Genomic DNA, 109,344 nt, shown 5'->3' with positions numbered 1-109,344 from the left:
ACTTAAATCCGCGTCCGACACGCAGGCCAGCGCACGCGCGATCCATCCGATCGCCACCATCCTTGCGCGGGCAACAGCCCATCGGTAGAGTTGAAACCGGTTACATATCACGGCCGCAACGGCGGTGGCGGACGACGCGCAAGCCTCGCCGCCCGGCCCGCAGCGCTGCGGTCGATCATTCGTCATCCTTGGGGACACCGGTGATTCGCGAAGACTATTTGCGCAAGGTCGCTGCCGCCATCGCCTCGGTCGAGGACGATCCCTCGATCGCCGTGAACATCGGCTACGCCACCGACATCATCAACGAGGTCGGCCTGGACAGCCTGAAGATGACCGACTTCATCCTCGGGCTCGAGGACGACTTCGGCATCAGCATCGATTTCGACAAGGTCGAGTACGAGACCTTCACCCGCGTCGACCGCCTGATCGATTTCCTGATCGAAGCCACCGGCGCGTCCGCGCCCTCGCCCGTCGCGTCCTGACCGGAGCGCACCGCATGCAGCCGCAGTCGTCCGCCGCGCTCGATCGCCACGCCTTCGAGCGCCTCAAGCAGTCGATCCGCAACAAGGCCGAAAGCAGCCGCGGCCTGCGTCGCGACCCGGGCTACGCCACCGCGATTCCCGAAGAGATCGGGATCAAGCTCAACAACCGCTGCAACCTGCGTTGCACCCACTGCTTCGAGTGGAACGAGGACGGCTACCACCACGACATGATCCACAGCACGGTGCGCGACGAGGTGCCGATCGAGCTGCTGCGCAGCGTGCTCGAGCAGACCCGCGGGGTGAGTTCCAAGCTGTTCCTGTGGGGCGGCGAGCCGCTGATCTATTCGCAGTTCGGCAAGATGGCCGAGCTGATCGCCGCCGAAGCGCGCTGGACCACGATCTGCACCAACGCCATCACCACCGAGCGCCGCTACGACGACCTGGTGAAGATGTCGGCCAACCTGGAGTTCCTGGCCAGCCTGGAAGGGTTCGAGCAGGAGAACGACGCGATCCGCGGCAAGGGCACCTACGCCAAGGTGATCAAGAGCGTGGACCTGCTGCTGGACTCCAAGCGCCGCGGCGAATACCGCGGCGAGGTCGCGGTGCAGCTGACCATCAACGACTCGATGATCGGGCGGCTGTACGAGTTCGTCGAACATTTCGAGCGCGTCGGCGTGGACTCGGTCCACCTGACCTTTCCCTGGTACATCTCCGGCGAGACCGCCGGCGAGATGGACCGCTACGTCGGCGAGCATTTCCCCTGGGCGATGCCGAAGCTGGACTTCCTCAAGCCCAGCTGGCACTCGTTCACCTACAGCCTGTCCGAAGAGCATCACCGCGCCCTGGCCGACGAGATGGCGCGGGTCTCGGCCCGGGTCTGGAACACCCGCGTGCGCTTCAAGCCGGCGCTGGAAGACGACGAACTGCTCGACTTCATCCGCGGCAGCTCGCGTCCGGGCCAGCGCCGCAGCCAGTGCCTGGCGATCACCAACCGCATCGACATCCTGCCCAACGGCGACGTCTCCAGCTGCAAGTTCTTCCCCGAGTTCTCGATGGGCAACCTCAAGGACGCCAGCCTGGAAGAGGTCTGGCACGGCGAGCGCTTCGGCGAAGTGCGCAAGACCCTGGCCTGCGGGCTGATGCCGGCCTGTTCCAAGTGCGTGCTGCTCTACCTCAACGGGCGCTGAGGCGCATGCGCGGCAGCGCCGACGGCCATTGGAAACGCAACGGATGATCGAAGTCGAACGGCTGTCCAAGACCTTCGCGTACCACACCAAGAAAGAAGGTCTGCTGGGCTCGATCGGCAACCTGTTCCACCGCCCCACCCTGCGCAAGGACGCGGTCAGCGAGGTCAGCTTCCGCATCGACGGCGGCGAGATCGTCGGCCTGCTCGGCCCCAACGGCGCCGGCAAGTCGACCCTGATCAAGATGCTGTCGGGCATCCTGTATCCCACGTCCGGCTCGGCGCGGGTCGCCGGCTACGTGCCGTGGGAGCGCGCGCTGGCCTTCCGCCGCAGCATCGGCATCGTCATGGGCCAGCGTTCGCAGCTGTGGCCGGACCTGCCGGCGATGGACAGCTACCTGCTCAACCAACGCATCTACGATGTCGAGGAAACCGCGTTCCGGCGGGTGATCGGCGAACTGTCGGAACTGCTCGACGTGCGCCGCCTGCTCGACATCCAGGTGCGCCGGCTGTCGCTGGGCGAGCGGATCAAGCTCGACCTGATCGGCGCGCTGCTGCACAGCCCGCGCGTGGTGTTCCTCGACGAGCCGACCATCGGCCTGGACTTCGCCGCGCAGAAGAGCATCCGCGGCTTCATCCGCGACTACTGCGAGCAGTTCGGCGCCACCATCGTGCTGACCAGCCATTACTCGACCGATATCGAGGACCTGTGCCGGCGGGTGATCGTCACCCACCACGGCAAGCTGCTCTACGACGGCGAGCTGGCGCGCATCGCCGACCGCTTCTCGTTCGCCAAGATCGTGCGCTTCCGCACCCGCTCGCCGGCCGCCGCGGCCGCGCTGCCGTTCGACTACGCGCTGCAGGAAAAACCCGATGGCGAGTATTGGATCGAGGCGCGCTCGGAGCACGTCAACGAGGTGATCCGCGTCCTGCTCGACCGGCTGGAAGTCGAGGACCTGCGCATCGAGCACCTGCCGCTGGAACGCAGCATCGAGTCGCTGTATGTCGGCTGAGGCGCCCGCGCATTCGCGCCGGCGGCGCCCGTCCGCGTCGCTGCATGCGGTCGCGCTGGGGCTGCAGGAAGCGATGCAGCACAAGGCCGACTTCGCGCTCGGCTTCCTCAGCGCCGCGTTCCCGCTGTTCGTGCAGTACTACCTGTGGTCCTCGCTGTATGCGCGCGGCTATTCGATCCCCGGCTACGCCTATGCCGACGCGCTGCTGTACTCGGTGCTGGCGGCGGTGGTCGGGCGGCTGGTGCACACCGGCTTCGAGTACGAGGTCGGCAACGACATCAAGCACGGCGGCCTGGCCCGCTACCTGGTCCAGCCGGTGGCCTATGTGCGGCTGCGGCTGGCCCACTTCGTCGGCGGCAAGCTGCCGATGTACGCGATCATGGGCGCGCTGCTGCTGGCCGCATTGCTGTTCGGCGGCGCGGCCGCGGGCGAGCGCCTGGGCCTGCTGCCGGCGGTGCTGGCGGCGGTGGCGCTGGGCGTGGCGATCAATTTCCTGATCTTCCTGTGCGTGAGCTTCACCTGCTTCTGGTTCGACGAGGCCGCCTACCTGTTCGAGGGCATCCGCATCGGCATCGTCGTGCTCAGCGGCGGGATCGTGCCGCTGGCGGTGTTCGGCCGCGCCCAGGACGCGCTGCACTGGCTGCCGTTCCGCTACATCATCTCCGCGCCGATCGAGATCGCGATGGGGCGGATCGACAGCGCCGCGGTGCCGCAGCTGCTCGGGCTGCAGCTGCTGTGGGTCGCGGTGTTCGGCGCGGTCGCCTGGGCGATGTGGCGGATCGGCCTGCGCTCGTTCATGGCCACGGGGGGCTGACCGATGCTCGGCGAAGTCCTGCGCCACCTGCGCATCTACGGCGTGCTGCTGCGCAACTCCTTCATGGTGCAGATGGAGTACCGCTTCAACTTCTACGCCGGCCTGGTCATGGAGACCGGGTTCCTGCTGTCCAAGCTGGCCTACGCCTACGTGATCGTCAGCGCCGACGTCGACTTCGGCGGCCTGCGCCCGTCCGAGGCGCTGGTGGTGCTGGGCTGCTACACCCTGCTGACCGGGTTCTACACCTGCTTCTTCATGGCCAACAACTTCGAGCTGTCGGCCAAGATCCGCAACGGCGACCTCGACCTGGTGCTGGTCAAGCCGGCCTCCGGCCTGTTCCTGGTGTCGTGCGCGCGCGCCGAGTTCAGCCTGTTGCTGCCCAACGCCATCGCCGGCGTCGCCATGATCGTCTACGGCGCGCAGTTGTCGGACGTGCCGCTGAGCGCGGCGACGGTGGCGGCGACCCTGGTCGCGCTGGGGCTGTCGCTGTCGGTCGCCTACGCGATCATGATCCTGCCGCAGTTCCTGGCGTTCTGGTTCGGCACCACCCATGCGGTGACCCAGCTCTCGCACTCGCTGTGGGACCTCAACACCGTTCCGGCCGCGGCGTTCGCGCGCGGGGTGCGCCTGTTCGGCACCTTCGCCCTGCCGATCTTCATGGTCACCAACTACCCGGCCTATTTGTTGCTCGGCAAGCTGCCGGCGCACGGCTACCTGTGGCTGCTGGCCGCGCCGGCGGTCTGGCTGGGCCTGACCGTGGCGCTGTGGAAGTACGCCCTGCGCGCCTACAGCAGCGCCAGCGGGTGGTCGCAGTGAGCGCGGGCGAGGCCGCGGCGGCAACGCCGGCGTCGCCGCCCGCGCAGGTACGGCTGCCGCTGGCGGCGCCGTCCATCGACAGCTATCCGCAGCATGCTTACTACCTGTCGGTGATGGAGCTGCAGCCCGGGGCGATCGATTGGGTCTGCAGCAACTACCTGCAGCTGTCGGCGTTCCCGGCGCCGGAGACCGACGAGCTGTTCTTCTTCGACTTCTTCGTGCCGGAGATCGAGAAGCACATCAATCCCTGGCTGTCGTTGCAGAAGATCGACCGGCGCTATTTCGCCGCGCTCACCGGCGACCCGGTGCAGGCGCTGCGCGACGCGCTGGCACGCGGCTATTACCTCAAGCTGCCGCTCGACGAGTTCCACGTACCGGGCACCGACTCGCACCAGCGCACCCACTATCCGCACCCCTCGCTGCTGCACGGCTACGACGAGCAGGCGCGCGCGTTCGAGTTCTCCGGCTACCTGCAGGGGCGCTACGCGCAGGGGCGGATCGGCTACGACGCGTTGCGCCGCGCGGTCGAGGGCCTGGCCGAGTGCGGGCCGCCGGAGTACCCGGCGCTGTTCCTGGTCAAGCCGCAGTGCAACTGGCCCTACCCGTTCGATCCGGTCGCGGTCGGCGAAGGCCTCGCCGACTACCTCGGCGCGCGCAACTCGATGGCGCGCTACCGCACGATGATGTCGCCGGTGGACATGCGCTTCGGCGTGGACGTCTACGAAGCCTTGCGCAGCTATGCGCTGGCGGTCGCCGCCGGCGCGGCGCGCAGCAACCCGCTGCCCGCGCACCTGCTGTACGAGCACAAGCGGCTGATGGCGCGGCGGGTGCGGCGGATGCTCGAACTCGGCGCGATCGGCCTGGCCGGCGCCGCCGGCGCGGACGAGTGGATCGCGCGCGCCGACGCGGTCGCCGAGTTGGGGCTGCGGCTGCGCGCGGAGTACCTCAAGCTGCACCGGCGCCCGCAGCGCAGCGCGCCGCCGGACGCGCTGGAACGGCTGATCGACCGGCTGCGCGCGAGCGAGGCCGCGCTGCTCGGCGATCTGCTCGCCGCGCTGAAGGCGCCGGCGTGAGCCTGCGCATCGGCGTGCTCGGCGCGGCCGAGATTTCGCCGCTGGCGATCTTCCGCGCGGTCGCGGCCCTGCCCGGCGCCGAACTGGTGGCGATCGGCTCGCGTCGCCCGGGCGCCGCGCAGGCGCAGGCGCGCCAGCACGGCCTCGACTGCGCCTGCCTGGGCTACCCGGAACTGCTGGCGCGGGCGGACATCGATTGGGTATACGTGCCGGCCGCCAACAGCGAGCACCACGCTTGCTGCGAAGCGGCGCTGCGGGCCGGCAAGCACGTGCTGGTGGAGAAACCCGCGACGCTGTCGGCGCTAGAGCTGCAGGCGCTCATCGCATCGGCGACGGCGCGCGGCCTGTGCCTGGTCGAAGCGGTCATGACCCGCCACCACCCCTGGCAAGCCTGGCTCGCCGAGCGAGTGCGCGCACGCACCTGGGGCCGGCTGCTGCGCCATTCGACCCGCCTGCGCCACGGCCTGCGCGAAGGCGACCATTTCCGCCTGCGGCCCGGCGGCGGCGTGCTGTGGGACGACGGCGTCTATTGGCTGCAGGCCGCGCAGGCCGCCGCCGGCATCGCGCTGGGCGCCTGCGCCATCGAACAGGCCCAGGCCGATGCCGCCGAAGTCCCGACCCGCGTGCGCGTCGGACTGGTCGCGGCCGATGGGGTGGCCACCGACTTCGACGCGCAGTTCGCCGTGCCGCGCCAGGCCGAGCATGCGTTCGAGTTCGAGCGCGCCCGGGTCGTGCTCGCCGATTTCTTCCGCGCGCGCATCGGCCGGCACAAGATCCATCTCGACATCGCCCATGCCTCGGGCGAACGCGAACGGGTCAGCTTCGACGAGCAGAACTACTACCTCAACCAGCTCGCCTATCTGGCCGGCGACGCGCGCGATGCCGACTGGCCAGCGCAGGCGCAGCGCAGCGTCGAGCGCATCGCGATGCTGGAGGCGTTGCATCGGCGGCTGCAATCCGCAGCGCTCGAGCGGCCCGCGGCCGGCGCCTAGCCCGCGCCCAGTTCCAAGGCCAGTTGCCGGCAGTACTCGGGCACCGTCGCCCGGTCGCGCAGCAGTTGCGCGTGCATGCGCTCCAACGCCTCGCGCTGCGCGCCCTGCTCGCGCCATTGCTCGAACCACGCGCCGTAGCCGCGTTCGATCCAGGCCTCGGCATTGGCCTGCTCGTGCTTGCCCGAGGGCGCCAGGAACAACACCGGCGTGGCCGCGGCCATCGAGTCGATCAGGGTCGAACCGCCCGGCTTGGACACCACCGCCAGGCTGGCGCGGGTGATCTCGAACAGGTCCGGCACGGCCTCGGATTGGCGGTAGCGCAGCGCGCCGTCGGCATCGAGGAAGCCCAGCCGCGGGAACTCGCCCAACTGCTGCGGCCCGGTGTCGCGCCAGGCCCGCCACTGCGGGTCCAGCAGCAGGTTGCGCACGCCCTCGCGCGGCTGCAGGTCGGCGACCGCGCCGCGCACGATGCTGGCGCGATACCCGGCGCCGAGCGCGTCGTCGAGCGCGGCCGCGAAGGTGCCCACGCTCCAGCCGCCGCCGTGCAGCAGCAGCTCAGGCGGCCGCTGCGCGTGCGCGATCGGCGCGGATTCGCCGATCTCCAGCCGGTACGCCGCCCGCGCTGCGGCGCGGTCGATGAAGTAGCGATGCGCGGCCTCGGCGAACTCCGGGCGCTGCGCATACGGCAGCCACGACGGCGACGGCACCGAATCGATATGCAGCGCTTCGACCGTGCAGTGCGCGCGCTCGCGCGCGTACGCGGCGGCCCACGGCAGCCAGAAGCCGGACAGCACCAGCAGGCGCGATACGCCCGCGGCGTCGAGTTGCGCCGCCAGCGCGGCCAGCGCCTGCGCATCCAGGGTCGGCGAAATATCGCGCACCAGTTGCTGCGACATGCGCAGGGCGCGGAAGTCGCGCTGGTGGCGTTCGCGCGCGCGGATCAGCGCGTCCTCGACCTCGGCGGGCTGGAACGCTTCGAGCACGAACACCCGCCCGCGCACGCCGTGGCTGCGCAAGCGGCGGGCGATCTCCAGGCCCGGAATGTAGACGCCCAGGGCGACGCCCGAGCACAGGATGGCGACCTCGCGAACCGGCGCGTCCGCTGTGTCCGCCATCGGCGCGGCTCAGCCCCGGCCCGCGCCGGCGGCGAGCAGTTCGAAGCCGACCGGCTCGCCGGCATCGGCCGACGGCGCCACCCACAGGTCGAACCAGCCCGGTTCGGCCAGCAGGCGGTTGTCGACGCCGCGGAATTCCAGGTCGCTGCGGCTCAGGGCGAACTCCACCACCCGGCTTTCGCCCGGCGCCAGCGCGATCTTGCGGAAGCCCTTGAGCTCGCGGATCGGCCGCACCCGGCTGGCGACGCGGTCGCGCACGTACAACTGCACGACTTCCTCGCCGGGGCGCTGGCCGCGGTTGGCGATGCGCGCGCGCACGTCCAGGCGGCCGTCCCAGTCCAGGCTCGCGGCGCTGAGCTCGACCGCGCCGTACTCGAAGCGGGTGTAGCCCAGGCCGTGGCCGAACGGATACAGCGCGGTGTTGGCGGTCTCGCGCCAGCGCGTGCGGAACGCCTCCAGCCCGGTGCCGGGCTGGTACGGACGGCCGCTGGAGGTGTGGTTGTAGTAGTAAGGCTGCTGGCCCGAATCGTGCGGAAAGCTGATCGGCAGGCGGCCGCTGGGGCTGTGGTCGCCGAACACCAGGTCGGCGACCGCGTGGCCGGTCTGGGTGCCGAGGAACCAGGTCACCAGGATCGCCTGCGCCGCCTGCAGCGCCGGGCTCAGCGCCAGCGCGCGGCCGTTGCGCAGCAACACGATCACCGGCGTGCCGGCGCCGACCACCGCCTCGACCAGCGCTTGTTGCGCCGCCGGCAATACGATCTGGGTGCGCGACTGCGCCTCGCCGGTGTAGCGCGTGGGCTCGCCGACCGCCAGCAGCACCGCGTCGGCGCCGCGCGCGGCCGCCAGCGCGGCCTCGATGCCGCCGTCGATCGCCTCTTCCATGCCGCAACCGTCCACCACCTGCAGCGCGGCCGGATCGGCCAGCGCCGCGCGCAGGCCGGTTTCCAGGTCGATCTCGCGGCTGCTGTCGCCGAAGATGTTCCAGCAGCCGGCCAGGTTGGCGCGGTCGCGCGCGAACGGGCCGATCAGGGCGATGCGCTGGCCGGACTTGCGCAGCGGCAGCGCGTCGCCGTCGTTCTTGAGCATCACCACGCTGCGCCGCGCCGCGTCGCGCGCCAGCGCGTCGTGCGCGTCCAGGTACGGCGCCGGCCCCGGCGGCGGCGCGGTCAGCGAGCGGTAGGGATTGTCGAACAGCCCCATCCGCGCCTTGACCGAGAGAATCCGCCGCACCGCGGTGTCCAGCGTTTCCACGGCGACTTCGCCGGCTTCGATCAGCGCCTGCAGGTGGTTCATGTACACGCCGCTCTGCATGCTCATGTCCAGGCCGGCGTCGAGGCTGAGCCGGGCGGCGTGCTTTTCGTCGGCGGCGAAGCCGTGTTCGATCAGTTCGAAATCGGAGGTGTAGTCGGAGACCACGAAGCCTTCGAAGCCCCATTGCTCGCGCAGGATGCCGGTCAGCAGTTCGCGGTTGGCGGTGGCGGGCACGCCGTTGATGTCGTTGAACGAGCTCATCACCGTCAGCGCGCCGGCGTCGATGGCGGCCTTGAACGGCGGCAGGTGCACGTCGAACAGGGTCTGCGGCGCGAGATCGACGGTGTTGTAGTCCAGCCCGGCGCCGACCGCGCCGTAGGCGGCGAAGTGCTTGGGCGTGGCCAGCAGCGAATCGTCGGCGGTCAGGTCCGGGCCCTGGAAGCCGCGCACGCGGGCGCGGGCGAAGGCGCAGGCCAGGAAGGTGTCCTCGCCGGTGGTTTCGGCGACGCGGCCCCAGCGCTGGTCGCGGGCGATGTCGACCACCGGGGCGAAGGTCCAGTGCAGGCCTTCGCGGGTGGCTTCCACCGCCGCCGCGCGCGCGGTGCGTTCGGCCAGTTCCGGCTCGAAGCTGGCCGCTTCGCCGAGCGGGATCGGGAACACCGTGCGCATGCCGTGGATGACGTCGGCGCCGAGCAGCAGCGGAATGCCCAGACGGCTTTCTTCGACCGCGATGCGTTGCAGTTCGCGGCCCTCGGCCGCGCCCACGCCGTTGAACAGCGCGCCGACTTCGCCGGCCTGGATCAGTTCGCGGGTGCGCTGCGGCCCCCACTGGAACGAATCGGGATTCACGTCGAAGGCGAAGGGACGGATCGAATCGGCCAACACCGAGAGCTGACCGATTTTTTCCTGCAAGGTCATGCGAGCGATCAGTGCATCGATATCAACGCGATCCGCCATTACGAGATGCACCTTGCGTGAAATAATCGTTCAGTTATGGTATGTAATCGATTACATAGCTGTCAACCGGCGGGCCTGCGCGCGGCCGGGTAAGCGGGCGGAATTCTCGCTCTTTACCCGCCGCGGCGACAGGCGCGAGGGGCGGCGCGCAAGCGCCGCCGGGCGATGGCTTCGATGCTGCCCTGCCCGTTCGCGCATGCGTGCGTGCCGCCGCCGCGCGTCCTCCCATAACCAGTGCGACCGCCCAGCCGATGATCACCCTGCTCGATGCCCTGCGCCGCCAGGCCCGCGACTTCCCCGACGCGATCGCGCTGGAACACGATGGCCAGACCTGCGGCTACGCGCAACTGGACCGCGACGTCGGCGCGCTCGCCGCGGGCCTGCGCGGGCACGGCTTCCAGGCCGGCGAGCGGATCGCGCTGTACCACGACAAATCCATCCGCATGGTCGCGATGCTGCTGGCGATCCTGCGCGCCGGCTGCATCGCGGTGCCGGTCAATCCCAAGCTCAAGCCGGCGCAGGTGCGCCACGTGCTGCGCGACAGCGGCGCCAGCGCCGTGGTCGCCACCGCCCTGCGCGCGGCCGAACTGGGCCGGCACAAGGCGCTGGCGCGCGCGCGGGTGTTGCTGACCGATTCGCGGCCGCCGGCGCCGGCCGCGAGCGCCGCGCCGGGCCTGTACTGGGAAGACTGCCTGGCCGCCGCCGCGGCGCCGCCGCCGGCGTCGCCGATCGACGCCGACGTGGCGCTGCTGATCTACACCTCCGGCTCGACCGGGCTGCCCAAGGGCGTGGTGGTCTCGCACCGCAACCTGGTGGCCGGCGCCGAATCGGTGGTGGCCTACCTGGGCATCGACCGCGACGAGGTCATCCTCGGCCTGCTGCCGCTGAGCTTCGACGCCGGCTTCAGCCAGCTCAGCACCGCGCTCGTCGCCGGCGCGCGGCTGGTGCTGCACAACTACGCCTCGGCGCGCTTCGTCCCGGCGCTGTGCGCGGCCAGCAAGGTCAGCCTGATCACCGCGATCCCGCCGCTGTGGGCGCAACTGGCGGCGGCGCCGTGGGGCGAGCACGCGCGCACGCTGCGCACCATCGCCAACACCGGCGGCCACATGCCCGCCTCGCTGCTGCGCAGCCTGCGCGCGGTGTTCGCGCAGGCGCGGCCGTTCCTGATGTACGGCCTGACCGAAGCCTTCCGCTCGACCTACCTGGACCCGGCGCAGATCGACCGCCGTCCCGACTCCATCGGCAAGGCGATCCCCAACGCCGAGATCCTGGTGCTGCGCCCGGACGGCAGCCGCTGCGCGCCGGGCGAACACGGCGAACTGGTCCATCGCGGCGCCCTGGTCACCCTGGGCTACTGGAACAACCGCGCCAAGACCCGCGAGCGCTTCCGCCCGCTGCCGCGCTCGATCAGCCCCGGCGCCCTGCCCGAGTACGCGGTGTGGTCGGGCGACATCGTGCGCGCCGACGAGGACGGCTATCTGTACTTCGTCGGCCGGCGCGACGAGTTGATGAAGATTTCCGGCTACCGGGTCAGCCCGACCGAGATCGAGAAGGCGCTGATGCGCTTCGGCGGCATCCGCGAAGCGGTGGTGTTCGGCGTCGACGACGAGGCGCTGGGCACCGCGCCGGTCGCCTTGCTGGTGCCGCAGGACGCCTCGTTCGACCTCGCCGCCGCGCTCGCGCACTGCAAGCGCGAACTGGCCGGCTACATGGTGCCGCGGCTGGCGGTATGCGCGGCGCTGGCGCATTCGGCCAACGGCAAGATCGACCGCGCCGGTTCGCGCGAGCTGTATCTGCGCATGCACGCGCAGGCGGCGGCTGCGCCGGTGCCGGCTTGACCGCCGCGGACGCGTTCGACACCATCGGCGCGGCCGCACATCGGCGGTCGCGGCCAGGCGCATCGCGACAGGCCACACGCGCCGGGTGCGCCGATACGATGCGCGACACGGAGCAGGACGCGGCATCGCCGGCGAGGCCGAACAGGAAGCCAGCAATGCCGACCCGATCCAACCCTGCCCCAGCCCGCTGCCTGCGAACCCGCCGCGCCTCGCCCGCATCCCTGGTCCTGCTGTGCGCCGCCGCCTGGCTGGCGCCCGCGGGCGCGGCGCTGGCGATCGAGGCGCGGCGCCTGGACGCGGCCGCGGCGGCGTTTCCCGCGCCCGCCGATTGGGACGCGGCCGAGCGCCACGACGCGTTCTGGATGTACAAGCCGCGCGACGGCGTCGCTTCGCCGCTGCGCACCCAGGTGCAGGTGGCTTGCGACGAGCAGGCGCTGTTCTTCCGCGTGGTCGCCGACGGGCAAGGCTCCGGCGGCGTGCGCGCGCCGGTCGCGCGACGCGACCAGGTCGCCGACGACCAGGACTACGTCAGCGTATTCGTCGACACCAACGGCGACGGCAAGTCGGCGTATTTCTTCCGGGTCAATCCCAGCGGCAGCCTCGCCGACGGTACTTATGTCGCGATCAGCGACAACCAGGACTTCCATCCCGACTTCGACGCCAGCGCGCGCGGCGCGCCGAGCGCGGACGGCTACGCCGTGGACCTGCGCATCCCGCGCTCGCAACTGCGCAACCGCGGCTCGGACGGGCGCGGCTGGCGCTATCTGGTGATGCGCAACGTGCCCGGCGCCGAGCGCATGATCCTGGCCAGCGGCGAACTCAAGCAGAACGCGACCAGCTACCTCAGCGCCAGCCAGCCGCTGGACATGGCCCGCTGCCCCGGCGCCGGCGGCGAATGGGAGGCCGGCGCGCACCTGACCGCGCGCCGGCACGAACAGAAGATCGGCGCGGCCTCCGCGTCCGACCGCGTCGATCCGCAGCTGGGCGGCTATCTCAAGTGGAGCGACGGCGCGCACCTGGCCGTGCATGCGACCTACCGGCCGGATTTCTCCCAGGTCGAACTCGACATCCCGCAGCTGCAATCCAATGCGCAGTACGCGTTGTTCCTTCCGGAAAAACGCGATTTCTTCCTCGAAGACACCGACCTGCTGGAACTGCCGACGCGCTCGCAGCTGCAGGGCGGCGGCGGCGGGCTGGCGGTGTACACCCGCACCATCACCGACCCGCGCTGGGGCGCGCGCATGAGCTACCGCAACCAGGGCCGCGACTTCACCGCCCTGGTCGCCGACGACCGCGCCGGCGGCGTGGTCGCGATCCCGGGGCCGTTCGGCACCGCCTACGTCGCCCAGCCGGCCTCGCTGCTGCTGCTCGAACGCGCCAGCCTGGCGCGCGGCGCCTGGCGCTTCGGCCAGTTCCTCAGCCATCGCGACTACGACGGCACCGGCCGCAACACCGTCGCCGGCGCCGACGCGTCCTGGCAGCCCAGCGCCATCGCCAAGGCGCGGGCGATGCTGCTGTTCTCGGCCACCACCGCGCAGCCGCAGCAGGGCCAGCTGCGCCCGGGCGAACGCAGCCAGGGCCAGTACGCGTTCCTGGACTGGGCGCGGCTGGGCCGCGACTGGGAAACCTCGCTGACCCTGGAGCGCGCCAGCCCGGATTGGCGCAACGACACCGGCTACATGCCGCAATCGGATTTCGCCCAGCTCACCGGCGTGGTCACCCGGCGCTGGCGCTTCGACGGGCCGTGGAGCAGCATCAGCGCGTTCGTGTGGACCGCGCATTCGCAGACGGTCTCCAGCGGCGAGACCATCCTGACCCGCTATGCGCCGGGCGTGTGGTTCTCCGGCCCCTACGACCTGCAGCTGGTGGCCGAGTACCACCCCGGCGAGCGCCGCCGCGTCGGCGGCTACGACGCCCGCCTGCACCGCATGGACCAGTGGTTCTTCCAGGTCTCCAGCAGCCTCAGCCAGACCGTGCCGGCGCTGTCGTTCGACATCCTCGCCGGCGACCAGCTCGACTACGCCAGCGACACCCTCGGCCGCGGCTACCAGGCCAGCTTCAGCGGCAAGATCCGCCCGCTGGCGTGGCTGGAAGTGCAGCCGCGGGTCAGCTACTGGTACATCAACGCCTCCGACCCGGACCTGCATGCGCGCGAAACCTCGGCGCAGCTGCTGGTCAACGCCAACTTCGAGGCCGGCAGCTTCCTGCGCCTGATCGCCCAGTACAGCCGCAACCGCCGCCAGGAGCCCTTGCTGCGCGGCCCGGCGCCCGATCCGCTCGGCCTGGCCCTGCCGGACTGGCTCGACCGGCGCGGCAACCTGCAGTCGCTGGTGTATTCCAACAACGCGCATCCGCGCTGGGGCTTCGACGTCGGCGCGACCCGGTCGCAGGACTACGCCTCCGGCGATCCCAAGCGCTATGTGCTGGACCTGTTCGCCAAGGTCGTGGTGAGGCTGCGTTGAGCGCGGCCGCTGCGTCCCTGCCCTTCCACCGGTGCCGGCCGCGCTCGCCGCGCCGCGGCGGCGCCCGCTGCGCGAGTGACCCGCACGCATGAAGATCAGTCTGTTCTTCTTCGGCGCCGATTCGGATCAGGCCGACAAATACCGGCTGTTGTTCGACGCGGTGCGCTTCGCCGACGACCACGGCCTGCACGCGGCCTGGGTGCCGGAGCGGCATTTCCTGCGCTTCGGCGGGCTCTACGGCAATCCCAGCGTGACCGCCGCGGCGATCGCCGCGATCACCCGCCGGCTGCAGATCCGCGCCGGCAGCGTGGTGATGCCGCTGCACCATCCGCTGGAAGTGGCCGAGGCCTGGTCGATGATCGATCACTTCAGCAACGGCCGCGCCGGCATCGCCATCGCCAGCGGCTGGCACGTCAACGATTTCGTGCTGGCGCCGGAGCGCTACGCGCAGCGCGGGCCGATCATGCTCGACAGCATCGCGCTGGTGCAGCGCCTGTGGCGCGGCGAAAGCGTGGAATTCGCCAACGGCGAGGGCGTCGCCACGCCGACCGCGATCCTGCCGCGGCCGCTGCGGCCGGACATCCCGGTGTGGATGACCGCCTCCAGCGAAGAGGGCTGCGCGCTCGCTGGCGAGCGCGGCTTCGGCCTGCTGACCTCGAACTTCGGCAACAACTACAGCCTGGACGTGCTCGGCCGCAAGGTCGCGCGCTACCGCGCCGGCGCTCGCCCCGGCGCGCAGCTGACCCTGATGATGCACGCCTACGTCGGCGCCAGCGCCGCCGATGTCGCCGCGCACGCGTTGCCGGCGATGATGGACTACCTGCACAGCAACATCGCCATGCAGGCCTCGCAGGACGCCGGCCGCGGCGAGGACCGCGGCTATGCCGAACTGCAGGGCCGGCGCGAGCGCAAGTTCCTGCAGCTGCGCGCCGCCGCCAACATCAACAGCGAGCTGAGCTTCGTCGGCACCGTCGAGGACTGCGTGCGCCGCGCGCGCACGCTGCAGGCCGCCGGCGTGGACGAGATCGCCTGCCTGATCGACTTCGGCGTCGCCTACCAGGCCACGATGGACGGCCTGCAGCGTCTGGCCGAGGTCGCCCGGCAGGTGGCCTGAGCCGCCGGCGCGCGGCCGGCGATCGGGGCGACGGGCGAACCGCGCGCCGCCGCGTCCGCCGGCGCGCGCCCTCCCCGTTCGCCGGTCACTGGCGGCGGTACACGCGCACGTAGTCCACGTGCATCTTCGCCGGCAGCTTGCTCTCGTCGATGTTGAAGCCCGGCCAGTTGCCGCCGATGGCGAAGTTCAGCAACACGAAGAAGTCGCGGTGGAATTCCTCGGTGCCGTTGATGTTGTTCTGGATGTTGGCCTCGTGGAACTTGTTGCCGTCGACGTACCAGCGGATCGCGTTGGCGTCCCATTCCACCGAATAGACGTGCCAGTCGGCGACGCTGACCGCGGTGTTTCCGCCGTACTGGGCGTAGTTGCCGTTGTGGTCGCGCCAGTGGATGGTGCCGTAGCTGCGGTTCTCGTTGTTGACGTGTTCCATGATGTCGATCTCGCCCGAGTCGGGCCAGCCGACCTGCGGCAGGTTGGCGCCGAGCATCCAGAACGCCGGCCACGCGCCCATGAACGAAGGCAGGCGCATGCGCGCCTCGATCTTGCCGTAGCGGACATTGCGCAGGCCCTGGGTCTTCATCCGCGCCGAGGTGTAGCGAAAGCCGTTGAAGTCCTGGCGCCGGGCGGTGATCACCAGGGCGTTGTTCTCGATGCCGGCGTTCTCGCGCCGGTAGTACTGGCGTTCGTTGTTGCCCCAGCCGCCGCTGCCGTTGCCGGTCTCGAAGGCCCAGCTGGGGCCGATCGAGCCGTTGAACTCGTCGCTCCAGACCAACTGCCAGCTCTGCGCCGCGGCGCTGCCGGCGAACGCGCAGGCGAAACACAGGACCAGCCCTTTCATCAGCCGCTTCATGGTGTCGTACCTCTCAAGTGCTCGTGGGAAAACGCCAGGCCGCTCCGGCCGCCGCCGCGGGCGCTCGCCGCGCCCCCGTCCGGGCCGAAGTTGTCCTTCGATGACAGCGCTGTCAACGGCTGTTTTGCGCGGGTTTGCGTTTGCTGGGCGAAGTCACACTCCCGGCGTGGGCGGTTCGGCGATCCGCGTCGACGCCGGCGCACGGCGTGCTGCACGACAGCACGCGCGGGCGCGCGGCGCGGCGACAATCCGTCCTGGGCGGGCGCATACGCATGCGCGCGCTGCCCACCCGTATACGATTCCGGCGCCCGCCACGGACGCCCCTGCCCGAGGAAGCGCCCATGCCCACGCTGTTCGATCCGTTCCGGCTCAAGGACATCGAGCTCAGGAACCGCATCGCCGTCGCACCGATGTGCCAGTACTCGGCCGAAGACGGCGTGCCCAACGACTGGCACCTCGTGCACCTGGGCGCGCGCGCCGCCGGCGGCGCCGGGCTGGTCATCGCCGAAGGCTCGGCGGTGTCGGCGCAGGGCCGCATCACCCTGGGCGACGCCGGGCTGTGGAACGACGCGCAGGCCGAGGGCTGGCAACGCATCACCGCCTTCATCAAGCGCCATGCCGTGCCGGGCATCCAGCTCGCGCACGCCGGCCGCAAGGCCAGCGCGCACCGGCCCTGGGACGGCGACGACCACATCGCCGCCGACGATCCGCGCGCCTGGGACACGATGGCCCCCTCGCCCATCGCCCTGGGCGGCGGTCTGGACCGGATTCCGCGCGAAATGACCGACGCCGACATCGCCCAGGCGCGCGAGGAATTCGTCGCCGCGGCCAAGCGCGCGCTCGGCGCCGGCTTCGAATGGCTGGAACTGCACTTCGCCCACGGCTTCCTGGTGCAGAGTTTCTTCTCGCCGCTGGCCAACCATCGCCGCGACGGCTACGGCGGCAGCGCCGAAGGACGCGCGCGCTTCCCGCTGGAGGTGCTGGCCGCGGTGCGCGACGTCTGGCCGGAGCGGCTGCCGCTGAGCGTGCGCCTGGGCGTGACCGACTTCCATCCCGGCGAGCAACCGCTGGAGGAGTCCATCGCCCTGGTGCGCCGGCTCAAGTCGATCGGGCTGGATTTGGTCGATGTCAGCCTCGGCTTCAACACGCCCGATGTCGACGGCGTGCCGTGGGGGCCGGGCTTCATGGTGCCGATCGCCGAACGGATCCGGCGCGAGGCGGCGATCGCCACCGCCGCGGGCTGGCGCATCGGCGAGCCGCGCCACGCCGATGCGATCGTGCGCAACGCGCAGGCCGACCTGATCCTGCTCGCCCACGCCGAACTCAGCGATCCGCACTGGCCCTACCGCGCGGCGCACGCGCTCGGCCTGCCCAGGCCGCACGAGCTGTTGCCGATCCAGTACGCGCACTGGTTGAACGGCCGCGAGCCGGCGGTGGCGGTGTAGTCAGTCGGCGGCGGCGGCCGGCTGCCAGCGCCGCAACGCCACCGCCAGCGCGACCAGCGCGGCGACAACGGCGAGCGCGGCGAAGGCGACGCCCAGGTTCCAGCGCTGGGCGATGAAGCCGATCGCCGGCGGCCCGGCGAACAGGCCCAGTGTCATGCAGCTGCCGATCGCGGCGACGCCCAGGCTCGGCGCGATCCCGGGCGTGCGCGCGGCCAGGCTGGTCAGGATCGGCACGAAGTTGGACGCGCCCAGCGCCACCACCAGGAAGCCGCCGGCGCTCAGCCACGGCCACGGCGCCAGCACCACGATCGCCAGGCCGGCCGCCATCAGCGCGCCGCCGGCGGCGAGCAGGCGCCTGGGCCCGAGCCGCTCGACGATCGGCCCGCCGGCGAAGCGCATCGCCGCCATCGCCAGCGAGAACAAGGTGTAGCCGCCTGCGGCCAGGGCCGGATCGGCATGCTTGACCGTGGCCAGGTACAGCGCGCTCCAGTCGCCGACCGAACCCTCGATCAGGGTCGAGCAGAACACCAGCGCGCACAACCCCAGGATCGCCGGCGCCGGCAAGGTCAGCCGCGGCCGCGCGCGCGGCGCCGGCGCCGCCGGCGCGCCCGGCAACGCGTTGGCGACCGACCACAACGCCGCCGGCAACAACAACGCGGCGGCGACCAACGCGCCGCGGCCGTCGCCGTAGCCGGCCTGGATCAGCTGCCCGCCGGCCAGCGAGCCGAGCAGGCCGCCGACGCTGAAGCAGCCATGGAACCACGACATCGCCGCGCGCCCGTGCCGGCGTTCGAATTCGGTCGCCAGGGTGTTGTTGCCGACATTGGCGGGCATCGCGAACAGGCCGGTCAACGCGGCGAACGCGAAGAACGCCACGGGCGTGGCGGCGCCGATCAGCAAGGTCGTGGCGATCACGAACGCCGGCAGCAATACCAAGGTGGCGCGGCGGCTGCCGTAGCGGGCGATGGCGATACCGGCCAGCGGCTGCGCGAGGAAACCGATCGCGCCCATCAGCAGCAGGCGCAGGCTCAGTTGCGCCGGGTCCAACGCCAGCCGCTCGACCGCGGCGGGAATGTGCGCGAACCACAGCCCGACCTGGGCGCCGAACACCGCGAACGCCAGCGACACCGCGGTGCGCGCCCGGCGCATGCGCGCGCGCTCGCCGCTAGCCGGCGCCGCCGCGCTCATCGCCCGCCGCGCCGGCGGCGCCGCTGTCGCGTCGCGTTCAACGCAGGCTCACCCGGTACTCGCGCAACCAGGCATCGGTCATCACGACGCGTTCGAGCTGGACGATGGCGTAAGGCGCGCCGAACAGCCAGCCGGCGGCCGGCACCGTGCCTGCGCACAGTTCGCCGATGCGGCGCTCGTCGTAGAGATCGCGCACCGCCGCACCGCCGCTGGCGAAAATGTCGCGCACGCGCTCGATCAGGCTGCGGTAGTAGGCGCCGTGCTCGAACTGCGGGAACGCGCTCTTGCGCCGCTGCGCGATCGACGGCGGCAGCACGTGGCCGACCGCGCGGCGCAGCACGCCCTTCTCGATGCCGCCGGCGCTCTTGATTGAGAACGGCACGTTCCACAGGTACTGCACCAGTTCCTTGTCGCAGAACGGCACCCGCGCCTCGACCCCGGCGGCCATGCTGACCCGGTCGTTGCGGTCGAGCAGGTCCGGCAGCCAGCGGCGCAGCGCCAGGTACGACAGCGCGCGGTGCTGGGCGTCGTGCGCGTCCTCGCCGTCCAGCCGCGGCACCTCGGCCAGGGTGTCGGCAAAGGTCTGGCGCACGCGCTCGGCCGGGCGCGCGCGCGCGATCACGTCCTGGCGGAAATAGAACGGCCAGGCGCCGTCGTGGGCATCGGGCGTCCACGGGAACGTCGGCAGCCGGCTTTGCGGCGCCATCCAGCCGTAGCCGCCGAACACTTCGTCGGCGCCCTCGCCCGACAGCACCACGGTCGCCTGCGGCTTGAGCGCGCGCATCAGCAGCAGCAACGAGGTGTCGACCTGCAGCGCGACCGGCAGGTCGCGCGCGCGCATCGCCGCGAGCAGGTGCTCGCTCATCGCTTGCGTGTCCATGGTGACGGTGCGATGGCGGGTGCCGACGTATGCCGCCGCTTCGGCCGCGTACGGCGCGTCGCGGCTGGAGATGAAGGCGTGCGGCGCGAAGTGCTCGCTGTCGGCCAGGTCGATGCACCAGGTGTTCAAGGTGCCGCCGTGGGCGCGCAGCAACGGCGCGGCCAGCGCGGTGACCGCGCTGGAATCGAGGCCGCCGGAGAGGATGCAGCCGACCGCCACATCCGACACCAGTTGCCGTTCGACGATCCCGCCGAGCAGCTCGCGCACCCGTTCGACCGTCGTCGCCAGGTCGTGCGGGTGCGGCGCGCTGTGCAGCCGCCAGTAGTCGCGCTCGCGCAGGCCGTGGCGGTCGGCGCGCAGGCAGCGGCCGCCGCGCAGTTCCTCGATGCCGGCGAACGGGGTGATGCCCGGGGTCGACGGGAACACCGGCCGGGTCAGCACCAGTTCGGTCAAGCCGCGCTCGTCGACTTCGGCGGGAATGCCGGGATGTTCGAGCAAGGCCTTGATCTCGGACGCGAACGCCAGCCCCTCGCCGACCCGGGCCCAGAACAGCGGCTTCACCCCGAGCGGATCGCGGGCCATGAACAGCGTCTGCGCCTGTTCGTCCCAGATCGCGAACGCGAAGATGCCGTCCAGCCGCTCCACGCAGGCCTCGCCCCATTCCACGTAAGCCAGCAGCAGCGCTTCGGTATCGCAGTCGGAGACGAAGCGGTGGCCGCGCGCCTGCAGCTGCGCGCGCAGCTCGCGATGGTTGTAGATCTCGCCGTTGTAGACCACCGCCCAGGCACGGCCGTCGCGGCGGTACAGCATCGGCTGGGCGCCGTTGTCGCTGGGGTCGATCACCGCCAGCCGGCGATGGCCGAACGCGGCGTGCCCGGCCGCCCATTCGCCGTGCCCATCCGGGCCGCGCGCGCCCAGCCGCGCGGTCATCGCCGCGACCGTCGCGCGTTCGCCGCGCAGATCGCGGCGCCAATCGATCCAACCTGCTATTCCGCACATGGCTCGGTCCGTCGTCGTGGGTGGCGAGGGTCAGTCGTAGGCGTTGTCGCTCATCGTGCGTTTGAATTCCTCGCTGTGCTGCACGTACTCGACCAGGGTGCCGTCCGGATTGAGCGCGCGCAGGTTGCGCCCGGACGGCACCGTCTTGATCTCGTCGACGATGCGCACGCCGGCGTCGAGGAAATACGCGCGCAACGCGTCGAGGTCGTCGACCAGGCAGGTCAGCCGGGTCGGCTCGAAGCGCGCGGTGTCGGCGGCGTCGCCGGCGATCAGCAGCACGTTGCCGATCGCGACGATGTCGAGCCGGTGCGCCTGGTAGTGGAACTCGTGATGCGGACGCTGCAGGCCCTGCAAGTCCAGGTAGAAGCGCTTGCTCGCCTCCAGCGCCGAGCGCCGCAGGTAGATGCGATAGAACGTCTTGACGATCTTCATGGCCGTCCCCGACACGCGCCGATACAGGTGCGCGATGCCGCGTTTGCGCACGATGAGTGCCTATGCTATATCAGCGCGAGCCAGTCCCGAATGGATTCACCGCGTGGAGAGCGCAAGGATCGAGGGGTAGCGAGTGGATCCGTCGAACGACGACAACGCGGCGTTGGCGCAAGCCGAAACGGTAAGGACACCGACGCCCGCAGCGCCGTCGGCCGCGCTCGCAAGCGCCGCGTTTTCCGGCGATCCGTCACACTCCGCGGCGCTCACCGACCCGGAGAAGGTCCGCATCTGGCAGCAGCGTTTCTTCGAGGCGCAGGCCTCGTTCGAAGAGTACCTGATGGCGCGCGGCGGCATGCCGGCGATCCGCGACTGGATCGAGGCCAACAGCGCGATCACCGCCCGCCGCTTCGCCCTGGTCGAGCCGGCGCGCGAGCGCCGCGCCGACTACACCGTCGCCCGCTTCGTCAACCAGCTGCGCTGCTACGACTCCGACATCAGCCGCCGTTTCGACGCGGCCAGCAATTCCTTCGAAATCACCAACCGCGATTGCGGCATCCTGCGCTATCGGCAGGAAGCTGCGCGCGCGCAGGTGCGGCTGACCTTCGAATCGCCGTGCGAGTACTGCACCCGGCTGAACAGCCGGATCATGCAGAAATACGCCGACAGCAGCTCGATCGAGGTCGACTACGCCGAGCGCGGATGCCAATGGAGGGTCGCGTTCCCGGCGAACGGCGCGGACTGAAGCGCGCCGTCCGCGACCGCCCGCGCCTGGCCGCTCACCCGCCTTGCGCGGCCTTGGCGTCGGCCTCGGCGAACACTTCCTGGGCGATGCGCAGGCCGGTGTTGGCGACCGGCCAGCCGCCGTAGTGGGCCAGGTGGATCATCGTCTCGACGATCTTGCCGCGCTCGATGCCCAACTGCACCGCGGCGCCCAGGTGGCCTTTCAACTCGCGCTCGGCGCGCAGCATCGCCAGCGCGGACAGCGTGATCAGTTCGCGTTCGTGCACCGACAGGTGCGGCCGCGTCCAGATATCGCCGAACAGATGTTCCAGGGTGATGCGGATGAAGTCTTCGTTCTGGCCCGGCAAGGGATCGCGGCCGAACACTTCGCGGAACTTCGCCAGCCCTTTTTCGTAACGATCTTGTTGGCTCATTGGTATCCCTGCCCGTTGACCGGAGTGTGGAAGGTGGAGAGGAACGAACGTAGACCATCGTGGCGGCCGCGTATGCGCCGGCGCAGTCCGAAAACCGCTTGCGCCAGTCTACCCGGGGGTAGCGCAGTGTCCAGTTTCGCGGCGTTCGCCGGCACGGCGGACAGGAGGCAGCGCGCATGCACGTCGCGTTCGTGACCACCAGCCAGCACGGCCACCTCAATCCGTTCGTGCCGCTGATGCGCGAGCTGCGTTCGCGCGGCTGCAAGGTGACCTTGCTGCTACTCGCCGCCGACGGCGACTCGCTGGGCCCGGCGCGGCGCGAAGCGCTCGACGGCATCGACGTGCGCGTCGTCGGCGAGGTCAGCATCGCGCCGTGGAGCGGGCCGCCCGACGGCATCCGCGCGCTGCTCGACACCACCACGGTCGCGGCCGACAGCGAGGCGGCGGTGCGCGCGCTGGCGCCGGACTTCGTGCTGCTCGACTCGATGCAGCTGACTTGGCCGGCGCTGGTCGGCGTGCACGCGTCCGGCGTGCGCTACGGGCTGACCACCGCGAACCTGGGCATGATCGCGCCCAAGCGCTTTCGCGAACACCGCTGGGCTTACGACGAGATCACCCGCGATTACCTGCTGCGGCACGGGGTGATCTGGTCCGAGGACGCGCACTCGCCGCGTTCGCCGACGCTGAACCTGGCGCCGGCGATCCATGAGTTGGTCGGCGACGACGCGGTGCTCGACGGCGTCGGCCTGGTCGGCCTGCCCGGCGCGGCCGCGGTGCGCGGCGACGAAACCGCGTTCGCCGACTGGCAGCGCCTGGACCCTGCCCGCCCGCTGGTCTACGTCTCGTTCGGCACCATCTTCTATCGCCGCCCGCAGCTGCTGCGCGAGGCCATCGCCGCCAGCGCCGGGCTCGGCGCGCAGGTGGTCGCCTCGGTCGGCGAGCTCGGGCCGCAGATCGGCGAAGGCCTGGGCGAGAACGTGTTCCTCGCCGGTTACGTCCCGCAGCGCGAGATGCTGCGGCGCGCCGACCTGTTCGTGACCCACGGCGGCTACAACTCGGTCGCCGAATCGATCCGCGCCGGCAAGCCGATGCTGGTGATCCCGCTGGCGATCGACCAGCTGGTGCAGGCGCACTACGTCGAACGCGCCGGCTTCGGCCTGGCGCTGCGCCCGGACGACGCGTCGCAGGCCGCGATCGCCGCCTCGGTGGAGCGCTTGCTCGATCCGGCCGGCGGCCACGGCGAACGCGTCGGCGTGGCCGCGGGCGCGGCCGGCGACAGCGCCGCGACCACCGCCGAGCGCGTGATCGAGGCGATCCGATGAGCGCGCCGGCCACCCCATCCAATACTGTGGACGTCAGCCGGATCGTGCTGGAAGACGTCGCCGGCGCCTCGTTCCTGGTCGACCGCCGCGCGTACGTCGACGCGGACATCGCGCAATTGGAGCAGCAACGGATCTTCGACCGCTGCTGGCTCTACGTCGGCCACGAATCGGAAGTGCCCGCTCCCGGCGCCTTCGCCACCCGCAACGTCGGCGGGCGGCCGGTGATCCTGGCGCGCGGCGACGACGGCGCGGTGCGGGTGTTCGCCAACACCTGCATGCACCGCGGCGCGTTCGTCTGCCGCGAGGCCGCAGGCACGGCCAAGGCCTTCCGTTGCCCATACCACTCCTGGGTCTATTCCAACCAGGGCGAACTGATCGGGGTGCCCGGCCAGGACGCCTACGGCGACTGCTTCGACCGCGCCGACTACGCGCTCAAGCAGCACCGCATGGACAGCTACCGCGGCTTCGTCTTCATCGCCTTCGACGAGGCCGGCGCGGGTTCGCTGTCGGATTATCTGGCCGAGGCGAAGGAGTACCTCGACCTGATCGCCGACCAGTCCGAGGTCGGTATGGAAGTCGTGCGCGGCACCCAACTGCACGGGGCCAAGGCCAACTGGAAGCTGCTGATCGAAAACAGCGTCGATCTCTACCACTTCCGCGCCCTGCACAAGCGCTATGTCGACTACATGGAGTCGATGGGCTCGCAGGCGCCGCGCGAGCGCGGCGGCTTCGCCCGCGACCTGGGCAACGGCCACGCCGCCAACGAACTGCCGCCGGCTGCGGCGCGGCCGCTGGCGCATTGGACGCCGATGTTCGACGAGTCGCTCAAGCCGCAGATGGAGGCGACCCGGCAGCACTTCATCGACCGCTTCGGCGCGCAGCGCGCGCAGCGCATCACCGGCATGAACCGGGCGCTGCTGGTGTTCCCGAACCTGATGATCATCGACGCGATCGCCATCACCATCCGCAAGATCGACCCGGTCGGCCCCGGCGCGCTGGCGGTGACCTCCTGGGCGATGGCGCCCAAGGACGAAGCGCCGGAGCTGCGCGCCTTGCGCCTGAGCCATTACCTGACCTTCCTCGGCCCCGGTGGCTTCGCCACGCCCGACGACATCGAGATCGTCGAATCCTGCCAGCTCGGCTTCGCCAATCGCAGCGTGGACTACTGCAACCTCTCGCGCGGCATGAACCGCGAGGTGCCGCAGACCACCGACGAGTTGCCGGCGCGGGTGTTCTGGCAGCGCTGGCGCGAGCTGATGGCCGCCGCGCCATGACCGCCGCGCCGGCGGCCGACGCGCGAACCCAAGGAGTTGCGATGTCGCAAGCCGATGCATTGAAACCGTTGCTGACCCGGCTGCAGGTCGAGGACTTCCTGTACAAGGAGGCGCGCCTGCTCGACGAATGGCGGCTGGCCGAATGGCTGGAACTGCTGACCGAGGACACCCGTTACGAGGTGCCGTCCACCGACGTGCGCGCCGAGGACCGCGACGCGCTGGCGATCGTGTCCGACGACGCGGCGCGGCTGCGCCAGCGCGCGGACCAACTGCTGGGCAACGTGATGTGGTGCGAGAACCCGCGTTCGCGCACGCGCCGACTGGTCGCCAACGTCTGCGTGCTCGACGAGCGCGACGGGGTGTTGGAGGTGACCGCCAACTTCGCCATCCACCGCTTCGGCAACGGCCGCTCCGACACCTTCATCGGCTGCTACCGGCACCAACTGGTGCGCGACGGCGACGGTTTCCGGATCCGCCGGCGTACCGTGCTGCTCGATCACGAATCGCTGTTCGAGCACGGCAAGATCAGCATCATCCTGTGAGCGGTGCCGGCCGCGTGGCCTGCGCCGCAGCGGCGCCGGCGTGCGGCGCACGTGCGCTTCAGCCGGCCGCGTCCTCGGCCAACGATGCCGCCGGTTCGCCCGATTCGCCCTGGCGCAGGCTGGCCGCGCGCAGGCTGGCGTAATCGCTCGAGGTCCGCGCCAGCTGCGCCTCCGAGCCCTGCGCCACCAGTCGGCCGTCGACCATCACCAGCACTTCGTCGAAGTGGCGCAGCAGGTCCAGCCGGTGCACCGAGGCGATCAGGCAGGCGTCGGCGAATTCGGCGAACAGGTTGGCGTAGACCGCGGCCTCGGTGCGCGCATCGAGGCTGGCGGTGGGTTCGTCGAGCAGGATCAGCGAGCTGCCGCGCGCGGCCAGGATGCCGCGCGCCAGCGCCACGCGCGCGCGCTGGCCGCCGGACCAATTCGAGGCGTGTTCGGCGATCGACACCTGCAGCGGATCGCCGTCGGCGGGCAGGAAATCCTTGACCGTCGCCAGTTCCAGGGCGCGGTCGAAGCCGGCGGGATCGGGCTGGCCGTGCAGGGATTCGCACATCGCCAGGTTCTCGGCCAGCGAGGCTTCGAACAATTCGGCTTCCTGCGGAATCAGCGTGGTCGACCCGCGCAGGTAGCGCGCGGCCTTCAGCGGCGCCTGCACGGTGGCGTCGCCGTCGCCGGCATTGGCCTCGCGCGCATCCGGCGCGACCACGATGCGTTCGGCCACGTACAGCCCGGCGAGCACCCGCATCAGCGTGCTCTTGCCCGAGCCGCTGCTGCCGATCAAGGCGTAGCGCTTGCCGCGCCGCAGGTCCAGGCGGATGCGGTCCAGGGTCGGCCCGGCCTCGCGCCCGGCGACGTGGCGGAACACCAGGTCGCGGATCTCGCAACGATCCCACTGCTGCGCCTGCGCCGGTTCGTGCAGGCTCTCGTCGACGGGGTGGTCGCGGATCACGTCGGCGCTTTGGTAGTTGGCGTACTGGGTGGCGAAGGTCTGGAAGTTCGCCGCTACCGCCGCGACCACCGCGCCGGACTGCAGCGCGTATTCCCACACCATGTAGACGCTGCCGAGCATCAGCTTCTGGCCGTCGCCCGCCGCGCGCAGCACCAGCCATGCGTACAGCCCGACCAGGCAGCAGCTGAGCAGGCGGCTGGCGACGTCGACCGCGCACCACTTGATCTCGTTGATGACGATCATCCGCCGCAGCGGCTCGAACACCTTCTCCACCAGCTGCCGCAGCGAGCGGATGAACGGCCGCGCCTGGCGCAGCGCCAGCACGCTGGTCGCGTTGCCCAGGGCGTCGGCCAGCACCGCGGTGTAGCGGCGTTCGGCGTCGTTGGTCTGGATCGCCAGGCGCACGATCGCGCGGTCGAAGCCGACCACCGCGCCGCAGATGACCAGCAACCCGAGCGCGGCGGTGAGGCCGACCAGCGGATGGATTGCGATCAGCGCGCCGATCGGCCCGATCAGCCGCACCGCGCTGCTCAAGTAGATGAACTGGCTTTCGGCGAAGGTGCCCAGCGACGAGCTGCTTTGCTGCACGCGGTGGGCGCTGGCGACGGAATGGTTGCCGTCGTGCCACGACAGCGGGAACGCCAGCAGCCGTCCGGTCAACGCGGTGGCGACGCGCTCGCGCACGCTCAGGGCGACGTTGCGTTCGAGGATCCGGCCCGGGCCGTGGATCAGCCAGCTGACCAGGGTCGCGCCGAGCACCGCCGCCAGCCACAGCGCCGCTTCGCCGGCGCCGGCGTTGCCGCGCGCCTGCAGGATGTTGAACGCCTTGCCGACCAGGTAAGGCACCGCCAGCAGCACCACCTGCGCGCCGACCAGCAGCGCCATCGCGCTCAGCAACGCGCCGCGGCGGCCCTTGGCCTGGACCCACAGCTCCCGGTACAGCTGCAGTACCGGAGCGCGGTGCTTGTCCGACTTCGCGTCGTCACTGTCCATGCGATTCCGGCAATGGGTGTCGGTGTACGGCAGGGGATTGTCCGGGCGGGGTTGGGCGCTGGAGTCGGGCGGGCGGGGCGTGCGGCGGCTCGTTGTTATGCCTTGGTTGGGCGGTTCGTCGCGGGGTCGCGGGGGTTTGTTGTGGTTGGCTTGTGCGGGCGCGGCGGCCGTGGCGTGGTCGGGGTTGGCCGGGGATCGTCGGCTGGATGGATGTCGCTGCTGGGTCTGCTGGTCGGTTCGGGTCCCGGCGTGGGGGGCGTGGTGCTGGGGGCTTCTTTGGGTTCGCGGGCTTTGTCTGTTTTCGGTTTCTGGTTGGCTGCGTGCGGCCTGCAGTCGTGGGGCTGCGCGGCGTTGGTGGCTCGCGTTTTCGCTTTGGTTCTGCCTGGGCTGCTGGACTGCGGCCTTCTCGACGTCGGGTTGGGCGTGGTCTTTTCCGGCCGGCGCGTGGTGGGCGCTTTCGCGCGGCGGGCGTTGTTCGGGCTGGTCGTCTCGGCGGTGCGGGTCGGCTTCGGGGGCCACCTGGCGCCGGTGTTGGTGTTCGGGTTTATGGGGGGGGGCGCGGTGGGTTTTTCTTCCGCGTTGTTCGTGTGGGTCCTGTTCGTGGAGGCGTTGTTCGGTTTGGATTTCCGGGCCGCGTTCGTGTGGGTGTCGTTGCGCGTGCTGATGCTGGTGGTGCTGTTGTTGCGTTCCGCCGTCGTGGTGGTGGCGCTGGCGGTGGCCGCCGGGTTGCGGATGCCTCTGGCCAAGTTCCTGGCTTTGCGCGTGGTGTGGGCGTTGGCGGGCGCGGTGCTCGTGGTCGGTTTCGTGCGCGCGGTGGTCGTCGATGCGGCCGCGGAGTGGTGGGGCCGGTTGCTGGGGTGGGTGCTGTGGTTCACGTTGTCGGAGCTGCTGGGGGGGCTGCGCACGGGGTCGGCGCGGCGCTCGATGCTGGTGTTCTTCTTTGCGGTGTACCTGGCGCTGTTGATCGGGCTCTGCGTGCTGTCTTGTTCGCCCACGTTCGGGGCGTTGTTGTGGGTGGGGGTTTTCGTTTCGGGGCCGGATGGCGTGGCGGCACTCTGCGTGGTTGTGCTCGTGGGCGCCTTGGGCGACCTCGCGGGGGTCGCCGCCGTCTTGTTGCGCGCCTGGGGGGTGTTGTCGTCGTGGTAGTCCGGCGCGGCGTTTCGGGGCGGGGTGGGGCGGCGGGTCTCGCCGCGCTTCGCGTGGCTCTCCGGGGTCGGGTTGGCTGGTGGTGGGGGTGGTTGCGGGCGGGGGTGGCCCGGCCGCTTGGGGGGCGGGGGCGGTTGAGGGGGTTTTGTGGGGCGACCTCGCCGTGACCTCGTCGCGCATGGATGTGGTGTGGGGCCTGGATTGCTGGGCGCGGCTCGAGTGTTGGGCGTCGGGGTCGGGGGGTACGGCGGTGCCGGCCGCGGTGTCGGTGCTGGCCGTGGCGGTGCTGGCGTTGGAGCTGCCGGGGGCGGGCGTCTGGCGGGCGCTCTTCGGCTCTTTCGTGGTGTTGGTGGGGCTGGGCGCGTTGGGCGTCGCGCTGGGGTCGGGCTTGGGGTGGCGGGTCCGGTTGCGGTTGCTGTGGGCCTGGCCGGTGTTGTTGGGCTGTTGGCGGTCGTTGTTCTCGCTGTGCTTGGTGTACGTGCTGTTGTCGCTGCGCTTGTTCGCGTTGCGGGTGGCCTGGTGCGGGCTTTCGGCTTTGGTGCTGTTGGCGGTTTTGTTGGTGTGCGGGATGGTGCAGCGTTGGATCGCCTTGTCGGTGGCGTTGCTTTTTTGCTCGCGTTGGCTGCGGTGGCTGGCGTTGGCGTCCGGGTTTGCGGCCGCGTCGGTGATGGTGGTGTCGTTGTTCTGCGTGGTGGTGTTGGGGTCGGGCGCGTGTTGGCTGGGGGGGTGGTTGGGTTCGTTGTCGGTGTACGCGGGCGGGGTGGTCGCCGGCTGTGCGGTGTTGTCGGCGTTGTTGTACGGGCGGGGGGCGCCGTCGGTGGGGGACGCGGCCTTGGTGTGGTGGGGCTGGGTCCGGCTCGCGGCGCTCTCGGGCGGGTCGTGGGGGTGTTTCGGGCTGCTGCTGGGGTTGTGCCGCTGGACTCGCGGCGTGGGCGCGTTGTTGTGGTGGGTGCTGTTGTGTTTGCCGTTGGCGCAGTTTTGCGGCTTGCTGTTGGGCGGGTGCTCGTCGTTGCGTTCGGCGTCGGGCGGGTTGTGGGCGGTGTCGGGTTGGCGGTGGGTGTTGGTGCTCTCGGCGGGCATCTCGGCGCTGGCTCGTGGTGCGGTGGCGCTGCTGGCGGCGGTGCTGCAGGCCGCGCTGTACCGGGCGGTGTTGGTGGCGGCCGGGGTTTGGTTGGCGGTGGGCTTTGTGCTGGTGCCGGGGGTGGCGCCTTTGTTGCTGTCGGTGGTGTCGGCGTCGCGGTGCGTGTCGAGGCTGGTGTGGTGGTTGTTGGCGCTCGAGACCGGCTCGTCGTCGGCCTGTTCCTGGCGGCCGTGGGCGGCGGACCTGGACTTGTTCGGCTGGGTGCCGTTGGTCGGCACGGGGTTCTCCGTCGTGGCCTGGTTCGGCTTGATGTTGTTGGGCTGGGTCGGGTGGGACAGGTCGTTGCCCTTGTCGGTGCTGGCGTGCTGCCCGGTGCGCGCGGCGTTGGTCGTGGGCGTGGTCTTGCGCGCCGGCTTGTCGCGGTCGTCTTCCTCGGTGTTGCGGCTGCGCTTGCGCTGGCTGCGCGGCTGCTGGCCGTTGGTGGCGTGGCTGGTGTCGTCGGTGCGCGGCGCGGCCGGCGCGCGGGTCTGCCGCTTGCTGTTGCGGTTCTGGCGCTGGTAGCTGGGGTCCTGCTGGGTGTGGGTGCTGTTGCCGCTGGCCTCGCTGTTGTGCTTCGCGCTTTGGTGGGCTGGGGGCTGCTCGTGGGGGTTGTGGCGCTTGTTCGTGTTGGCGTTGGGGTGGCTGGTGTCGCTGGTCTGCCTGGTGTGGTCGGTGTCTTGGCGGCTGGCGTGGTTGGGGCTGTGCGGCTCCGGGGGCGGGTTGTTGGCCTGGCTGTGGCTGGGCTCGGTGGGCTTGCTGTTCTGGGTCGTGGTGTTGGGTGTGGCTTTGGGTTCGGCGGTGGGTTGCGGGTGCCGCATGCTGGTCTCGGGCCGGGCCATGGTGGCGTGGGCCGGTTGGCGGGTGTTGTCGGCCTGCGGCGACCCGGTCCTGGGCCCGTTTCTGGGTATGCTGTGGACCTCGCCGGTTTTCGCTGTCGCGGTGTTTTGTCTGTTGTCCTTGAGCTGGCTGTCTGCGTTGTGCGGCGGGTTGCCTTTCGCTTGTTTGTGGGTTTTCGCCCCTTTTGTCGCTTGGTGGTGGCGCCAGCCGGCGGTCGAGCGGGTGCTCTCGGCGTTGCCTGGTGCTGGGTTTTGTCTGCGCGCGCGTCGCGTCCTCGCGCAGGGCCTTGCGGGTGGAGGTCTCGCTGATTCTGGAGGCGGTTGGCTTTCTCGCCCGCTTGCTGGAATCCTTTGGGGTTGTCGTTTCTTGTGGGTTTAGGGAGTTTTCGGTGCGGGGCTTTCCGGCGTTTGCGTTGGAGTTCTTTCGCGCGGCCGGTTACTCGGTCGGGCTTCGGCTGGGGTCGTGGGTGGCCTTGGGCGTGGTGGTCAGCCTGGTGGTCGGGGTCGATGCGGGTTTCGAGGTGCTTCTTCGCGGCTGTGCCCTCGGGGCCTTTCTGGGCGTGGTGGTGGTGTTGGTGGGCGCGTTTCGCGGCCGGGTGCGTGTGTGGGTGTGGGGCTTGGGCGTGGCCGTGCCGGGGCCGGTCGGGGTTGCGGTGGTTCTCTTCGTCGGCCCGGGCGGGCTGGACGGCTGGGGGGACCTGTGCGTGCTCGTGGGCTTTTTGGTCGCCGCCGTCGTGGTGCTGTTCCTCGGCGTCGCGCTCGTCGCCGGGGTGCTCTGGGGGGCGCTGTTGGGGGTGGCGTGGCCTTTGGGCCTGTTTTTGTCCTTTTGCGTGGGGGTGTGTTTGGTCTGCTCGGTGTTCGTGGTCGTCTCGGTGTGGCTGTTCGCCGTCGGCCTGGCCTGGTAGGTCGGGGCGGTGCTGGTGGTGTGCGGGGGGCTGTCGTGGTATTGCGTCGTGCAGGGCTGGCTGGAGCTGTATCTGTCGCTGCTTTTGTTGGCGGGGGGGCTGGGGCTGGTGGACTTGGCGGTCGGCATCGCGGCTTGGTTGGAGCCTCTGGTCGCGGTCGGGTGCCTGCTGTTGTCGCGGTGGTGCGTGGCGGCGTTGGCGCGGGTGCTGGATGGGGTGTGGCTGATCGATCCCGTGTTCGGTCTGGGGTCTGTGGTGCTGTGGGGGTTGGTGGCGGCGGCGCTGGTGCGGGGCGTGGTCGACGTGGCGCTGCTGCTGGACGGGTGGGTGCGGGTCGGCGCGGTGCCGGCGCTGCCGGGGGTGGTGTTTTTCCTGCTGGAGGGGGCGTGGTGGTTGCTTGGCGGGGCGGTGCTGTGGATCGGCTGGGTGCTGTCGCGGGGGCTTGTGGGGGTGCTGAAGGCCTGTTTGGTGGGCGTGCCGTCGGCGTTGCTGGTCGGCCACGGCGCGGTTGCTGGGGGGGGCGGCTTTTAGTTCGTGTTGCCCTTGGTCTTTTTCTTGGCGGGGCTGAGTCGGGGTGCGTTTCGTGGGCTGGCCTGGGGGATGGCCGCTCCGCTTCCCGGCGTGGTCCTGGGCGTGGCGGGGGGCCGGGTTTCGGCCTGGTCGGTGGTGTTGGCGTCGCGCTGGTTGTTGTCGCTGTGGCGGGCTTGCGCGCGGTGGGGGCTGGAGGTGTTGTTCCGCGCGGTGATCTGGGTGGCGGCGGGTCGGGGGTCCCTTGCGGCCTCGCCGGCCGTGCTCTTGGGCTCGGCCCTGTTCTGGTCGGCGGGGTCGGGGGGGACGGGTTTGTCCGGTGTGTGCTTGTTCCACTGGCTGGCCTCCGGGTGGATCTGCGGGCCTGCGCTCGTGAGCCCCGCCTTTCTGTCGGGCTGCTTGGTCCGGGCGGGGGTGGTCCGTTCTTTGGTCGTTGGGGCGATCTTCGTGCCGTCGTTCCCGGGTTCGTTGTGCCGCATCTGCCGCTGGCTGCGCGGGGCCTGGTCGTTGTTTTCGTGGCTGCTTTCGTGGTTGCGGGGCTGCTCGGGCGCTTGGGTGCGCTGCTGGCTGTGGTTTTTGGGGGGGTGTATGATGTTGCGCTGGGCGCTGGGTGTGGTGCTGCCGGTTGGCTGGCTGCTGTGCTTCGTGCTGTGGTGGGCTGGCTGGGCCGTTGCGGGGCTGTGGTGGTTGACGCTGTTGGCGCTCTGCTGGTTGCCGGCGGCCGTGGGCTTGCTGTTGGGGTTCGGGGGGTCGCTGGTCTGGTGCAGCCTGGGGTGGGTTTGGTGGTGGGTGTGGTCGTGGCTGTCGCTGTGGTCGGCGTGGTTGGTCTTCGGCGTCGCTCCGGCCCGGAGGGGGTTGGCGGGGTCTTTGCGGGCGTGGTTGCGGGTGCTGGTTTCGCCCCGGGTTCTGTTGGGGTGGGCTTGCTCCGGGGTGGTGTGGGCGCGGCGCTGGCCGCGGGTTGGCGCGTCGCTGCGGCTGTTGTGGCTCTCTTCGGGCTTCGGGGTGTCGGTGGTGTGGCTGTTGGGCCGTGTCTGCCGGCGGGGTCTTTCCCGCGGGGTCCCGTTCGTGGCGCTGTGGGCGTTGGTGGTGCTGTTGGTGTTGTTGTTGTGGTTGGCGCTGTGCTTCCTCGCCCACCTGGTTGGGCCTTTGCTGGCGTTCTGGCTGTGGGAGTTCCGGTTGGGCGTTGCTCTGGCCTGGTTCGTGGCGTTCTCGTTCTTCGTCGGTTCCGGCCTGGTCTGGGTCCGCTGCGGGCTCCTGCTCTTTGGGCGTGGGCTCCGGTTCCCCTTGTTCGGGTGGTTCTCGCTGCGTTTTGCCGGCGCGGTGGGGGTCGCGCTGGTGCGGGGTTCTGTCTTGTTGGTGGTCGGCTTTTTCGTTGTTGGGCTGGGCGTGTTGGTGGTGGGGTTGGTGATCCATCCGCTGGTGGGCGCGGCCGTGGTGGTGCGGGACTTCGCGTTCTTCTCGGTGATGGCGGAGGTGGTGTTCGGGCTGGTGTCGTTCTTCTGCCCGGTGGCGTTGCGGGCGTCGCTGTTCGTCCTGGACGTGGCGGGGGTGGGGCTGGCTTGGTTGGCGTTGTTTTGGTTTTTGTCCGTGTCCTTCTTGGTGGTGGGGGTGCTGCGGCGGATGTTGCTGGTGGCGGCGTTGGCTGTGCGCGCGGTCGAGGTCGCCGGCGCGCTGGGGGCGTAGTTGCGGCTGTTGCTGGGCGGGGACGTGCGGCTGTTGTTGGTGGGCTTCGTGGCCTATGTCGTCGCCGAGGCGTCGGTGGCCTTCTGGATGTCGGGTTTCGTGCGGGGGTTGGTGGTGTTTTTGGCCGGCCAGGGCGGCGCGGTGGCGGTCCTGCGCTTCTGGGGGGTGCTGTCGGTGGTGTGCCTGGTGGGCCTGGTGCTGCTGCCGGTGTTGGTTTGCCAGTTGTTGCTGGCGGTGTTCTGGTTCCTGGGCTTTGGCTTGTTCGCCGTGTCCCTGGTCGTGGGGGTGGCGGTTTCCGTGGTTGCGTTGCGCTTCGGGGGCTTTTTCTTGTCGGTGTTGTTCTTGGTGCTGTTCTGGCTGTGGTTGCTTTCGGTGCGCCTGCTCGACGGCGTGTTCTCGGGGCTGCTGTGGCGGGGCATGCTCGGGGGGGTCGTGGTGCTGCTGCTGGTTTTCGTCGTCTCGGTGCAGTGGGGCCTGGGCGCGGTGGTGTTGCTTGTGTTGGTGCCGTTGCTCTCCATCCTCGGCGTGGGCGCCTTGTGCCTGGGGGTGGTCGTCGCCCAGACCTTGTCCTTGGCCGGGGACATGCTGGGCTCGGGCTTGTTCGCGACGGTGTTCGTTGCGCGGGCCGGGGGGGCCGGGTGGCCGTCCCTGGGGGCGGCGCTGATGGTGCAGCGTCGCGGGGGTGTTCGCCGGCGGGGGCTGGTGGGCGCGGTGTCCTGGGTCTTGCTGGTCTGCGCGGGCGCGTCGGTGGTGGGCCGGTTGGGCGCGTGGTCGCAGTTCCTGGCGGTCGCGGCGGGCGCGGCCGTGGCGGGGGACGCGGGCGCCCTGCTGGCCGCCGTGCGGGTGTTGGGCTGGGTCCTGGGCTGGTCTTTGTTCGGGCCGCGGGTGCTCGTCACCGGGGTCATCCTGGCGGCGCTGCGTCGGGCCGGGTTGCGGGGCGTGCTCGGCCTGTTGGTCAGGATGCGCGACTTGTTGCTCGCGTTCGGCCCGGCTTTGGTGGTGGAGGTGGGCGTGGGCTGCTTCGGGGTGCCCGCCTTCGCCGCGCTCTTCGCGTTGGTGGTGTTCGTGCTCGTCGTGGGGCTGTACTCGCGGGGCCTGCTCGGCGCGGTGGCGCTGGTGTTCGGCGTCGCGCGGGTGGAGGTGGTGTGGGGCGCGGAGGGCCCGCTGTTCTGGCGGGTGTTCGCCGGGTTCCGCCTCCGCATCGTGGTGGCGGTGGTGCTCTTCGCTTCGTTCTTCGGCAGCGTCGAGCTGGTCGTGGGTTGGTTCGAGGTGGGGGTGGTGTGTTTGCTCCCGACCGTCGTGGTGGCGGTGGTGTTCGGGGTGTTGGTGTTGGCGACGAAGGTCGGGGGGGCGGGCTGGATCGTGGTGCCGCAGGTGTTCACCGACGTGGGCCTGCCCGAGCGCGGCTTGGTCGCCGACGGCGTCGCGGTGGTGGACCCGTTCGGGCTGGTCCGGGTGGGGTGGGACGGGTACTCCTGCAAGCGCGTGGCCTGGGCGCTGTTCGTGGTGGTGCGGTTCGTCTTCCCGGCGCCGATCGAGTGGTTGGTGGGCTACGCGGGGTTGGCGCTGGAGGGGGTGGTGCCGGTGGTGGTGGAGGTTTGGGGGGAGGGCTGCGTGGTCCTGTTGGCGTGGGCCGGGGGCCATTGGTGCGTGACCGTGAGCGTGCCTGTCCGTACTGTTTTGTCGGTCGCCGCGGTCCGGTGCCGCGTCTGTTGGGTTGTGCGCGGCCGCGAGCGTCTCGTGTCCGGCGTTGGCTTGGCCCGGCGGGCTGGCTCTGCTGTTTCTGGCGACGGCGGTGGCTGCCCCGCGCTGGGTTCGCGGGTGCGCGTGGGGTTCGCGGTTCCGCCGGCCGGGGCCTGGGGCGTGTTGCCGGTGCTGGCCGGCCCCTGGGTCGCTGTGGGTTGCGAGTCGCGTTCTGTCGTGCCTGGGTTGGCTTTTCCTGGCCCGGGTGTGGTCGTGCGGCTGGTCTCGGGCGTTTTCTGTGTGCGCGCTGGTCCCGCGCTCGACTTTGTCGGTGTTCTGCTTGTCCCCGGGCGTTTCGGGTCGCCGCTGCTCCATCTCTCCGCCCGTGGCCACGTTCTGGTGGATGGCCGTGGTCTCTTCCCTGTTGGCGCCTGGCGCTTCGGCCGGCTTTGGCCGGGGCCCTTCGTTGTGGGCTCCCGGGGCGACGGGCCTGCCGACCTTGTTGGTCGGGTGTCTGGTGGCTGGGGTGCCGATTGCGCCGCTTTTTGGGCTGGCCTTTATCGCCCCGTTCCGCCGGGCCAGCGTGGGTTTGGGCGGGGCCAGGGTGGCGGCGTGGCCGAAGGCGTTGGTGGGTTCGGCGGCCTCGACGCGTCGGCTGTTTTGGGTGGGGGGGGGGAGCCCGTGGAGTCTGCTTCCTTTCGTGCGGTCGCGTTTCGGCTGGGTGTTCGCCTGGCGGTGTTGGCCGTTGCATTCCTTTTTGGCTCGCTGTCCGCTGGCTGCGCTGTCGGCGGGTTCGGCGCGGCTGACGTCCAGTGCGTTGGTTCGGTCTGCCTTGCCGGCGGGGCTGGGCCGGCGTCCGCCTTCTTCGGGTGGCGGCTCGGGCGCGTTGGCCGGTTTGCGCTTGGGTTGAGGGGCGTGGTGGTGGAGCCTTGCGTGTTCCTGTTGGTCGGCGCGTTCTAGCGCTGCTGCCTTGCCCTGTGGTTTCCGTGGGCTTTCTCGGGGGCCTGGGTCCTGGTCGGTGCGGCGTTTCCGTGGTTCGCCCGGACCTGGGCGGTTTTGACGAGGTGGTCGACCGTCTGGGTCTGCTGGGTCAGGGTTTCCTGCGTGGCGGTCGGATTGGCCTGCCTGCGCCGGTGCTGTACCCGGCTCGGCTGCTTCTTTTCTTCGATCGGGGGCACGGTGAGGTGCTGGCGGGCCTTCGGGGCGGCTTGGACTTGGGGGTTGGGCTCAGGGTTCTGGGCGCCGCCGTGGTGGTCGGCGTAGTGCTGTTCCGCTCCGGGGCTGGCTTGGCGTCGTTTCTGTTCGGTGGCTTGTTCGGCGCTGCCGCTGTGGCGGTCGTTGATCGGGGGCTTCGCGGTGTCGGCGCGCTTGCGTTTCGCCGCTGGCTGGGCGCTTTTTGCGTGGGCCGGGGTGGGGTGGTGGGGGGCGTTGTGCTTCTCCTTGCGTTCGCTCTCTGGCGGGCGGTTGTCGGCGTGGGCTGGGGCTTTTCGGCCGGTCTGTGCGGGCTTGTGCTTGCGGTGGCGGTCGTTCTGTCTCGGCGCTCTGTCGGTGCTGTGTTCGACCGGCTGTGTGCGGTGTGCGTGGGCCTGGGCCTGGGGGTGCTTTCTCCGGGCGTCTTTGCGCGGCCGGTGTACGGTCGGGCTGTGGGTTCGCTTCGCCTGTTGATGCTGGCCTTGGGTTTCTTCCTCGGCGGCGTGCTGGCGGGGCTGGTGTTTGGGGGGGTTTTCGTGGGCGTTCGGTGTGTGGGTTTGGTCTCTTTCGCGGTTGGCTTGGTGTGTGTGGCCGCCTTCTTCGGTTTGTTTGCGCCCGTCTCGGCGCCCGACTGGGTGCGGTTGGGCCTGGGGCCGAAGGTTTGGCTGTTGCTTTCGCTGCTGGGCGCTTGGGGTCGTCCCTTCGCCGCCGGGGCGACCGCCGGGCCCTTCGGCGCGTTCGAGGCGGTTGGCTGGCTCGGCTTCGGGGCGTTGCTGTGGGTGTCTGCGTATTGGCCCGTGGGTGTGGGCTGGCGGCGTTGCTGGGCGGTGATGGGCGCGGGCTTCGCGACGGTCGGGGCGTCGGGGTGGTGGATGTTGGTTGGCGCGTGCGGCGCGCTCTTTTGCCGGTTGGTTCTTCCGCTGGTCGGCTCGCTGGTTGCGAAGCTCGGGCGGCGTTTCGGCGCGTTTGTCCGGGGCGGGGGGGCGCGGCGGGCGGGTTTGAGCGTGGCCTCCTTGGCCGCCGGGTTGGTCAGCCCGTCCGTTGGCTTGTCCCGCTGGGTGCGGTGGTGGCTGGCCTCGCCGGCGAGGTCCCCCTCGTCGCGGGGGGCCGGGGCGCGCGGGTGGTCGTGCCGTCCGCGGTGGTGTCCGGGGGCGGCCGGGTTTGGGCGGCGGTGCGGGTTGGGCCCGGGGGTCGTGCCTGCGTGCGCGTCGTCACTGGTCGCGGTGGCCGGGGCGCGGGGCTCGCGGTCGGGACGGGGGGCGGTGAGGGTTTTGCTGTTGCCCCTGCTGGCGTTGCGGGCTCTGGCGTGGGCTTTGGAGCCGCGCCTCCGCTCGGTCTGGGTCGGGGTGCGCTGGTCTGCGTTGCCCGCGTGCTCGCGGGTCGGCGGGTTCTCGGCGTGGTCGTTGGCGGGGCTGGTCTCGGGCGCGCGTTGCGGGTTCGCGGGCGTCTGCGTGTCGGCGCCCCCGCCTTGGGCGTGCGGGCTGCTTTCGGGCCGGAGGCTTCTGGGCGGGTTGCTGTCCCGGCGGCGCTGGGCGGTGGCCGTGTCCTGGTTGCCGGTCGGGTGGCGTTTGCCTCGCGCGTGGCGGCGGGTTCTCGTCGCGGCGGCGTGTGGGTTGCTGGCCTGGCTGGGCGGGGTGGGGATTTTTGGGTGCTTGCCGGTTTGCGCGCCTTTTTGCGGGGCGTCGTGTTCTGGGGTCGCGGCGGTGGCGGTGCGGGCGTGGTCTTCGGCGTCGCCGGCGGTGATCTTCACGGTCTGGTGGGCGTGCTGGGCGTTGGTCTGGACGGGCGCGTGCGTCGCGCTGCCTCTGGTGCGCCTGTTGCGTCGGCGGCTGCTGGGTCCGCGGCGGCGGATGTGGGTGCCGGGGATCGGGTGGCTCCGGACCTGGGCCTTCTGTGGCCGGCGCGCGTCCTGGTCTTGTTTGCTGTCCTCCCCCTGCCTTCGGTTCTGTCGGCGTTTGCTGTCGCCGTTCTGGGCGTTCTCGTGGCGGTGCTGGCCGGACGGCGCTGCCTGTCGGGCCTGGTTTTTGTCGCTGTTGGCGGTGGGCGGGCGCGCGGCCGCGGCCTGTTGCTCGTCCTGGGGTCGCGTCTGCTCGTTCTAGGCGCCGCGTTCGGCCGTTGCGTGCGCGTTGGCGCGGCGGGGGCCGGCGGCTTGCCGTTGGCTGGTGCGCTGGCTGCTCTCGGCGGTGTCGGCGGTGCGCCGGGTGCGTTCGCGGCTTCGGTGGTTCAGGTTCGCTGGCTTGGTGGGCGCCGCGTTTGTGGTGGGCTGGGGCCGGGGCCGTGTGCGGGCGGTGGTGGCGGGTTCGGTTCGCCCGGTGGGGGTGGGCCCTCTGCTGGTGCTGCTGGTGGTTGGCTCTGTGCGGGGTGCGCTGGCGCTCCTGCGCGTTCGTTTGTTCTGCAGCGAGGTGCTGCCGCACCTGCGCGGCATCTGGGACGACGAGGGCTGGGAGAACCGCTGGTGGCCGCAGCGCTTGCGCGGTGCGCGCAACGCGCCGCCGGCGCCGGCGCAGCCGGGATGGGTGGGCGCATGAACATCGAGCAGCGCGTGGTGCGCGCGTGGAACGGACGGATCAACACCCGCGTGGACGTGTGCGGCAGCGGCCCGCCGCTGCTGTTCCTGCACGGCGAGAGCGGCCACTGGGACCCGTTCCTGGACCGGCTCGCGCAGCGCTTCACCGTCTACGCGCCCGACTTCCCCGGCACCAGCCCGGGCGCCGAGCAGGAGATCGACGAGCTGCGCGACGTCTGGGACCTGACCTTGTACTTCGACGAACTGCTCGACGCGCTCGGGCTGGATTCGGTCGCGGTGGCCGGCCATTCCATCGGCGGCATGTTCGCCGCCGAGCTGGCCGCGCATGCGCGCGCGCGCATCCGCCGGCTGGTGCTGATCGCCCCGGCGGGCCTGTGGCGCGACGATCACCCGGTGCCGAACTGGTGGTCGATTCCGGCCGCGCAGCTGCCGCAGTGGACCGTGGCCCAGCCCGAGGGCCTGGTCGGGCAGATCATGTTCGCGGTGCCGCGCGACCGCGACGCGGCGATCGAACGGGTGATCCGCAAGACCTGGGCGCTGGCCTGCGCCGGCAAGTTCACCTGGCCGATCCCGGACAAGGGGCTGGCGCGGCGGATCCACCGGATCAGCGCGCCGAGCCTGATCGTGTGGGGCCGGCAGGACCGGATGATCCCGCCGGTCTACGCCGAGGAATTCGCCGCGCGCATCGGCGGCGCGCGCACGCTGCTGGTCGACAACGCCGGGCACATCCCCCAGCTCGAACAGATGGATCAGGTCGGCGACGCGGTGATGCGGTTCCTGGACTGAGCCCCGCGCAGTCGCGCTGGCGCCTGTAGGAGCGGCGCGAGCCGCGACCGCGAACTCGCGCCTTCGACGAAACCCTCGCCGTAGCCGCGGACTCGCGGTCGCGGCTCGCGCCGCTCCTACAAAGAGCTGACCCCCTGGTTACAGCGCGTCTTCCAGGTTGATCCCCGGCGCGCCGTAGATCGTCGGCGGCTGGCCGCCGGCGACCATCATCAGGATGCTGAGCTGGCCGCGGTGGTGCGCTTCGTGGCGCAGCATCAGGTTCAGCAGCTCCATGCGCGTCCATGGATTGCCGTAGAAATCCACGCTCTCGTCGACCCAGGCCTCGTCGCGCTCCGCCACCGCCTGCATCAGCGCCGCGTGCGAGCGGCGGAACGCCGCGGTCATCTCCGCCACCGTCGCCGGCACTTCGTCCGCCGGCACCTCGTTGTCGCCGCCCGGCTGCGCGCCCATGACCTCGGCGCAGAACCAGCGTTCGCTGATGCAGATGTGCCAGACCAGCCCGCCCAGGGTCCAGCCCTTGTCGGGGACCACGGTCTGTTCGTTGCGCCCCTCCGGCACCCGGGCGAACACCTCCAGGGTGGTCTCGTTCTCGCGTTCCCAGGTCTTCAATACGCTCTGGATATCGGCTCGCATGCGGATGTCTCTTGGCAGCAAAGGGAAGGACGGCGGAGGGAGCTAGCGCAGGGACGAACCCGGCGAGCGCATGTAGACCATGAACTGCACGGCCTCGGTCTTGCTCAGGTCGTCGAGCTGCGACTTGCCCAGGCGGTTCCACAGCAGGTGCGCCAGCGCCTCGTCGGAATAGCCCAGGCGCGCGGCGGTGTTCTGGATGGTCTGCTTCTGCACCGGGCTGAGCGGCCCGGTCGGGCGCGACTTGGCGGCCAGCGCGGGCTCGACGTAGCGCGCGGTCTGGCCGATGTCGGCGAGGATCTTGTCGACCTCCTGCGCGTCCAGCTGCGGCGGGCAGAACCGCGCCGGCTCGGTGTCCGGCAAGGCCTGCTCGCAGGCGCGGCGCAGCACCGCGCGCATCCCGCTGACCTTCTCGCGCAGGCTCGCCGCGGGGCGCGCGTATTCGGCCTCGATCTGCGGCATCGCCTCGGCCAGCGCGCCGTGCGCGCCGGAACCGGCCAGATGCGAGCCCAGGTTCTGGATGTAGGAATCGCGATGGAAGTTGTCCACGCACAAAAACCGGCCGAAGCGGTTGCGGCGGAAGCGCAGGTTGAACGACATCGCATCGTCCACATAGCCCAGGTAATGCCAGATCAGCGCCGGCATGTAGATGGTCTCGCCGGGTTCGAGCACCGCGTGGTAGCCGCCGACTTCGGCGACGAAGTCCAGCTGCTCCTGAGTCGACATCTGCTCCAGGTACACGCCCGAGGACCACGGCGCGCCCGAGGTGGTGCGCAGGTCCACGCAGGCCTCTGGCTGGAACAACAGCACCTGCTTGCGGCCGAACATCTGGTGCAGCAGCACCTGGCGGTGGTCGCCGTCGAAGTGCAGGTGGGCGCGGTTGCCGGCGTTGGCGACGAAGATGTTCGAGCACAGGTCGTGGTCGCCGTACTTGCGCGGCATGTCCAGCACTTCCGGCTCGTCCAGGTCCTGGGCCAGGCAGAACTCCGGCAGCCGGAACATGCGCATGATGCTGGCCGGGATCTCGTACTCGGTGCACAGCAGCGCGGTGTCCGGGTTGGCCCGCACGTGCGCCCAGTACTCGTCGAAGGTCATGGTGGTCTCGACCGCGGTCTCCGGCGAACTGGCGGCGACGGCGTACTCGGTCTGCACGTTCATCGGCACGCCGCCGAACGCGGCGCTGGCGTCCTGGAGCGTGCGGATCGCGTCGATCGGCTGGCCCGCGAACAGGTCGGTGATGATCACCGGCGTGCGCGTGCGGACGTAGTCGCGCAGGAACCGCTCAGGATCGGGCCTGGAGATTCGTGCGATTTCCTTCGCTGCCATTGCGGTTTCCTCGATGCGTTTTATGGATGCGTTGTGGAAGATTGCCTGGTGGGCGCCGGCGCGGCGCCCGGGTAGAACTCATATCGCGCGCAGGTCGTCCACGACCTGGCTGCGCACCGCGCGTATCGCCGGCACCAGCCCGCCGATCACCCCGATCGCCAGCGCCGCGGCGAAGCCCTGCAGCACTACCGACGGGGTCATCGACACGTCGAACACCAACTGGCGCAGGTCCGCGCCGACCGCGGTGCTGACCGTGCGGCCGCCGGCCACCAGCGCCGCCAGGACCGCGCCGAGCGCGCCGCCCAGCAACGCCAGCAGCGCGGCCTCGACCACGATCGAGCTGACCACCACCAGCGGCGGGAAGCCGAGCGCGCGCAAGGTGGCGATCTCGCGGCGGCGGTCGTCGATGCTGGAGTACATCGCGTTGATCGCCACGAACATCGCCCCCAGCGCCATGATCCCGCCCATCACATAGGCCATGAAGCCGAGCAGGCCGTTGAGGCTGCGCGATTCGCGCTGCAGGAACTCCGGCTCGCTGAACACGTCCATGGCGATGCTGGGGTTGGCGGCGACGGCCTGCTTGAACCCGGCCACGCCGGCCGCGTCGGGCAGCACCACGGTGACGTTCTGGAACATCGGCCGGCGGCTGACGTCCATGACCACGGTCGCGTCGGCCATCAGTTCGGACTCGCGCATGCTGTGCTGGGCCGCGAACACGCCGACGATCTTCCATTGGGTGCCGTAGGCGGCGACCTGCCCGCCCAGGCTCAGGCCCTGGAACTGTTCCATCGCCTGGCGGCCGACCACGACCTCGAACTTGCCCGGCTCGAACATGCGCCCGGCGACCAGCTTGATCTCCGGACGCACCGCCAGCACCTGCGGGCCGACGCCGCGGATGGTGCCGTTGACCTCCAGCCCGCTGGACTTCTCCACCAACGTGATCGGGCCGACCGCCTCGGCGGTGAGCAGCACGGTGCCGTCGGCGTTCTTGCGCACCTGGGTCGAGTTCTGGATCGCGCGCAGGTCGTCGAGCGAGATCGCGCTGGCGATCTCCACGGTCGAGCCGGCGCGCAGCACGATCGCCCGGTCGGGCCGGCCGGCGTCGCGCATCGCTCCGTCCAGGCCGGCGTTCATCGCCAGCACCCCGGAGAACACCGCCACCGCGCCGGCGATGCTGACCACCATCACCAGCGCGTTGAGGCGACGGCGCGACAGCCCTTGCAGGTTCATCAGCGCGGCCTGCGCGATCAGTCTGAGTTTGTGCATGCGCGGCCTCCTCAGCGTCCGGACAACGCGGCGACGAGGCTGAAGCGCATCGCACGCACGATCGGCAGCAAGGCGCTGACCAGGGCGATGCCGAGCGCGATCGCCAGGCCGCTGACGTACACGCCCGGCTGCATGCGCATGGCGCCGAACAGCTCGGCCACCGCCGGGAACGCCAGCGCGGCCAGGCCGAACCCGGCGATCGCCGCCATCAGGCTCAGCAACAAGGCCTCGCCGAGGATCAGCCCGGCGATGCGCAGCGGGGTGAAGCCCAGGGTCATCAGCACCGCCAGTTCGGCGAAGCGCTGGCGCACCGACTGCATCATGGTGCTGGCGCTGACCACCAGCAGGGTGAACAGGACCGCGCCGATGATGAAGTTGCCGACCGTGCGCAGGTCGTTGATCTGCCGCCACTGCACCGCGGCGTAGGCGTTCTCGGTGCGGGTGCGGGTCTGCAGCGGCGAGTTCTCGGCGAGCTTGTCGATGGCCTGGGCGATCGCGCCGCTGCGTTTCTCGTCGTTCACCCGCACGATCATCAGGTGCACCTGGCCGGCGCCGAACGCGCGCGCCTCGTCGAAGTAGTCGAGGTTGACGAAGAACAGGTCGTTGAGCGCCGGCGAGGCCTCCGACGGCTCGTACACGCCGACGATGTCGAAGTACCAGATGTCGCTGCCGTCCTTGCGCGGCCAGATCGAGGACTTGATCGGGACGCGGTCGCCGATCTTCCAGCCGAAGCGCTTGGCCAGGTTCTTGCTGATCACCGCGCCGGACTTGACGATGCCCATGGTCTCCAGCTGGCTGCGCGGAAGGTGCAGTTCCGGATACATGCGGAACATCCGCTCCACGTCCGCGGCCACGATCGGCAACTGCACCGTCGGGCGCTGGTAGTAGCCGACGAAGTAGGCCCAGTAGGCGACGTCCTCGACCCCGGGGATCTTCTCCACCTGTTGCGCGAACGGCAGGATCAGCGGGTGGTACATGCTGATCCGGTTCATCACGTACAGGCGGTCGAGGTGGAAGCGCTCGGTGACGTGGTCCAGGCCCTGGTTGATGCCGTTGAGCAGCCCGAACAACAGGAACGCCACCGTCATCGACGCGAAGGTCAACCCGGTGCGCACCGGCTTTCGCCACAGTCCCTTCCAGATCAGCAACAAGTGGTTCATGGTTCGGCTGCGTACTCCATCGATGCGTCGGTTGCGGGGATGTACCGGACGGGCCCTGCCCGCCCGCGGCTCAGTCGTTGCTGCGCAAGGCGCGCGCCAGCGGCTCCAGGTTGGCCGGATACGGCCGTCGCGGCGCGCCGGCGGCGTCCAGCGCGGCCATGTGCCCGGCGTCGAGTTCCACCGCGCAGGCGCCGAGGTTCTCCTCGGCCTGGGCCAGGCTCGACGGGCCCATCGCCACCGCGTTCATGCCCGCGCGGTTCAAGGCCCAGCGCAACGCCACCTGCGCGCGCGGACGGCCCAGTTGCGCGGCGACCTCCGCCAGCGCCGCATCCACCGGCGAGGACGCGCCTTCGCGCCCGGCCTTGGCGTCGGTCAATGCGCCGCGCGCCAGCGGGCTCCAGGCGATCGCGCCGAGCCCCTTGTGCGCGCACATCGGCAACAGTTCGGCCTCGATGTCGCGCTGGTGCAGGTTGTACAGCGCCTGCACGCAGCAGTAGCGCGACCAGCCGTTGCCTTGCGCGGTCCACAGCGCCTCGTTGAGGCGCCAGGCGGTGTAGTTGGATGCGCCCAGGTACAGCACCTTGCCCTGCCGCACCAATTGCTCGAACGCGGCCAGGGTCTCCTCCAGCGGCGTGAGGAAATCGTCGGAGTGGGCGAAATACAGATCGATGTAATCGGTCTTGAGCCGGCGCAGCGAGGCTTCGCAGGACTGCACGATGTGCTTGCGCGACAGTCCGAGCTGGTTCGGCCCGGGACCGGTGCGGCGGAACACCTTGGTCGAGATCACCAGTTGCTCGCGCCGCTCGCCGATCCACTCGCCGAGCAGGCGCTCGCTTTCCGGCGAGAAATCGGCGGTGTCGACGAAGTTGACCCCGGCGTCCAGGCAGCGCGCCCAGATCCGCCGCGCCTCGTCGGCCGGCGTGCTGCCGCCGAACTCGGTCGCGCCCAGGCACAGTTCGGAGACTTTGAGTCCGGTCGAGCCGAGAAAGGAATAGCGCACGCGCGGGCCTCAGTGGGTCGCAGGGGCGTCGACGGCGCGCCCCTTGTCCAGGTGCAGCTGGCGCGTCGCCCGCGCCGCCGCCGCCGGATCGTGGGTGACCATGACGATGGTCTTGCCGTGCTCGCGGTTGAACGCGCCGAGCAGGTCCAGCACTTCGTCGGCGCTGGCGCGGTCGAGGTCGCCGGTGGGCTCGTCGCACACCAGCAGCGGCGCGTCGGTGACGATGGCGCGGGCGATCGCCACGCGCTGCTGCTGGCCGCCGGACAACTGCGCCGGCTTGTGGTCGATGCGGTGCGACAGGCCCACCACCTCCAGCGCGATGCGCGCCTGGCGCCGGCGCCGGGCGGCGTCCAGGCCGCTGAGCAGCAACGGCACTTCCACGTTCTGGGCGGCGGTCAGGGTCGGCATCAGGTGGTAGAGCTGGAACACGAAGCCGATGTGGCGGCCGCGCCAGCGCGCCAGTTCGGTCGCGCTCATCTCGCCGATGCGCGCGTCGGCCACGGTCAGTTCGCCGGAGCTGGGCTTGTCGAGGCCGGCGATCAGGTTCAGCAGGGTCGACTTGCCCGAACCCGACGGCCCCATCAGCGCGACGAACTCGCCCTCGGCGACGTCCAGGTCGACCCCATGCAGCACTTCGACGCTGTTGGCGCCGAGCCCGTAGGATTTGCGCAGGTTGCGCACCGACACCAGGCTCATGCGAAGGACCGGTCGTAGTGGTGCGCTTGCGGCGCCTGCGCGAACAGTTCGCGCAGGCGCGCGCGCAGGTCGTCGCCGGCCTGCACCGCGCAGCGCGGCAGCACCAGCGGGTGGCTGTGCGCGGACGCGGGCTGGTTGCCGGTGGTCACCGCCGCGGCGAAGCCGGCGCGCTGCGCGGCGCGCACCGATTCCTCGTCGAAGGCGCCGTAGGGATACGACAGCGAGCGCACCTCGCGCCCGAGCAGCGCTTCCAGCCGCTGCCGGCACAGCAGCAGTTCCCGTTCCTTGATCGGCAGCGCGTGCGCCGGCAGCAGCAGGTGGTTCTCGGTGTGCGCGCCCAGTTCCATGCCCGGCATCGCGTCGAGATGGCGCAGTTCCTCCGGGGTCATCGCGCGCACCGGCCCGGCGCCGTCGGCCGCGGCCAGCCCGCTCCAGCCCAGCAGCGCGGCGATGCGTTCGCGCCGCTGCTCCGGCGTCCAGGCATAGAACGGGCGGCGCACCGCGTCGAAGGCCGCGCGCCGCTGTTCGGGCGTGGCCAGCGGCAGCGGCGCCGGCGCGCCGGCCAGGTCGGCGTCGAGCTCGGCCGGCAGCGACTGGTGGTCGAACACGCGTTGCAGGGTTTCCCACCAGAACTCGGCGGGCCCGTCCAGGGTCGCGGTGATGACGAAGAAGGTCGCCGGGTACTCGAACTCGCGCAGGATCGGCGCGGCATCGGTGAGCGCGTCGAGGTAGCCGTCGTCCAGGGTGATCGCGACGCTGCGCGGCGGCGCGTCGCCGCGCGCCAGCGCCTGCGCCAGCTCCTGCAGCGGCAGCACCTGGCAGCCCTCCTCGCGCAGCACGGCCAGATGGGCGCGGAACTCGGCCGGCGACACGCACAGCTCGGTGCCGTCGTCGGCGATGCGGTGGTACATCAGGATGACGGCGTTGCCGTGGCTCGGTTCGGTTCGCATCTGCTGGCTGTCCGGGGAGTGATCGGCGTGCGGCGGTTGGGCGGGAGGATGTGGCGGCGCTAACGGGTTGCGGGAGACGCTTCGGCAGGCGCGGCGGCGCGGATCTGCGCGACCAGGCGGGTCAGCACGTTGCCGGGGCCGGCTTCGACGAACGAGGTCGCGCCGCTGCGCAACAGGCCCTGCACGCACTTCACCCACAGCACCGGCCGCACGATCTGGCGCACCAGCAACGAGGCGATCACCGCGCTGGGCGCCTGCGCCGGATAGAAGGTGCCGGTGACGTTCGACATCACCGGCAGGCGCAGCGGGGAAAACGCGAAACCCTCGAGGAACCCGGCGTAGGCGCGCGCCGCGTCCTGCATCAGCCGCGAATGGAACGCACCGCTGACCGACAGGCGCACGCAGGCGCCAGCGCCGGCGGCCTCGAACAGCGGCAAGGCGCGTTCGATCTCCTCCTGCGGGCCGGACACCACGGTCTGGGTGGGCGCGTTGTAGTTGCCGATGTCCACCGCGTCCAGGCCGTGGGCCATCATCAGCTCGATGATCCGCCCGGCCTCGAGCCCGAGCACCGCGGCCATCGCCCCGCCGCGCGCCTGCGCCATCAGTTCGCCGCGCCGTTGCACCAGGCGCAGGCCGGTCATCAGGTCGAACGCGCCGGCCGCCTGCAGCGCGTTGTACTCGCCCAGGCTGTGCCCGGCCAGGAACGCCGGCGCGGCGCCGTCGCGCAGCGCGCGGATGCCGTGCAGGGCGTTGACCATGTACAGGCACGGCTGGGTGTAGCGGGTATCGGCGAGCTTGTGCGCGTCCTGGCAGGCGCCGCGCAGCGAATAGCCGAGCACGCCGTCGGCCTGCGCCTCGATCGCCGCGTACTCGGGCAGATCGAACAGCGCGCCGCCCATTCCGGCTTTCTGGGCGCCCTGCCCGGGAAAGATCATCGCCTGCATCGGCCGCTCCTTCGGGTCATGGTGGCGGCCTCAGGCGCGGGCGAAACGCCAGCTCGCCCACGCGACCATGCGCAGGCGCGGCCACCACGGCATCGGCCGCGACCACAGCTCGCGCACCAGCTCGCGGTAGATGCGCGGGCGCTTGCCGAAGGCGCGGGCGTTGCCGCGGAAACGGGCGAAGTCGATCGGCACGCCGGGGAAGTCCTGCGGCCCGCTGACCGGCTCGCGGTCGGGCTTGGGTTCGAACAATCGCAGCACCTGGTCGTTGCCGAAGTGGTTGCTGACCACGAAGGCCTCGACGGTGTCGCTGAGGTCGACGAAGCGCAGCGCGCCCTCGCCCGCCTCGCCCGCCTCGCCGGCGGCGTCCGCTGCGCCGTCCACGCACGCCTGCGCGCGGCGCTGGAAGTCGTCCATGCGCCCGGCGATGAACGCGGTGGCTTCGACCGCGCGGGCGTCGTTGAGCGACCAGCGCTGCTGCAGCAACTGCATCAGCGCCGGGCCGCGTTCGGGCAGGAACCACAGGTCGGCGACCTGGTGATGGATCGCCAGCACCGTCAGCCGGTGCTGCGGCCAGCGGCACAGCAGCGACAGGCCGGTGGACAGCACCCAGTCGCCGCGATGCCAGGCGCAGCGGTAACCCAGCGGCGCGCGCCGGCTGTGCACCAACTCCCATTGCCGGCTCTTGCGGCTGGCCAGGGTCGCGATCGGCGCCAGTTCGGTTTCGCGTTGCGCCACCGTGCGCTGCATCTGCTCGACGAAATCCGCCGGCAGCGCGTCGTCGTCGTCGAGGATCGTGGTCAGCAGACGGGTGGTCTGCGCCGGCGCGTACGCCTGCAGCCAGCCGGTCTCGGTTAGGTCCTGGGCCGGGTCGTAGTCGTACAGATGGGTGCGCGGGCGGCCGGCGACCAGCGCCTGCAGGCGTTCGCGCCACGACGGCGGCAACTCGGGGTCGACGACGATGAACCAGTCGAAGTCCTGCGAGGTCTGGCCCAGCAGCGACGGCAGGCAGGTCAGCTCGAACAGCGAGTAGCGCAGCGCCAGCCGCTTGGGTTCGAGCGGATCGCGCCGCAGCAGCGAGACCAGGACCCCGTTGAGGCCGGCCGCCGCGGTGGTGTGGCGGTAGCTGAAACGGGTGATGACGGCATGCCAGAGCATCGTTCAACCTGCCTGGTCGGCGTGGAGCGGCGCGGCGGCGTGCGGCGCCAGCCGCTGCGCTGCGTACTGGCGCAACAGCGCGTTGAAGCGCGCCGGGTTGTCGAGCATGACCGCGTGGCCGGCGCGCTGCACCGACTCCACCTCGGCCTGCGGCACGCGTGCGCAAAACGCTTCGCACCAGCGCTTGCCGCACAGCGCCGAGGCGGCGCCGCGCACCAGCAGCAGCGGCGCGCGGATCTCGCTCAGGCCCTGCCAGAGTTCGTCCTCGACCGAGGCGGCCTGGTCCTGGTAGCCCAGCGCGCGATCGGCCTTGAGCCGGAACTCCTCGGGGCCGAGCCGCTCCAGCGCGTCGACGGCCAGCGCCTGCAGCAGCGGCGGCGGCACCAGCGGCATGGTCGCCTGCAGATGCTCCAGGTATTCCTCCGGCGAGCGGTAGCGGAACTTCAGCCGCAGGAATTCCTCGCGGATGTGCGCCGACGCGGTCGGGCTCAGGCCCGGCCCGCCGTCCACCAGCACCACCGCGCGCGGCGGGCGCGGCAGGCGTTGCGCCGCCAACACCGCCACCGAAGCGCCGAGCGAGTGGCCGACCAGCACGTAGTCGCGCAGCTCCAGCGCGCGCGCGACCTCGATCAGGTCGGACACGTGCGCGGCGATGGAATAGCGCCGCGACGGATCGTGATCGGAGTCGCCGTGGCCGCGCAGGTCGGGCGCGGCCAGGCCGTAGTCCGGCATCGCCGCCGCCAGCGACCGCCAGACGAAACCGCCGTGGCTGAAACCGTGCACCAGCAGCAACGCGGGCGGACGTTCGCCCCAGGTGCGCACGTGCACGCGCAGGCCGTCGGCGACCTGCACGCGCAACCCGGCTTCGCGCGGATGCCCGGCCGCCGCGGCGCCGGCGTGGGCGGCGCGCGGATCGCTCATCGAGACCGTCATTCGGCCGCGCGGCCGCTGTCGGCGGCCTGCTGCAAGCGCAGGCGCACGCTGCGCGGGGTGAGGTCCTTCCAGACCTCGTCCACGTAGTCCAGGCACGCCTGTCGCGCGGCCGGGCCGTGCGCCACGCGCCAGCCGGACGGGACCGGGATCGACTGCGACCAGAGCGAGTACTGCTCTTCGTCGTTGATCAGGACGATGAAGTCCTCGGACGAATCGGGCTCGGACATCGTTACCTCGGATTCTCGGCGGGACGCGGCCCGCGCATGCAAGGAAGGCACGACTTTTGCGCGCCCATACTAGTGGCTGCCGGGCGGCCGAGTCCACGGCCGCGCAGGCGTCGTTCCGCAGTCCGCGAACGGCTCATATCGTGTAGCTCATCGGTTGCTCGCGACGCTTCGCCGGCGCGGCCTGCGGCGCCGGCGCGACGCTCCCGCCGGCGTCGGCGGCCGCAGCCGCGGCGTGGTCCTCGCCGATGTGCTGCATCAACGCGTCCAGGGTCGGATGGTCGAACGGCGCGGTCGTGGTCAGCTCCAACTGCAAGGACTGGTTGAGGCGTTCGACCCACTGCACCGCCAGCATCGAATCCATGCCGTAGTCGGTGAACGGCGTGGCCGGATCGAACTCGGCGGCGTCGATCGCCAGCACCGCCAGCAGCTCCTCGCGCACGCGCTCGCGCAGGCCGCCGGGCGCGGCCGGCGCCGCGCGAGGCGCGACGGCCGCTGGCGGCGCAGGCTGCGGTTGCGGCGCCGGCGGCGTCCACGATTGCGGCGGTTGCGGTGGTTGGGCTTGCTGCGGCGGCTGCGCCGCGACCGCCGGGCTGGCGCCACCGCTTGCGCTGGCCAGCAAGTGCGCGACCAGGGCGTCGATGGTCGGATAGTCGAACAGGCTGGTGGTGGTCAGCTCGACCACCAGCCGCCGGTTCAAGGCTTCGACGATCTGCACCGCCAGCATCGAGTCGATGCCGTAGTCGACGAACTCCGCGTCGCCGCGGATGTCGCCGCTGTCGATGCCGGCGATCTCGACCAGCGCCTGGCCGATGGCCTGGGCGATGCCGGCGCTGGCGGCGGTCGCTGCGGGCGGTGCGCTGGCTGCGGGCGCCGGCGCCTGTGCCACCGGCTGCGGCTGCGACGCAGGCTGCGGCGGCGCGGCGGCCGGCGCTGCCGCGCGGCTGGCGACGGCGTTCGTCGCTGCGCTCGCCGCGGGCGCGACGCTGCGCGGCCGCATCGACAGCAGGTGGGCCACCACCGCGTCGATGCTGGGATGGTCGAACAGGCTGGTGGTGGTCAACTCGGTGCCCGCGGTGGTGTTGAGCACTTCGACGGTCTGCACCGCCAGCATCGAGTCCAGGCCATAGTCGGTCAGCGGCGCATCGTCGCGCAGTTCGTGCGCGGGCACGTCCAGCGTTGCGATCAGGGCGTCGCGGACGATGCGGCGGATCGCCGCTGCCTCGTCCTCGACCGCGGGCGCGGCCGGCGCGACGGCCACCGGCTCGGCGACAGGCGCCGCCGGCGCCGCGGCGCGCGGCTCGGGCGCACGCAGCGTATCGGCCGCCTGCGGCGATGCGGGCTGCGCGCCGACCGGCTGGCGGACCCAGCCGTCGCTGGTCGCCAGCACGATCTGCTGCCCGAGCGAACGCGCGGCTTCGGCCGGCAGGCCGATCGCGCCGAAGCCCTGCCCGGCCAACACCGCGCGCCAGGATTCCGGCGACAGCGCCGGCGAGCCGGGAATGCGCAGGTGCGCGTCCTCGTACAGCCACCAACCCTTGAGCAGGCCGAAGGTGACGTGGGCGAACAGGCTGGTCGCGCACACCTCGTTCAACACCAGAAGGCCGTTGCGCTTGAGCGCGGCCTTGGCGTTGCGCAGGGTGCGGGCGATGTCGCCGGTGGCGTGCAGCACGTTGGCGGCGACGACGATGTCGAACCCGCCCACCTCGATGCCCTGCGCCGCCGCCGCGCGCTCCACGTCGAAACTGCCGTAGCTCATGTACGGCGCCCGCTGCGCGTACTCGTCCTGGGCCGCGACCGCGAACGAGCGCGAGATGTCGGTGAAGCGGTACTCGGCGAGGTTGGCCGCGTACGACTCCAGCGCCCGCACCAGCGGCGCGGTGGTGCCGCCGGTGCCGGCGCCGATCTCCAGGATGCGCAGGCGCACGTCCGGGTCGACCCGGCGGCGGCGCTCGATGTAGCGCACGATCGCGCTGCACAGCACCTTGTTGAAGTAGTCCGGCACCGGGCTGTCGCGGTAGATGCCCTCGACCAAGTGCGGCGAGGACTTCGGGAACAGCACGTCGGTGGCGGCGCGCTGGCCGCTCAGCACCGGGCCCAGTTCGCGCAAGGTCGCCTCGGCCAGGCGCACCGGCGCGGCCAGTTCCGCGCTGGCGAGCCATTGCGCGGCGTTGCGCTCCCATTCCTGCCACGGCGAAACCGCGGACGCGGGCCCGGCGGCGCGCCAGGCCTCGCCGTCGCGCGCGGCCAGGCCGCGCTCGCCGAGCAGGTCCAGCGTGTGCCGCAGCCAGGCGCGGTAGTGCGGCGCGACCCGCGTCTCGCGCGCCTGCTCGGTCGCGGCGGCGAACACGCCCAGCGCGTCGAGTTCATGCCGCAGCAGTTCCAGCAGCAAGGTCTCGAAGCGCTCGGGCAGTCCCTGCCCGGCCAGGCCGGCCGGATCGAGGTCGACCGGCGCGTCCAGCGGCACCACCGGCGCGGTCGCCTCGACCCGCCACAGGCGGTCGTCGGAGAACTGCACGCCGGTCAGCGCGTCCTCGCGTCGAGTCTTGAGGAACGCGAACTGGCGCAGCGGGCCGGCCAGCAAGCGCTCCAGCGCGGCCATGCCCTCGGCCGGCTCCACCGAGCCCATGCCGGCCTGGGCGATCCAGTTGCGGTAGCCGCTGGAAATCGCAGCGAAGCCGACGCTGCCCCAGTAGCCCCAGTTGACCACCCGCACCGGGCAGCGCCATTGCTGCGCCAGCCGCGCCGCGAACGCGTCCTCGACCGTGCAGCCGGCGGCGTAGTTGGCCTGGCGCGGAGTCTTTTCCAGCGCCTGGATCGAAGAGAAGAACAGCACGAAGTCCAGCGGCAGGTGGGCGAAGGCCTGGGCCATGCGCACCGACACTTCGATCTTGGCCGCCAGCCCGCGCCAGAAGCGCTGCTCGTCCATGCGTTCGAGCGGGTCGCCGGCCATCAGCAGCGCGGCGTGGACCACGCCGTGGATGGTGCCGAAGCGGCGTTCGATGTCGGCGCAGGCGCGCTCCAGCGACGGCTGGTCGGTGGCGTCGGCGGAGATGTAATGCGGCGCCGGGCCCAACTGGGACAGGCGGCCGATCTTTTCTTCCACGATCTCGTCGCGCTTGCGCAGGCCGATCCACACCACCTGCGCGGCGTAGCGCCGGATCAGGTATTCGCTGAACGCCTCGCCGATGCCGCCGGCGCCGCCGACCACGACGTAGACGCCGTTGCGGCGGAACGCGGTCTGCTCGGGTTCGGGCAGCGCGCACTGGATCCAGCGCTGGCGGTGCCAGCGGCCGTGGCGGTGCGCCCAGGCGTTGCCGTCGCGGTCGGCCGGCAGCGCCAGCAGCGCGTCCAACGGCCACGGTTGGCCGGCTTCCACGTCGACCAGGCGCACGCGCCAGTCCGGATATTCCTTGGCCAGGGTGCCGACCAGGCCGTGCACGCCGGCATGGGTGGGATCGACCGGCTCGTCGTCCAGCACCGGCTGGGTGCCGGCGGTGACCACGGTCAGGCCCAGCGGCTTGCCGGCATAGCCGAGCTTGAGCAGCGCCTTGACCAGGCGGAAGCTGGCCATCACCCCGCGCTGCTGGTCGACCACGATGCTTTCGCTGTCGACCGAGCGCGCCTGCGACGGCGGCACCAGCCAGAACAGGTGCTCGATGTTGCCGGCGACGCGCAGTTCCTCGGCGGCGCGGTCGGCGGTATCGGCGATCGCCGCCGACAGGTGGCGCGCGCGCGGATGGCGCTTGCGCAGTTGCGCGAACTGGGCCTCGTCGCCGCCGATCACGACGACGTTGGCCTTTTCCTGCGGCCAGGCATCGGCCTGCGGCGGCGCGGCCGGCTCCCACTCCGGCGCCAGGGTCAGCGCGCCGACGCGGTCGCCGCCGGGGAAGGCCTCGGCGTGCGCACCGGCGGGCGCCGGCGGCGCGGGCGACGGCAGCGGCGCGTGCGCGTGCGCGGGCCGCTGCGCCGGCGCTTGCGCGGGAAGCGTCGCGGCCGGCGCGTCGGCGGCCGCGGCCGGACGCTGCGGCGCGCCGGCTTCGCGCGAGGTCACCCCGCGCAGCGCCGCCACCACCCGTCCGGTCGGTTCGCACAGGTCGATGTCGAGCTTGTTGCCGTTGCTGCGGCGATCGCGGCGGATCCACACCCACATCTGTTCGCTGCACGGGCCGTACAGCTCGATCTGGTCGAGCGCGAACAGCATCAGCGAACGCGGCGCGGCGCCGTCGTCCGCGCGCTCCTCGCGGCCGTCGCCGATCTCGAAGCCGATCGAGGCCTGCAAGGCGCTGTCGAGCAGGCTCGGATGCAGGCCGAAGCCGTCCTGCACCGCCGCGGCCGGCAGCCGGATCTGGGCCAGCAATTGGTCTTCGCCGACGAAGGCGCGTTCGATGCCGCGGTAGCTCTCGCCGTAGGCCAGGCCCATCAGGTCGAACACGCGGTAGTAGTCGCCGCCCTTGAGCGTGCGCAGGTCGCAGCGTATGCGCAGGGTGCCGACGTCGACGAACGCACCGCGCGCGGGCGCCGCGTCCAGGACGATGCGGCCCTGGCAATGCGGCGTGTCGCTGCCCGCGCCGAGGATGCGGAACGCGAGTTCGCCGTCGCGCGCCGGCACCGGCTCCAATGCGACCTGCAAATCCACCGGCTCGGCCACGGCCAGCGGCCGCAGCCACACCACGTTGCGCAACTGCCGCACGCGCTGGCCCGGACGCGCCAGTTCCGCGGCGGCCCGCGCCATTTCCAGGCAGGCCGCGCCGGGCAGCATCGGCGCGCCCTGGACGACGTGGTCGCGCAGGAACGGCTCCTGCCCGCTCCAGCGGGTGGCGTAGCGTGCGCCCTCGCTGCCGGCGACGGCGGCGTGCACGAACGGGTGCAACGGTGCGGCTGTCGCGGCCGGGGCGACACTCGCCGCAGTCGGCTTCGGCGCAGGCGCAACCGCGCCGGGCGCAGCGGCCGCGGGCGCGACGCTGGCGACAGGCGTGGCCACGGCGACGGGCGCAGCCTCGACCGCGGCCGCGACCGGCGCGACGGCGACTTCGCTGCGCGGCGCGGCGCGCTCGGGCACCCAATAGCGCTTGCGCGAGAAACGGTACAGCGGCAGCGCGATGCGCCGCTGCGAAGCGAACGCGGACCCCAGTTCCGGCGCGAGGCCTTGCACGTGCAGCGCGGCCAGTTCCGCCAGCAGCCGCGCGCGTTCGCCGTCGTCGCGCGTCTGCGCCAGCGCCTGCAGGCGCTGCTGCGCCGGGGCGTAGCGTTCCTCGCCGCCGTTGCCGGCGGCCGCGGTGCCCGCGAGCACGCGCGACGCGCCGCCGGCCAGCCAGCGGCGCAGTTGCGCGGCCGCATCGGCCGCGTCGTGGGCGACCAGCGCCAGGCGATGGCGATGATGGCGACGGCCGACCGCCAGGGTGTAGCCGGCCGCGCTCAGCTCCAGCGCGCTTTCGCGCTCCAGGTGCTCGGCCAGCGCCGCGGCCTGCGCCGGCAGGTCTTCTTCGCGGAAGCCCGACAGCACCAGCAAGGTCGGCTGCGCGGCGGTCGCGGCGGCGGCCGCGGGCGGCGCCTCTTCGACCACCACATGGGCGTTGGTGCCGCTCAGGCCGAACGAACTCACCGCGGCCAGGCGGCGGCCGGCGGCGGGCTCCTCCCAGTGCTTGAGCCGGGTGTTGACCGTCAGCGGGCTGTCGGCGAAGGCGATGTGCGGATTGGGCTGGTCGAAGTGCAGCGACGGCGGGATCTGCCGGTGCTGCAGCGACAACAGCACCTTGATCAGCCCGGCCACGCCCGCGGCGGCGCCGGTGTGGCCGATGTTGGTCTTGATCGAACCGATCGCGCAGAAGCCGGTGCGGTCGCTGTAGTGGCGCAGCGAGCGGCCGAGCGCCGCGGCCTCGATCGGATCGCCGAGGATGGTGCCGGTGCCGTGCGCCTCTACCATCTGCAGGCGGCCGGCGTCGATGCCGAAGCTGTCGTAGACGTGGCGCTGCAAGCGCTCCTGCGCGCCGGCGCTGGGCGCGGTGATGCCGTTGCTGGCGCCGTCCTGGTTGATCGCGCTGCCGCGGATCACGCCGTAGATGTGGTCGCCCGCGTCGAGCGCGTCCTGCAGCCGCTTGAGCACGACCACGCCGACGCCTTCCGACGGCACGAAGCCGTCGGCCTGGGCGCCGAACGCGCGGCAACGGCCGGTCGGCGAGAGCATGCCGGCGCGGCTGGAGGAGATCAGGAAACCGGGCGTGCACTGGATCCACACGCCGCCGGCCAGGGCCACGTCGGTCTCGCCGGTCCACAGCCCCTGGCAGGCCAGGTGCACGGCGACCAGCGAGCTCGAACAGGCGGTGTCCAGGGTGATCGCCGGGCCCTGCAGGTCCAGGTAATAGGCGATGCGCGCCGACAGCACCGAGGCGGCGTTGCCCCACATCGCGTGCGGCGGCAGCGAGGGCTGGCCGTGCAGCAGTTCGCCGTAGTCGCCGCCGTTGAAGCCCATGTAGACGCCGCAGCGCGCGCCGGCGATGCCCTGCCCCGCGTAGCCGGCGTCTTCCAGCGCATGCCACGAGGTTTCCAGCAGCACCCGGTGCTGCGGGTCCATGAAATTGGCTTCGGTGCCGGAGATGTTGAAGAACAGCGGATCGAACTGGTCGATGTCGCCGAGGAAGCCGCCGCGCGGGCAGACCTTGATGTCCTCGGGCAGGCCCAGCGAATCGATCTTCCAGCGGGTGATCGGCTCGGTCACCTCGTCGCCCGCGGCCAGGTGCGCCCACAGCGTCTGCAGGTCGGGCGACTGCGGGAAGCGGCCGCTCATGCCGACGATGGCGATCGGGCCGGGCGCCGCGCCGGCGCCGCTGCGCTGCGCCGCCGGTTGCGTACGCGCGCCGAAATCGGCCGCGGCATCGTTGGCCGCCGCGGTCGTGCGGCGGTCCGCATCCGTGGCGGACTGCGCCGGCGCCGCTTGCGCCACCACCGGCTGCGGCTGCGCCGCGCGCGCGGCGGCGTGCAGTTGCGGGGTGTCGTGGTCCTGCAGCACATGCCGCACCAGCTTGTTGACCGAGCTGTGGTCGAACAGGCTGGTGCCGGCCAGTTCGATGCCGAGCGCGTCGTTGAGCGCGCGCACGATCCGCACGCTGCTGATCGAGTCGACGCCGTAACCGGCGAACGCGCTGTCCGGATCGATGCGCTCCGGCGCCAGCTTGAGGATTGCGGCCAGCTGCGCGAGCAGCGTGTCCTTCACATGGGCTTCGAGGTCGATGGCGGCCACCGTCTGGTCGGGTTCGTAGTCGGGTTGGGATTCGGGTTCGGCACGCGCCGGTTCGCGCTCGGTTTGCGCTGCGCGAACCGGCGGCGCGACGGCCGGCGCGGGCGCCGCGGCTTCGGCCGCCGGCGCCGGCTCGGGCACGCGCAGGCCCTGCGCGCCCAAGCGGTGCAGCGCCGCCAGCTGCGGCAGCGCGGCGTGCATGAAGACTTCCAGCGCGGCCATCGCCTCGGCCGGCCGCAGCGCGCCGATGCCGGCCTGGGCGAAGCGTTCGCGCACCCGCGGCGGCAGGCTCGCGGTGGCGCCGATGTCGCCCCAGAAGCCCCAGTTGAGGGTCTTGACCCGGCGGCCGTAGCGGCCCGCCAGGCCGCGCGCCAGCGCGTCCTGGTACAGGCTGCCGGCGCTGTAGTTGCTCTGGCCGGCGTCGCGCGAATAACTCACCAGCGACGAGAACAGCACCACGCCGTCGGCGACGTCGTCGGCGAACGCGCCCAGCAGGTTGGCGGCGATCCTGGCCTTGGTCGCGAACGCGCGCTCGAACCGCGCCGCGTCCATGACCGCCAGGCCCTGGTCGTGCAGTTCGATGGCCGAATGCACGATGCAGTCGATCCGGCCGTACGCGCGCAACGCCTGCGCGCGCACCGCGGCCAGCGCGGCCGGGTCGGCGGCGTCGGCCTGCAGGTACAGCGGCGCCGGCCCCAGCGCGGCCAGCCGCGCGCGCTTGGCTTCGATCCCGGCATCGGCGGCGCGCCGGCCGACCCAGACCACGCGCGCCTGGTAGCGGCGCAGCAGGTATTCGCTGAACACCTCGCCCACGCCGCCGGCGCCGCCGACGATCAGGTACACGCCGTCGCGGCGGAACGCACCGTCGGTGCGCGCCGGCACCGGCACCGGCCGCAGCCGTTCGCGCGCCCACTGGCCGTCGTGGCAGAGCCAGCCGCGGCCCTGGGTGTCGGCGGGCACGGCGAGCAGTTGCTCGACGCCGATGCCGGCGTCGGCGCCGATCGCATCGGCGCGGCCCAGATCGACCAGGCGCAGGGTCCACTGCGGGTTTTCCTTGACCGCGCTGGCGACCAGCCCTTGCACGGCCGCGTGGCTCGGGTCGGTGCCGGCGTCGCGGGTGACCAGGGTCCACTCCAACGCGCCGGCGCCGTAGTCCTGGTCGAGCAAGGCCTTGATCGCGTGGAAGCACGCCAGCACCGGCGCGCTGCGCGCGGCGTAATCGAGCAATTCGTCGATGCGCTCGCCGCCGCCGTCGCCGGCGAACCAGAGGATGCGATCGATGCGGCCCAGCACGCGCAGCGCCTCGGCCCAGGCGTCGGCGCCGGCGGCGTCGCCCGCGGGCAGCGGCAAGGAAGCCGCATGCGGCCACAGCCGCGCGAACTGCGCCAGTTGTTGCGCGCTGGCGCCGACGACGGCGACGCGCGCGTGCGCGTCCACCGACTGCGGCGCCGGCGCCGCGACCGGCTCGGTATCGCCGATCAGCAATTCCAGCGCCGCCAGTTCCTCGGCGACGCGCTGCACCGGTGCGGCGGCCGGCGCGGGCTTGGCCGCGGCGGTCTCGCGGGTTTGCCCGCTTTCGCCGCCGGCGTTTGCGGCGTCTTCGCCGATGTCCACCCAGCAGCGCTCCTTGGCGAAGGCGTAGGTCGGCAGGTGCGCGGGGCGCCCCGGCCGCGACCGCGGCAGCTCGCGCCAATCCGGATCGAATCCGCCGACCCAGCGCGCGGCGAGCTCGGCCAGCGCCTGCGCATCGGCGCGCAGCGGCGCCGGCGCGGCGGTGTCGGCGCGATGCGATTCGCGCATCTGCGCGGTGACCCGGCCGGCGAACGACGCCGCTGCGGCGTTGCCGGCGAGGAAGTCCTGCAGCCGCGCGACCGCCTCGGCGCGGCTGGCGGCGACGAACGCCAGCCGCTGCTCGAACGCCGCGCGCCCGCTCTGCAAGGTATAGGCGACGTCCGCCAGCGGCGTGGCCGCATCGCGCTGCAGCCACTGCGCCAGCGCCAGCGCCTGCGCCTTGAGTTCGTCCGCGCCGCGCGCGGACAGCACGAACAGCTGCGGCTCGCGCGCATCGGCGTGGGCGGCGGCCTGCGCTTCGGGCTCGCGCCATTCCTCCAGCACCAGGTGCGCGTTGGTGCCGCTGTAACCGAACGAACTGACCGCGGCGCGGCGCGCGCCCGCTTCGGGTACCCGCCATTCGCGCAGTTCGGTATTGATCACGAACGGCGAGCCGCGCAGTTCCACGTGCGGGTTGGGCCGGCTGTAGTGCAGGGTCGGCACCAGGCGTTTTTCGCGCAGGGCCAGCAGCGCCTTGTGCACGCCGGCGACGCCGGCGGCGGCCGAGGTGTGGCCGATGTTGCTCTTGACCGAGCCGAGCGCGCAGAAATGCACCTCGGCGGTAGCTTCGCCGAACACCGTCGACAGCGCCTCGAATTCGATCGGATCGCCGAGCCGGGTGCCGGTGCCGTGGGCTTCGACGTAGCTGATCGAGGCCGGGTCGATGCGATGGCGGCGGTACACCTCGCGCAGCAGGTCGGCCTGGCTCTTGGCGCTGGGCGCGGTGATGCCGTTGGTGCGCCCGTCCTGGTTGATGCCCGAGCCGAGCACGACCGCGTGGATGCGGTCGCCGGCGGCGATCGCGTCGCTCAGGCGCTTGAGCACCAGGGTGCCCACGCCCTCGCCCGGGACGAAGCCGTCGGCGGAGTCGTCGAACGCGCTGCAGCGCCCCGCCGCCGACAGCATGCCGGCGGCGCACATGCTGACGTGGGTTTCCGGGCTCAGGTACAAGGTCACCCCGCCGGCCAGGGCGAGGTCGATCTCGCCGGCCAGCAAGGCCTGGCAGGCCAGGTGGGTGGCCACCAGCGAGGACGAGCACGCGGTGTCGACCGCGATCGCCGGGCCCTTGAGGTTGAGGTGGTAGGCGATGCGCGCCGCGGCGATCGACGAGGAATTGCCGGTGGCCTCGCCGATGCCGGCGCCGGCCTGCCGGCACAGGCCGACGTACTCGTTGCCCATGATGCCCAGGTAGACGCCGCAGCGCGCCCCGTCCAGCGTCGCCGGCGCGTAGCCGGCGTCCTCGAACGCGCGATAGCCTTCCTGCAGGAACACCCGGTGCTGCGGGTCCATCACCGTCGCTTCGGCCGGCGAAATGCCGAAGAACAGCGGATCGAAGTTTTCCACTTCGTCCAGCGCGCCGAGCCACTTGCAATAGACCTTGCCCGGCTGCTGCGGACGCGGGTCGTAGAAGCGCTCCACGTCCCAGCGCGACGCCGGCACCGTGCGCACGCCCGAGCGGCCTTGCGACAGCAGTTCCCAGAACGCGTCGAGCGAGTCGGCGCCGGGATAGCGGCCGGACATGCCGACGATGGCGATGCGCTCGTCCGTGCCCGCATTCGTGCGCGCAGCAATCGCTGCGGCCGCGGGTTCCGGCGTCGCGGCCGGTTGCGCGGCCGCCTGCGCCAGCAGCCGCTTGGCCTGCTCCGGGGTGATCCGCCGCGATTGCAGGTCGCGCAATACGTCTTGTCGATTCATGCTGTCCATCCACTGGCTACGGTTGCGCCCGGCGCGGCCTGCAGCGACGCTGCGCGCCGCGCCTGGCCCTGCCTCGGCTTCGTCTCAAACGCCATGCCCGGCTCCCTGCGCGTCGGCGTCCAGGGCGTCCAGCCAATACTGCGCATCGGCGGGATCGGCCTTGCCGTCGTAGATCGCCTGCAGCCAGGCGTCGACCGGGCCCGACGCGGGCGCCGGGTCCGCGGCCGGCGCCGGACGTTGCGCCAGGACATGCGCGGCGAGGTCGCGGATCGTCGGGTACTCGTAGATCTTGGTCGGCCCCAGCGCCACGCCCAGGCGCTGCTCGATCATCGGCAGCCACTCCACGCCCATCACCGAGTCCATGCCCAGGTCGACGAAGGCGGTGTGGATGCCGACATCGGCCGGCTTCATGTACAGCACTTCGGCCAGGGTCTCGCGCAGCACGTCCTCGACCTGGCGCAGTTGCGCCGGCGCGGCGTCGGCGTGCGCCGCAGGTGCGGGCGCGGCGACGGTGGCCTGCGATGCGGCCGCGACCTGCACGACCTGGACCGGCGCGGCCGGCGCGACCGGTACAGCCGGCTGCGAGGCGGACACAGGCTCGACCTCGGCTGGCGCAACCGCGGGCGCAGCGGCGCCCTCGCCCGCCGCGGGCATCTGCGCGGCCACGTAGGCGGCCAGTTCGCGGATCGTCGGGTACTCGTAGATCTTGGTCGGCCCCAGCGGCACGCCCGAGCGCTGCTGGATCATCGGCAGCCATTCCACGCCCATCACCGAATCCATGCCCAGGTCGACAAAGGCGGTGGCGAGCCCGATGTCGCCGGGCTGCATGTACAGCACTTCGGCCAGGGTCTCGCGCAGCATCGTCTCGACCCGGCGCGAAGCCGCGTGAGCGTCGCCGGCCGGCGCAGCCGGCGCGACCGCCGCCGGCGCGGAAGCGGCTTGGGCGAACTCGCGCACGGGCTCCGGCGCGGCGGCGACGCTGGCGACAGGCACCGGCGCGGTAGCAACACCGGCCACGGACGCCGTGCGGCCGCGCAGCACATCCGGCGCCCAGTAGCGCTCGCGCGCGAACGGATAGCCCGGCAGGCTCACCCGCCGCGGCCGCTGCGGATACAGCCGCTGCCACGGCCAGTGCGCGCCGGCGGCCCACGCCGCCAGCACGCGCTCGTGTTCGCCGCGTTCGACCAGCGCCAGCAAGTCGCCGGCCGGCGCGGGCGCGCGCTCGGGATCGGCCACGCCGTAATGGCCGGCCTCGCGATCGCCGGCCGCGAACGCGTCCAGCTTGCGCGCCAGTTCGGCGATGCTGCGCGCCGACAGGCCGAGTCGGTGCGCATGAGGCTCGCGCCCGATCTGCAGGGTCGCGGCGATCGCGTCCAGGTCGGCATCGCCGTAGCGGTCCGCGGCCAGGCTCGCCGACAGCCGTCGCGCGGCGTCGCGCAGGCGCTCGGGTTCGCTCGCGCTGAGCACGATCAATGCCGGCCGCGCCGGTTGCGGCGCGGCGGCGTACACGGGCGCCGCGGCGAGGAACTCCTCGACCAGCAGGTGCGCATTGGAACCGCCCGCGCCGAACGAGGACACCGCGGCGAGGCGCGGCGCCGGCGCGCCGTCGGCGCCGCGGCGCGCCGGCCACGGCTCCAATGCGCGCTGCACCGCGAACGGCGTGCGGGCGAAGTCGATGTTCGGATTGAGCCGCTGCGCATGCAGGGTCGGCACCAAGGTCGCGTGCTTGAGCTGCAGCAGCACCTTGGTCAGCCCGGCGATGCCGGCCGCGCTTTCGCCGTGGCCGATGTTGGACTTGACCGAGCCGATCCGGATCGAACCCGGAGCCAGCGCGGTCGATGCCGCTTCGGCGCGCTCGTGCAGCGCGCGGGTGAGCCCGGCGATCTCGATCGGATCGCCCAGCGCGGTGCCGGTGCCGTGCGCCTCGACATAGCCGATCGCGGCCGGGTCGACGCCGCTGCGTTCCAGGGTGCGGCCGATCAGCCGCGCCTGCGCGGCGGCGTTGGGCACGGCGAAGCCGTTGGCGCGGCCGCCGTGGTTGATGCCGCTGCCCTTGAGCACGGCGTAGATGCGGTCGCCGTCGGCGACGGCGCGCGCCAGCGGCTTGAGCACCACCGCGCCCACGCCCTCGCCCGGCACATAGCCGTCGCCGCCTTCGCCGAACGCCGCGCAGCGGCCGCTGCTGGACGCGAACCGCGCCTGCGACAGGCCCAGGTACTTGTTCGGATGCACCGACACGTTGACGCCGCCGGCGATGGCCACCCCGCATTCGCCGTCGCGCAGGCTGGCGCAGGCCAGGTGAATCGCGCTCAGCGACGACGAGCACATGCTGTCCACCGCCAGCGACGGCCCCTGGTAATTGCCGAAATAGCTGACCCGGTTGGCGACCGAGCCGATGCCCGAGCCCAGCGCCAGCGGCTCGCCGGCCATCTGCGCCTGCGCGCCGTACAGTTGGTACTCCGCGTGCATCACCCCGACGAACACACCAACGCCGCCGTGCGCCTGCGCGTCATGGTTGAGCGCCTCGCGGGTGTAGCCGGCGTCCTCGACCGCCTCGTGCGAGCACATCAGGAACAGGCGTTCCTGCGGGTCCATCATCGGCGCTTCGCGCGGCGAAATGTTGAAGAAGCGCGGATCGAAGTCGGCGACGCCGTCGATGAAGCCGCCCCACTTGCTGTAGCTCTTGCCGTGCGCGGCCGGATCGGGATCGAAGAAACCGTCCAGGGCCCAACGCTCGGCGGGGATCTCGCCGACGCAATCGACGCCGGCCTTGAGGTTGTCCCAGAAGGCGGCCAGATCCGGCGAGCGCGGGTAGCGGCCGGCCAGGCCGATGATGGCGATGTCGTCGTGGGCGCGGGCCGGCGTCGGTTGCGGCGCGGATGCCGGCGCAGCAGCCGCCTGGTTGCGCTGCGCTGCGTTCGACCCTGCCAGCGCCGGCGCCGCCTGGATCGGCGCCGCTTCGATGCGGGCCGGCGCGGCCGTTTCGGCGACGGCCGGGGGTTGGACCGCGGCGGGCGCGCGGCGCGTGGCCAGGTAGGCGGCGAGGTCGGCGACGGTCGCGTATTCGAAGAACAGGGTCTTCGACAGCGGCCCGTGGTGCTTTTCCAGCGCCGCGGTCAGCCGCACCGCGATCACCGAATCGATGCCGAAGGCGTCGAAGCCGTCGCCGGCGCGGATGCGCGCCGGGGCGATCATCAACTGCTCCGACAGGAACGCGCGCAATGCGGCGACGGCGTCCTCGGCCGTGCCGACGTGCGCAGTCGGCTCGGCCGTCTGGGCCGGCGCCGTCTGCGGCCGGGCTTCATCGCGCACCGCGCGCGTCGGACGATCGCCGCCGTCCCCGCCCGCCGGCGCGATCCCCAGCGCGGCGCGGATCAGCGCGGGATCGCCATGGGCGACCGCCACCTGCGCATGCGGCGAAGCCAGCGCCCGCTTCAGCGCCGCCATCCCGGTGTCGGCGTCGAGCGCGGCGAAACCGCGCTGGCGCATCTGTTCGACCGTCTGCGCCGGCAAGCGCATGCCGTGCTCGCTGTGCCAGTACGGCAGGCCCAGCGACAGGCTGCGGCCGCTGCGCTCGCCCAGCGCCTGCAACTGGCTGCGGTACTGCGCGTACTCGTCGAGGAAGGCGTTGGCGGCGGCGTAGGCGGCCTGGCCGCCCGCGCCGGTGCGCGCGGTCAGCGAGGAGAACAGCACGAAGCAGTCCAGCGGCAGATGGCGCGTGGCCAGGTCGAGATTGCGCGTGCCTGCGACCTTGGCCGCCAGCGCCTGGCCGAGTTCGCCGGCCGACAGCGCGGCCAGCGCGCGGTGGTGGGCGACGCCCGCGCACTGCAGCACGCCGTGCAGCGCGCCGTGCTGGGCGAGGATCTCCGCCACCAGTTCCTCGACCTGGGCGCGGTGCGACACGTCGACGCAGCGGTAGGACACCTGCGCGCCGAGCGCGGACAGGCGCTTGAGCCGTTCCAGCGCGGCCGGGTCGAGCTCGCTGCGGCCGACGATCACGATCTTCGCCGTCGGGTGCGTACGGGCGATGTCGCCCACCACCGCGGCGCCGATGCCGCCGAGCCCGCCGGCGATCAGATACACGCCGCCGTCGCGCCAAGGCGTCGCGATGTCGCGCGCATCGGCCTGCGGCTGCGAACCGGACAGTTCCACTTCGCGCAGGCCCGTGCCGTCCAGGCGCTGCGCTTGCACGCTCGATGCCGCCTCGGCCTGCGCGTCCAGCAGCAGCAGCTGCGTGCGCAGCGGCCGGGCGGATTCGGCCTGCGCCTGGCGCAACAGCGGCGCCAGCGCGGCGTGCAGGCGCCCGGCGCCGTGTTTGGGCACCGCCAGTTGCAGCACGGCCGGGGCATCGCTGCCCTCGCCGATCAATTCCTGCACCTGCGCCAGCGCCTGCACGGCATACGCGGCGAAACGCTCGGCCGGATCGGCGCCGGCGCTTTGCAGCGCGCGGCGGTCCGCCGCCGGCGCCAGCCCGTCCAGCGCAGCGGCGGACACGTCGCAGGCGAGCAGGCGGCGATGCGCGGCGTCCGCCGGCGCCGCGTCGATCACGGCCTCGGGCACGAAGAACAAGGTCCGCGGCGCGGCGGCGTTCGCGGGGCGCTCGCCATGGCGGTACGGCCGGCCGCTGAGGCCTTGCAGGCGCACGCAGACGCGGCCGTCGTCGTCGCACAGGTCGATGTCGGTGCGCGCCGCGCCCGGCGCCGACGGCGCCCGGCGCACCACCACCCAGCACGACTGCGGACACGCGCCGAACCATTGCAGGCGGTCGAGCGCGAACGGCACCGACGCAGCGCCTTCGCCGTCGCCGGCCGCCGCATCGGCGACGCCGAAGCCGGCGGCCTGCACGGCCGAATCCAGCAGGCCCGGCGGCAGCGCACAGCCCTGCGCGGCCGCTGCGGGCAGGTGCAGGCGCGCGAGCACGAACGCGCCCTGCGCATCGGCGCCCGACTGCACCTCGACCAGTCCGCGGTGCGAGGGGCCGTACTCCACGCCCATCGCCGCCAGTTCGCGGTAGCACGCCTCGCCATCCAGTGCCTCGCCGACCAGCGCCGCGCGCAGCGCAGCCAGATCGTGCGCAGGCGCCGGCCCGGCATCGGCCTGCAGGCGCACGCTGGCGCGCACGCACGGCGCGGCGTGGCCGCGGGCGCCCTCGCGCTCTTCGCGCACGAACTCGCAGACCAGGTCCTCGCCCTGCGTGCGGACTTCGATATGCAGCTCCACCGGGCCGTCGCCGGCCATCACCGGCTTGAGCCACACCACGTCGGCGATCTGCGCCGGCGCGTCGGCTCCGGCCTGCGCGGCGAGCGCCGCCGCGGCCCGCGCCATTTCCAGGTATGCCACTGCCGGCAGGATCCGCTGGCCGGCGACGGTGTGATCGGCGAACACCGGTTCGCGGCCGCTGAAGCGCGAACTGAAACGCAGCCCGCGCAGGTTCGAGGTGTTGCGATGGACCAGCGGATGCAGATACGCCGCCGCATCCGCCCGCGCGCCCGCCCCGGCGTCGCCGCGAACGGCGGCGGTGGCTGCCGCCGGCAACGCGCCGAGCCAGTAGCGCTCCGGCGCGAACGGATAGGTCGGCAGCGCGATGCGCCGCGGCCGCGCCTGCGGATACAGCCGCTCCCAGTCGACTTTCGCGGCGCCCGCGACCCAGGCCTCGCACAGCCGGTCGAGCTTGCCGCGCGCCAGCCAGGTATCGATCAGCGCCTGCGCGTCGTCGTCCTCGCGCAGCCACGACAAGCCGTTGCGGCCGCGCCGCGCCTGGCCGGTGTGGAATTGTTGCGGGCCCTTGCGCTGTTGCAGGAAGCCCTCCAGGGTCTCGCGCACCTGCGCCAGCGAATCGGCGACGAACGCCAACCGCGACTCCATCGCCTCGCGGCCGACCTGCAAGGTGTAGGCCAGATCGGCCAGTTGGGTGTCATCCAGGCCGGCGCAGGCCTGCAGCAACTGCTGCGCGCGTTCGCGCAGGCGCTCGTCGTCCTTGGCCGACAGCGCCACCAGCACCGGTCCGGCGGGCGCGGCCGGCGCGTACGTCGGCGCGACGTATTCCTCCAGGATGAGGTGGGCGTTGGCGCCGCCGGCGCCGAACGAGGACACGCCAGCGATGCGCCGTCCGCCCGCGTTCGCCGGCTGCCACGGCGACAGCTCGCGCTGCAGACGGAACGGGCCGGATTCGAAGGCGATATGCGGATTGACCCGCTGCGCGTGCAGCGACGGCGCCAGTTGGCGGTGCTTGAGCTGCAGCAGCACCTTGGTCACCCCGGCCACGCCCGCGGCCGCTTCCAGGTGGCCGATGTTGCTCTTGACCGAACCGATCGCGCAGAAGCCGCGCTCGCCGGTGGAGTCGCGGAAGGCCTGGGTCAGCGCCTCGATCTCGATCGGATCGCCGAGTTCGGTGCCGGTGCCGTGGGCTTCGACGAACGAGATGTCGCCCGCGCCGATCCCGGCCTTGGCGATCGCGGTCTTGACCAGTTCGCGCTGCGCGGCCGGATTCGGCGCGGTGTAGCCCTTGGCCTTGCCGCCGTGGTTGATCGCGCTGGCGCGGATCACCGCGTGGATCGGATCGCCGTCGGCGATCGCGCGGGCGAGCGGCTTGAGGATCAACACGCCGACGCCCTCGCCCGGCACGAAGCCGTCGCCGCCTTCGCCGAAGCTCATGCAGCGCCCGGAAGTGGACAGGAACCGGCCCTCGCACGAAGCGACGTAGCGCGAGGGATGCAGGTTGAGGTTGACCCCGCCGGCCGCCGCCACTTCGCATTCGCCGCGCAACAGGTGTTCGCAGGCTTCGTGGATCGCGGTCAGCGAGGACGAGCACATGGTGTCGATCGGCATGCTCGGCCCTTGCAGGTCGAACAGGTAGGACACGCGGTTGGCGACCGAGCCGAACGAGGTCTGCGGATGGATCGCATCGCCGCCGGCGTCCTGGCCGCTGGCGCAGCGCTCGAAACCGGATTGGGAAATGCCGGCGAACACGCCGACCCGGCGCTGATGGCGGCGGGCCAGGGTGTCGCGGGTGTAGCCGGCGTGCTCGAACGCGCGCCAGGTCTCCTGCAGGAACAGCCGCTCGTGCGGATCGATCGCCATCGCCTCGCGCGGGGCGATGCCGAAGAACAGCGGATCGAAGTCGGCGAAGCCGTCGATGAAGCCGCCCCACTTGCAATAGCTCTTGCCCTCGGCGATGGCCTTGGCCGGATCGGCTTCGTAGAAACCCTGCAGCGGCCAGCGCTCGGCCGGGATCTCGCCGACGCAGTCCTCGCCGCGGCTGATGCGCTGCCAGAACTGGTCGAGGTCGGCGGCCTGCGGATAGCGTCCGGACACGCCGATGATGGCGATGGCGCGGTCTTCGGGCGCGGGCCGCGACGCGGCCACAGGTTGCGGCGTGGGCGCCGGCGCGGCGGCGGGCGGCGGCGCGGCTTCGCGCACGCTGGCCGCGGGCGCGGCATAGGCTACGGCGGGCGCAGGGCGCGGCGCGGCCGCCGGCGCGGCAGGCGACGGCTCGGGCTTGCGCGGCGCCGGCACCAGACCCTGCGCGGCGAGCGGCTGGGTGGCGAGGAAATGCGCGGCGATCGCGGCCACGCTGCGGTGTTCGAACAGCACCGTGCTGCTGACCTCGGCGAAGGTCTCGCGCAGTTCGTTGGCGATGCGGATGGCGAGGATCGAATCCACGCCGTAGTTCTCCAGCGGTTCGTCGGCGTCGATCTCGTCGGCCGGCTGTTCCAGGGTGCGCGCGACCACCGCGCGGACCAGGGCGATGGTCGCCGCGCGCACATCGCCGGCATCGGGCGCGGACTGCGCGGCTGCGGCTGCGGGTGCAGGCGCAGGCGCAGGCGCAGGCGCAGGATTTTCGACGACCGGCGCCGCCGCGGGCGTTGCCGCCGCTGCGGGCTGCGGTTCGGGTTGCGCCCCGGCCTCCAGCGACGCCAGGTGCAGGGCCAGGGCGCGCACGCAGGGATGCTCGAACACGATGGTGCTGGACACGTCGGGAAAGCGCGCGCGCAAGGCGTTGGCCAGGCGGATCGCCAGGATCGAATCGACGCCGTAGCTCTCGAACGGCTCGTCGGCGTCGATGTCCTCGATGGTCAGCTCCAACGTCTGCGCGACCGCATGGCGCACGAAGCGCAGGACGTCCTCGCGCTGCGCGCTCGACACCGGCGCGACCGCCGCTGCCGGCGCCGGTTCGTTCACGGGCGCCGCCGCCGGTGGCGGCTGGTGCGCCGCCACCGCCGCGGGCGCCGGCTCGGTTGCGGGCGTCGCCGCCGCTGGCGCGGGCTGCTGTTCGCGTGAAGGCACCGCCGTGCGCTTGTGTCGGAACACTCCGTCGCTCTCCGCAATGATGATTTGCTGCCCGAAACGATGCGCGTCCGCGGCCGGGAACCGGATCGCGCGCAAACCTTCTTCTTCCAGCACCCGCCGCCACGCGGCCGGGGCCAGCCCGGGCGAGCCGGGTTCGCGCAGCCAGCCGTCGCGGTGCGCCCACCAGCCCGGCAACAGACCGAAGGTGAGGTGCGCGAACAGTTCGTGGCCGCGCATCTCGTTGATCACCAGCAGGCCGCCGCGGCGCAGCGCGCTCTTGGCGTGGCGCACCGCCAGGTGGATGTCGCCGGTGGCGTGCAGCACGTTGGTCGCCACGGCGATGTCGTAGCCGCCGCACTCCACGCCCTGCGCGGCCAGCGGCCGCTCGATGTCGAGCAACTGGCAGCGCAGGTACGGCGCCAGCGCCCGGTACTCGCGCTCGGCGTGGCCGAGGAACGCGCGCGAGACGTCGGTGTAGCGGTACTCGCTGACCTGCGCCGCATGCGGCTTGAGCGCCTGGAACAGGTGCGCGCTGGTCGCGCCGGTGCCGGCGCCGATCTCCAGCAGGCGCAGCGGCGCGCCGGGCTCGGCGCGCAGGCGCTGCTCGGCGTAGCCGGCGACCACGCTCGCGACGATCCGGTTGAAGTACTCGATGAAGGGGTTCTTCTTGTAGACGTCTTCGACCCGCCGCACCGAGGCGTCGGCGAACATGATCTCGGTGGCGTCGCGGCGGCCGGCGAGGATCTCCGGCAGCGCCCGCAGCAGCGGCGCGACCAAGGCGGCGTGGGCGCGCTCGCTCTCGTCGCGCAACGGGCCGGCGAAGTACGCCTCGACCGCAGCCCAGTCGGCCGGCACCGGGCCGGACGCGAACTCGCCCTCGCCTAGCTCGCGCAGGCGGCCGGTCCGGCACAGGAAGGCCAGCGCTTCGCGCAACCACTCGGCGTACAGCGCGGGCTTGCCCAGGCGCGCGCGCAACGCCGGCCAGGACAGCCGCTGCGGCCGGCCCGAGTCATCGCCGCCGAAGCGCGCGAGCTGGACCAGCAGGCCCGAGGCCAGCGCGGCATCCAGTTCGTCCGCCCGCTCCGGCTCCGGCGCCGGCGGCGCCGCCACCAGCGCGGTATCGGGTACGGCGAAGCGCAGCCCCGCCGCGGCGGACGCGGTCTGGATCTTCTCGTCGCGCAGGATCGGCAGCGCCGCGCCGCCGTGCGCCGCGCTGCGCTTGAGCAATGCCACCTGCTCGAACGGGCCGGCCAGCGCGGCCTCGATCACCGGCATCGCCTCGGCCGGCTCGATCGAGCCCTCGCCGATATGCTGCATGCGGCGCCGGTGCGCGTCCGAGGCGACGATGCCGACGCTGCCCCAGTAGCCCCAGTTGATCGTGCGCGCGCCGGCATGGCCCTTGCGCCGCAGCCAGGTCGCCATGGCGTCGAGGTAGACGCTGCCGGCGGCGTAGCTGCTCTGCCCGGGCGACGGGTTGAAACTCTGCAGCGCCGAGAAGAACAGCACGAAGTCGGCCGGCCGGTAGCGCGCCAGCGCGCCGGCCAGGGCCGCGGCGGTGGCGATCTTGGACGACATCGCGTCGGCGAAGGCGGCCTCCTCGACCGCCATCACCCCGCGGTCGTGCAGGGTCAGCGCCGAATGCACGAAGCCGTGGACGACGCCGTGTTCGTTCTCGACCTGCTTGAGCGCGGCTTCCAGTTCGCTGCGCTTGCGCGCGTCGACGCTGAGGTAGCGCACGCTGCCGCCGAGACCGGAAAGCTGCTGCAACGCCGCGCCGATGGCGTCGTCCTGCGCGCGCCGGCCCAGCCAGACGATATGCGCGCGGTAGCGGCGCAGCGCGTATTCGCTCCAGGCGCGGCCGAGCCCGCCGGCGCCGCCGAGCACGACGTAGACGCCGCCCTCGACCATGCGGCTGCGCGGCGAAGCCGGCAACTGCGCGGGCACCAGGCGGCGCTGGTAGCGGCTGCCCTCGCGCAGCGCCAGCGAGCTGTTTTCCGGGTCCGGCGCCGCATCCAGCAGCGACGGCCAGGGGCAGCGGTCGAGCGCGTCCATGTCGCAGGCGCGCACCGACCAATGCGGGTATTCCTTGGCCAGCGAGCCGAGGAAACCGTGCACAGCGGCCTGGGCGGGATCGCCGCACTCGTCGTTGCGCACCGCCAGCGCCTGCGCGGTCACCGCGAGCAGATGCAGCGGCCGCGCCTCGAAACCTTCGCGCAGCAGCGCCTTGGCCAGGCGCAGGCAGCGCAGGACCTGCGCGTCCGGGGCGACGCCCGCGGCCGCACCCTGCGCGATCCAGACCACGTGGGTGGGCCGCAACGCGCGGATCGCGACGATGGCCTCGACCTGGGAATGCTGCGGTTCCAGTTCGCGCAATTCGGCCTCGCCGCAGGCGGCGAGCAGGCGCGCGCGCAACTCGGCATCGGCGCCGACCAGCAGGATTCGCCGGGTCTGCGCTTCGGCCGGCGCAACGGCCGGTTCGGGCGGGCCGAGATCGTCCCACACCGGCACCAACGGCAGCGCGCCGAGCGGCAGTCCGGCGTCGGCCTCGGCTTCGACCGTCGTCGCAACGCGCGCGTGTTCGGGCGCGCGCGACGCCTGGGCCGGCGCCTGCACGGGCGCCGCGGCGACCTCATCGCCGGCGCCCGACACCACCCGCGCGCTCAGTCCGGCGATCTCGACCGCGACCCGTCCGTCGTCGTCGCACAGGCTCACGTCGAGCTTGTTCACCGCCTGCGAACTGTCCGCGGCTTCGCGCACCAGCACCCAGGCGCTGTCGCCCGGCGCATGCGCGATGCGCACCCGGTCGATGCTGAAGGGCAGCGTCTGTTCGAGTTCGGCGCCGTCCAGCGAGGCATCGTCGGACTGCGGATCGGACTGCGGGTCCAGGCCGAGGCCGATCGAGGCCTGCAGCGCCGAGTCCAGCAATCCCGGATGCAGGACGTAGCGCTCATCGCGCTGCGCCTGCGCGGGCAGGCGCAGGCGGCCGAGCGCGAACCGGCGCCCGTCGGCGTCGATGCCGGCGCGGGTGTCGACCAGCGCCCGCAGCGACGGGCCGTAGCGGCAACCGAGCCGGTCGAACAGCGCGTAGCAGTCCGCGCCGGCGATCGCGCCGCCGCACTGCGCGCGCAATGCATCGAAGTCGAGCCGGCGGCCGTCGCCGGCGGGCGCATCCGCGCCGGCCAGCGATGCGCTGCCTTCGCAATGCACGCACTGCGCGCCGTGTTCGGGCGCGCTGGCGACCTGGAACGAATATCCGCCGCTCGCGCGCGCGGCGATGGTCACGTGCACCGCCAGCGGTTGCGCGCCGACGACCAGCGGCCGCAGCCAGCTGACGTTGTGCAGGTTTATCGCCGCCCGCTCGCTGCGCAGCGCCTGGGCGAGCGCGGCGCGGGCCATTTCCAGGTAGGCCACGCCCGGCAACAGGCGCGCGCCGCGCACCTGGTGATCGGCGAACACGAACTCCTCGCCGTCGAACACGCTAGTATAGCGATGCTGGTGCAGGCTCGATTCGTTGCGATGCAGCAGCGGATGCAGGACCTCGGCGGTCGCTTGTGCCGCTGCCGGTGCCGGCGCTGCCGCCGGCCGGGCGTGCCGGGTCGGCGCGAACGGATAGGTCGGCAAGGCGATGCGCTGCGCCTGCCCGGCGTCGCCGAGCGCGCGCCAGTCGATGTCCGCGCCGGCCGTCCAGGCTGCGGCGATCTTGTCCCACTGCCCGCTGCCGGCCCAATGCGGCAGCAACTGCGCCAGTTCGCCGGCGTCGTAGGCCGGCTGCGAGACGGGCGCGCCGGCGGCGGCGAGGAAGCCGCGCACAGCCTCGCGCAGTTCGTCCACGCTCGCCGCCACCCACGCCACCCGGCAGGCGAACGGCTCGCGCCCGACCTGCAGCGTGTAGGCGATGTCCTCCAGCGCCGGCGCATCGGCGCCCGCCACGGCGTCGGCGTCGAGGAACGCGAGCAGGTCGGCGGCGTACTGGCGCAGCCGCTCGGGCTTGCGCGCCGACAGCGGCACCAGGCAGCGGCGCGGCGCGCGCGGCGCCCGCGCCGGTACCCGCAATTGTTCCAGCAGCGCGTGGGCGTTGGTGCCGCCGATGCCGAACGAACTGACCCCGGCGCGGTGCGGCGTCTCGCGCGGCGGCCACGGCTGGCGGCGGTCGACCACATAGAACGGCGAGTTGGCGAAATCGATGGCCGGATTCGGCCGCGCGTAGTTCAGCGACGGTGGGATCTCGCCGTGCTGCAGGCTCAACGCGACCTTGATGCAGCCGACCAGCCCGGCCGCGGTATCCAGGTGGCCGATATTGCTCTTGACCGAGCCGATGCCGCAGAACTGGCGGCGGCCGGTATGGCGGGCGAAGGCCTGGCCCAGCGCCGCCAGTTCCAGCGGATCGCCGAGCCGGGTGGCGGTGCCGTGGGCCTCGATGTAGCCGATGCTCTCCACGTCCACGCCGCTGTCGACGAGCACGCGGCCGATCACCTGCGCCTGGCCGCCGGCGCTGGGCGCGTAGTAGCCGGCCTTGTCGGCGCCGTCGTTGTTGACCGCGGTCGCGCGCAGCAGCGCATAGACATGGTCGCCGTCGGCGATGGCCTCGCGCGCGCGCTTGAGCAGCACCACCGCCACGCCTTCGCCGCCGAGCATCCCATCGGCGTCGGCGTCGAACGGGCGCAGGTGGCCGTCGCTGGAGAAGTTCATGCCGCGCTCGGCGACATAGCCCAGCGATTCGCTGGCCGACAGCGTCGCCGCGCCGACCAGGGCGTGGCGCGCATCGCCGGCGATCAAGCTGCGGTAGGCGGTGTGCAGCGCCACCAGCGAGGACGAACAATTGCTGTGCACGAACAGGCTCGGGCCGCGCAGGCCGAGCCGGTGCGAGATCAGCGTCGGGATCGAACCGGGCTGGCTCCAGGCCGAAGCGACGTATTGCTTGGAGCTTTCCATCACCGTCCACGGCGACGGTGCGGCGTCGGCGTGGTAGCCGGCGTTGGCCGCGCTCATGAATACGCCGGCGTCGCCGATCGCGGCGGTGCGGTAGCCGGCGTCTTCGACCGCTTTCCACGAATGCTGCAGCAACAGGCGCAGCTGCGGGTCCATCGCCTGCGCGTCCTGCGCGGAGACCTGGAAAAACTCGGCGTCGAAGCAGTCCTTGTCGTGGATCGCGGCGCGCGCGGCGACCAGTCCCGGCCGGGCCACCACGGCCTCGGGCACGCCGGCCGCGCGCAGGGCCTGCGGATCGAGGAACTCGATGCTCTCCACGCCGCCGCGCAGGTTCGCCCAGAACTGGCGGTGGTCGCGGGCGCCCGGAAGCTGGCAGGAAATGCCGATGATGGCGACGCAATCGTCGAGGCGGTCCGCAGCGGAACCGGGCGCCTGCGGTGCGGCCGCGGCCGGGCGTTGCGCGTCGTCGGCCGGAACAACGGCCGGCCCGGCGCCCTGCGCGGCGATGTGCGCGGCGATCCTGCGCACGCTGGCCAGGTCGAGCAGATGGGTCGCATCGAAGGCGATGCCGAAGGCCTCGGCGATGCGCCGCGCCGCGCCCACCGCCAGGATCGAGTCGCCGCCGATGTCGAAGAAGCCCTGGTCGGCGGGCACCTCGCGCAGGCGCAGGATGTCGCCGACGATCGACGAGACGGTGGCTTCGATATCGCGCTCGCGCAGCATCGCCGGCGGCTCCTTGAGGTCGGGGTCGCGCAGGCGCGCCAGCAGCGCGTCGCGGTCGATTTTTCCGTGGTGGGTGGTCGGCAGCCGGGCCAGGAACTCGACCCGCGCCGGCACCATGTAGTCCGGCAGGCGCTCGCCGATGTGCCGGCGCAGCGCGGCCGCATCGGGCGCGGCGCCCGCGCCGGCCACCGCGAAGGCGACCAGTTGCTTGCGCTGCGGCCACAGCGCCACCGCGCATTGGGCGATGCCCGGATGCGATTGCGCCGCGGCCTCGACTTCGCCCAGCTCGACCCGCGAACCGCGGATCTTGACCTGGGCGTCGACGCGGCCGACGAATTGCAGTTCGCCGTCGGCGAGCAGGCGCACGCGGTCGCCGGTGCGGTACATGCGCGCGCCCGGCGCGCCGTAGGGATCGGCGACGAAACGTTCCGCGGTGAGCGCCGCGCGGCCGAGGTAGCCGCGCGCCAGCGCGGCGCCGGCGACGAACAGCTCGCCGATCTCGCCGGCTGCGACCGGCTGCAAGGTCTGCGGGTCCAGCGCTCGCGCGGCGGTGTTGGCGATCGCCCGGCCGATCGGCACCGAGCCCGGCGCGAACGTGTCGGCCAGCTCCGGCGCGCACGGTTTGAACGTGGCGCAGACCGTGGTTTCGCTGGGGCCGTAGGCGTTGACGAAGCGGCAGCGCGGCATCCAGCGCTGCGCCAACGCCGGCGTACACTCCTCGCCGGCCACGATCAGCGTGCGCAGGTGCGGCAGCGGCTCGTCTTCCAGCAGGCCCAGCGCCGACGGCGGCAGCGTCGCCACCGCGATGCGCGCCTCGCGCATCAGGCCGGCGAGCCGGTCGCTGCGCTGCAGCGAGCCGTTCGGCGCCAGGTACAAGGTCGCGCCGGCCGACCAGGCCATCGCGATCTCCCACACCGAGGCATCGAAGCTCCACGGCGCGAACTGCAGCACCCGCTCGCCCGCGCCGACGCCGAACGCGGCGGCCTGCGCCTGGGCGAGATTGGCCAGGCCGGCGTGGGTCAGGGCCACGCCCTTGGGCGCGCCGGTGGAGCCGGAGGTGTAGACCACATAGGCGAGCTGGCCGGGATCGATGGCCGGCGCCTGGTACTCGCCCGCGGCGACGGCCGCGATCCGTTCCAGGACCAGCGTGCGCGCCACCGGACAAGGCAACTGCCGGGTTTGCGCTTCTCGCACGATCAGGGTCGTCGCGCCGGCGTCCTCGATCATGAAACGCAGGCGTTCGGCCGGCAGTTGCGGGTCCAGCGCCAGGTACGCCGCGCCGGCCTTCCACACGCCCAGCAGCGCGCACAGCGCATCGTTCGAGCGTTCCAGCAGCAGGCCGACGATCGCGTCGGCGTTGACCCCGGCGCGGCGCAGTTCGGCGGCGATCGCGTCCGAGCGCGCGTCGAGTTCGGCGTAGCTCAGCTGCGCCTGCGCATCGACCGCGGCCAACGCCGCCGGATCGCGCTGCGCCTGCGCCTGGATCGTGCGCGGCAGGGCCCGCCACGCCGCGGCTTCGGCCGGATCGGCCAGCGTCGCCAGCGCAGCGTGGACCGACCCGGCCAACTGGCCCAGCCAGGCCTCGGCCGTCGCCTCGGGTACGCGTCCGGCGTCGTGGTCGAAGTACAGCACCGGGCCGTCTTCGCGCTCGGCCACCTTGAACGCCAGCGGATATTCGCCTTCCTGGTACAGCCCTTCGACCGGCTCGAAGCGCACCCCGGCCCACTCGCGCGCCAGCGCCGGCAGGGCGAAGAAGCCGCGGTTCTTGTACTCGAACACGGTATCGAACAGCTCACCCTGCCCCGCCCGCCGCAGTTCGCGCGCGACCCGCGGGAACGGATAGTCGGCATGGCTGAGCGCCTGGCCGAGCCGCTCGTGAGTGCGGCGCAAACGCTGCGCCAGCGGCGCCTGCGGTTCGCGCTCGCCGGGTACGACGACGAGATTGACGAAGCAACCGACCGTGGCGTCGAAATCGCGATGCGGTCGGCGCTCGACCGCCATGCCGACGCCGGCGCCGGCGCGGCCGCCGACCGCGGCCAGCAGTTGTTGGTACAAGGTCAGGTAGAACGCGGCGGGGGTGATACGCAAGCGCGCACAGGCCGCGGCGACCGCGCGCCCGGCGGCGGCGCCGAGCGCATGGCGCAGCGTGCGCGGACGCAACGGCCCGCCGGCGCCGGCGCCGAGCGCAGGGCCGGCGTGTTCCAACGCTTGCAGCCAATGCCGCCGCGCCTGCTCGCCGGCGGCGCTGGCGACGAATTCGCGTTCCCAGCGCACGAACTCGGCGAAGCCGCGCGTCTCGCCGTCGGGCGTCGGGCCGTGCGGCGCGGCGCCGGCGGCGCGTTCGTAGGCCGAGCACAGCGTGCGCAGGAACGCGTCCACCGAGCCGCCGTCGAAGCCGATGTGGTGGACTGCGATGAGCAGCAGCCAGGTGTCGCCGCCGCGCGAGTACAGGTCGGCGCGCATGCACGGTCCGCGTTCCAGCGCGAACGGCTCGCGCAAGCGCGCCGCCATCGCTTGCGCCAGTTCGTCCTCGCCCAGGCCCTGCGCGGCGTGCACCGCGAACGGCAGGGTGTCGGCGGCGACCGCGCGGCGGCGCGGGCGGCCGTCGCGCTCGACCACCGCCGAGGCCAGCACCGGATGCGTGCGCAGGGTCGCGACGCAGGCGGCCTGCAGCGCCCGCGGATCGAGCGGGCCGCTCAGACGCAGGCAGATCGGAATGTTGTAGGCGAAGCTGTGCGGCTGCGCGCACTGCAGCATCCACAGGCCTTGCTGGCCTTCCGACAGCGCGCCCTCGTCGTCGGGCGGCGGCAGCGATTGCAGACGTTCGCGCAACTGCCCGCGCGAAAGTTCCCCGCGCTGGAACGCCGCCAGCAGCTCGCGCAGGTTCATCGCAGGGCCTCCGCGTCGACCGCGCCGGATTGCGGCGCGCGGGCGGCGCGCAGCTGCGCTTCGATCAGCGCCTGCGCGGCATCGATGTCCAGCTGCCCGGCTTCGAAACGGTCCAACAACGCCTCCAACGGGTCTTGTGCAGCGGCCGCCGGCGCCGCGGCGGCGCGGTGCGCGAGCCGGGCGCCGACGTAGGCGGCCAACGCCGCCAGCGAGGGGTGTTCGAACAACTCGCGGCCGGAGACCTCCAGGCCGTAGCGATGGCCGATTTCGCGCATCAGCCGCATGCTGACCAGCGAATCCGCGCCCAGGTCGTGCAGGTCGGCGTCCGCGGTAAGTTCGCCCGGCGCCAGCGCCAGCGCGCGTTCGAGGAAGCCGCCGATGAAGCTCGCCGGATCTTCGCCCGCCTGATCCGCACGGGCTGCGACAGCCGGCGCCGCGACCGCTGCGTCCGCCGGCGGCGCGGTTGCCGCTGCCGGCGACGCTGAGGCCTCGATCCAGCAGCGCTCGCGCGCGAACGGATAGGTCGGCAGCGGCACGCGCCGCGCGTCGGGCCCGAACAGCGGCGCGAAATCGGCGGTGGCGCCGCGCACGAACAGCTCGCCCAGGCGCTGCAAGGCGGCGCGACGCTCGTGCGGCCGCGCCGCAGCCGCAAAGCAGTACGCCGCCTCGCGGCCCAGCGCGTCGAGTTCGCGCGCGTCCGGACGCGTGCGCAGCGGGCTCGGCGCCGCGGCGAGCGCGGATTCCAGCGCCGCGATCGCCTCCGCGGAGCTGGACGCCACGCCGGCCCAGCGCTGATCGAAATGCTGGCGCCCTTGCAGCAAGGTGTAGCCGACCTGCATGCAATCCAGCTCCGGCCGCTCGCGCAGGGCCTGCAACAGGCGTTGCTGGCTGGCGCGCAATTGCTCGGCCGAGCGCGCCGACAGCACCAGCAGCCACGGCGCGGAAACGCTCGCCGCCAACGGCTGCGACGGCGCCTCTTCGATCACCAGATGGGCATTGGTGCCGCTGAGCCCGAACGCGCTGAGCGTGGCGCGGCGCGGTCCGCGCTCGGGCGCCGGCCAGTCGCGCAGCGCGGTGTTGACGTAGAACGGGCTGTCGGCGAAATCGATGTGCGGGTTGCCGTCGCGGAAATGCAGGGTCGGCGGAATCTGGCGGTGCTGCAGCGACAGCAACACCTTGAACAGCCCGGCCATGCCGGCGGCCTCGGCGGCGTGGCCGAGGTTGCTCTTGACCGAACCGATCGCGCAGAAGCCGCTGCGAGCGGTGCGCCGGCGGAACGCGCGCGTCAGCGCCTGGAACTCGATCGGATCGCCGAGCGCGGTGCCGGTGCCGTGCGCCTCGGCCATCTGGATCTGCTCCACGTCGATGCCGAAGCGGTCGTACACCTCCAGCTCCAGTTGCTCCTGGGCCACCGCGCTGGGCGCGGTCAGCCCGTTGCTGGTGCCGTCCTGGTTGATCGCGCTGCCGGCGATGACGCCGACGATGTGGTCGCCGTCGGCCAGCGCCGCGGACAGCTTCTTGAGCACGACCATGCCCACGCCGTCGGACGGCACGAAGCCGTTGGCGCGCGCGTCGAAGGCGAAGCAGCGGCCCTGCGGCGACAGCATGCCGGCGCGGCTGCCGATCAGGTGGAACCAGTGCGTGCACTGCACGTGCACGCCGCCGGCGATGGCCAGTTCGATCTCGTCCATCCACAGCGCCTGACAAGCCAGGTGCACGGCGACCAGGCCGCTGGAGCAGGCGGTGTCGACGGTCATCGCCGGGCCGCGCAAGTCGAGGTGGTAGGCGATGCGCGAGGACAGCAGCGCGGTGGAGCTGCCGTGCATCGCCGCCGCGGGCAACTCCGCGGCGGACAGCAGCTGGGTGTAGTCCTCGCCGCTGCAGCCGACGTAGACGCCGCATTTGCTGCCGGCGACGGCGCGCCCGGCGTAGCCGGCGGCTTCCAGCGCCTTCCACGATTCCTCCAGGCACAGCCGCTGCTGCGGGTCCATGTAGGCGGCGTCGGCGCGCGAGATGCGGAAGAACAACGGGTCGAAACGGTCGATGTCGCGGACGAAGCCGGCATGGCGGCAGACCGGCTCGTCGCCGTCGCCCGGCCACGCCGCGTCGGGCCAGCGCGAGGCCGGTTCGATCAGGTCGCGCCCGGCGGCGAGGTGGCGCCACAGTTCGGCGCTGTCGTCGGACTGGGCGAAGCGGCCGCTCATGCCGATCACGGCGATGGGTTCGCGCTGCAGCGGCGCCGCGGGCCGGGCCGCGGCGGCGGGCTGCGCCGGCGCGAGCGCAGCCGTTGCCGGTGCCGGCGGCGACGCGGGCGCGGCCTGCGCGCCCAAGGCCCGCATCGCCTCGATGCGATGCGCCTGCAACACGTAGACGGCGAGCTTTTCGAGGCTGGGATGGTCGAACAGGCAGGTCGCCGGCAAGGCGATGCCCAGCGCCTGGTTGATCGCCCGCACCACACGCAGCCCGAGGATGGAATCGACGCCGTAGTCGGCGAACATCGCCTGCGCATCGAGCAGGCCCGGCGCCATCCGCAGCGCCGCGCATACCTCGCGCGCCAGGGTCGCGCGCACGAATTCGTCGAGCGCGAACGCGTCGTCCGGCGTCGCGGCCGCGCCCTCGCCCGCTTGCGCGGCGGCGGCGATCCACTCGCTGCGCCCGCCGTCGATGCGCAGGCGCCGGTCCGGGTCCAGGCCTTCCACCGCCAGCGAGCGATGGGTGCGCAGGAAGCCCAACTGACGACACGGCCCGCTCAGCAACGCCTGCAGCGCCGCGCCGCCGGACGCGGCATCGATGAACTCGATCCCGATCTCGTGCAGCTCGCGCGTGCGGCGCGGATCGTCGATGGTCCAGTAGCCCCAGTTGAGGGTCTTGGCCGGCACGCCGAAGCGCTGGCCCAGCAAGCGCGCGAACGCATCCTGCCAGGCGCAGGCGGCGGCGTAGTGGCTCTGTTCGCGATTGCCGATGAACGAGACCAGCGAGGAGAAGAACACAAGTCCGTCGAGCGCATCGCCTTCGAAGGCCTGGGCGATGCGCACCGCCGGCGCAGTCTTGGCATCGAACGCCGCGCGCAGTTCGGCGCTGGACAGTTGCGCGGCCGGCGCCAGCGAGAAATGGGTGGTCGCGACCAGCACCGCGTCGATGCGTCCGCAGCGCGCCAGCACCGCGGCGCGCGCTTGCCGCAGCGCGTCGAGGTCGCAGGCATCGGCCTGGACGTACAGCGGGCGCTGCGCGGCGGCGAAACCGGCCAGGGCCGGCTCCACTTCGCCGGCGGGGCGACGCCCCACCCAGACCACGGTCGCGTCGTGTTCGGAGAGCAGATAGTCGGTGACGTGGCGGCCGACGTGGCCAGCGCCGCCGACCAGCACATACACGCCGCCGCGGCGGAAGCCGCCCGGCGCGGGCCCGGCGCGTTCGACCGCGACCAGCGCGCTGCGCCGCCAGCCGTCATGGCGATGCGCATACACCGTCGCCCGGCCGGGCACGGCGCGCAACGAGGCCAGCGCGTCCAGGCCGGGTTCGCCGACGCCCTGCCCTTGCGCGCGCGCCAGATCGGCCAGCGCGAACGCGCTGTGGCGATACTCCTTCGCCGCCGAGCGCAGGAAGCCGGCGACCGCGGCCTGGGCCGGATCGACCGCGTCGCCGTCGTCGACCGCCTGGCCGCAGCGCGTCGCCGCGACCAAGTCGATGCCGGCGCCGTCGCGATGCAGCGCCTGCAGCAACGCCGCGCATTGCTCCACCGCCTGCGTCGGCGCCTGCAACAGCGAGTCCCAGCCGTCCGCCGGCGAAGCCGGCGCGAACCACACGACCTTGGCGATCGCTCGCCCGGCCAGCTGCCGTTGCAGCGCGTCGCCGCCGTTCCAATCCACCGCGATCACCCGCTGCGCAGGCAGCGCCGTCAGGCCGCGCAATTGGGCGGCGGTGGCGTTGACCACGAGCAGGTCGCCGACCGGCGCCGACGCGTCCGGCGGGGCGACGGCCTGCCAGTGCGGCGCCAGCAGGCAGTCGCCGCTGTTGTCCGCAGCCGCGGCGACGGGCGGCTCGACCGCGGCCGCTGCGGCGACAACGGCCTGCGCGGCAAGCGCGGGCGCGGTGCGCGCGACGAGCGACGCTTGCGGCGCGACCGGCCAATAATGTTCCTCGGCGAACGGATACGTCGGCAACGCCGCCAGCGCAGGCCGCTGCGGATACAGCGCCGACCAATCCACCGTCGCGCCTGCGGCCCAGGCCGCCAGGACCGGATCGAAGCGACCCTCGCGCAACCAGGCCTGCACGCTGTGCGCCGAGGCCGGATCAACGCCGCCGCGGCCCGGCGCGCCGAGGTGGATCGCATCGGCCGACGCCGCGCCTTCAGCGAACCGGCGCAAGGTCGCGATGGCCTGCGCCAGCGAGGTCGCGACGAAGCCCAGGCGATGCTCCATCGCTTCGCGTCCGGTCTGCAGGGTCGCGGCGATGGCGGCCAGGTCCGCATCGCGGTGGCCGCCGCGCTCCAGCGCATCGGCCAGGCGGCGGGCGTACTCGACCAGGCGGTCGGCGCGCCGCGCCGACAGCACCAGCAACGCCGGCGCGCCGGTGTCGGGCAGCGCTGCGGCGGGCTGCGGGTATTCCTGCACGACCATGAACGCATTGGCGCCGCCCGCGCCGAACGAGGACACCGTGGCCGTGCGCAAGGCCTGCGAACCGTCGCGGCGCAGGCGGCGCGGCCACGGTTCGGCGCGCTGCTGCAGCACGAACGGCGTGGCGTCCAGGTCGATATTCGGATTGGGCCGCTCGCAATGCAGCGTCGGCGCGAGTTCGCCGTGGCGGAACTGCAGCAGCACCTTGGTCAGCCCGGCCACGCCGGCGGCCGCTTCCAGATGGCCGATGTTGGACTTGACCGAACCCAGCGAACAGAACCGGGTGTCGGCCGTGGTCGCCGCGAACGCCTGGGCCAGGCCTTCGATCTCGATCGGATCGCCCATCGCGGTGCCGGTGCCGTGCGCTTCCACGCAACCGATCTCGTCCGCGCCGATGCCGGCGCGCGCCAGGGTGTCGCGGACCAGATCGCGCTGCGCGCGCGGATTGGGCACGGTGTAGCCGTGGGTGCGCCCGCCGTGGTTGATGCCCGAGGCGAGCACCACGCCGTGGATGCGGTCGTCGTCGCGCTCGGCCGCCGACAGCGGCTTGAGCAGGACCACGCCGACGCCCTCGCCCGGCACGAAGCCGGTGGCGTCGGCGCCGAAGCTGCGGCAGCGGCCGTCGGTGGAGAGCATGCGCTGCGAGCACAGGCCGACATAGGTCGACGGGTGCAGGTAGAGATTCACCCCGCCGGCCAGGGCCAGTTCGCATTCGCCGCGCAGCAGGTGCTCGCAGGCCTCGTGGATCGCGGTCAGCGAGGCCGAGCACATGGTGTCGATCGGGAAGCTCGGGCCGTTGAGGTCGAGCAGATAGGACACGCGGTTGGCGACCGAGCCGAAGCTGGTGTACGGCGTGGCCGGATCGCCGCGCTCGGCCAGGTCGCGGCCGTGCAGTTCGAAACCGGTCTTGGTGATGCCGGCGAACACGCCGACCCGGCCGCGATAGCGCCGGGCCAGCGCGTCGCGGGTGTGGTTGCCGTCTTCCAGCGCCTGCCAGCAGGCCTGCAGGAACAGACGCTCCTGCGGGTCCATGTCCAGCGCCTGCGCCGGCGCGATGCCGAAGAACAGCGGGTCGAACTCGGCGAAGCCTTCGAGGAAACCGCCCCACTTGCTGTAGCTCATGCGGCCGGCGACGGCGCGCTCGGGGTCTTCGCAGAAGAAGCCGTCCAGCGGCCAGCGCTGCGCCGGAATCGGGCCGATGCTGTCGCGGCCGGTGCGCAGGTTGCGCCAGAACTGGTCGAGGTCGCGCGCGTCGGGATAGCGGCCGGCGAGTCCGACGATGGCGATGGGCTCGCGCGATGGCGCCGACGCCGTGGCCGCACGGCGCACGCTCGCGGGCGCTGCGGCGGCGATGGCGCGGGCGGGCGTGCCCGTATCGGCTAGCGGTGCCACCTCGGCCGCACCGGCCCAGCGCACGCACGCCTGCGCCTGTTCGGCGACGAGGTAGGCGCCGATCTCTGCCAGGCTGCGGAACTGATAGAACAAGGTCTTCGGCAAGCCCGGCAACGCGCCAGCCAGGCGCTGGTTGAGCTGCGCGATCATGATCGAGTCGATGCTGAACGCTTCCAGCGCCTGCTGCGCATCGATCCGCGCCGGCGCGATCTTCGACACCTCGGCGAACACCTCGACCAGGCGCTGCAGGACCCGCGCGGAAAGATCGGCATGGGCCGCTGGCGTCGCTGCGGTCGGCAGCGCCGCTTCGGGCAGCGCAGGCGCGACCGGCTCGCGGCGCTCGAACGAATCCAGCAAATCGCCCACGGCGCGCTCTTCGCCCACCAGCACCGTCACGCAGGATTCGCCGCTGGCCCAGGCCTGGCGCAGCGCCGACAGGCCCTGCTCGGCCTGCAGCGGCGCCAACCCGGCCTGGACGAGTTCGGCTTGCGCCTGCGCCGACAGACGCATGCCGCCGTCGCGCCAGTACGGCCAATCGATGCACAAGGCGCGGCCCTGGCGCTCGCCGCGTCCGGCGCGGGCGTTGCGCAGCGCGGCGAAGGCGCGCATGAAACCGTTGGCGGCGGCGTAGTCGCCCTGCCCGGCGCTGCCGAGCGCGCCGCCGATGGAGCCGAAGCAGATCAGGAACTCCAGCGGCGCCGCGCCGTGGGCGCGGTCGAGGTTGTCCAGGCCGGCGACCTTGGGCGCGAGCACGCCCTGCGCCTGCGCCGCGCGCTTGCGCGCGAGGTAGCCGTCGTCGAGGACGCCTGCCGCGTGCACGATCCCGTCGATGCCGCCGTGGCGCGCGCGCATTTCGTCGAGCAAGCCCTGCGCCTGTGCTGCATCGGCGACGTCGGCGCGGCGGTACTCCACCCGCAGCGCGGCCGAACCCAGCGCCGCCAGCTCGGCGGCCAGCGCCGGCGTCGGCTCGCTGCGCCCGGCCAGAACGATCGCGCCGCTGCGCAGGTCCGCGGCCATGGCGCGGGCCAGCAGCAGGCCGAGCCGGCCGCCGCCGCCGGCGATCAGATAACGGCCGCCGTCGCGCCACGGCGCGGCCGCGGCCGCAGGCGCGGGCAAGGCGACGAAGCGGCGCGTGCGCGCGGCGCCGTCGACGACGCGTACCTGTCGCGCGGCCGACGGCACCGGGTGGAACAGTTGCGCCGCGGCCGCCTGCGGCGCGGCGTGCGCGTCCAGGCGGATGGTCTGCACTTCGAGCCGGTCGTACTCGCGCTTGGCGCTGAGCAGCAACGGCGCCAGCGCGGCGCACAACGCGCCGTCGTCGTCGCCGGGGACCACCAGTTGCAGCAAGGCCGGAGCCGCCGCCGCGGCCTCGCGCAACCGCTCGATCAGGGCCGCGGCATGTTCGGCGAAGCGCTGGCCGATCGCCGCGCCGCTGCGCGCCAGGACGTGCACCGTCGCCTCGGCGCCGGCGCGCTCGCCGACGGCGCGCACGAGCGGCGAATCCGCAGGGAAATCGCACAGCACCAGATGGCGGCGATGGGGCCAGTCCGCGCCCGCTTCGGCGACGCGGTCCCAGCGTTCGGCGAACAGCCGCGGCGATACCGCGTTGTCCACGGGGGCGACGACGGGGGCCGCTACCGCTGCGGCGCCCGCGACCGGCGCATCGGCCGAGTCGAGCCAGAAGCGGCGCGGGTTGAACGGATAGGCCGGCGCGCTGATCCGACGCGGCGCGCCGGTCGCATACAGCGCCCGCCAGTCGAACGCGAATCCGCCGACCCACAGCGCCGCGAGTTGTTCGTAGCGGCCCAGCGCCGCCCAACGCGCCAGCGCGGCCTGCAGTTCGGCGTCGGCGGGATCGACCGCAGCCGAGGCCTCGCGCGTCGCGCCGGCGGCCGCGCGGGCGGCGTGGCCGCTGTGCACGCCGGCGCTGGCGTCGCCTTGCAGCCAGCCGCGCAGCCCGGCCTGCAATTGCTGCGCATCGGCGGCGAGGATCGCCAGCCGGTACGGCATCGGCTCGCGCCCGGTCTGCAGGGTGTAGGCCAGCCGCGGCAGCGACGGCGCGCCGGCGAGGAAATCGAGCAGGCGCTGGGCCATCGCGCGCAGGCACTGCGGATCGCGCGCCGACAGCGGGAACAGCCACGGGCCCGGCGCTGATGAATCGCCGCCGTCGAGCGCCGCGCACTCTTCCAGGATTGCGTGCGCGTTGCTGCCGCCGACGCCCATCGAGCTGACCGCCGCCCGGTACGGCCGCGCGCCCTGCCACGGCTGCGCCTTGTCGACCACGAAGAACGGCGATTGTTCGAGCTTGAGCGCGGGATTGGGCGTGCGGAAATGCAGGGTCGCCGGGATCGTCCCGCGCGACAGGCTCAGCGCGGCCTTGATGCAACCGGCCATGCCCGCGGCGGTGTCGAGGTGGCCGATATTGGTCTTGACCGAGCCGATGCCGCAGAACTGGCGCGCCTGGGTGTGGCGGCCGTAGGCCTGCGACAGCGCCGCGACCTCGATCGGGTCGCCCAGTGGCGTGCCGGTGCCGTGCGCCTCGACATAGCCGATCGTAGCCGGATCGATGCGCGAGGCGGCCAGCGCGCGCTCGATCGCCGCGCGTTGCCCGGCGACGCTGGGCGCGTAGAAACCGGCGCTCTCGCCGCCGTCGTTGTTGGCGGCGCTGGCGCGCAGCAGCGCATAGACATGGTCGCCGTCGGCGATGGCGTCGCGCGCGCGCTTGAGCAGCAGCACCGCCACGCCCTCGCCGCCGACCGCGCCGTCGGCGGCCGCGTCGAACGCGCGCAGGCGGCCGTCGCTGGAGAAGTTCATGCCATCCTGGTGGACGTAGCCGGCGCCCTCGAAACTGGCCACGCGCGCGGCCGCGACCAGGGCATGGCGCCACTCGCCTTCCAGCAGCCGGCGCCGCGCCAGGTCCAGCGCGGTCAGCGAGGACGAGCAGTTGGAATGCACGAACAGGCTCGGGCCGCGCAGGCCCAGCTTGTGCGAGATCACCGCCGGCAGGGTGCCGTTCTGGGCCATGATCCAGCCCACGTATTGCTCGATGCTCTGCGCCGAAGCCGGCGCCGTGGCCAGCAGGCGGGCGTGATAGGCGCTGTTGCTGGCGGTGGCGAACACCGCGGTGTCGGCGAGATCGCCAGCCCGGTAGCCGGCGTCCTCGATCGCCCGCCAGGCATGCATCAGCAGCAGCCGCAGCTGCGGGTCCATCAACTGCGCATCGCGCTCGGAGACGTTGAAGAAATCGGCGTCGAACAGATCGCGCCCGGCCAGGTCCGAGCGCACCGGCACGTAGGCCGGATCGGCCAGCACCTGCGCCGGCACGCAGAGTTCGCGCAGTTCCGCGTCGGGAATGCGCTCGATGCTTTCGCGGCCGCGCAGCAGGTTGTCCCAGAACTCGTCGTGGTCGCGCGCGCCGGGGAACGCGCAGGACATGCCGACGATGGCGACGGCGTCGTCGTAATAGGCCGGGATCGCCGGTTCGCCCGCGATCCCCGCCGCGGCGGCCGGCGCCGCAGGCGTCGGGTCGGCGAGCGCGGGCGCGGACGGCTGCGCGGCCGGGGCCTGCGCCTGCAGGTGGCGGACGATCCGCGCGATCGATCCGAATTCGAACAGCGAGGTCACTTCGAACCCCGGCTGCAATTCGCTGGCGATGCGCTCGGCCAGGGTCACCGCCAGCAGCGAAGTCCCGCCCTGCTCGAAGAACCCCTCGTCGATGGCGACGTCGTCGCGGCCGAGCGTTTCGCGCCACAGCGCCAGCAGGCGCGGCAGCGGATCGCCGCCCTGCCCGGCCGGCGCTGGCTGCGACTGCGGCGGCGTCGCCGGTTCCGCCGCGCGCAAGGCGGCGACGGCGGTGCGGTCGATCTTGCCGTTGGCGGTCAGCGGCAACGCCGCGACCGCGGCGAAGGCCACCGGGATCATGTGCTCCGGCAGGCTCGCGCGCAGATGCTCCTGCAGCTTGCGCCGCGACGGCAACACGGCGCCGGCCGCGGGCACGCAGGCGGCGACGATCTGCGCCTCGCCCTCGCGGCTCACCGCGCAGGCGCACAGGTCCACCTGCGGGTGCCGGGCCAGCGCGGTTTCGATTTCGCCCAGCTCGATGCGGAAGCCGCGCAGCTTGACCTGCGCGTCGGCGCGGCCGAGATAGTCCAGGCGCCCGTCGGCGCGCCAGCGCGCGCGATCGCCGGTGCGGTAGATCCTGCCGCCGGCCGAGAACGGATCGGCGATGAAACTCTGCGCGGTCAGCGCCGGCCGGTTCCAATAGCCGCAGGCGACGCCGTCGCCGCCGATGTAGAGGTCGCCTTCCATGCCGACCGGCACCGGCGCCATCGCCGCGTCGAGCACGTAGACGCGGGTATTGGCGAGCGGCCGGCCGATGCAGGAGCCGCCCGCGGCCGGCGGCGCGTCCGCCGCGATCGGGTCCAGCGTCGACCAGATCGTGGTCTCGGTCGGGCCGTACAGGTTCCACGCATCCGCGCCTTGCGCCAGCGCGGTGCGCAGCGTCTCGGGCAAGGCTTCGCCGCCGCACAGCACCTGCATGCCGCTGTCGTTGCGCCAGCCGGCGCGCAGCAGCATCTGCCAGGTCGCCGGCGTCGCCTGCATCAGGGTCGGGCGCAGTTCGCGGATGCTGCGCGCCAGGCGCTGCGCATCGCGCAGTTCCGCGGCCGCGGCGATCTGCACGCGCGCGCCGCGCAGCAGCGGCATCAGCAATTCCAGGCCGGCGATGTCGAAGCTGTAGGGCGTCACCGCCAGCAAGGTGTCGTCGGGACCGACGCCGAAACGGTCGGCCAGCGAGTGCAACAGGTTCAGCAGGCCGCGGTCGGCGATCGCGCAGCCCTTGGGCCGGCCGGTGCTGCCGGAGGTGTAGATGACGTAGGCCAGGCTGTCGGCGCTGCGCTCGAATTCCCGTGTTTCATCGGCCGACGCCGCGGCTGCGTCTTCGGCGACATCCTCGACGGCGATCGCGCGCTGCGGCGCGAGCGAACCGGTGAGGCGCGCGGCGTTGGCGCGGTCGCACACCGCCCAGCCCAGGCCGCTGTCGGCGACCATGTAGTCCAGGCGCTGCTGCGGATAGGCCGGGTCCAGCGGCACGTAGGCCGCGCCGGACTTGAGCACCGCGAGCAAAGCGACGCTGAGTTCGACCGAGCGCTCCAGGCACAGCCCCACCCGTTCGCCGGGGCCGGCGCCGGCGCGGCGCAGGCGACGCGCCAACGCGCTGCTGCGGCGGTCGAGTTCGGCGTAGCTCAGCGTGCGTTCGCCGCAGCCGACCGCAACGGCGTGCGGCCGCAGCCGCGCCTGTTCGGCGACCAGCGCCGGGATCGACGCCCGGTCGTAGCCGCTGCGCGCGGTGTCGTTGTACTCCGCCAGCAGGCGCCGGCGCTCGTCGGCGTCGAGCAGCGGCAGGCGGCTGGCGCGGGTGTCCGGATCGGCCACCGCGCCGGCGAGCAGGCTCGCCCATTGCGCGCACCAGCGTTCGACCGTCGCGGCGTCGAACAGGTCGGTGGCGTATTCGCACTCGCAGGCCAGGCCCTGCGCGGTCTCTTCCACGTACAGCGACAGATCGTACTTGGCGTGGCTCCACGGGCTGCGCTCGCGCTGCCACAGCGCCGCGTCCTGGTCTTGCGCGGCGGGATAGTTCTGCAGCGAGAACAGCGCCTGGGCCAGCGGCTGGCGGGCCAGGTCGCGGGCCGGGCGCAGCTGCGCGAGCAGGCGCTCGAACGGCAGGTCCTGGCCGTCGTGGGCGTCGAGGGTTGCGGCGCGGGCGCGCGCGAGCAGCTCGGCGAAGCCCGGATCGTCGCGCAGGTCCAGGCGCAACACCGCGGTGTCCAGCAGCGGGCCGACCACGCGCTCCAGGCCCGGTTCGGCGCGCAACGCCAGCGGCGAGGCGAGCAGCAGGTCGCGGGCGCCGGACAGCCGCGACAGCAGCGCGCCGAACCCCGCCAGCAAGGTCATGTACAAGGTCGCGCCGCGTTGCGCGCCCAGCTCCAGCAGTTGGCGGTGCAGCGCTTGCGGCAGGACGAAACGGTGCAGCGCGCCGCGGTAGGACTGCGCCGGCGGACGCGCGCGGTCGGCCGGCAGCGACAGCACCGTCGGCGCGCCGAGCAGGCGTTCGCCGGCGCGCTGCGCGAGCCGGTCCAGCGCGCTTTCGTCCAGGCGCGCGTCCTGCCAGGCCTGGTGGTCGGCGTGCTGCAACGGCGGTTCCGGCAGCGGCGAGGCGCGGCCGGCGGCGAAGGCCGCGTACAGCGCGCGCAGTTCGTCGGCCAGCAGCGCGACCGACCAGCCGTCGGCGGCGATGTGATGGGTGGTCAGGGTCAGCCGATGCTCGTCCTCGGCCAGCCGCAGCAGGCTGGCGCGCAGCAAGCGGCCGGCGCCGAGGTCGAAGCGGCGGCGCATGTCGCGCTCGCGCAGGCGCGCGGCCTGCGCCTCGCGCTCGGCCGGCGCCAGCGCGCTCAGATCGTGCAGTTCCAGGGCCACGGCCTGGGCCGGCTGGATCGCGGCGTAGAGGCCGTCGCCGTCGCTGAGGAAGGCGGTGCGCAGGCTTTCGTGGCGGCGTTCGAGTTCGTCCAGCGCGCGCTGCAAGGCCTCGACGTCGATGCGCGCGCTCGCGCGCAATGCGAGCGGCATGTTGTAGGCGGCACCAGCGGCGCCGAGCCGGTCCGCGGTCCACAGGCTGCGCTGCGCCGGCGACAGCGGCAGGCGCGGCGCGCGCGGCACCGGCCGCAGCGGCGCCGCCGCCGAGGAGGCGCCGAGGCCGCGCGCGGCGTCGACGCTGCGGGCCAGGTCTTCCAAGGTGGCCGCGGCGAAGAACTCGCGCAGGCTCAGCTCGACTGCAGCCGCGCGGCGGATGCGGCCGACCGCGCGCGTGGCCAGCAGCGAATGGCCGCCAAGGTCGAAGAAACGGTCGCGCACATCGGGTTCGCGGCAGCCGAGCACTTCGCGCCAGATCGCGGCCAGCAATCGCTCGGTCGCGGTGCGCGCGGCGACGTGGACGCGGCCTGCGGATGCGGCCACGCCGGCCTGCGGCAGCGCGTGCGTATCGATCTTGCCGTGCGCGGTCAGCGGGAAACGCTCCAGCACCACCAGCGTCGACGGCACCAGGTGCGCCGGCAACCGCGTGCGCAGCGCCGCCAGCGCGTCGTCGGCGTCCAGCGTGCGTCCCGGCGCGGCGACCGCATACGCCGCCAGGCTGCGGCCGTCGAGTTCGCCCTGGGCCAATACGTGGGCCTGGGCGATGCGTTCGTCGCGCAGAAAGGCCGCTTCGATCTCGCCCGGCTCGATCCGATAGCCGCGAACCTTGAGCTGGCGGTCGAGGCGGCCGAGGAATTCGAGCGCGCCGTCGGCGCGCAGGCGGCCGCGGTCGCCGCTGCGGTACATGCGTGCGCCGGCCCCGGCGAAGGGATCGGCGAGGAAGCGTTCGGCGGTCAGCGCGGCGCGTCCGCGATAGCCGCGCGCCACCCCGCTGCCGCCGATGAAGATCTCGCCGACCACGCCGGCCGGCACCGGCTGCAGCGCATCGTCGAGCACGTACACCGGCGCGTGCGCCAGCGCCCGGCCGACCGGCGGATCGCGCGGGTCGGCGCGGTCGCAGTCGTGGGTGGTGGCGCACACCGTGGCCTCGGTCGGGCCGTAGGCGTTGATGAAGCGCACCGGCTCGGGCCAGCTGCGCACGATCGCGGCGGGACAGGCTTCGCCGGCCACCACCAGGGTCTGCAGCGTGGCCGCGCCGCCGGCCTCGACCAGCCCGGGCACCACGCTCGGCGGCAGGGTGACGTGGGTGATCGCGCGTTCGCGCAGGGTCGCGGCCAGTTCGTCGCCGGCGAGCAGGCGCCCGCCGCCGGGCAGGCACAGGCAGGCGCCGCTGCACCAGGCGGTGAACACTTCCGACACCGAGGCGTCGAAGCCGAGCGAGGCGAACTGCAGCACGCGGCTGTGCGGTGCGATGGCGAAGCGCTGGATCTGCGCCAGCGCCAACTCGCGCAGGCCGCGGTGCTCGACCAGCACGCCCTTGGGCGCGCCGGTCGAACCGGAAGTGTAGATCGCGTAGGCCAGATCGTCCGCGGCCGGCGCCGGCCACGGCGCCGATTCGTCGGCGTCGCTCTCGCACTCTCGGAAGGACAGCCGCTGCGCAGGCGACGGCGGCAAGCCCTCGAGCGCAGCGGCGTCGGCCAGGATCAGGCGCGGCTGCGCGTCTTCGATCAGATGGTTCAGGCGCTGCGCGGGTGCGTGCGGATCGATCGGCAGATACGCCGCGCCGGCCTTGAGCGTGGCGAGCAAGGCGACGAACGTGGCGACATCGCCGTCGCTGGCCACGGCGACCAGGTCGCCCGCGCCGATGCCTTGCCGGCGCAGCTGCCGCGCCATCCGCTCCGCGCGTCGCTGCAGTTCGGCGTAGCTCAACTGCGCGGTCGGCGATTCCAGCGCCGGCGCATGCGGCGTGCGCGCGGCCTGGGCGGCGAACAGATCGCACACGGTCGCGGCGGCGGACGGCTTTGGTGCGGCCGCGGGTGCGGCGACGCCGAGGCGCAAGCGCGCCAGCGGCCGCGCCGGCTCGGCCATCGCCGCGTCCAGCAGCGTGGCGTACATCTGCGCCAGCCGCTCGACGGTGGCCGGGTCGAACAGGTCGCTGGCGTATTCGATCTCGGCGCTGAGCCGCTCGCCCGACTCGATCACGTTCAAGGTCAGGTCGTACTTGGACGTGCTGCTGGGACAGTCGATGCGTTCCACGCCCGCGCCGTGCAGCCGCAGCGTCGCCGGCGCGGTGTTTTGCAGGGCGAAGATCACCTGCACCAGCGGTTGCCGCGACAGGTCGCGGTGCGGCTTGAGTTCGGCGACCACGCGCTCGAACGGCACGTCCTGGTGCGCGAACGCCGCCAGCGCGGTGTCCTTGGCCTGGGCCAGCAATTCGGCGAAGCCGGCCTGCGCATCGACCCGGGCGCGCAGGGCCAGGGTGTTGATGAACAGCCCGACCAGCGGCTCGGTGTCGCGGTGGGTGCGGCCGGCGGTGGGCGTGCCGATGACGATGTCGTCGCCGCCGCCCCAACGCGCCAGCAGCGCCTGGAACCCGGCCAGCAGGACCATGAACGGGGTGGCGCCGCGCTCGCGCGCGAACGCCGGCAACCGCTGCGCGAGCGCGGCCGGCAGTTCGAAGCGATGGATGCCGCCGCGGAAGCTGGCGACCTGCGGCCGCGGCCGGTCGGTCGGCAGCGCCACCAGTTCCGGCGCGCCGGCGAGCTGCGCGGTCCAGTACTGCAGTTGCTGCGCCAGCAGCGGCCCTTGCAGCCACTGCCGCTGCCAGGCGGCGTAGTCGGCGTACTGCAGTTGCGCCGGCGGCAATGCCTCAGCCGCGGCGCCCGCGTGCGCGGCGTACAGCGCGCCGAGTTCGCGCAGCATCACCGCGTGCGACCAGCCGTCGGCGGCGATGTGGTGCGCGGCCAGGATCAGGACGTGCTCGTGCGCGCCCAGCCGCGCCAGCCTGGCGCGGAACAGCGGGCCGCGTTCCAGGTCGGTGCGGTGCTGCGCTTCGGCCTGCAGCAGCGCGTCCGTGCGCGCCTGCGCGCGGGCCGGATCGAGCGCGCTCAGGTCTTCGAATTCCAATAGCTCCTGCGGCGCCGGGTCGACCGTCTGCCGCGGCTGCTCGCCGTCGAGCACGAAGCGCGTGCGCAGCATCTCGTGCCGCTGCAGCAACTGCGCCAGCGCCGCGCCGAGCGCCGGCACCGCCAGCGGGCCGCGGATGCGGAACGCCAGCGGCACGTGATAGGCCGCGCCCACGGTGCCGAGTTGTTCGAGGAACCACAGCCGTTCCTGCGCGAACGACAACTCGGCCGGCCCGCGCTGCTCGCGTGCGAGCAACGGCGGCGCCGCGGGCGCGCTGCCGGCCGCCGCGGCGACTTCGCGCTCCAGGCCGGCCACGGTCGGATGCTCGAACAAGGCGCGCAGCGGCAGTTCGACGCCGAGTTGCGCGCGCAGTTGGGCGACCACCCGCATCGCCAGCAGCGAATGGCCGCCGAGTTCGAAGAAACTGTCGTGCAGGCCGACCCGGTCCAGCCGCAGCACCTCGGCGAAGATGCCGGCCAGGCGGCGCTGCAGGTCGGTGTGCGGCTCGGCGTAGTCGGCGACGTCGGGGCGTTCTTCCGGCGCCGGCAGCCGCGCCTGGTCGACCTTGCCGTTGACCGTCAGCGGCAGCGCCGGCAGGGTCAGCGTGGCCGCCGGCAGCATGTGTTCGGGCAGGATCGCGCGTAGGTGTTCGCGCAGGCTGCGCACGAACGCGTGCTGGGCCGCGGCGGCGAGCGGGTCGTTGGCGTAGCGGCGCGGATCGGTGCCGGCGCCCGCCTCGGCGGAGAGAATGTCGGCCTGGGCGGGCTCGCCCTGCCCGGCCGCCGGCGCGCGCGGATCGACGAAATTCGCGCGAAGATGGCCCGGACGCGTGTGCGAACCGGCGATGCTCACCTCGTAGCCCAGGCGCTCGCCCAGCTGCCACAAGGCTTCGGGCTCGACGCCGTCGGTGGGCGCCGGCGCGCGTTCGCACAGTTCGCCCCAGCTCAGCGCCGGATCGGCCTCGCGCAGCAGCGCCAGCCGCTGCAGGTCCGGCTGCAGGCGCGCGTTGGGCAGTTCCACGCTCAGCCGCGCCGGCCGCTGCGCGCCCAGGTGCGCTTCCAGTTCGGCCAGCGCGTCCGCGCCGCTGGGCTGCCACGGCGTCGCCGTCGGCTGCGGCGCCTGCGGTCCGACGTGCAGCCACACGTCGTAGCGGTATTGGTTCAATTCGTTGCGCGCATCGCCGCGCTTGAGCAGGATCTCGACGCCGCCGATCGCCGGCAGCCACTGCGGCAGCGCGCGGAAGAACGCCGGCGCCAGCAGCAGTTCCTTTTCCTGGCGCATGCCGCGTTCGATCGCCGCGCGCATCCGCTCCGCGCCGGTCGCCTCGTTGGCCTTGGCGAACTGCACCGAGGCGTGGAAGGCTTCGAGCAGATCGTGGTCGCGCACGTCGCCGATGAAGATGCGGCCGCCCGGCGCGACCCGTTCGCTGGCCCGGCGCAGGACGTCGAGCAGGTAGTCGGCGCCGGGAAAATACTGCACCACCGAATTGAGCACGACGGTGTCGAAGTCTTCGTCCAGGCCGGCGAAATCGTCGGCGGGCTGCGCGGTCAGCCGCACGTGCTCCAGGCCGGCGGCCGCGCCGACCCAGCGCTGCAGGCGCGCGATCGCGGCCGGCGACAGGTCGGTGGCGACGTAGCGGCGGCAACGCGGCGCCAGCTGCTGCAGCACCAGGCCCACGCCGCAGCCGATCTCCAGCAGCCGCTGCGGCCCGCGCGCCAGCACCCGCTGCGCGGTCGCGTCGAGCCACTGGCGCATCTGCGGTTCGGGAATCGGCGCGCCGGTATAGCTGCTGTGCCAGCCGACGAAGCTCGGGCTGCAATCGTCCTCGCCGGGCTGATAGGTGTCCTGGTACAGCGCCTGCCATTGGCCGACGCTCTCGTCGGCGCGCGCGTCGCGCTCGCCGGCCTGGGCCGGCTCCGCCACCACGTAGGCGACCAGGCGCGGCTGGCCGTCGCTCTCGCGCTTGGCGACCACCGCCTGGCGCACGCCGGGGTGGCGCAGCAGCGCGGCCTCGATCTCGCCCAGTTCGATGCGGAAGCCGCGCAGCTTGACCTGCTGGTCGAGCCGGCCGAGGTATTCGATGTCGCCGTCGGCGCTGCGCCGCGCGAGGTCGCCGCTGCGGTACAGCCGCTCGCCGTGCGCGAACGGGCTGGCGACGAAGCGCGAGGCGGTCAGTCCGGCGCGGTTGAGATAGCCCCAGGCCAGGCCGGCGCCGGACACGCACAACTCGCCGGCCTCGCCGTCGGCGACCGGCCGCAGCGCGTCGTCGAGGATATGCGTGCGCAGGTGCGGCAGCGCCGCTCCGATCAGGCTCGCTGGCGCCCGCACCGCCTCGGCCGCGGCGACGCCGCGCTCGGTGACGTGCACGGTGGTCTCGGTGATGCCGTACATGTTGACCAACTGCGGCCGCGCGTCGCCGTGGCGCTCGAACCAGCCGCGCAGTTCGCCGAAGCGCAGCGCCTCGCCGCCGAAGATCACCCAGCGCAGCCGCAGCGGCAGCCGCGCGGCCTGGTCGGCGGCGGCGAACTGGGCGAACGCCGACGGGGTCTGGTTGAGGACGGTGACGCCTTCGCGGCTGGCCAGTTCGTAGAAGGCCTGCGAATCGCGCGCGACCTGCGCCGGCACCAGCACCAGCCGGCCGCCGTGCAGCAGCGCGCCCCACAGCTCCCAGACCGAGAAATCGAAGGCATAGGAATGGAACAGGCACCACACGTCCTGGGCGTGGAAGCCGAAGCGCGGCTGCGCCGCGTCGAACAGCGCGGTCACGTTGGCCTGCGGCACCAGCACGCCCTTGGGCTGGCCGGTCGAGCCGGAGGTGTAGATCACATAGGCCAGCGCGCCGGCGGCGAAACCGCGCGGCGGCGCCGCCGCGGCTTCGCGCCGCACCCGCTCCCACTCGCGGTCCAGGCGCAGCACTTCGCGCCCCGGCGGTTGCGCGTGCGCGCACAGCTCGGCCTGGGTCAGCAACAGGCGCGCGCCGCAGTCCTCGAGCATGAACTCGATGCGGGCCTGCGGCGTGCGCGGATCGATCGGCAGGTAGGCCGCGCCGGCGCGCAACACCGCCAGCGTGGCCACCACCAGCAGCGGCGAACGCTCCAGGCACAGGCCGACGATGCTGCCCGGCCCGATCCCGGCCTGCTGCAGCCAGCGCGCCAGTTCGTTCGCGCGCGCCTGCAGTTCGGCATAGGTGACGCGCTCGTCTTCGCACACCAGCGCGACCGCGTCCGGCGAACGCGCGGCCTGGGCGTCGAAGCGGTCGGCCAGCGACGGCGCGGCGGCGGCCTCATCGACCGGGCCGGGCGCGGACGCATCGCTGGCGGGAGGCGGAACGTGCGCGTCTTCGCTCACGCATGCATCTCGCGATAGCGCGCCGCCCACTGTTCGGAAATCTCGTCCGCCTGGCGGCGGTGGCGGGTGCCCTGGATCGTCGGGCACTGCGAGGACAGGCCCAGGTAGTCCAGCACCGAACGCAGGGTCGGTTCGTAATGCGCGGCGAGGTCTTCGTAGTCGATCACCATCGGCTCGATCCGGTGGCGCTTGAAGAACGCCCGCCAGCCGTCGTCGCCGCTCTGCAGCCAGTCGGCCAGGCGGCGGATGCGGGCGAAGTCGAATTCGTCGGCGCCGACCGGGATCACCGCATCGGTGCTGCCGGCCACGCGCACGAACTCGCTGCTCTTGATCGCCTTGAACAGCGACACCGCCTGCGCGACCCGGTCGCTGCGGCGCAGCCAGATATAGGACAGCCGTGGGAATGCGCGGCTGAACAATTCATGCGGCGAGGCGGTCTTGTCGCCGAAATATTCCTGCAGCACTTCCACCGCGTTGTGGAAGTCCGAGAACGGGCGCTGGAAGTGGATCTTGACCCCGAACACGCCGTTGTCGCTGGTGCCGGCCTGCATGATTTCGCGCAGCACCCGCTCGGCCGGGTTGGCGCGGCGCTGCTCCTGCAGCAGTTCGCGGTAGCGCGCCGGGTCCATGTCGAACACCTGCGCCTGCGGCAGCCGCACCGGCGGCGCGAAGTATTCGTCCGGGCGCCCCGCCACACCGCTCTCGCGCAAGCCGCTGGCCAGCATCGTGCTGCCGCTGCGCATGGTGGTGCAGATGATGTAAGAGCGCTGGTTCCGCATCCTTCGAAACTCCCGGTACGACAGATGATCGATCTCGACCGGCCCGGCGCGAGGCCGGACGCCGCTGACGCAGACCCGTCGGGCGCGAAGCGCCCGGCGGTCCGCACGTGGCGATCAACTCGGGTCGAGGGCTGAGACAGGAAGACTGGCGGCGGCGCACGCGCAGGCGCGCAGGAACCCGGAACTGTGACGTCGAACGAAGTTGCTTGCCTGCAGCGAAGGCGCGCGGGGCGACGGCATCGACGCGTGCGCGCGCGCTTGCGCCAAGTCGGCGACGCGCGCGCGATCCTGGACAGCGCGGTTCGCGGCCGCGTCGAAGACGCCGACGATAACGGCGCCCACGAGTTGCGGATCAGTGTGCCCGCCGAGGCGGCGCGGCTGCGGCGGTTCCTGGCAGTTCTGACAGGTGCGCCCTGCGCGCCGCGACCCGGCGCTGGCGGAACCGCGGTGCGGCTGCGCGTGCGATGACGTGACTCTGAATTCGAACATCGCCTGCGCAGACATCCAGTGCTCCGTGCCGAGATCCGACTATGCGACTGACTATGCGTCTATTGCGTTTAATGCGTTGCGTAAACACACGCTTCGCTACAGCGTTTGGCATCCTCGTACGATTGCCAGCCGTCGTCAAGGCGCGCGGAGCGCGGCGCGCGCGACCGCAGCGAAGCGCATTCGCAACGTTGCCGACGCGCGAGCCTGTTCATCGTTCCTGGAGACGGTTCGACGCCGAAACGATGCGCCGATCGGCGGGTTTGAGCCGATGGCCGGCCGCTGTCCGACGCGCGGCGCAGCGTTGCGAACGCGCGCGCCCACGACAGCATGCGCTCGCGTATGCACCGCGCCGAGGCCGGTTCATTGAACGAGGTCGACGCTCCCGCCGGGATTGAACCGCGCCAGCCGCGGGCGCGGCGCCAACACCAGCGCGCGGTGCCGGGCGAACTGCGCCTGCATGCCCCAGACCCGGTCGGCGAACGCGTGCGCCAACGCCTGGCCGTAGGCCTGCGCATAGTCCTGCCGGCACAGCAGGAACTTCGCCGCCGCGGCGATGTCCTCGCGGTCGACGACGCAGAACACCGCCCATTGCGGATCGGCCTGCAGCGCCTGGGCGACGGCGATGCCCAGTTCCGGATAGGCCGGGCTGAGCATGTCGTCCAGGCAGATCACGCCCCACGGCGCCATGCACGCGAACGCCAGCGCCAGGTCGCGCGCCAGCGATTGCGGCTGGTGGTCGCCGTCGATATGGAAGAAGCGGATCGCGCGCCCGCCCTCGCCGACGCCGAGGCGTTGTGGCGCGAGCCGGCGGCTGTCGGCGCAGATCATCTCGACCCGATCGGCCAGGCCCAGGCGTTCAAGCCGCTCGCGCAGCCGCAGGCCGACGTGGATGTCGGGCCAGTCGTAGAGATCGATCGCCAGGGCCCGCTCGCCGGGCTGCAGGCCCAGCGCCAGCGCGATCAGGAAACGGCCTTCGAACGCGCCGATCTCGGCCGCGTCGCCGCCCCAGCCGCGTTCGCGCTGCAGCCGCATCGTCGCCGCGCACACCTGCGCGGCGAACGCCGACGACATGCCGGGGACGGCGTCGTAGTGCTCCCGCATATAGCGATCGAACGTCAACGGCGCCGACGACATGCCCGCCTTCCTCCTATGAAAGCCAACGGACCCCGACGGCGAAGCGCCTGCGCGGTCGCGGCCGACAGCCAGCCAATGCGCGTCGGTGCGCTCCCCCCGAGCGCGTCGCGACTCTAGCACGGCCGCATGTCCGGTCAAGCCGCATCGCGGCAGGCCGCGCTGCGCGCCGCGCGGGCGCTCGCGACGGCGACGGCGACGACGCGCGGCCGCATCGCGCTCGCACTGCGGCGAGGACTGAATTACTCTCGCGGACGGAAGCTTTCGTCGTACACATGCAGTCCCCACGCAGGCCCGGCCGCGCAGCGACCGGCGCCGCAGCCGCAACCCGCGACCGCGATCCTTCGCGGCCCCGCGCCGCTGGACAGATGGAGGAAGACCGCTGGTGATCGCGATTATCGAAGAACCCCGCTCCCTCTCCGCCGACTTCCTCAAGGAGATCGGCGCGGTCGCGTTCGTGATGGCGCAGCACGCGCGCCATCGCGACCGGCCGGTGCACGCCCTGCCCAGCCGGATCGCGCCGGCGGCGATGGCCCGGCAGATCCGGGTGTTCTACACCGCGCAGAGCATGCCGGTGGGCTACCTGACCTGGGCATGGCTGAATCCGCAGGCCGAGCGTCGCTGGATCGAGCAGCCCGACGCGCCGCTGCATCCTTCCGAATGGACCGACGGCGACGCGCTGTGGCTGATCGACTTCGTGACCCTGCCCGGGCTGGAACGCAAACTGTTGAACCACGCCAAGGGCAGCCTGTTCGCCGACCAGTCCTCGATCAAGGCGCTGCACCGCGGCGCCGACGGCGCCGCGCGCAAGGTCTCGAACTGGCGCCGCCGCGGCGGCGCCTGGGGCGTGGCCGACCCGCATTGGCATTCCGCGCGCGGCTGAGCCGGCGCCCGAACGGAGGATATGGATGAGCCGCTCAGCCCCCACCGCCGACACCGGCACGGACGACGCGCCCGACGCGATGCCCGGCCCCACCAGCGAACTCGCCAGACAGCGCGTGTTTCCCGAGCATCGCTTCCAGTTCAGCGCGCACCAGTTGTGTTTCATGTGCAAGTGCCTGTCCGACACCCGCGACCTGGACGGCGCCATCGTCGAGATCGGTTGCGAGTACGGACACACCACGGTGTTCCTCAACAACTACATCGACGATCTGGTCGGCCAGGACCGCCCCTACTACGCCATCGACACCTTCAGCGGGTTCACCGAATCCGACGTGCGCTTCGAGGCCGACAACCGCGGCAAGCAGGGCATCGCGTACCAGGACTTCAAGGAAAACCGCAAGGACTGGTTCGAGCGGACCTTGCGCATCAACCGCATCCGGCGGGTGCGGGCGATCGAGGCCGACATCAACGAGTTCGACCTGCCCTCGCTGGGCCCGCTGTCGTTCGTGCTGCTCGACGTCGATCTTTACCGCCCCACCCGCAAGGCCTTGCCGGAGCTCTACGAAATGCTGCGCCCCGGCGGAGTGATCGTGGTCGACGACTGCAACCCGGCCAGCAACCAATGGGACGGCGCCTACCAGGCCTACATCGAGTTCGTGCGCGCGCGCAACATCACGCCCAGGATCATGTACAACAAGCTCGGCGTGCTCAGGAAGCCGTTGCCGGAGACCGCGCCGTCCTAGCGCGCCGGCCGCCGCCAGCGCAGCTTTCCGTCGCGGCCGTCGCCGGCGCGCCGCACGACCCGCCCGGCCGGAGCCGCCGGGCGCCCAACCCAGGGCGATTTGCTTGAACGCGAACAGGCCGATATTGATCACCGGAGGCGCCGGCTACGTCGGCAGCCACGTCGCCCTGCACCTGGCCGAGCGCGGCGAACGCGTCGTCGTCCTCGACGACCTCAGCACCGGCCACGCCCGCGCGGTGATCGGCGCCGAACTGGTGATCGGCGACGTCGGCGACCGCGACACCGTCGCGCGGGTGCTGCGCGACTACGACATCGACACCGTCCTGCACCTGGCCGGGCGCACCATCGCCCCGGAATCGGTGCGCGACCCGCTGCGCTACTACGCCGGCAACACCTGCGCCACCCACACCCTGCTGGCGTGCTGCGCCCAGGCCGGGGTGAGCCGGTTCGTGTTCTCTTCGTCGGCCGCGGTCTACGGCATGCCCGCCTCGGGCATCGCCCGCGAGGACACGCCGACCGCGCCGATCAATCCCTACGGCGCGTCCAAGCTGATGAGCGAGTGGATGCTGCGCGACCTGTCCGCCGCCAGCGGGCTGCGCTACGCGGTGCTGCGCTACTTCAACGTCGCCGGCAGCGACACCCGCGGCCGCACCGGCCACCGCACCCGCAACGCCACCTTGCTGATCAAGGCCGCCTGCGAAGTGGCGACCGGGCAGCGCGAGTGCATCGCGGTGTACGGCACCGACTTCGCCACCCCGGACGGCACCGGCGTGCGCGACTACATCCACGTCGACGACCTGGCGCGCGCGCACACCGACGCGCTGGACTATCTGCGCGGGGGCGGCGAGTCGATCGTGCTCAACTGCGGCTACGGGCGCGGCGCGTCGGTGCGCGAGGTGCTGCGCGCGGTCGAGCGCGCCCACGGCGCGCCGATCCCGGTGGTCGAGCATCCGCGCCGGATCGGCGACGCGCCGTCGCTGATCGCCGACGCGGCGAAGATCCGCCGCGTGCTCGGCTGGTCGCCGCGTTGCGACGACATCGACCTGATCGTCGCCAGCGCGCTGGCCTGGGAACGCAGCCTCGCCGCCGAGCGCGGCTGAGCCGGCGCGTCCGCGCCGCGCGTCGCGCCGGCGGCGACGCGCAACGCCGTCGCCTCAGCGCTGCGCCGGCCGGCCGGGCGCATCGTTGGACTCGTCCACCACCGCCGCGACCGAATACCCGCTGCGCGCGATCGCCGCCACCGTTTCGGCCACGGTGAGCCAGTTCTCGACCCGCACGATCGGCGCGCCGCGCTCCAGGTCGCGTTCGAAGTTGATCCGGCTGCCGATGTCGGCGCGCAGCACCGCCGCGACGATCCCGCGCATGGCGTCCGCGTCGAGGGACTCGTGCAATTGCAATCTCATGGCGCGGACTCCTGTTCGGTCAGGTCGGTGGCGAAGGGTTCGGCGGCGTCGGCCTCGCGCCACCACGGCGCGGTCGGCGCCGGCGACTGCAGGTCGACGCGTTCGCCCATGCGCGGCGTGCTCAGGGCCACGCCGCGCTGCGCGGCCAGGGCCGACACCCGCTCGAACGGCTCCGTCCACGGATGCAGGGCCAGGTCGAAGGTGCCGTTGTGGATCGGCAGCAGCCAGCGGCCGCGCAGGTCCAGGTGCGCCTGCACCGTCTGTTCCGGCTGCATGTGCACGTGCGGCCAGTTGGCGTCGTAGGCGCCGGTTTCCAGCAAAGTGACGTCGAACGGCCCGTAGCGGCGGCCGATCTCGGCGAAACCGGCGAAGTAGCCGGTGTCGCCGCTGAAGAACAGCCGCAGCGGGTCGCCCTCGCCGGCGTCGTCGAGGATCGTCCACGACGCCCACAGGGTCGTGTCGCCGTCGAGCAGGCCGCGGCCGGAAAAGTGCTGCGCGGGCGTGGCGACGAAACGCACGCCGTCGATGCGGGTGCCCTGCCACCAGTCGAACTGGCGCACCTTGGCCGGGTCCACGCCCCAGCCGACCAGGCGGTCGCCGACGCCCAGCGGGGTCAGGAACACGCCGGCGGTCTTGGCCAGTTCCAGCACGGTGGCGCGGTCGAGGTGGTCGAAATGATCGTGCGAGAGGATCACCCCGCGCAGCGGCGGCAAATCCGCCAGCGCGATCGGCGGCGCGTGGAAGCGCTTGGGCCCGAGCCACTGCACCGGCGAGGCGCGCTGCGCGAACACCGGGTCGGTGATCCACCAGCCGCCGCGCAGCTTGATCAATACGGTCGAGTGGCCGAGCCGGAACAGGCTGCGGTCGGGCGCCTGCGCCAGTTGCCGCGCGGTGAGCGCGAGCACCGCCGGCGCCGCGGCCGGGACCGCGTCGGCGGGCTTGTTCCACAGCGCGTCGGCGATGATCCGCAGCAGCTTGCGCAGGCCGGTGGCCGGGCGCGGGACGACGTTGTGGAAACGGCCGTCGGCGAACTGCGGCGAATCGGCGTAGTCGGCCGTGGACGGGCGGGGCTTGGCGGCGAACGGCAGGCAGGTGCTCACGATCGTGGCTCCGATGGGCAGGCTGGGGCGGCGAAGACGGGGGGCTGGAAGCGTTGCAGGGCGGGCTTCCAGGCCCGCCTGAATACTTACACTGCCCAGTGTAGTGTACTTTTTGAAAAAGTAAACCCATGGGTGTAACCTTGCCGTCATGCCTACCCCCGCCCCTGCCCGCCTGACCGACCGCAAGCGCGCCGCCATCCTCGACGCGGCCATCGTCGAGTTCCGCCAGGCCGGCTACGAGGCCACCAGCATGGACCGCGTCGCGGCCAGCGCCGGGGTCTCCAAGCGCACCGTCTACAACCACTTCCCGAGCAAGGAAGTGCTGTTCGCGCACATCCTGCGGCAGTTGATGGAACGCACCCTGGCCTCGCCGGAACAGGCCTACCGCGCCGACCGACCGCTGCGCGCCCAGTTGCTCGAACTGGTGCGGCAGAAGATGGAGCTGCTGCAGGACGAATCCTTCATCGACCTGGCCCGCGCCGGCATCGCCTCGGTCATACCCTCGCCCGAGCGCGCCCAGCAGATGTTCGGCCGCATCGGCGACAAGGAAGAAGGACTGGTGGTGTGGATCCGCGCCGCCGCGGCCGACGGCCGGCTGAACACCGACGATCCGGGCTTCGCCTCGACCTTCATGTTCGGGATGATCAAGGGCTTCGCGTTCTGGCCGCAGATCACCATGGGCCAGCCGCTGTTGACCGAAGAACAGCGCGACCGGGTCGCGCAGACCGCGACCGACATGTTCCTGGCGCACTTCGCGGCGGCTTGATCGCAAGCGCGGCGCCTGCGCGCCGCGGCGTCGCCGCCTTCAGCGCCGCCGCGGCTTGTCCGCCGCCGACGGCGCCTCGCGCAGACTCTCCACCAGCGAAAACACCCACGGCCGGCTCGCGGCGAGCATGCCGACGCTGCGCCGCCGCTCCGGCGGCAGGCCGATGTCGAGATCGGCGGCTTCCTTGAATTCGGCCACCAGCTTGTCGAGCTTGCGCCGCAGGGTGGCCGCGGAAGCTTCGCTGAGTTCGCGTATTTCCAGGGCGAAGAACGCCTCGCCGCCGTCGAAGCCGTGGTTGAGGAATTCGCGGCTGGCCAGCTGGAAGTAACGCGCGCGCACCGGGCCGTCGTCGCGCCAGGAAAAATCGCGCGGCACCCGCAACCGGGTGCGGTCGCCGGGCAGCAGTTCGATCAGGCGCAGCTTATCCAGCTGCGCCAGCAGCCGCACCAGTTCGGGCTTGCGCAGGCCGTAGTCGGCGCCGATGGCGGCGCTCTGCCAGCCCTGGCACAGCAGGTGGAACACCGTCATCAGGCGCGGCTCGGCGGCCAGCGCGGTTTCCTGCGCCAGGCTCAGGTGGCGGCGCGCGTCGCGGTTGCCGCGGGCGCTGCGCGCCAGTTCGAAGAAGTCGATGTCGAGCGCCTCGCAAATCTGTTCGAGCCGGTCCAGGCCGATGCGGCCGTTGGACAGCAGGCGCTTGATCGTGGGCTCGGACAGGCCCAGCGCGGCGGCGAGGTCGGCGTAGCGCCAACCGCGTTCCTTGAGGATGCGCTTGAGCGCGGCGAGCAGGCGTTCGCGTTCGGCCATGGCGGCGCGGGACTCGGGTGGCGGGATAGTCGGGATCATATATCGATACCCGTATCGCCACGATTGCGGATGGCGATACCCGGCCGCAGGCTGCGCGCCAGTCCACGCCGCCGCCCGCCCATGTCCATCGCCGCCCTGCCCTGCGCGCCATCCCCGCAAACGCTCGACCTGGAAACGCTCAACGACGTCCACGCCCGGCTCAATCCGACCCAGGCGCAGGTGCTGCGGCCGCCGTCGGTCGAGGCGGCCTGCGCCGCGGTGCGCGCCTGCGCCCGCGCCGGCCAGCCGCTGATCGCCGCCGGCGCGCGCCATGCGATGGGCGGCCAGCAGTTCCTGTCCGGCGGACGGGTGCTCGACACCTCGGCGCTGTGCGGCGTGCTCGGCTTCGACGACGCGCGCGGCTTGCTGACGGTGCAGGCCGGCATCCGCTGGCCGGCGTTGCTGGCGTGGCTGGCGTCGAGCCCGGACAACCGCGGCGGCTGGACCATCCGCCAGAAACAGACCGGCGCCGACGAGTTCAGCCTCGGCGGCGCGCTGGCCAGCAACATCCATGGCCGCGGACTGAGCTACGCGCCGTTCGTCGAGGACGTGGAAGCGCTCACGCTGATCGACGCGCAAGGCGAATTGGTCGAGGCCAGCCGCCGGCAACGGCCGGAACTGTTCGCGCTGGTCGCCGGCGGCTACGGCCTGTTCGGCGTGGTGGTGGCGCTGACCTTGCGGCTGACGCCGCGCCAGGTCTTGCGCCGCGAGGTCGCCCTGGCCCGCGTCGGCGAACTGTCGGCGGCGTTCGCCGACGCCATCGCGCAGGGCTGCAGCTACGGCGATTTCCAGTTCGCGATCGACCCGGCCAGCGACGACTTCCTCGACCTGGGCGTGCTGTCGTGCTATCGCCCGGCGGCCGACGCCGTCGCCAGCGCGCCGCGCCACCTGCACGCCGACGACTTCGCCCGCCTGCTGTTGCTGGCCCACCACCAGCCCACGCGCGCGTTCCGCGAATACGCCGAGTTCTACCTGGCCACCCACGGCCAGCACTACGCCAGCGACGCGCAGCAGACCGGGGTCTACCTCGACGGCTATCACGCCGCGGTGGACCGCTCGCTCGGCCATTGCGGTTCGGAAATGATCAGCGAGCTGTACGTCCCGCGCGCCGCGCTGGCCGGCTTCATGGCCCGCGCCGCGCACAGCCTGCGCCGCCATCGCGCCCAACCGATCTACGGCACCGTGCGCCTGATCGAGCGCGACCCCACCAGCGTGCTGGCCTGGGCGCGCGAGGACTGGGCCTGCGTGATCTTCAACCTGCACGTGCGCCACGACGCCGGCGGCATCGACGACGCCGCGCAGGCGTTCCGCGCGCTGATCGACGATGCGCTGTGGTTCGGCGGCAGCTTCTACCTCACCTACCACCGCTGGGCCACGCGCGCGCAACTGGAGGCGGCGCATCCGCGCCTGCGCGAGTTCCTGCGCGCCAAGCGCGAGTTCGACCCGCAGCAACGCTGGCAGAGCGATTGGTACCGCCACCACCTCGCCCTGATGCAGGCCTGAGATGGGCGGCGTATCGACCTCGATGCTGCTCGCGGCCGCGGCGGTGCGGCAGGCGCGCAGCGACGCCGATCCGGCGGTGGCGCGCAACGCCGCGCTCGCGCGCGCCTGCCTGCAAGGCTGCGGCCGACCCGGCGCGCGGCTGCTGCGCGCCGTCGACCATGCTCTCGGCCGGGTCTTGCTGGCGGCGCTGGAAACTCTGTACCTGCCCGGGATCGGCGCGCATTACGCCTGGCGCAAGCGCCGCATCCGGCGCTGGGCGCTGCAGGCCTGCGGCGACGGCGCGCAACAACTGCTGGTGCTCGGCGCCGGCTTCGACGGGCTGTCGCTGTTCCTGCTCGAACGCATCCCCGGGCTGCGCGCGTTCGAGATCGAGCGCGAATCCACGGTCGCGATCAAGCGCGAAGCGCTGCGCCGGCTCGGCGTGCGCGAGCCGCGCCTGAGCCTGGTCGCGGCCGACTTGAGCGTCGTCGCCGTCGAGACCTTGCTGCCGGGCATCCCGCGGTTCGATCCGCGGAAGCCGACCCTGGTCGTCGCCGAAGGCGTGCTGATGTACCTGGAACCGCCGGAACTGCAGCGGCTGCTGTGCGGCCTCGCGCAGACGCTACCCGGCGCGGGCCTGATCGCGACCGCGATGGCGCCGGCCGCCGCCGGCGCGCCGGGATTCGCGCGCCAGCGTCGGTGGGTGCGGCGCTGGCTCGAGCGCGCCGGCGAACCGTTCCGCTGGGCGCGGACGCGCGACGGATTGGCCGCGACGCTGGCCGCCGCCTCGGTGCGCCTGGAGCGCATCGCCGATCCCGACGAAGCCGCCGATCCCGATCCCTCGCCGGGCGAATGGCTGTTCGCCGGCGAGTTCGCGCGGCCGCCGCGGTAACGCGACGGCCTACGCAAAACACCGCCCGTGCGGCGTTCTGCCGCAGCGTCCGCGGCCCGGCGCGGCGCGTGCCTGCCCTACTCTATGCCTCGCCCGCGCCGCGACCGGTTCGCGGCGCCTTCCTTCCCGACGCGCACCCGCACCGGCCCAACCGCCGGCCGCTTCGCCGCGTCCGTTGCCTGCGAATCATGCGATGACCTTGCGAACCTTGGCGTTGAGCTGCGCCCTCGCCCACACCCTGGCCGCGCCCGCCGCGCGGGCCGCCGATGCGGCCGCGGCGAAAAACGACGCCGCTGCGACCCTGGACGCGGTGGTGGTGACCGCCGCTCCGGTGTCGCCGCTGACTTTCGAGCTCGATCCGCGGCTGCCGCGGCAACCGGTGCCGGCCAGCGACGGCGCCGACTATCTTAAGACCATCCCCGGCTTCAACGCGATCCGCAACGGCGGCAGCAACGGCGACCCGGTGCTGCGCGGCATGTTCGGCTCGCGCCTGAACCTGCTCGCCAACGACGGCAGCATGCCCGGCGCGTGTCCGGCGCGCATGGACAACCCCTTGTCGTATGTGTCGCCGGAAACCTACGACCGGCTGATCGTGGTCAAGGGCCCGCAGACGGTGCTGTGGGGCCCGGGCGCCTCGGCCGGCACCGTGCGCTTCGTGCGCCGCACCGAGCCGTTCGAGCGCCCCGGCCTGCGCGCCAGCGGCAGCCTGCTCGGCGGTTCGTTCGGCCGCAACGATCAGCGCCTGGACCTCGCCGCCGGCGCGCCGTCCGGCTACGGCCGCGTGACCGCCAACCGCTCCGAAGCCGACGACTACGACAACGGCGACGGCCAGCGCGTGCCCTCGTCCTGGAAGAAATGGAACGCCGACGCGACCGCGGGCTGGACGCCCGATGCCGACACCGCGCTCGAACTCGCCGCCGGCCGCGGCGACGGCCAGGCGCGCTACGCCGGCCGCGGCATGGACGGCGCCCAGTTCCGGCGCGAGAGCTACAGCCTGCGTTTCGAGCGCAAGAACCTCGGCGGCGCGCTCGACGCGCTGGAGGCCAATGCGTTCTACAACTACGCCGATCACGTGATGGACAACTACAGCCTGCGCGATCCCAACCCGATGAGCGCGATGCCGATGCCGGTGGCGGCGAACGTGGACCGGCTCACCGTCGGCGGCCGCGCCGCGGCGAGCTGGCGCTGGGCCGCGTTCGAGCTCAGCGCCGGCGTCGACGGCCAGCGCAGTCGCCATCGCGAACGCAGCGGCACGGGCCGCGGCGCCTATCGCGCGGCGCCGTGGAGCGCCGACGCGCGCTTCTCGACGCTGGGCCTGTTCGCCGAGGCGACTTGGCGCGCGAATGCGCAGAGCCGCCTGGTCTACGGCGCGCGCGTGGACCGCGCCCGGGTCGAAGACCAGCGCGCCGGCGCCGGCATGATGGACATGCCCAACCCGACTTTCGGCGAGGTCCGGCGCGAAACCCTGCCCAACGGCTTCGTGCGCTACGAACGCGACCTGGCCGGCACCCGCGCCGGCTGGTACGCCGGCCTCGGCCACGTCGAGCGCATGCCCGACTACTGGGAACTGTTCTCGCCGAACCTGGGCCCGGCCGGCGCGGCCAACGCCTTCGCCGGCGTCGCGCCGGAGAAGACCACGCAGCTGGACGTCGGCCTGCAGTACAAGGGCCAGCGCGTCGACGCCTGGGTTTCGGCCTATGTCGGCCGCATCGGCGACTACATCCTGTTTGCCTATCTGCCCGGCGGGATGATGGGACCGACCAGCCGGGCCAGCAACGTGGACGCGCGCATCCGCGGCGCCGAGGCCGGCGCCGACTGGCGTGCGGCCGAACACTGGAAACTCGGCGCGAGCCTGGCCTACGCCTGGGGCGAGAACCGCAGCGACGGCCGGCCGCTGCCGCAGATGCCGCCGCTGGAGGCCAAGCTGTCGCTGGGCTACGACGACCGGCGCTGGAGCGCCGGCGCGTTGCTGCGCGGGTCCGCGAAGCAGGACCGGGTCGCGGTCGGCCAGGGCAACGTGGTCGGCCAGGACATCGGCCGCAGCCGCGGCTTCGCGGTGTTCTCGCTCAACGGCGGCTATCGCTTCAGCGACGCGCTGCGGCTCAGCGCCGGCGTCGACAACCTGTTCGACCGCCGCTACAGCGAGCACCTCAACCTCGCCGGCAGCGCCGACTTCGGCTACCCGGCCGACCCGGTGCGCATCGACGAACCCGGCCGCTCGCTGTGGGCCCGGCTCGACTTCACGTATTGAGCGCGCGTTGCCCCGCGCGGCGACGGCCGCGCCGGTTCAATCCCGCCGCGACAGGCCGACCTTGAGATCGTCGCGGATGTAGATCTCGACATACCCCGGCAACCAACCCTCGTGCGCCATGCGCACGAACGGTTCGAGCAGGCGGCTGTCCTGCCGGTCGGTCAGGAACACCACCGACCACAGGTTCAAGGGCTGCGTTTCCTCGCCGCCGACGCCGT

The 109,344-nt window shown here is 72.2% G+C and carries 60 protein-coding genes (1 of these 60 only partly in view); 30 read left to right on the top strand and 30 right to left on the bottom strand.

Going from position 1 to position 109,344, the window contains the following annotated elements; genetic code table 11:
- Positions 1–218: 218 nt before the first annotated feature.
- Genes BLV01_RS08430 through BLV01_RS26210 form a run of 7 tightly spaced genes read left to right on the top strand, consistent with a single transcriptional unit; the run spans position 219 to position 6,373 of the window.
- A complete protein-coding gene (locus tag BLV01_RS08430) occupies positions 219–482 on the top strand; it encodes a phosphopantetheine-binding protein (RefSeq protein ID WP_091797392.1) in 264 nt (87 codons plus the stop codon).
- Positions 483–496: 14 nt separating this feature from the next.
- The gene (locus tag BLV01_RS08425) at positions 497–1,669 is read left to right on the top strand and encodes a radical SAM protein (protein ID WP_091797317.1); all 1,173 of its coding nucleotides are present in this window, start codon (positions 497–499) and stop codon (positions 1,667–1,669) included.
- A gap of 43 nt (positions 1,670–1,712) precedes the next feature.
- On the top strand, positions 1,713–2,678 hold the full coding sequence (locus tag BLV01_RS08420) for an ABC transporter ATP-binding protein (protein ID WP_091797314.1): 966 nt from the start codon (positions 1,713–1,715) through the stop codon (positions 2,676–2,678).
- Entirely contained in the window at positions 2,668–3,492 is an 825-nt protein-coding gene (locus BLV01_RS08415; RefSeq protein WP_091797311.1) for an ABC transporter permease, read from the top strand. Before BLV01_RS08420 ends, BLV01_RS08415 begins: the two co-directional genes overlap by 11 nt.
- Before the next feature lie 3 nt (positions 3,493–3,495).
- Positions 3,496–4,308, top strand: a complete 813-nt coding sequence (locus BLV01_RS08410) for an ABC transporter permease (protein ID WP_091797307.1) — start codon at positions 3,496–3,498, stop codon at positions 4,306–4,308.
- Entirely contained in the window at positions 4,305–5,381 is a 1,077-nt protein-coding gene (locus tag BLV01_RS26215; protein ID WP_175485827.1) for a hypothetical protein, read from the top strand. Before BLV01_RS08410 ends, BLV01_RS26215 begins: the two co-directional genes overlap by 4 nt.
- The gene (locus tag BLV01_RS26210) at positions 5,378–6,373 is read left to right on the top strand and encodes a Gfo/Idh/MocA family protein (RefSeq protein ID WP_175485826.1); all 996 of its coding nucleotides are present in this window, start codon (positions 5,378–5,380) and stop codon (positions 6,371–6,373) included. Before BLV01_RS26215 ends, BLV01_RS26210 begins: the two co-directional genes overlap by 4 nt.
- Here the strand turns inward: BLV01_RS26210 and BLV01_RS08400 are convergent.
- Complete coding sequence (locus BLV01_RS08400) at positions 6,370–7,488, bottom strand: glycosyltransferase family protein (RefSeq protein ID WP_091797304.1); 1,119 nt, start codon at positions 7,486–7,488, stop codon at positions 6,370–6,372. The genes BLV01_RS26210 and BLV01_RS08400 overlap by 4 nt on opposite strands.
- Positions 7,489–7,497: 9 nt before the next feature.
- Positions 7,498–9,696: a glycoside hydrolase family 3 N-terminal domain-containing protein gene (locus BLV01_RS08395; RefSeq protein ID WP_091797299.1), complete on the bottom strand. Its 2,199-nt coding sequence runs from the start codon at positions 9,694–9,696 to the stop codon at positions 7,498–7,500.
- Positions 9,697–9,947: 251 nt separating this feature from the next.
- On the opposite strand from BLV01_RS08395, the gene BLV01_RS08390 reads away from it, so the two are divergent.
- From BLV01_RS08390 to BLV01_RS08380, 3 genes are all read left to right on the top strand, one after another.
- On the top strand, positions 9,948–11,534 hold the full coding sequence (locus BLV01_RS08390; RefSeq protein ID WP_091797296.1) for an acyl-CoA ligase (AMP-forming), exosortase A system-associated: 1,587 nt from the start codon (positions 9,948–9,950) through the stop codon (positions 11,532–11,534).
- 155 nt (positions 11,535–11,689) lie between these two features.
- Positions 11,690–13,996, top strand: coding sequence for a DOMON domain-containing protein (locus BLV01_RS08385; RefSeq protein ID WP_091797293.1), 2,307 nt, complete (start codon positions 11,690–11,692; stop codon positions 13,994–13,996).
- 88 nt (positions 13,997–14,084) lie between these two features.
- Positions 14,085–15,110, top strand: a complete 1,026-nt coding sequence (locus BLV01_RS08380; protein WP_091797290.1) for a MupA/Atu3671 family FMN-dependent luciferase-like monooxygenase — start codon at positions 14,085–14,087, stop codon at positions 15,108–15,110.
- Positions 15,111–15,195: 85 nt separating this feature from the next.
- Here the strand turns inward: BLV01_RS08380 and BLV01_RS08375 are convergent, their stop codons facing one another.
- Positions 15,196–15,948: a glycoside hydrolase family 16 protein gene (locus BLV01_RS08375; protein WP_217633469.1), complete on the bottom strand. Its 753-nt coding sequence runs from the start codon at positions 15,946–15,948 to the stop codon at positions 15,196–15,198.
- A gap of 353 nt (positions 15,949–16,301) precedes the next feature.
- Here BLV01_RS08375 and BLV01_RS08370 point away from each other — a divergent pair, with 353 nt between their 5' ends.
- Positions 16,302–17,405 (top strand): NADH:flavin oxidoreductase/NADH oxidase, encoded by a 1,104-nt coding sequence (locus BLV01_RS08370; RefSeq protein WP_091797284.1) that lies wholly within the window; start codon positions 16,302–16,304, stop codon positions 17,403–17,405.
- Here BLV01_RS08370 and BLV01_RS08365 read toward each other — a convergent pair whose 3' ends face one another.
- The 3 genes from BLV01_RS08365 to BLV01_RS08355 are packed head-to-tail and all read right to left on the bottom strand — an operon-like array spanning position 17,406 to position 20,904.
- Positions 17,406–18,593: an MFS transporter gene (locus BLV01_RS08365; protein ID WP_091797281.1), complete on the bottom strand. Its 1,188-nt coding sequence runs from the start codon at positions 18,591–18,593 to the stop codon at positions 17,406–17,408.
- Between the two features lie 37 nt (positions 18,594–18,630).
- The gene (gene asnB, locus BLV01_RS08360) at positions 18,631–20,472 is read right to left on the bottom strand and encodes an asparagine synthase (glutamine-hydrolyzing) (protein WP_091797278.1); all 1,842 of its coding nucleotides are present in this window, start codon (positions 20,470–20,472) and stop codon (positions 18,631–18,633) included.
- A gap of 30 nt (positions 20,473–20,502) precedes the next feature.
- Positions 20,503–20,904, bottom strand: a complete 402-nt coding sequence (locus BLV01_RS08355; protein ID WP_091797275.1) for a VOC family protein — start codon at positions 20,902–20,904, stop codon at positions 20,503–20,505.
- Between the two features lie 133 nt (positions 20,905–21,037).
- Between BLV01_RS08355 and BLV01_RS08350 the strand changes: the two genes are divergently transcribed.
- Positions 21,038–21,646, top strand: coding sequence for a hypothetical protein (locus tag BLV01_RS08350; RefSeq protein WP_091797272.1), 609 nt, complete (start codon positions 21,038–21,040; stop codon positions 21,644–21,646).
- Positions 21,647–21,680: 34 nt separating this feature from the next.
- Here the strand turns inward: BLV01_RS08350 and BLV01_RS08345 are convergent, their stop codons facing one another.
- Entirely contained in the window at positions 21,681–22,058 is a 378-nt protein-coding gene (locus BLV01_RS08345; RefSeq protein ID WP_091797270.1) for a carboxymuconolactone decarboxylase family protein, read from the bottom strand.
- A gap of 176 nt (positions 22,059–22,234) precedes the next feature.
- Here BLV01_RS08345 and BLV01_RS08340 point away from each other — a divergent pair, with 176 nt between their 5' ends.
- Genes BLV01_RS08340 through BLV01_RS08330 form a run of 3 tightly spaced genes read left to right on the top strand, consistent with a single transcriptional unit; the run spans position 22,235 to position 25,196 of the window.
- The gene (locus tag BLV01_RS08340) at positions 22,235–23,380 is read left to right on the top strand and encodes a glycosyltransferase (RefSeq protein ID WP_091797267.1); all 1,146 of its coding nucleotides are present in this window, start codon (positions 22,235–22,237) and stop codon (positions 23,378–23,380) included.
- On the top strand, positions 23,377–24,654 hold the full coding sequence (locus tag BLV01_RS08335; RefSeq protein ID WP_091797264.1) for an aromatic ring-hydroxylating oxygenase subunit alpha: 1,278 nt from the start codon (positions 23,377–23,379) through the stop codon (positions 24,652–24,654). The genes BLV01_RS08340 and BLV01_RS08335 overlap by 4 nt, the downstream gene beginning before the upstream one ends.
- A 41-nt stretch (positions 24,655–24,695) precedes the next feature.
- A complete protein-coding gene (locus tag BLV01_RS08330; RefSeq protein ID WP_175485825.1) occupies positions 24,696–25,196 on the top strand; it encodes an aromatic-ring-hydroxylating dioxygenase subunit beta in 501 nt (166 codons plus the stop codon).
- A gap of 58 nt (positions 25,197–25,254) precedes the next feature.
- Here BLV01_RS08330 and BLV01_RS26205 read toward each other — a convergent pair whose 3' ends face one another.
- The gene (locus tag BLV01_RS26205) at positions 25,255–27,138 is read right to left on the bottom strand and encodes an ATP-binding cassette domain-containing protein (protein WP_091797258.1); all 1,884 of its coding nucleotides are present in this window, start codon (positions 27,136–27,138) and stop codon (positions 25,255–25,257) included.
- Between the two features lie 210 nt (positions 27,139–27,348).
- Here BLV01_RS26205 and BLV01_RS26200 point away from each other — a divergent pair, with 210 nt between their 5' ends.
- The 4 genes from BLV01_RS26200 to BLV01_RS08300 all read left to right on the top strand — a co-directional run bounded on the left by BLV01_RS26200 (position 27,349) and on the right by BLV01_RS08300 (position 31,676).
- Positions 27,349–28,284 carry a hypothetical protein gene (locus tag BLV01_RS26200; RefSeq protein ID WP_091797255.1) on the top strand — a complete coding sequence of 312 codons (936 nt, stop codon included), beginning with the start codon at positions 27,349–27,351 and terminating at the stop codon, positions 28,282–28,284.
- Positions 28,285–28,447: 163 nt separating this feature from the next.
- Positions 28,448–29,926, top strand: a complete 1,479-nt coding sequence (locus BLV01_RS26195) for a hypothetical protein (RefSeq protein WP_175485824.1) — start codon at positions 28,448–28,450, stop codon at positions 29,924–29,926.
- Positions 29,927–30,482: 556 nt separating this feature from the next.
- Positions 30,483–31,145: a hypothetical protein gene (locus BLV01_RS08305; RefSeq protein ID WP_139178565.1), complete on the top strand. Its 663-nt coding sequence runs from the start codon at positions 30,483–30,485 to the stop codon at positions 31,143–31,145.
- Between the two features lie 9 nt (positions 31,146–31,154).
- The gene (locus BLV01_RS08300; RefSeq protein WP_091797244.1) at positions 31,155–31,676 is read left to right on the top strand and encodes a hypothetical protein; all 522 of its coding nucleotides are present in this window, start codon (positions 31,155–31,157) and stop codon (positions 31,674–31,676) included.
- On the opposite strand, the gene BLV01_RS25305 is transcribed toward BLV01_RS08300, so the two are convergent.
- The gene (locus tag BLV01_RS25305) at positions 31,673–32,152 is read right to left on the bottom strand and encodes a hypothetical protein (RefSeq protein ID WP_139178564.1); all 480 of its coding nucleotides are present in this window, start codon (positions 32,150–32,152) and stop codon (positions 31,673–31,675) included. The genes BLV01_RS08300 and BLV01_RS25305 overlap by 4 nt on opposite strands.
- A 109-nt stretch (positions 32,153–32,261) precedes the next feature.
- Here BLV01_RS25305 and BLV01_RS08295 point away from each other — a divergent pair, with 109 nt between their 5' ends.
- The 4 genes from BLV01_RS08295 (at position 32,262) to BLV01_RS08280 (ending at position 39,543) form a co-directional block, all read left to right on the top strand.
- Positions 32,262–33,356, top strand: a complete 1,095-nt coding sequence (locus tag BLV01_RS08295) for a hypothetical protein (protein WP_139178563.1) — start codon at positions 32,262–32,264, stop codon at positions 33,354–33,356.
- Positions 33,357–35,999 carry a hypothetical protein gene (locus BLV01_RS08290; protein WP_091797238.1) on the top strand — a complete coding sequence of 881 codons (2,643 nt, stop codon included), beginning with the start codon at positions 33,357–33,359 and terminating at the stop codon, positions 35,997–35,999.
- A gap of 2,393 nt (positions 36,000–38,392) precedes the next feature.
- The gene (locus BLV01_RS25300; protein WP_139178562.1) at positions 38,393–38,758 is read left to right on the top strand and encodes a hypothetical protein; all 366 of its coding nucleotides are present in this window, start codon (positions 38,393–38,395) and stop codon (positions 38,756–38,758) included.
- Positions 38,755–39,543: an alpha/beta fold hydrolase gene (locus BLV01_RS08280; protein WP_175485823.1), complete on the top strand. Its 789-nt coding sequence runs from the start codon at positions 38,755–38,757 to the stop codon at positions 39,541–39,543. The genes BLV01_RS25300 and BLV01_RS08280 overlap by 4 nt, the downstream gene beginning before the upstream one ends.
- A gap of 138 nt (positions 39,544–39,681) precedes the next feature.
- On the opposite strand, the gene BLV01_RS08275 is transcribed toward BLV01_RS08280, so the two are convergent.
- The 17 genes from BLV01_RS08275 to BLV01_RS08200 form a co-directional block, all read right to left on the bottom strand.
- On the bottom strand, positions 39,682–40,176 hold the full coding sequence (locus BLV01_RS08275; protein ID WP_091797229.1) for a DinB family protein: 495 nt from the start codon (positions 40,174–40,176) through the stop codon (positions 39,682–39,684).
- A gap of 42 nt (positions 40,177–40,218) precedes the next feature.
- A complete protein-coding gene (locus tag BLV01_RS08270) occupies positions 40,219–41,499 on the bottom strand; it encodes a cupin-like domain-containing protein (RefSeq protein WP_091797226.1) in 1,281 nt (426 codons plus the stop codon).
- Between the two features lie 78 nt (positions 41,500–41,577).
- A complete protein-coding gene (locus BLV01_RS08265; protein WP_091797223.1) occupies positions 41,578–42,765 on the bottom strand; it encodes an ABC transporter permease in 1,188 nt (395 codons plus the stop codon).
- Positions 42,766–42,776: 11 nt separating this feature from the next.
- Positions 42,777–43,925 carry an ABC transporter permease gene (locus BLV01_RS08260; RefSeq protein ID WP_091797220.1) on the bottom strand — a complete coding sequence of 383 codons (1,149 nt, stop codon included), beginning with the start codon at positions 43,923–43,925 and terminating at the stop codon, positions 42,777–42,779.
- Between the two features lie 70 nt (positions 43,926–43,995).
- A complete protein-coding gene (locus BLV01_RS08255) occupies positions 43,996–44,925 on the bottom strand; it encodes an aldo/keto reductase (RefSeq protein WP_091796418.1) in 930 nt (309 codons plus the stop codon).
- Positions 44,926–44,934: 9 nt separating this feature from the next.
- The gene (locus tag BLV01_RS08250) at positions 44,935–45,621 is read right to left on the bottom strand and encodes an ABC transporter ATP-binding protein (RefSeq protein ID WP_091796416.1); all 687 of its coding nucleotides are present in this window, start codon (positions 45,619–45,621) and stop codon (positions 44,935–44,937) included.
- Complete coding sequence (locus BLV01_RS08245; protein ID WP_091796414.1) at positions 45,618–46,571, bottom strand: polysaccharide deacetylase family protein; 954 nt, start codon at positions 46,569–46,571, stop codon at positions 45,618–45,620. The genes BLV01_RS08250 and BLV01_RS08245 overlap by 4 nt, the downstream gene beginning before the upstream one ends.
- 59 nt (positions 46,572–46,630) lie before the next feature.
- The gene (gene fabD, locus BLV01_RS08240; RefSeq protein ID WP_091796412.1) at positions 46,631–47,515 is read right to left on the bottom strand and encodes an ACP S-malonyltransferase; all 885 of its coding nucleotides are present in this window, start codon (positions 47,513–47,515) and stop codon (positions 46,631–46,633) included.
- A gap of 30 nt (positions 47,516–47,545) precedes the next feature.
- Complete coding sequence (locus BLV01_RS08235) at positions 47,546–48,670, bottom strand: glycosyltransferase (RefSeq protein ID WP_091796410.1); 1,125 nt, start codon at positions 48,668–48,670, stop codon at positions 47,546–47,548.
- 3 nt (positions 48,671–48,673) lie between these two features.
- Positions 48,674–49,591, bottom strand: coding sequence for an alpha/beta fold hydrolase (locus tag BLV01_RS08230; RefSeq protein WP_175485822.1), 918 nt, complete (start codon positions 49,589–49,591; stop codon positions 48,674–48,676).
- A gap of 8 nt (positions 49,592–49,599) precedes the next feature.
- Entirely contained in the window at positions 49,600–49,830 is a 231-nt protein-coding gene (locus tag BLV01_RS08225) for an MbtH family protein (RefSeq protein ID WP_091796406.1), read from the bottom strand.
- A 133-nt stretch (positions 49,831–49,963) separates the two neighbouring features.
- On the bottom strand, positions 49,964–60,589 hold the full coding sequence (locus tag BLV01_RS08220; RefSeq protein ID WP_217633468.1) for an SDR family NAD(P)-dependent oxidoreductase: 10,626 nt from the start codon (positions 60,587–60,589) through the stop codon (positions 49,964–49,966).
- A gap of 84 nt (positions 60,590–60,673) precedes the next feature.
- Complete coding sequence (locus BLV01_RS08215) at positions 60,674–77,419, bottom strand: non-ribosomal peptide synthetase (protein ID WP_091796402.1); 16,746 nt, start codon at positions 77,417–77,419, stop codon at positions 60,674–60,676.
- On the bottom strand, positions 77,416–96,366 hold the full coding sequence (locus tag BLV01_RS08210) for a non-ribosomal peptide synthetase (RefSeq protein ID WP_175485821.1): 18,951 nt from the start codon (positions 96,364–96,366) through the stop codon (positions 77,416–77,418). The genes BLV01_RS08215 and BLV01_RS08210 overlap by 4 nt, the downstream gene beginning before the upstream one ends.
- Complete coding sequence (locus BLV01_RS08205; protein ID WP_091796398.1) at positions 96,363–97,145, bottom strand: Stf0 family sulfotransferase; 783 nt, start codon at positions 97,143–97,145, stop codon at positions 96,363–96,365. Before BLV01_RS08205 ends, BLV01_RS08210 begins: the two co-directional genes overlap by 4 nt.
- A 114-nt stretch (positions 97,146–97,259) precedes the next feature.
- A complete protein-coding gene (locus tag BLV01_RS26190; protein WP_175485820.1) occupies positions 97,260–97,649 on the bottom strand; it encodes a hypothetical protein in 390 nt (129 codons plus the stop codon).
- 345 nt (positions 97,650–97,994) lie between these two features.
- Complete coding sequence (locus BLV01_RS08200; RefSeq protein WP_091796396.1) at positions 97,995–98,768, bottom strand: class I SAM-dependent methyltransferase; 774 nt, start codon at positions 98,766–98,768, stop codon at positions 97,995–97,997.
- A 382-nt stretch (positions 98,769–99,150) separates the two neighbouring features.
- Between BLV01_RS08200 and BLV01_RS08195 the strand changes: the two genes are divergently transcribed.
- The 3 genes from BLV01_RS08195 (at position 99,151) to galE (ending at position 101,489) form a co-directional block, all read left to right on the top strand.
- A complete protein-coding gene (locus BLV01_RS08195; RefSeq protein WP_091796394.1) occupies positions 99,151–99,648 on the top strand; it encodes a toxin-activating lysine-acyltransferase in 498 nt (165 codons plus the stop codon).
- A 25-nt stretch (positions 99,649–99,673) separates the two neighbouring features.
- A complete protein-coding gene (locus BLV01_RS08190) occupies positions 99,674–100,390 on the top strand; it encodes a TylF/MycF/NovP-related O-methyltransferase (protein ID WP_091796392.1) in 717 nt (238 codons plus the stop codon).
- 124 nt (positions 100,391–100,514) lie between these two features.
- Entirely contained in the window at positions 100,515–101,489 is a 975-nt protein-coding gene (gene galE, locus BLV01_RS08185; RefSeq protein WP_254782556.1) for a UDP-glucose 4-epimerase GalE, read from the top strand.
- 54 nt (positions 101,490–101,543) lie between these two features.
- On the opposite strand, the gene BLV01_RS08180 is transcribed toward galE, so the two are convergent.
- Positions 101,544–101,792, bottom strand: a complete 249-nt coding sequence (locus BLV01_RS08180; protein WP_139178560.1) for a hypothetical protein — start codon at positions 101,790–101,792, stop codon at positions 101,544–101,546.
- Complete coding sequence (locus BLV01_RS08175) at positions 101,789–102,892, bottom strand: MBL fold metallo-hydrolase (protein WP_254782555.1); 1,104 nt, start codon at positions 102,890–102,892, stop codon at positions 101,789–101,791. The genes BLV01_RS08180 and BLV01_RS08175 overlap by 4 nt, the downstream gene beginning before the upstream one ends.
- A gap of 148 nt (positions 102,893–103,040) precedes the next feature.
- Between BLV01_RS08175 and BLV01_RS08170 the strand changes: the two genes are divergently transcribed.
- Positions 103,041–103,658 (top strand): TetR/AcrR family transcriptional regulator C-terminal domain-containing protein, encoded by a 618-nt coding sequence (locus BLV01_RS08170; protein WP_091796384.1) that lies wholly within the window; start codon positions 103,041–103,043, stop codon positions 103,656–103,658.
- A gap of 39 nt (positions 103,659–103,697) precedes the next feature.
- On the opposite strand, the gene BLV01_RS08165 is transcribed toward BLV01_RS08170, so the two are convergent.
- Positions 103,698–104,462 carry a helix-turn-helix domain-containing protein gene (locus tag BLV01_RS08165; RefSeq protein ID WP_175485819.1) on the bottom strand — a complete coding sequence of 255 codons (765 nt, stop codon included), beginning with the start codon at positions 104,460–104,462 and terminating at the stop codon, positions 103,698–103,700.
- A gap of 120 nt (positions 104,463–104,582) precedes the next feature.
- On the opposite strand from BLV01_RS08165, the gene BLV01_RS08160 reads away from it, so the two are divergent.
- The 3 genes from BLV01_RS08160 (at position 104,583) to BLV01_RS08150 (ending at position 109,126) form a co-directional block, all read left to right on the top strand.
- Complete coding sequence (locus BLV01_RS08160) at positions 104,583–106,004, top strand: FAD-binding oxidoreductase (protein WP_175485818.1); 1,422 nt, start codon at positions 104,583–104,585, stop codon at positions 106,002–106,004.
- Position 106,005: 1 nt separating this feature from the next.
- Positions 106,006–106,875, top strand: a complete 870-nt coding sequence (locus tag BLV01_RS08155) for a class I SAM-dependent methyltransferase (protein ID WP_091796379.1) — start codon at positions 106,006–106,008, stop codon at positions 106,873–106,875.
- Between the two features lie 193 nt (positions 106,876–107,068).
- A complete protein-coding gene (locus tag BLV01_RS08150; RefSeq protein WP_091796377.1) occupies positions 107,069–109,126 on the top strand; it encodes a TonB-dependent copper receptor in 2,058 nt (685 codons plus the stop codon).
- Between the two features lie 36 nt (positions 109,127–109,162).
- Here BLV01_RS08150 and BLV01_RS08145 read toward each other — a convergent pair whose 3' ends face one another.
- Positions 109,163–109,344, bottom strand: partial view of a hypothetical protein gene (locus BLV01_RS08145; RefSeq protein WP_091796375.1) — the end only. It continues 457 nt past the right edge of the window; 182 of the gene's 639 nt are visible here — the last part of the coding sequence; its start codon lies beyond the right edge, outside the window; its stop codon occupies positions 109,163–109,165.

The organism is Lysobacter sp. yr284, assembly GCF_900107375.1.
Lineage (GTDB): Bacteria > Pseudomonadota > Gammaproteobacteria > Xanthomonadales > Xanthomonadaceae > Lysobacter.
Note: the sequence above shows the minus strand (reverse complement) of the source record. Positions and strands in the feature narration are given on the sequence as shown.

Excerpts from the sequence above, each read along its gene's own strand:
- BLV01_RS08425 (WP_091797317.1), top strand. The coding sequence starts at position 497 with ATGCAGCCGCAGTCGTCCGCCGCGCTCGATCGCCACGCCTTCGAGCGC.
- BLV01_RS08420 (WP_091797314.1), top strand. The coding sequence starts at position 1,713 with ATGATCGAAGTCGAACGGCTGTCCAAGACCTTCGCGTACCACACCAAG.
- BLV01_RS08415 (WP_091797311.1), top strand. The coding sequence starts at position 2,668 with ATGTCGGCTGAGGCGCCCGCGCATTCGCGCCGGCGGCGCCCGTCCGCG.
- BLV01_RS08410 (WP_091797307.1), top strand. The coding sequence starts at position 3,496 with ATGCTCGGCGAAGTCCTGCGCCACCTGCGCATCTACGGCGTGCTGCTG.
- BLV01_RS08400 (WP_091797304.1), bottom strand. The coding sequence starts at position 7,488 with ATGGCGGACACAGCGGACGCGCCGGTTCGCGAGGTCGCCATCCTGTGC.
- BLV01_RS08395 (WP_091797299.1), bottom strand. The coding sequence starts at position 9,696 with ATGGCGGATCGCGTTGATATCGATGCACTGATCGCTCGCATGACCTTG.
- BLV01_RS08390 (WP_091797296.1), top strand. The coding sequence starts at position 9,948 with ATGATCACCCTGCTCGATGCCCTGCGCCGCCAGGCCCGCGACTTCCCC.
- BLV01_RS08385 (WP_091797293.1), top strand. The coding sequence starts at position 11,690 with ATGCCGACCCGATCCAACCCTGCCCCAGCCCGCTGCCTGCGAACCCGC.
- BLV01_RS08380 (WP_091797290.1), top strand. The coding sequence starts at position 14,085 with ATGAAGATCAGTCTGTTCTTCTTCGGCGCCGATTCGGATCAGGCCGAC.
- BLV01_RS08375 (WP_217633469.1), bottom strand. The coding sequence starts at position 15,948 with ATGAAAGGGCTGGTCCTGTGTTTCGCCTGCGCGTTCGCCGGCAGCGCC.
- BLV01_RS08370 (WP_091797284.1), top strand. The coding sequence starts at position 16,302 with ATGCCCACGCTGTTCGATCCGTTCCGGCTCAAGGACATCGAGCTCAGG.
- BLV01_RS08365 (WP_091797281.1), bottom strand. The coding sequence starts at position 18,593 with ATGAGCGCGGCGGCGCCGGCTAGCGGCGAGCGCGCGCGCATGCGCCGG.
- asnB (WP_091797278.1), bottom strand. The coding sequence starts at position 20,472 with ATGTGCGGAATAGCAGGTTGGATCGATTGGCGCCGCGATCTGCGCGGC.
- BLV01_RS08355 (WP_091797275.1), bottom strand. The coding sequence starts at position 20,904 with ATGAAGATCGTCAAGACGTTCTATCGCATCTACCTGCGGCGCTCGGCG.
- BLV01_RS08345 (WP_091797270.1), bottom strand. The coding sequence starts at position 22,058 with ATGAGCCAACAAGATCGTTACGAAAAAGGGCTGGCGAAGTTCCGCGAA.
- BLV01_RS08340 (WP_091797267.1), top strand. The coding sequence starts at position 22,235 with ATGCACGTCGCGTTCGTGACCACCAGCCAGCACGGCCACCTCAATCCG.
- BLV01_RS08335 (WP_091797264.1), top strand. The coding sequence starts at position 23,377 with ATGAGCGCGCCGGCCACCCCATCCAATACTGTGGACGTCAGCCGGATC.
- BLV01_RS08330 (WP_175485825.1), top strand. The coding sequence starts at position 24,696 with ATGTCGCAAGCCGATGCATTGAAACCGTTGCTGACCCGGCTGCAGGTC.
- BLV01_RS26205 (WP_091797258.1), bottom strand. The coding sequence starts at position 27,138 with ATGGACAGTGACGACGCGAAGTCGGACAAGCACCGCGCTCCGGTACTG.
- BLV01_RS26200 (WP_091797255.1), top strand. The coding sequence starts at position 27,349 with ATGTCGCTGCTGGGTCTGCTGGTCGGTTCGGGTCCCGGCGTGGGGGGC.
- BLV01_RS25305 (WP_139178564.1), bottom strand. The coding sequence starts at position 32,152 with ATGCGGCACAACGAACCCGGGAACGACGGCACGAAGATCGCCCCAACG.
- BLV01_RS08295 (WP_139178563.1), top strand. The coding sequence starts at position 32,262 with ATGATGTTGCGCTGGGCGCTGGGTGTGGTGCTGCCGGTTGGCTGGCTG.
- BLV01_RS08280 (WP_175485823.1), top strand. The coding sequence starts at position 38,755 with ATGAACATCGAGCAGCGCGTGGTGCGCGCGTGGAACGGACGGATCAAC.
- BLV01_RS08275 (WP_091797229.1), bottom strand. The coding sequence starts at position 40,176 with ATGCGAGCCGATATCCAGAGCGTATTGAAGACCTGGGAACGCGAGAAC.
- BLV01_RS08270 (WP_091797226.1), bottom strand. The coding sequence starts at position 41,499 with ATGGCAGCGAAGGAAATCGCACGAATCTCCAGGCCCGATCCTGAGCGG.
- BLV01_RS08265 (WP_091797223.1), bottom strand. The coding sequence starts at position 42,765 with ATGCACAAACTCAGACTGATCGCGCAGGCCGCGCTGATGAACCTGCAA.
- BLV01_RS08260 (WP_091797220.1), bottom strand. The coding sequence starts at position 43,925 with ATGAACCACTTGTTGCTGATCTGGAAGGGACTGTGGCGAAAGCCGGTG.
- BLV01_RS08250 (WP_091796416.1), bottom strand. The coding sequence starts at position 45,621 with ATGAGCCTGGTGTCGGTGCGCAACCTGCGCAAATCCTACGGGCTCGGC.
- BLV01_RS08245 (WP_091796414.1), bottom strand. The coding sequence starts at position 46,571 with ATGCGAACCGAACCGAGCCACGGCAACGCCGTCATCCTGATGTACCAC.
- fabD (WP_091796412.1), bottom strand. The coding sequence starts at position 47,515 with ATGCAGGCGATGATCTTTCCCGGGCAGGGCGCCCAGAAAGCCGGAATG.
- BLV01_RS08235 (WP_091796410.1), bottom strand. The coding sequence starts at position 48,670 with ATGCTCTGGCATGCCGTCATCACCCGTTTCAGCTACCGCCACACCACC.
- BLV01_RS08230 (WP_175485822.1), bottom strand. The coding sequence starts at position 49,591 with ATGAGCGATCCGCGCGCCGCCCACGCCGGCGCCGCGGCGGCCGGGCAT.
- BLV01_RS08225 (WP_091796406.1), bottom strand. The coding sequence starts at position 49,830 with ATGTCCGAGCCCGATTCGTCCGAGGACTTCATCGTCCTGATCAACGAC.
- BLV01_RS08220 (WP_217633468.1), bottom strand. The coding sequence starts at position 60,589 with ATGAATCGACAAGACGTATTGCGCGACCTGCAATCGCGGCGGATCACC.
- BLV01_RS08215 (WP_091796402.1), bottom strand. The coding sequence starts at position 77,419 with ATGAACCTGCGCGAGCTGCTGGCGGCGTTCCAGCGCGGGGAACTTTCG.
- BLV01_RS08205 (WP_091796398.1), bottom strand. The coding sequence starts at position 97,145 with ATGCGGAACCAGCGCTCTTACATCATCTGCACCACCATGCGCAGCGGC.
- BLV01_RS26190 (WP_175485820.1), bottom strand. The coding sequence starts at position 97,649 with ATGTCTGCGCAGGCGATGTTCGAATTCAGAGTCACGTCATCGCACGCG.
- BLV01_RS08200 (WP_091796396.1), bottom strand. The coding sequence starts at position 98,768 with ATGTCGTCGGCGCCGTTGACGTTCGATCGCTATATGCGGGAGCACTAC.
- BLV01_RS08190 (WP_091796392.1), top strand. The coding sequence starts at position 99,674 with ATGAGCCGCTCAGCCCCCACCGCCGACACCGGCACGGACGACGCGCCC.
- BLV01_RS08180 (WP_139178560.1), bottom strand. The coding sequence starts at position 101,792 with ATGAGATTGCAATTGCACGAGTCCCTCGACGCGGACGCCATGCGCGGG.
- BLV01_RS08170 (WP_091796384.1), top strand. The coding sequence starts at position 103,041 with ATGCCTACCCCCGCCCCTGCCCGCCTGACCGACCGCAAGCGCGCCGCC.
- BLV01_RS08165 (WP_175485819.1), bottom strand. The coding sequence starts at position 104,462 with ATGGCCGAACGCGAACGCCTGCTCGCCGCGCTCAAGCGCATCCTCAAG.
- BLV01_RS08160 (WP_175485818.1), top strand. The coding sequence starts at position 104,583 with ATGTCCATCGCCGCCCTGCCCTGCGCGCCATCCCCGCAAACGCTCGAC.
- BLV01_RS08155 (WP_091796379.1), top strand. The coding sequence starts at position 106,006 with ATGGGCGGCGTATCGACCTCGATGCTGCTCGCGGCCGCGGCGGTGCGG.
- BLV01_RS08150 (WP_091796377.1), top strand. The coding sequence starts at position 107,069 with ATGACCTTGCGAACCTTGGCGTTGAGCTGCGCCCTCGCCCACACCCTG.